The following is a 111119-nucleotide window of genomic DNA, read 5'->3' as shown; positions in this document are numbered from 1 at the left end:
CCGCTTGACCCGTAAAAGATGCCCGAAGCGCCATATGCGGCAAAGGTGTGAATGGCCGTCTGAACGGAACCGCGGAAGGACGCCATGACACAGGTTGCCGCCGGGGCGCAGCAGGAGTCGCCCGCACCCGCGAAGCTGCCGCTGTTCACGCTGACCACGATGGTGATCGGCTCCATGGTCGGCGCCGGGGTGTTCTCCCTGCCGCGGCGCTTCGCCGAGGAGACGGGTGTCGCGGGCGCGCTGATCGCCTGGGCCATCGCCGGTACCGGCATGCTGATGCTCGCGTACGTCTTCCAGTCCCTGGCCGTGCGCCGCCCCGACCTCGACGCCGGTGTCTACGCCTACGCGAAGGCCGGCTTCGGCGAGTACATGGGCTTCTTCTCGGCTTTCGGCTACTGGGCCAGTGCCTGCGTCGGCAACGTGACGTACTGGGTCCTGATCATGTCGACGGTCGGCGCGATCTGGCCCGCCCTCGGCGACGGCGACACCGCCCTGGCCATCGTGCTCTCCTCCGTCGGCCTGTGGGCCTTCTACTTCATGATCCGGCGCGGTGTGAAGGAGGCCGCGGCGATCAACAAGATCGTCACCGTGGCGAAGGTCGTGCCGATCCTCGTCTTCATCCTCCTGGCGCTCTTCTACTTCAAGGCCGATGTCTTCGCGGACAACTGGGGCGGCGCCGACTACGCCGGATCCCTGTTCAGCCAGGTCCGCGGCACGATGCTGGCCACCGTCTTCGTGTTCCTCGGCGTCGAGGGCGCGAGCGTCTACTCGCGGCACGCCAAGAAGCGTTCGGACGTCGGCAAGGCCACGATCCTCGGCTTCCTCAGCGTCTTCGCCGTCTTCGCGTCCGTCGTGATCGTCTCGTACGGGATCATGCCGATGGAGCAGCTCGCCGAGCTGCGCCAGCCGTCCATGGCGGGCGCGCTGGAGGAGGCGGTCGGCACCTGGGGCAAGGTGTTCATCAGCGTCGGCCTGATCGTCTCCGTGCTCGGTGCCTACCTGGCCTGGACCCTCATGGCCTCCGAGGTCCTGTACGTCGCGGCCAAGGACGACGACATGCCGCGCTTCCTCGGCCGCGCGACCGCGGCCGACGTCCCCGTGCCCGCGCTGATCATGACCACGGCGCTCTCGCAGATCGTGCTGGTCGTCACCGCCTTCTCCGACGACGCGTTCAACTTCGCGCTCGACCTGACCAGTGCCCTGTCCCTGGTCCCGTACCTTCTGGCCGCCGGTTTCGCCGTGAAGATCGGCACGCGCAACGATCCGCTCACCGAGGGCGGCCGCACCTCCGGCCGCGAACTCACGATGGCCCTCATCGCGACCGTCTACACGGCCTTCCTGCTGTACGCGGCCGGACTCCGCTTCCTGCTCCTGTCGTTCATCCTCTACGCACCCGCCACGATCCTCTTCGTGATGGCCCGCCGTGAGCAGGGACGACAGCTCTTCTCGCCGCGCGAACTCGTCATCCTGGCGGTCTCCATCGCAGGCGCCGTCGTCGGCATCGTCGCGCTCGCCGCGGGCTGGATCAGCCTCTGACGCACCGGCGCCCCCTCCCCGTAACGAGGTTCCCGTCCTTCCAAGGAGTCACCCATGACCGGCCCGAGCACCCCGTCCCAGGCATACGGCGTCCACTCCGAGGTGGGGCGGCTGCGCAAGGTCCTCGTCTGCGCGCCGGGCCTGGCCCACCGCAGGCTCACCCCGACCAACTCGGACGATCTGCTCTTCGACGACGTGATGTGGGTGGAGAACGCGCAGCGCGACCACGCCGACTTCGTCAACAAGCTGGAGCAGCGCGATGTGGAGGTCGTCGAGCTGCACGAGCTCCTCGCGCAGACCATGGCGATCCCCGAGGCGAAGTCGTGGCTCCTCGACCGCAAGATCGTGCCCAACCAGGTCGGCGTCGGCCTCATCGAGGACACCCGCGCGTTCCTGGAGACCCTGGAGCCGCGGCAGCTCGCCGAGTACCTCGTCGGCGGTCTCGCCACGACCGATCTGCCCGACGAGTTCCGCTCCGGGTACGTGTCGATGGCGCGCGAATCCACCGGCGTCCGCGAGTACTTGATGCCGCCGCTGCCCAACACCCTCTACACCCGCGACACCACCTGCTGGCTGTACGGGGGCCTCACGCTCAACCCGCTGTTCTGGCCCGCGCGGCACGACGAGACGCTCCTGATGAAGGCTGTCTATCTGTTCCACCCGGACTTCGTGGGCTCGAAGGTGTGGTGGGGCGATCCCGAACTGTCCTGGGGCCAGGCCACGTTCGAGGGCGGCGACATCATGCCCGTCGGCAACGGCGTCGTCCTCATGGGCATGAGCGAGCGGACCTCGCGGCAGGCCATCACGCAGGTCGCCAAGGCCCTGTTCGAGCAGGGCGCCGCCGAGCATGTGATCGTCGCCGGGATGCCGAAGCTGCGGGCCGCGATGCACCTCGACACCGTGTTCACCTTCGCCGACCGGGACATCGTCACGCTGTACCCGCGGATCATGGACTCGGTGCACACGTTCTCGCTGCGTCCCGGCGACGGCGCACCCGGCCTCGACGTCACCGACGAGGGCGACGCCGCTTTCGTGGACGTGGTCGCCAAGGGCCTGGGACTGCCGAAGCTCCAGGTCATCGAGACCGGCGGCGACGTCTACGCCTCCGAGCGCCAGCAGTGGGACAGCGGCAACAACGCCGTCGCCCTGGAGCCCGGCGTCGTCTTCACCTACGACCGCAACACGCAGACGAACACGCTGCTGCGGAAGGCGGGCGTCGAGGTCATCACCATCGTCGGCGCCGAGCTCGGGCGCGGGCGGGGTGGCGGGCACTGCATGACATGCCCGATCATCCGCGAGCCGGTGGACTTCTGACCTCTGGCCCAGCGGCCGCCGACGGAGCCTGTCCGGCTCGCGGCAGGCGGCGGCCGGGGCGACGATGGCACGTGGGGCGCCCGTTCGGGGCGCACCCGGAAAGGCCGCTCCCATGGATTCCGTCCTCAGCAGCGAGGTACTGGCCGAGCTGCGCCGCCCCCGCCCGTACCCGGCCGTCTCCCTGCTCATGCCGACCCACCGCAGAGAGCCGGAGAACGCGCAGGATCCCGTGCGGCTCCGCAACCTGCTCGCGAAGGCCCGGCAGCAGCTGCAGGACGATCCGGCAGTGACCCGCGAGCGGTGTACGGACGTCCTCGGCCAGCTGGAACAGGCGGTCCAGGAGGTGGACCTCGTCCACGCCGAGGACGGGCTCGTGATCTACGCGGCACCCGGCGAGCACCAGGTGTGGTCGCTGGCCCGCGAGGTGCCCGAGCGCGTGGTGATCGCCGACACCTACCTCACCCGCAACCTCGCCTCGGCCGCTGCCGCCGCGGAGCCGTACTGGGCGCTGGCCGTCGCGGCCGACCGGGTCTCGCTGTGGAGCGGCGACGCGGAACGGGTCACCGAGCACACCGGCGACGGCTTCCCGCTGACGCGGAGCCTGGAGGACCCCGACGCGGAACGCAAGGAGCGCATCGGCGATCTGCCGAGCACCTTCCGCGACGAGCAGACCCGCCAGTTCCTGCGCGAGGCGCACGAGGCGATGCGCGCGGTGTCCGCCGCCTCGCCCCGTCCGCTGTACGTGATCGGCGAGGCGGCCGCGCTCTCGCTCCTGGAGGAATCCGGACCGCCGCTCGCCAAGGACCTCACGGCCGTGCAGCACGGCGGTCTCGCGTCCGGGCCCGCGGCCCAGGTGCAGCGGACCGTGGAGCCGCTGCGGACCGAGAAGGCGGCGGCGGACAGCGCGGCCGTCGTCTCCGAGCTGGACGCGGCCCAGGGCCGCAAGGAGTTCGCGGGCGGTCTCGACGAGGTCTTCCAGGCGGTACGGGACGGGCGGCTGCGGCTGCTCGCGGTCGAGGAGCACTACCGGGCGGTCGTCCGCGACTACCGCGACCATCTGGAGCCGGCCGAGGCGGGCGACCTCGACGCACGCGAGGACATCGTGGACGAGATCGTCGAACAGGCCCTCTCCACGGGCGCCGACGTCCGCTTCGTCCCCGACGATCTGCTGACCGGAGCGGGCCGTATCGCGGGCGTCCTGCGCTACTGACCGTCCCTGACCGCCCCGCACCTGCCGCCGAGCCCCGTGGAGGGTGCCATGGCCCGCAACCGCTGTCTGATCCTGAGCTCACCGGCCGAGGTCTGGGCGCTCCTGTCCACCGGCCGCCGGTACGGGGAGTGGGTCACGGGAACCCAGGAGGTCCTGTCGACGGACCCGCACTGGCCCGAGGTCGGTGCGCAGCTCAAGGTCCGGGTCGGGGCGGGTGCTCTGACGCTCGACGACACGAGCACGGTCCGCATCAGCGAACCCCTTCAGCGCCTCGAACTGGAGGCGAAGGCGGGCCCGTTCGGCGCGGCCCGGATCGCGATGAAGCTCATCCCATGGGGCGCAAACACCCTCTTCATCCTGGACTGGCACCCCATCCGCGGCCCCGGCAGCCGTATGCACGGCCTCCCGGTGGACTACTTGGTCCGGGTCCGCAACGGCATGATGCTCACCAAGCTGGCCCGGATCGCGGAACGGGAGCACACCGAGGGTCCATGAACCTGCCGAGCGGTTCCCGGTTGTCACATCCGGCTCAGGGAAGCCGCCGCCGACAGCACATCCCGGATCGCCTCCCGGTCCCCGTCCTGCCCGGCCGCCGCCTCCTCCGGCAGGACATGGCCCGCCGCGAGCTTGCAGAACTCCACGCCGTCCAGGGCGACATGGGCCACCTCGTGGTCGGCGGAGCCGATCGCGCCGGGAGAGTCCAGGGCGATCAGCCACTCGCCGCCGCCCAGACCCTCCACCTCCAGGCGCAGACTCCGGCCGGGTGAGCCCGCGCGGACCAGGCCGCGGGCCGGTGCGGCCCGTCCCGAGCGGCGCCGGTCGGCGAGCGCGGACGGCAGCATCCGGGCCGCCAGGTCGATCATCCGGTTGAGGTGCCGGGGAGCCGGTGGCGCGTACGGGTAGTCCACGGCGTCCGCGATGTCGCCGGCGTGCACCCAGCACTCGAAGGCGCGGTCCACGAAGGAGTCCCGCAGGGGGAGGGTGAACTCTCCGTACGGCACGGACAGTTCACCCGAGGACGCACCCGCGAACGACACCGTGCGCACCAGCGCGTGCGACTGATCGCGCCACGGCATCCGTACGGTCCGCGTGGGCGGGAAGTGCGAGGCCGTCCAGTACGTCTCCGTGCGGGCGAAGGGCGAGCCGTCCTCGGGCGCGAGTTCGCCGAGCGGATCGTCCAGACCGAGCGCGAGCGCCACAAGTCCGTCGACGGTCAGCAGATGCGCGATGACCCCGGCCACGGTGGTGCGCCGGTTGACGGGCCGGTCGGAGTCGCCGTCGTACCACTTCAGACGCACCGGGGCATGCCACTCGCCGTCCCCGATGTCCTGAAGGAGCGCGTCGAGCCGCGCCGTCTCCGCGTCGTACGCGACGGCCCAGTCCGGTACGGGAATCCGCGGCGGCCGTTTGTCGAGGCAGCCCGCGAGGACCCGGGAGCGCAGGCCCGGGTCGAGGTCGAGGCTCTCCTCGGGCTGCAGCAGCCCCACCGCGTCCCGCAGCCGCAGCGCCTCGTCCGCGCAGGGGCCGCAGCCGCCCAGGTGCAGCTCGACGGCCGCGGCCTCGTCGGGCGCGCAGGCGGAGAGCGCCCAGGCGCCGAGCAGGGACTTCAGGACGCCGTGGTCGAGCGCGGGCGGCTCCGGCGGCGGCGGGGGTACGGAGGCGGGCAGCGGCCGTCCGCTGTCCTCGACGGACTCGCGCGGGGGCGGTATGCGGGGCGCGGACGCGGCCTCGGGGCGCTCGTCGTCGCCCGGGGTGCCGTCGCCCGGCTCGAAGGGGCCGGGACTCATGTGGCTCTCCCGTATCCCTGCCGGCCCGTACTGCCGCCGTTCTTGCGGTCGTTGGCCGAGGACAGCAGCTGCAGCCCGAGCCGCAGCCTGCGCCGCGCCTCGTCCTCGGTGACGCCGAGGTCGGCGGCGGTCTGGCGGTAGTCGCGGCGCTGGAAGTACGCGAGTTCGAGCGCGGCGCGCAGCGGCGCGGGCATCGAGGTGACGATGTAGTCGGCGCGCGCGGCCGCCGACGCCTCGCGCACCTTGCGCTCCAGGTCCTCGGCGCTGCCCCCGCGGCCCTCGGCGAGCGCCTCGGCGCCGTCCCTGCGCAGCCGCTGCACCGCCTGGCGCTGGGCGAGCCCGGCGATCCAGGAGCGCATCGACCCGTTGCGCGGTTCGTACGCCTCGGGGTTCTCCCAGACGAGGGCGAAGACCTCGCGGGTGACGCGGTCGGCGGCGTCCTCGTCGTCGAGGACACGGTGGGCGAGGCTGTGCACGAGCGAGGCGAAGCGGTCGTAGAGCTCGCCGAGCGCCGCGGCCTCCCCGCGGGCGAGACGCTGCTGCATCTTGCGGTCCCAGCGGGGTGGTGCGTCCTTCGCCATCGGGCCCCCTCCGCGCCGGTTCGCTTCCCCTGAGCTTCGAATGTAGTCCGCGCGACCCTTTCCGTACGCCCCTTTACGGCAATGTGCGGGCATACCCGGGCCGGGGATGGTAACGAATGCGTCACCTTCCGTTGCGCGGAGCAACTGAACGAACGTGAGCGAAGTCGATCTAGTTAGATCGAACCAGACGAATCGTGATAGGGCTTCGACTGCGGCGCGGTCCGGGCGTGTGTTCCAGCACGTGTTTCAGCCGGGCACCGCGGGGCAGCCGCGAAACCAGGAAGCGAAAGATGAGCTTCCGGATCTTCGGGGCGCGGGCCCTGACCAGTCCGGCGAGCGAGAGGCATGGCGTGGCGCTCAAGGTGACCGAGGCGGAGCGAGGCGGCTGGGCCGTGATCGAGGTCAGCGGCGAGATGGACCTGGTGACCTCACCGGCCCTGCGCCAGCGCGTGCACGACGCGGTCGCCGACGGCCGCCGCAATGTGGTGCTCGACCTGTCCGAGGTCCTCTTCTGCGACTCCTCCGGCGTCGGCGTCCTCATCGCCGCACGCCGCCTCCTGCGCTCCTGCTCGGGCCGGCTCCGGCTGATCCTGCCCGCCCGCGGCGCCGAGGACGGCTCGCACGTCAACCGCGTCCTCGCGGCCCTGGGAGTCCGCCGCCTCTTCGACGTCTACCCGGACGCCCACGCGGCCTCGGACGACACGGCCCAGCCGCTCTCCGCGTAGCAGCGCAGCCGTCACATGTGGTCCTTGGCGACCGTCACGAACGCGGTGACCTTCTGCTTCGCCTCCCGGGCCAGCGCGACGTAGGCATCCTCGTCCGCCGCCTTCGGTATCCGCGAGATCACCTCCATCGCCTCCTGCGCCGCATCGGCCGCCGCGGACCCGGTGGTCACGAGCCGTACGCGGAACAGCCCCTCGTACACCTCCATCCGCAGATCGAAGGCGCGCGCCCGCAGTGCGGCGTCGGACTCCTCGAACTCCCCGCCGTTGCAGATCAGCCAGCGCTCCATCTGCGCACGGCGGTACATCATCAGGGAGCCCGCGAACGAGCTGTAGACCTGCAGCCGTTCCTGCCGCACCTGCTCGGTCCGCGTGAAGCGCTCGCTGCGCGCGACGGATCGCTGCTGCAGCAGCTGGCTCACCCCGACACCCAGCAGCGTTCCCACCACGGCTATGACACTCGCAACAGCTTCCACGCGCACAGTCGATCACAGGGCGCCGCGCGGCGGCGGGTTGTCGCAGATTCGCGATAGTCCTGATACGGCGGTGCATTTTCCGGGTGCGGGGGCCACGCACCGACGTACGCTCGCCCCTGACGTGATTGCATCCGCATCCCCGACGCATACCGTGTGAGGCAGCCGATATGGACAGCGCAGAGTACGAGCGCAGGATTGCCGCCCGCTTCGCCAGCTTCGACCAGGACGGCAACGGCTACATCGACCGTGAGGACTTCTCCTCGGCGGCCAAGGCCCTGCTCGCCGAGTTCGGCGTGACGGCCCGCTGCGACAAGGGGCAGGCGCTGTACATCGGGGCCGAGGCGTTCTGGCAGGGCATGGCCGGGATCGCGGACGTGGACGGCGACCAGCGCGTCACGCGCGAGGAGTTCGTGACGGGCGCGGTCAAGCGCCTGCGCGACAGCCCGCAGCGGTTCGCCGAGATCGCGCGCCCGTTCCTGCGGGCCGTGGTGGCCGTCGCGAACGTGGACGGCCAGGGCGTGACGGTCACCGACGCGGGCCGCGTCCTTCGCGTCCTGGGCGTCACCCCCGAGGCGATCCCGGTCGCGTCGGCGGCCCTCGACACGGCGGGCACGGGCCGCATCCCGTCGGAGGAGCAGCTCCTGGCGGCGTTCGCGGCCTACTTCACGACTCCGGAACCGGAGGCGTAACAACGCGGCGTGGGCGGGCCCTGGTTCTCACCGGCCCGCGCACCACGCACCCGGAGCTACGCGAACTGCTCCCGCAGCTTGTACTTCAGCACCTTCCGCAAGGTCTCGTTGCGAGGCAACGCCTCCACCACTTCCAGCTGCTCCGGCAGCTTGTGCGTGGAGAGCCCCTCCCCGCGCAGGTACTCCGTCACCTCGGCGAGCGTCAACCCCGCCGCCCCCGCCCGCTGTTCGATCACCGCGCACACCCGCTCGCCCCGGACCTCGTCCGGCAGCCCGATCACCGCCGCGTCCCCCACCCCGGGGTGCTGGTGGAGCAGGTCCTCTATCTCCTTGGCGGAGATGTTCTCGCCCTTGCGGATGATCACGTCCTTCGCGCGGCCCGTGAGCACCAGATGGCCGGATTCCGTCACATGCCCGAGGTCGCCGGTGATCAAGTACCCGTCGGCGTCGAAGACTTCGGCCGTCTGCGCCGGGTCGAGATACCCCTGGCACACCGCCTCCCCCTTCAACCGCACCTCACCGTCCGCACGCGCCGGCAGCTCCTTGCCCTCCGCGTCCGTGATGCGGAGGGACATCGCGGAGGGCGGCTTGCCCTCGGTCGTGGCGAGGTTGTCCACGGTGTCGTCGGGCGCACCCATCGTGATCATGGGCACCTCGGTCATCCCGTACCCGTGCGTGAGCTGGCAGTCCATCTCCCGTACGACGGCGTGGTAGACCTCCGGCGGCTTCGGTGCGCCGCCGCCCGCGAGCAGCCGCAGCGAGGGGATCAGCTTCCGGGACGGGTCCTTGCGCTGCTCGGTGAGGAACATCGTGTAGAACGCGGTCGAGCCGCCCGCGACCGTGACCCCGTGCCGCCGGTAGCCGTCCAGCGCGTCCGGCATCGCGAACTTCTCGAAGAGGACCGCGGGGAAGCCGTAGAGCAGCAGCATCACCGTGTAGTCGGGGCCCGCGATGTGCGCGAAGGGGAAGGCCATGGAGCCCACGTCGTCGGGGGTCAGGTGCAGCGCGTGTGCCAGGCACGAGCCGCCCGCGATCAGTGAACGGTCCGTGTGCAGCACGCCCTTGGGGTCGGACGTCGTGCCGGAGGTCCAGTAGATCCAGCGCACCGACGTGCCCTCGGAGGGCGGCGGCGGCAGGATCCGCGGGTCGCCGTCCGGCAGGGTCTCGTACGCCTCGAAGACACCGCGCGCCCCGAGCCGCCGCGCCATCTCCGTGTGGTCGAAGCCCCGCCACTCACCGGGAGACGCGAAGAACTCCGCCTTCGACTCGCGCAGCGCGAAGCCGACTTCCTTGTCGCGGTAGAAGGGGATGACCGGCGTCTGGACGGCGCCGATGCGGGCGAGCGCGGCGGAGAGCAGCACGGTCTCGATCCGGGTCGGCAGCTGCCATGCGACGACCGTGCCGGGGCGTACGCCCATGTCCCACAGTCCGGCCGCGACCCGCTCGCTGCGGTCGCGCAGCTCGGCGAAGGTGACCGTGCGGTCGTCGCCCGGCTCGGAAGCCGCCTCGATCAGGACGCGGCGGTGCGGGGTGCGGGCCGCGCGGCGGCAGATCAGTTCCCAGAACGTGGGCGCCGAGTCGAGTGTCGCGTCGCTCATCGCGCAGGCCTCCGTAATGCCGCAGCACTGTGTTCCTGACGGATAGTCAGATTGCAGAAGAGCGTAGGCTTCCGCGCCTTGTCGGTCCAGAGGTGCGGGAGCTAGCCTCTATCTGACGATCCATCAGAAACAGTCGACGCCCCGTGCGCGTCGGGTGAGGGGACCCCCAATGGAACTGCCTCGGATCATCAGCGTCGACGACCACGTGATCGAGCCCGCGCATCTCTTCGAGACCTGGCTGCCCAAGAAGTACCAGGACCGCGGACCGAAGCCGCTGACCGCGGGCATCGGTGAACTCGCCTACGTCGCCGGCAAGTACCAGATCACGATGGACCCGGAGGGGCCGCCCACCGACTGGTGGATCTACGAGGACCTGAAATTCCCGTACAAGCGCAACATCGCCGCCGTCGGCTTCGACCGCGACGAGATGACCCTGGAAGGGATCACCCGCGCCGAGATGCGGCGCGGCTGCTGGGACCCGAAGGCGCGCCTCGCGGACATGGACCTCAACCATGTCGAGGCCTCCCTCTGCTTCCCGACCTTCCCGCGCTTTTGCGGTCAGACCTTCGCGGAGGCCCACGACAAGGAGGTCGCGCTGGCCTGCGTGCGGGCGTACAACGACTGGATGGTCGAGGAGTGGTGCGGTGACTCCGGCGGCCGGCTGATCCCGCTCTGCATCATCCCGCTGTGGGACATCGACCTCGCGGTCGCCGAGATCCACCGCAACGCCGCTCGTGGCGTGCGGGCCGTCACCTTCTCGGAGATCCCGACGCACCTCGGCCTGCCGTCGATCCACTCCGGCTACTGGGACCCGTTCTTCGCGGCCTGCCAGGAGACCGGCACGGTCGTCAACATGCACATCGGCTCCAGCTCGCAGATGCCGGCCGCGTCCCCGGACGCCCCGCCCGCCGTGCAGGCCTCGCTCAGCTTCAACAACGCGATGGCCTCGATGATGGACTTCCTCTTCAGCGGTGTCCTGGTGAAGTTCCCGACGCTCAAGCTCGCCTACTCCGAGGGCCAGATGGGCTGGATCCCGTACGCCCTGGAGCGCGCCGACGACGTGTGGGAGGAGCACCGCGCCTGGGGCGGGGTGCGCGACCTGATCCCCGAGCCGCCGTCCTCGTACTACTACCGGCAGATCTTCTGCTGCTTCTTCCGCGACAAGCACGGCGTCGCGTCCCTGGACGTCGTCGGCCGGGACAACGCGACCTTCGAGACCGACTACCCGCACGTGGACTCGACCTTCCCGAACACCAAGGAGGTCGCCCTCGACCACGTGAAGGGCCTCGACGACGAGACGATCTACAAGCTGATGCGCGGCAACGCGATCCGCATGCTGGACCTCGACTTCGACCGCGGGCTCACCTTCCCCTGGTCCGCGAAGTAGCCGGACGGACCATGGACCTCACGTATACGGAAGAGGAAGAGGAGTTCAGGGCGCGGCTGCGGGAGTGGCTCGGGCAGGTGCTGCCCGCGCTGCCCCCCAGGCCCGACCCGAACGACTGGCCCGGCCGGCGCACGTACGACATGGGCTGGCAGCGCAGGCTGTACGACGCCGGGTACGCGGGACTGCACTGGCCCGTGGACGCGGGCGGGCAGGGGGCGACGCCCACGCAGCACCTGATCTTCCTGGAGGAGACGGAGAAGGCGGGCGCGCCGTACGTCGGCGCGAACTTCGTGGGGCTGCTGCACGCCGGACCCACGATCGCCGCCGAAGGCAGCGCCGCGCAGAAGCAGCAGTGGCTGCCGCCGATCCTGCGCGGCGACGAGGTGTGGTGCCAGGGCTTCAGCGAGCCGGACGCCGGGTCCGATCTGGCCGCCCTGCGCACGAAGGCCGTGCGGGACGGCGACGAGTACGTCATCACCGGCTCCAAGATCTGGACCTCGCACGCCGAAGTCGCCGACTGGTGCGAGCTGTTGGTGCGCACGGATTCCGATGCGCCCAAGCACCGCGGCATCTCATGGCTCGCGATGCCCATGGACGCGCCCGGGGTCACCATCCGTCCGCTGCGGACGCTCGCCGGGTCCACGGAATTCGCCGAGATGTTCCTCGACGAGGTGCGGGTGCCGGTCGGCAACCGGGTCGGGAACGAGAACGACGGCTGGCGCGTCACCATGGTCACGCTCTCCTTCGAACGCGGTACGGCCTTCGTCGGCGAGGTCGTCGCCTGCCGCCGTACGCTCGCCGCCCTGGCCGCCGAAGCGCGCAAGAACGGGCGCTGGGACGACCCTTCGCTGCGCCGCAAACTCGCGCTGCTCAGCGCCGAGTTCGCCGCGCTGTGGCGGCTCACGCAGTGGAACGTCAGCGAGTCCCAGGCGACCGGCGGCGTCCCCGGCATCGGCGGCTCGGTGTTCAAACTGCGCTACTCGCACGCCCGCCAGGAGCTGTACGACACGGCCGCCGAGGTGCTCGGCGCGGGAGCGCTCGACCTGGACCACGAGTGGGTGCTCGACCGGCTCTCCTCCCTCTCGTACACGATCGCCGCCGGCACCTCGCAGATCCAGCAGAACATCATCGCCGAGCGCATCCTCGGCCTCCCGAAGGGCCGGTGAGCCGTGCACTTCCAACTGACCGAGGACCAGCGGGCCCTGCAGTCAGGCATGCGCGAACTGCTCGCCGGGCGCTTCGGCCGCGACGCCCTGCGCGCCGCCGTGGACGCGCCGGGCACCCTCGACCGCGCGCTGTGGCGCGAGCTCGGCCACGCGGGGTTCTTCGCGCTGCGGCTGCCGGAGGACGACGGCGGGGTCGGGCTCGGACTGCCCGAGGCGGTCCTGCTGTTCGAGGAGGCCGGCCGCGCCCTGCTGCCCGGACCGCTGATCGCCACGCACCTCGCGGCGGGCGTGGTGCCGGGCGCCGCGGAGGGCAAGGTCGTGGTCACCCAGGCCGACGGCCCGCTCGTCGAGTGGTACGAGGCCTCGGACGCGGTCGCCGGGGACGTGGTCGCGGACGGGGCGGGCGTCCCCGTGCGCTCCGTCGACCCGCTCACCCCGCTGCACCGGCTGCACGAACCCGCACCGGCCGCCGGCCCGCTCGTCGGTCTCCTCACCGCCGCCGAACAGCTCGGCAGCGCGGCCCGCACCACCGAGATGGCCGTCCACTACGCGAAGGAGCGCGAGCAGTTCGGGGCGGCGATCGGCTCGTTCCAGGCCGTCAAGCACCTGTGCGCCCAGATGCTCGCCCGCACCGAACTGGCCCGCGCCGCCGTCTACGCGGCCGCCGTCACCGGCAATCACGCCGATATCGCGGGCGCCAAACTGCTCGCCGACGAAGCGGCGGTGCGCTGTGCGCGGGACTGTCTGCAGGTGCACGGCGGGATGGGTTTCACCTGGGAGGCCGATGTCCATCTGCATCTCAAGCGCGCCTGGGTGCGCAGGGAACGGTGGGTGTCGTCGTCCGCGTTGACGGAACTTCTCGCGGAGCTGCTCGTCGAAGTGGGCTGACGCGCTTCAGCTTTCCCCTGAACGACAGCGCTGAGTAACGGAGCGGGGCCACGATCGGGTTGAGTCGCCCGGCCGACTCGTCACGTCATGGAGTCGGGCCCTTGCTCCGGTACGCTCCGTGAGGTGCGAGTGGTCCAGTTGACGAGCCGTCCCGGAGTCGCCTCAGCGGTGGCGCCGGGGGCCGGAACACGCCCCGCCCGCCCTGGCCGACGCTGTCACGCGCCGGACAGTCCGAGCCCCCCGAGCGCGCGTCGCACAGTATGCCGTATGCGTACTCCTTCGCGCTGGAATATGCCCGAAGCGCTTGTTGGGGTGACTGTACGTCAACCATGCTGTCCCGTACGGGGATCACGTTCCGTGACTCTGTCGTGGCACGAGGCAGTACCCCAGCGGTCCCGCCGGATTCGGATGGTGTGAGCGGTGCAGGTGCTTCAGGTTCAGATGGAGGTCGGGGCCGACCCCGCCGAGGTGGGGCGCGCCCGCAGGTGGGCCAGGTCGCGGCTTGCCGTCTGCGGCATAGCGGCCGATGAGCCGGTCGCCGAGACGCTGGTGCTGCTCATCTCCGAACTGGTCACCAACGCCGTGGTGCACACGGGCTGTCCGGCCGTGCTGCGCATGCTCCTGCCCGGCGTGCCCGACCCTTCGGGGACCGTCCGCGTCGAAGTCGACGACTCGTCCTCCTGCGCGCCTCAGCCACGGGCCGCGGACGGGGACGACACCAACGGCCGCGGGCTCGCGCTCGTCGACGGGCTCGCGGACCGATGGGGCTGGCAGACGGAGTCCACCGGCGGGAAGCGGATCTGGTGCGAGGTGGACCGGGGGTCGGTGCCGCTCGCGTCCGGTCCGGTATCGCCCGCGTACGACGACTCGTTGCTGATGCGGTGAGGCGCTCCCCGCACCGAGTGCGGGAGCGCCCCACCGACCGGATCCGGCGTTCAGTGAATTGCCCTACTGGCCCTGAGGGCTGACGCCGAACGTACGACTCGCACTCGCCGAGGTCGAAGCCGCCCGTATCCACGCCCTCGACGTCCCCTCGCGACGAATCGCCACCCATCAGCGTGATCAGGCCATCACGTCACGTCAACACCTCGTGGGTCATTGATCCCGTGTTACGAGGAATATCCCGGGTGTTGCGGCGGTCAGAGAACCGCGACCGGGGCGACGGGGGTGCCGGTGCCGCCGACGAACGGCTCGGGCATCGCGGAGAGCAGGAACGCGTAGCGCCGCTCCTGTGCACAGGCTGTGGACAGTTCTTCCAGGTTCCAGTTCTGGCCCTGCATCATGCCCATCTCGACCAGGTGCAGACCGTGCACGCCCAGCCAGAGGTTCTCGATCTCCGGCGGGAAGATCTCGAAGACCATCGTGTCGTTCGCGACCGCCGCGACGTCGCGGGCGTGGAACCACTCGGGCGTACGGATGGAGAGGCCGGGCGAGGGGGTCGCGTACCCGTGCTTGTCGCTCTGCAGGTACAGCTGCATCTGGCCGGTGCGGACGAGCACCACATCGCCCGCGCGCACCTTCACCTTGCCGAACTCCTCGGCCTCCGCCAGGTCCTCGGGCGTCACCGCGTGATCGCCGGGCAGCCGGTCGAGGCCCTTCGCGGCGGCGACGTCGAGCAGGACGCCGCGTGAGACCACGTGCTTGGCCTTGTCGATGCCGCTGAACGCGGCGCCGCCGTGAGCCGTGATCGAGTCCGCCGGGCGGCCGTTGTAGATCTTCCCCGAGTGCGAGACGTGCGTGAGGGCGTCCCAGTGCGTCGCGCACTGCAGGCCCATGGTGACGGCGTCGTCGCTGGTCGCGACCGTGCCCGGGCCGAACATCTCGAAGTTGAGCATCACCATCGTGTGCATCGGGTTGACCCGGCCCGGGATCATGCCCGTCTGGACGCCGTTGTCCTGGAGATCCAGGGCGAGCGGTATGCGCCGGCCCGTACGGATCCCGGCCGCCGCGGCCTTCACCACCTCGTCGGTGATCAGGTTCAGCGTGCCCGCTTCGTCATCGGCGCCCCAGCGTCCCCAGTTGTTGACGCGCTTGGCGATGTCGTGGAACTCGGGGGGCAGACCCATTGCGTTCTCCTCAACTCCATTGCCTGCTGGGGCTTGTGCTCGCGTATCCCGTGCCCTCTAGAATCTAACGGTCCGTCAGAAACCGCGGGAAGGGGCACGACGTGGGGAACTTCTTGGCCGGCAAGGTCGTGGCAGTGACCGGCGCAGGCCGGGGCATCGGCCGTGCGGTCGCGCTCGCGGCCGCCGCCGAGGGAGCCAAGGTCGTGGTCAACGACTACGGAGTCTCGATCGAGGGCGGCGAGCCATCCTCGGAGGTCGCCGAGCAGGTCGTCAAGGAGATCGAGGCGGCGGGCGGCTCGGCCGTCGCGGTCGCCGACGACATCTCGACGATGGCCGGTGGCCAGCGCATCGTGGACACCGCGCTGCGGGAGTACGGGCGTATCGACGGTGTCGTCTGCGTCGCCGGGATCCTGCGCGAGCGGATGCTCTTCAACATGTCCGAGGAGGAGTGGGACCCGGTGGTCGCCACGCACCTCAAGGGCACGTTCACGGTGTTCAAGGCGGCGTCCGCGGTCATGCGGAAGCAGGGCACGGGCACGCTGATCGGCTTCACGTCCGGCAACCACCAGGGCTCGGTCGCCCAGGCCAACTACTCGGCCGCGAAGGGCGGGATCATCTCGCTCGTACGGTCGGCGGCGCTCGGTCTGAACAAGTACGGGGTGACGGCGAACGCGGTCGCTCCCGTGGCCCGTACGCGGATGTCGGCGAACGTGCCGATGGAGCTCAAGGAGATCGGCTCCCCGGAGGACGTGGCGGCCCTCGTCGTCTACCTCCTGTCGGAGCGGGCCCGCGAGGAGAAGATCACCGGGCAGGTGTACACGATCGCCGGGCCGAAGATCGCGGTGTGGGCCCAGCCGCGGGAGCTGCGGGCGGGGTACGCGGACGGGGCGTGGACGCCGGAGCGGATCGCGGACTTCCTGCCGGGGACGGTGGGGACGGATCCGATGCCGATGCTGGCGCAGCTGGAGGCGATGGCGAAGGCGGCGGCGGCGAAGGAGCGGCCCAACGCGTGAGGTGTTCGGGTGGGTTGGGGGTGCTCGCCGTTGCGCCTGCGGCGGGCTTTCTTCCCCAGACCGGCAACTTCAGCCCGGCCGGCGTTTGAGGCCTGCGACCGAAGGTCGCATCGGGGTCCGGGGCGCAGCCCCGGGAAACGGTGAAAGGGCGGGGTGGGGGAAATCAAAAGGGCTGAACGGAGGCAGACGTGGACTTCGAGTTCGGAGCTGAAGGCGAGGCGTTTCGAGCCGAGGCACGCGCCTGGCTGCGAGAGCACCTCGTCGGGGACTTCGCCCAGGCGAAGGGCCGGGGCGGCCCCGGGAGTGAGCACGAGGGCGGAGACGTAAGGCGCGCCTGGGAGCGGGAGCTCGGAGGCGGCGGGTGGATCGGGATCGGGTGGGAGACGGGCCCCGGTACGTTCACGGGCAAGGGTGAGTACGGCAACCGCACCGCCACCCTCACCCAACAGGTGATCTGGGCCGAGGAGTTCGCCCGCGCCGAGGCCCCCGCCCGCTACGGCCACATCGGCGAGAACCTCCTCGCCCCGACCCTCCTCGCGTACGGCAGTGACGAGCAGAAGCAGGAGTTCCTGCCGGGCATCGCGCGCGGGGAGCAGTTCTGGTGCCAGGGGTACAGCGAACCCGGCGCGGGCTCGGATCTCGCGGGGATCAGAACGGCCGCCGTACGGGACGGGGACACGTACCGCGTCAGTGGCCAGAAGATCTGGACGTCCCTCGCCCACGACGCCGACTGGTGCTTCGTCCTCGCCCGCACCGAGGCAGGCTCGAAGCGGCACCAGGGCATCAGTTTCCTGCTCGTGCCCATGGACCAGCCGGGCCGGATCGAGGTCCGGCCGATCCAGCAGCTCACGGGGACGAGCGAGTTCAACGAGGTGTTCTTCGACGGGGCGGTGGCGAGCGCCGCGCACGTCGTCGGCGGCGAAGGCAACGGCTGGCAGGTCGCCATGGGGCTGCTCGCGTTCGAGCGCGGCGTGTCCACGCTCGTGCAGCAGATCGGCTTCGCCGAGGAGCTGGGGCGCGTCCTGAAGGAGGCCGCCGCGAGCGGCGCGGCCGACCGGGATCCCGTGCTCCGCGACCGTCTCGTACGGCAGTGGGCCGAGCTGCGGACCATGCGCTGGAACGCGCTCAGGACCCTCGGAGGTACGTCCGACCAGGGCGCCCCGAGCGTCGCCAAACTGCTCTGGGGCGGCTGGCACCAGCGCCTGGGCGAGCTGGCGATGCAGGTGCGCGGCACGCTCGCCACGATCGGCCCGTACGACTGGAGCGAGCAGCGCCCGTACGAACTCGACGCGCTGCAGCGGCTGTTCCTGTTCACCCGTGCCGACACCATCTACGGCGGCTCGGACGAGATTCAGCGGGGCATCATCGCCGAGCGCGTGCTCGGGCTGCCCAAGGAACCCAAGGGCCCGCAGCGGGCGCAAGGGGCACAGGGATCCCAAGGAGGGGACCGATGAGGGGCGTCATCTTCGACGGCAAGCAGACCCAGGTGGTCGACGACCTGGAGATACGGGATCCGGGGCCGGGGGAGGTCCTCGTCGCCATCGCCGCGGCCGGGCTCTGCCACAGCGACCTGTCCGTGGTGGACGGGACGATCCCGTTCCCGGTGCCGGTGGTGCTCGGGCACGAGGGCGCGGGCGTGGTGGAAGCGGTGGGCGCGGGCGTCGGGCATGTCGCCCCCGGTGACCATGTCTCGCTGTCGACGCTCGCCAGCTGCGGTGCCTGCGCGGACTGCGACCGCGGCCGGCCGACCATGTGCCGCAAGGCGATCGGGATGCCGAAGCAGCCGTTCTCGCGCTCGGGCAACCCGCTCTTCCAGTTCGCCTCCAACTCGTCGTTCGCCGAGCGGACCGTCGTCAAGGCCGTCCAGGCGGTGAAGATCCCCAAGGAGATCCCGCTGACGTCCGCCGCGCTGATCGGCTGCGGGGTGCTCACCGGCGTCGGCGCCGTCCTCAACCGGGCGCGTGTGGACCGCGGTGACTCGGTCGTCGTGATCGGCGCGGGCGGCATCGGGCTCAACGTGCTGCAGGGCGCGCGGATCGCGGGCGCGACGACGATCGTCGCCGTGGACGCGAACCCCGCGAAGGAGGCCGCGGCCCGGCAGTTCGGCGCCACGCACTTCATCGACGCCTCGGCGGTCGACGACACGGGCGCGGCCGTGAAGGAGCTGCTGCCCACCGGCGCCGACCACGTCTTCGAGTGCGTCGGCAACCCGGCCCTCATCCGCCAGGCCGTCGACCTCCTCGACCGCCACGGTCAGGCGATCCTGCTCGGCATGACCGGCGCGAAGGTCGAAGCCTCGTTCCTGCCCGCCGCGATGTTCCTGGACAAGTCGATCCTGGGCTGCCGCTACGGCTCCTCCCGCCCGCAGCGCGACATCCCGCTCTACGCGTCCCTGTACCAGCAGGGGCGGCTGCTGCTCGACGAGCTGGTGACGGCCACGTATCCGGTCGAGGACTTCGCGAAGGCCGTCGACGATCTGCATGGGGGGCGGGTGGCGCGCGGGGTTCTCACGTTCTGAGGGCGCCCGGGGCTACGGGACGTGACCGTCCGCCCGGGCGGTCACCACTCCGGAGCGGGGTCCTCCGCGAGCAGCGGGCGCAGGGCGCCGATCGCCGCGCCGACGCAGACGTCGCGCAGAGTGGTGCGGGTGCAGGTCTCGTGGGTGAGCCAGTCGACGACCAGGACCTGTACGAAGACCAGCCAGCTCTTCAGGACGCCCGACACGGCCTCGCGCAGGGCCGGGTCCGTGAGGGGCAGTACGGCCAGGAGCCGTGTCCGCAGCGCGTCGAGCTCGTTCGTCATGATCGTCTGGATGACGGGGTCGCCGGCGAGGACCCGGTTCGCGGCGAGGACGGCGTTGCGGTTCGCGATGAAGTAGTCGAGGTGGACGTCCATGCCCTGGGTGAGCTGCTCGACCAGGGAGTCGGCCGGGTCGAAGCGGGTGTCCGCGAGCAGGCGGTCCGCGGCCTCCTGGTAGACGGCCGCGAACAGCGCGTGCTTGCTGGGGAAGTGGCGGTAGAGCAGGGCCCGCGAGACCCCCGCCTGTTCGGCGACCTCCTCCATCAGGACGGAGTCGTACGGGTGCGCGGCGAAGAGGCGCGCGCCGACGGCGAGGAGCTGGGCGCGGCGGTCGGCCGGGTTGAGGCGCTGGCGGGGAGGCACGCTCCGATTCTAGTTGACATGCGTCTACTAGTGCGCCCAGTCTGGTCTTAGTAGACACACGTCCACTAAGACCGACTCGCTGGGAGGCCGTCATGGCCAGGGCTCTGCGCGCACTCACACTTCTCATGGGCTGGGCCTGTGTGGCGATCGGCCTGCTGCACGTGCTGCTCGGCAACGCGGCACTCCCCGGAGCCACCGACGCCGGCGCCACGGTCGACAGCTGGGGCCGCTTCATGGGCGCGGCCTTCGCCGGGTACGGGCTCGCGTGGCTGTGGGCCGCGCGGCAGCACCCGATTCCCGCGCAGATCGTGCGGTGGCTGGCCGGGGTCTTCCTCCTGGGCGGCCTCGCCCGGCTGCTCTCGCTCGCCGTCGCCGGAGGGCCGCACGGCTTCCAGATCGCCCTGACCGTGCTCGAACTCGGGCTGCCGCCGGTGTACTTCTGGCTGGCGGACGCGGAGGAGAAGGCGGTACGGGAAGGGGTGGGACGACCCGTCGCGGCCGCCGGCCGCTGATCCCTGGAGGCCGTGAGCGCGGCTCACGCCGCCTTCACCACCTCCGTCCGCCCCTTCCGGATCACCACGGCCATCATCGCCGCCGCCGCGCACAGTGCCCCGGACGCGTACCAGACGACGTCGTACGAGCCGAAGGTGTCGCGGGCCACCCCGCCGAGGAAGGCGACGATCGCCGCGCCCACCTGGTGCGAGGCCAGGACCCAGCCGAAGACGATCGCCGAGTCCTCGCCGTAGTGCTCGCGGCACAGGGCGAGCGTGGGCGGGACGGTGGCCACCCAGTCCAGGCCGTAGAAGACGATGAAGAAGATCATCGGCGGCTGGACGGAGTCCGCGAGCAGCATCGGCAGGAAGAGCAGCGAGATGCCGCGCAGCGCGTAGTAGACGGCGAGGAGGTGGCGGGAGTCGAAGCGGTCGGTGAGCCAGCCCGAGAAGATCGTGCCGAGGATGTCGAAGACACCGATCACGGCGAGCAGCGAGGCGGCGGCCGGTACCGGCATGCCGTGGTCGTGGGCGGCGGGTACGAAGTGGGTCTGGATCAGGCCGTTCGTCGAGGCGCCGCAGATCGCGAAGGTGCCGGCGAGCAGCCAGAACGGGCCGGTGCGGGCGGCCTTGGCGAGCACGCCGAGCGTGCGGCGGGCCGCGCCCTGGACCGGCGGGGGCTTCGGCACGAACTCCTTGGAGCCGTACGGCGCGAGGCCCACGTCCGCGGGGTGGTCGCGCAGCAGCAGCCAGACGAACGGGACGACGGCGAGGGCGGCCAGCGCGACCGTCACCGACGCGGGCTCCCATTCGCCGTCCTTCACCATCCACGCGAGCAGCGGCAGGAAGATCAGCTGGCCGGAGGCGCTCGCGGCGGTGAGCAGGCCGGTGACGAGGCCGCGGCGCTCGGTGAACCAGCGGTTGGTGACGGTCGCGGCGAAGGCGAGCGCCATCGAACCCGAGCCGAGGCCGACGAGGAGGCCCCAGTAGAGCATCAGCTGGAACGAGCTGGTCATCCACACGGTCAGACCCGCGCCGACGGCGATCATCGTGAGGGCGACGGCCACGACCTTGCGGATGCCGAAGCGGTCCATCAGGGCCGCGGCGAACGGTGCGGTGAGTCCGTACAGCGCGAGGTTCAACGAGACCGCGAAGCCGATCGTGCCGCGCGACCAGCCGAAGTCCTCCTCCAGCGGCCCGAAGAGCAGACCGGGGAGCGAACGGAAGGCGGCGGCGCCCAGGATCGTCACGAAGGCGACGGCGGCGACCCACCAGGCGCGGTGGATACGGGGGGTGCGCGGGGCGGGGGCCGTTGTCCCCGTGGCTGCGGTATCGGTTGTCTGGCTCACGGGATCATCCTGACCGTGGCCCGTCACCCGCATCGAGTGGCCTGAAGGCCAGCATTCGATAGGATCGGGCCATGACCGGTATGACCGTCCGTGAACCGGCCGCAGCCGAGCCCGCTCCTCGCCGCCACCGCGTCGTGGTCCTCGCCCTCGACGGCCTGCTCCCGTTCGAGCTGGGTATCCCGCACCGCATCTTCGGCCGCCCCGTCGGCCCGGGCGGTGCGCCCCTGTACGAGGTCATCACCTGCTCGATCCGCCCGCCCGGCCCCGTACGGACCGACGCGGACTTCGCCATCCAGGTCGAGCACGGCCCCGAGGCGCTGGCCACCGCGGACACGGTCGTCGTCCCGGCCTCGTACGAGCTCGGGCCGGTGTACGAGGAGGGGCGGCTCACGCCCGGACTGGCCGCCGCGCTCGGCCGTATCCGCCCCGGCACCCGGCTCGTGGCGATCTGCACCGGCGGCTACGTCCTCGCCGCCGCGGGCTACCTGGACGGACGGCCCGCCACCACCCACTGGTGGCACTCGGACCACTTCCAGTCGCTCTTCCCGCAGGTCGCCGTCGACGCGGACGTCCTCTTCGTCGACGACGGCGACGTCCTGACCTCCGCGGGCGTCGCGGCCGGCATCGACCTCTGTCTGCACATCGTGCGCCGCGACCACGGCACGGCCATCGCCAACGAGGTGGCCCGCCGCACCGTCGTACCGCCGCACCGCGACGGCGGCCAGGCGCAGTTCATCCAGCGTCCCGTCCCCGAACCGTCCACCGCCACCACCGGCACGGCCCGCGCCTGGGCGCTCGCGCGGCTGCACGAGCCGATCCAGCTCCGCGACATGGCCGCACAGCAGTCGATGTCCGTCCGCACCTTCACCCGCCGCTTCCGCGACGAGGTGGGCGTGAGCCCCGGCCAGTGGCTCGCCCGCCGACGCATCGAACGTGCCTGCCACCTCCTGGAATCCAGCGCCCTCACGATCGACCAGATCGCCAGGGACGCCGGCTTCGGCACGCCTCAGTCGCTGCGGCAGCACCTCATGGGAGCGCTGGGGGTCACCCCGACCGCGTACCGCCGGACGTTCCGGGCGGACAATCCGCGGCCGTTGCTCGCGAGTTGACCCTGCGGGCCCCTCGCCCCTCGCCCCTCGTCTTTCGCCCTACCGCACGAACTGCCCGAACTTCCCTTGATGGAAGAGCAGCGGCTCACCGTCGTCCGAGGCGTCCAGGGCGTTGACGCGGCCGACCACGATCAGATGGTCGCCGCCCGTGTGGACCGCGTGGATCGTGCAGTCGAGCCAGGCCGGGGCGCCGTCGAGGCGCGGGGCGCCCGAGACGGGGGCGGCGTCGAAGCCGACGCCCGCGAACTTGTCCGCGCCGCTCACCGCGAAGCCGCGGCAGAGTTCGCCCTGGTCGGCGCCCAGGATGTTCACGCAGAACGAGCCCGCCTCGGCGATCCGCGGCCAGGTCGTCGAGGTGCGCGCGACCATGAAAGCGATCAGCGGCGGGTCGAGCGAGAGCGAGGCGAACGACTGGCAGGCGAAGCCTGCCGGGGTGCCGTCCGGGGTCGTGGCCGTGATCACCGTGACGCCGGAGGCGAAGTGCCCGAGCACGCGCCGGAATTCGGCCGGATCGAGCGGCAGCCGCTCGTCCTCGCGCACGGCGCGTAGGTCGGGGCGGGGAAGCGCCTCGACGGGTTCGGCGTCGGGAAGCGCGCCGGTTGACCTGAGGTATCGGATGGTGGTGGCCGCCATCCCTGCGTGTCCCATCACGTCCGTCATTGAAGCTGACGGGGTGTCAGATTGGAAGGGGTGGACGGGGGTTCATAAAGCCTTTACGGAGCCATTCGGGCCCGGGCGCGCGAGGCGCGCCCGGGCCCGGCGGGACGGTCCGGCTAGCGCCCTTCGTACGACGCCGACCGCCGCTCCACGAAGCTCGCCACGCCTTCGTTCGCGTCGCGGGTCGTCATGTTGATCTCCTGGGCCGTGGCCTCCGCCGCGAAAGCTGTCGCGCGGTCCGAGTCCAGGGAGGCGTTCACCAGTTGCTTCGTCAGGGCCAGGGCGCGGGTCGGGCCCTGCGCGAGGCGTTCGGCCCATTCGCGGGCCGTCTTCTCCAGGTCGGCCGCGGGGACGACCCGGTTGACCAGCCCCAGCCGTTCCGCCTCGGCCGCCGGCACCGAGTCGCCGAAGAACATCAGCTCCTTGGCGCGCTGCGGGCCGATGAGACGGGGCAGGAGATACGCGCCGCCGCCGTCGGGGACCAGGCCGCGACGGGCGAAGACCTCGATGAACTTCGCCGAGTCCGCGGCGAGCACCAGATCGCACGCGAACGCCAGGTGCGCGCCGATGCCCGCGGCCGTCCCGTTCACCGCCGCGATCACCGGCTTCTCGCAGTCCATGACCGAGGCGATGAAACGCTGCGCGCCCTGCCGGATCATCCGGGCCACGTCGCCCGCCACCCGCTCCGCGGAGCCGGAGCCGGAGCCCGTGTCCGGGGAGCCGCGCAGGTCCGCGCCCGCGCAGAAGCCCTTGCCGGTCGCGGTGATCACCACGGCCCGTACGGACGGGTCGGAGGAGGCCGTCGCGAGCAGCGTCATGATCCGCTCGCGCTGGTCCCAGGTGACGGCGTTCATCGCCTCGGGGCGGTTGAGCGTGATCCAGGAGACGCCGTTCTCCAGGCTGTGGAGTACGTCCTGCTGGTCCTCGGGCACAGAGCTGCCTTTCCTCGGCGTACGTGATGTTCTCAGCGGCACACGGCCAGCGCGTCCAGCGCCACCGCGCCCTGCCCGCGCGGCAGCACCATCAGCGGGTTGATGTCCAGTTCGGCGAGTTCGTCGCCGAGTTCCAGTGCCATGCGCTGGACCCGGAGGACCACCTCCACCAGCGCGTCGACGTCAACGGGCGGCCCACCCCGTACGCCCTCCAGCAGAGCCGCACCCCGTAGTTGGGAGAGCATCGCGCGGGCGTGATCCTCCGTGAACGGTGGTACGGCGACCGCGGCGTCCCGCAGGACCTCGACGAGCACGCCGCCGAGCCCGACCGTCACCGTCGGCCCGAAGAGCGAGTCATGGGTGACGCCGACGACCATCTCGACACCCTTCTCGACCATCTGGCAGACGAGGATCCCGTCGAGCTTGATCCCCTCGTAGCGCGCGATGTCCGTCAGCTCGCGGTACGCGTCCCGCACCTGCGAGGCGGACGTCAATCCGACCTTGACCAGACCGAGTTCGGTCTTGTGGGCGAGCTGTGCGCCCGACGCCTTCATGACGACCGGGTAGCCGACGAGGCCCGCCGCCCGCACCGCCGCGGCGGCGCTCGTCACCAGTTGCTCGCGTGGCACCCGGATCCCGTACGCGCGCAGCAGCTGCTTCGCCGAGTGCTCGCTGAGCTGCTGGCCCGGGCGCATCAGCGCCTGCGCCTTGCGGAACGACGGGGACGGGGTGCGCGGCGCCTCGTCGAAGGGCGAGCGGTAGCCGTCGGTGAACTTGTGGTGGTCGAGGTAGGCCCGGACCGCCGTGATGCAGTTCGAGAACGTACGGAACGTCGCCACGCGCGAGGAGCCGAGCAGCGTCGTGCGGTACGCCTCCTCCGTACCGACCGGGGAGCCCCAGACGACGCAGATCAGCTTGTCCGTCTGCTCGGCCGCGTCCACCAGGTCCTGCGCGAGCTTGTCGCTCATGGGCGGGAAGGGGCCGGTGATCGGGCAGATCAGGACGCCGACGGACGGGTCGGCGAGGATCGCGTCGATGATCTTCCGCCCGCGCCAGTCGCCGACCGGATGACCGCCGTTGTCCACGGGATTGGCGACGTTGAGATACGAGGGGATCCACTCGTGCAGCTCGTCCTGCTTGGCCTGCGAGAGGGCCGGGAGGTGGAGGCCCGCCTCGGTCGCGAGGTCGGAGAAGTGGGCGCCCGTGCCGCCGGAGATCGAGTAGACGACCACCCCGTCGGCCTGCGGCTTCCGTGCCCGCGCCAACAGGGCGGACACGTCCTGGAGTTCATCGAGTCCGTCGACCCGTATCACCCCGAACTGCCGCATCGCCGCGTCCACGACATCGTCCGCGCCGGTCAGCTTCCCGGTGTGCGAGGCGGCCATCTTCGCCCCGGCTTCCGTGCGGCCGACCTTCACCGCGACGACCGGCACCCCGCGCTGGGCCGCGCGGTCGGCGGCGAGCAGGAAGGACCGCCCGTCCTTCAGCCCCTCGATGTAGCAGGCGATAGCCCCCACCTCGGGCTGCTCGGCGAAGTACGACAGGAAGTCCGAGGTCTCCAGATCCGCCTCGTTGCCGGTCGGCGCCCAGTGCGAGAGCCGTACGCCGATCTCCTGCATCGCGAACACCGGGCGGCCCTGGTGGCCGGACTGGGTGATCAAGGCGATGGCGGGACCGTCGAGGTCGTCGCGGAACTTCTCGAACGCGTTGAGGTTGGTGTTCGGCCCGAGCAGCCGCAGCCCGGAGCGCTCGACGGCGGCGGTGAGCCGCGTCTGCGCGAGCGCGCCCTCCTCGCCGGTCTCGGCGAATCCGGACGCGAACGCGACAGCGAACCTGACCTTCGACTCGGCCAGTTCCTCGATCACGGGCAGCGGATCGCCGACCAGGAGCACCGCGAGATCCACGGTCTCGGGCAGATCGCGTACGGAGGCGGCGCAGGGTATCCCGAACACGGACTCGCGGGTCGGGTGCACGGGGTGCAGCCGCGCACCGACGCGCTCCGCCCAGGCGATCAGCTGCTTGGTGATCCCGGTGTTGGGCCGGCCCTCGGCGTCGGAGGCGCCGATCACCGCGACGGACTCGGGCCGGAAGAACTTGTCGAGGTCGGGCACGTCCGCGTGCAGCGGCCGCCCGCTGACATCGAGGTCACTGGCCCCGGGAGGGCCCGCGACACTGTGCACCGCCGGGGTGGGGCGCTCGCCGCAGGCCACCACACGGGCCGGGCGGGAGTCGGTGGTGAGGGTGCCGTGAGTCGATCCAAGCATCGCTGACGCCCGCCTCCTGAGTTACGTCCTGACACGACCAATAGAACTGACGCGTAGTCAGATTACTGAACTGACGGCCCGTCAGGAACAGGTCTGCAGAGGAATCTGGACCGGAAGGGCACGGGATCGTGGCGGGTTGTGGGTCCGTTGCCGTCCCGGACCGTGGTCAGACCTCCTCACGCGGCGTGATCCCGGCGGACCTCGGACCTCCTCGTACGGCATGATCCGGGCGGACGCTCAGGGCGCTTCGGGGGACTCCACCCTCGTGCAGGTGGCCACCTGCTCCTCGCCGCCGTCGTTCCCGGCGAACGTCAGGACCATCTTGTCCTTGCTGCCGCTGATCTCGAGCTTCGAGAGTCCCTCCTCCTGCCCGCCGTCGTCGATCAGGCCCCCGGACAGGGCGTAGCTGCCCTTGAGCGTCTTCTCGACCTTGTCGGGCACCTCCTGGACCACGTAAGGCGCGCGCTCCTCCTCCGTCAGCTCCACAGTGAGGCGTCCGCCGTCGAGCGACCAGGTGCCCTCGGTCGTCCACGGCGCGTCCGCTTCCCCGCCGGTGACCATCCAGGACCCGCCCTCGGCGACGTCGATCCGGACCCCAGCGGAGTCCTCGGCCTCGAACTTCCAGCTGCCCTTCAGGAACGCGCCCAGAGTCTGGGACTTGACGCTGGTGGAGCCCTCTCCCGAACAGGCGGCCATGGTCGCGGCCGCGACCCCTGCCAGGACGTAGCGCAGCGCGGCGCGACGCCCCACCAGTTGTACGAAGTCCCTCGAGTCCATGTGTTCCCCCATCTCCGCGCGGCACCACGAGTCCCGTGTGACCGACATCGGTCACACGATCGCCGCACCATCGGCTCCGCACCAGTGGTACGGACCGAGGTGACCGGATCCCTACCCCGCGCCGGCCGGCGTGCTCGGACGTCTCAAGGAGCGCAGGCGTTGCGGTGGGTGAGGTGCGGTACAACGTGGAGCTCAACCGCATCCGGCGCTGGTCAGTCTTCCCCGGCCTGCGCGCCCCAGTCCCACAGCGCCTGGAGCACCGGACCCAGGCGGTGGCCGTGCGAGGTGAGGCGGTAGTGGACGCGGGCGGGCCAGCCCGGGCGTCGGTCGCGTTCGACGACGCCCGCCGTCACCAGGTGTGACAGGCGGTCCGACAGGACCTTGTCCGACAACGCAGGCAGCGCGTCCCGCAGTTCGCTGTACGAGCGCTCACCGCGCAGCATTTCGCGGACCACCAGCGTCGTCCACCGGCCGTGCAGCGCGGCCAGCGTGATCTCCACCGGGCAGTCGGAGGCCGGTGCGGTGACCTGCGCGAGCGGGTCATCGGGCAGACCAGGAGGCCCACTTGGGCCGTTGGCCGGATGGTGGCCGGGCGGACCGGCAGGCGGTCCTGATGGGTGACCAACCGTTCGGTGAGTCACGAGCGCGCCTCCTAGCGTGGGGGACAGCCCATTGTCCCGGCACGGCACGGAAGGACACCTGACGGTCATGCGAGAACTGGCCGAACGCCCCGAGGACGTACCCGCGGTCTTCGCCGCACGCTTCAACACCTTCGACGCCGCCGCGCTGGCCCAGGTCTACGAGGACACCGGCGTGCTCGTCCCGCAGCCGGGCGTCCCGGTCACCGGACCGGACGTGCGCACGGCCAACAGTCGGCTGCAGGGGCTCGGCATCCCCATCGAGGTCCGCCCCCGGCACGTGTACCGCACTGGGGACCTGGCCCTGCTCATCGTCGACTGGTCCCTCGTCGGGACCGGGCCCGACGGCCGGCGCGTGCACGTCGAGGGCACGGCGACGGACGTGGCCCGCCGGGGCCCCGACGGGCGCTGGCGCTACGCCATCGACAACCCCTTCGGGACACGGGAGACCGGCCCCACCGCCGACTGAGGCGGCCGGTAGCCCGTCCGGAGTGACCGTGAGGATGGCGCCCTCGGGGCGCTTGGAGTCGCGGATGTGGATGGCCGAAGGGTGGGCGGCAACCTCTACGCACCTGCCGTGGCGTCGTCGCTGTCCACTGCGGCGTCCATCACTCGTTCGGGTGTGCATTACCCGGTATGACCTCCAGGCTTAACGCTTGCGTTAAGCCTGGAGGCGTGAAGCGCTCGCTGACGAGGACTGGGGCAGTGCCGAACAGGTGGAGGATGCCATCGACATGCTCGCAGCGATCGGGCCTGCACTGGGCCGACCCCTTGTCGACCGGATCAAAGGATCCGATCAGCACCACATGAAAGAGCTGCGTCCGGGCTCATGTGGCAGTGGGGAGATCCGGATCCTCTTCGTCTTCGACCCGTTGCGCAGAGCGGTGCTGCTGGTCGCAGGCGACAAGGCGGGGCGCTGGCAGGGTTGGTACGACGAGAATGTTCCGTTGGCGGAGAAGCGATACCAGGCCCATCTCGCGGAGCTGGATTCCAGGGAGTACGAATGAGCAGCGTGAACTGGGAGGAAGCCAAGCGGCAAGTCCGCGAACGGCGGACGGCGGCGGGGCTTCCTGTCCGATCCGCCGAGGAGAAGCGGGCCGCGATGGACCGGCTGGCGGCCGAGGTGCGTGCGTACCAGCTGGCCGAGCTGCGGCGTGAACAGGCGCTCACCCAGCGAAAGGTGGCCGCAGTCATGGGCGTCTCGCCCCCGCGTGTCTCCTCGATCGAGCACGGTGAGATCGACCGGACCGAGGTGGCGACCCTGCGCTCCTACGTCGAGGCCCTCGGCGGCCGGCTGCGCGTGGTGGCGGACTTCGGGGACACGGAGTACACGGTGGCTTGAGCGTGGGTGCCGTACTGGGGATGCTCGGGGCGCGCTTCGCGTGACGGGTGCCTCAGAAGGCCTGCTCAGGCCCGATCCGCGACGGTCCCGCCACTGTGCGGTGGGACCGTCGCGTACGTCGTGAACGCGGACCACGTGTCCGGGGTGACCGTGAGGATGGCGCCCTCGGGGCGCTTGGAGTCGCGGATGTGGATGGCGGTGGGGTGGGTTGCCACCTCGACGCACTCGCCGCCGTCACTACCGCTGTAGCTCGACTTGAACCAGTGAAGTGCGGTGCTGCTCATTGCTCTCCTAGCAGGCGGTCCAGGAGGCCCAGGGAGTGTTGTGGGGTGAGGGCCTGTGCTCGCAGCATCGCATGCCTGCGCTCCAGGAGGGACACCTCGTCCGGATCGGCGACCCACTGGCTGCCACGCTGCGATTCGGTGTAGGCCAGGTGGTGGTGCTCCGGACTTTCCAGTAGAACGAAGGAGCCGTCGAGGGCGGCATGATGCGGGCTGTCAAACGGCAAGAACTGCAGTGACACGCACGGAAGTTGTGCGTACTCGCGCAAGTGCTCCAGTTGGGCGCGGCGCATCTCGCGGCTGCCGATTGCGAGGCCGAGTGCCGGCTCCCAGATGACGAAGCTGACCGTCGGCGGGATCTGCCTGTGCAGTACGCCTTGCCGGTCGACACGCGCCGCCGCCTTCGTCTCGATCTCGTCCACGTCGTACGCGGGCACGCGCTCGCGGAACACCGCCCGCGCGTACTCGGCGGTCTGCAGCAGGCCGGGCAGCACCTGATTCGCGTACAACGACAGGGCGATCGCCTCACGCTCGTGCTCGATGTACGACTCGGCCCAGAGCGGGAACTGGTCGATCTCCGGCATGTTCGCCACCGCCACGGACAGCGCGCCCTTGCTGTCCATGATCCCGTCCATGGCCTCCGCCATGTCGGGCAGCAGAGGGCGACGGCCCTGTTCGATGGCCGCGATGGTCGCCTCGGCCACGAGGAGCCGGTCCGCAAGCTCGTGCTGGGTGAGGTCTATCGCGCGGCGGAAGAGGGCGACGAGGCGGCCGACCATTTTCATCGTCGACGCGTTCTTCTGCACGGGCTTCCCGGGACGCATGATGGCCAATTCCCCACCCCCAGCGTGAGCTGACCCCCTGCCGACCCCGACAGATAATCTGTCGGGGTGGCCGGACTGTTCCACGGTAGTCACGCTCCGCGACCTTCGTCCCATGAACGACGAACTCCAACTCCCGTACGTACGCGAGAAGTTCCTCCGCCGCGAGCGCCAGTCCGTCCCCGCCGCCAGGCGCTTCGCCCGCGAAGCCCTCGCCGACTGGGGCTGGCCCGCCCCCGACGACCCCTTGCTCTGCGTGAGCGAGCTCGCCACCAACGCGCTGCTGCACGGGGTGCCCCCAGGGCGCGGACTCCTCCTGCAACTACGGTGCGACGGCCCCGTATTAAGGATCGAGGTACACGACAGCGGCGCCGGGATCCCGAGGATTCCCGACGCCGCTGACGAGGGCGGTCGCGGGCTGCGCATCGTGGAGGCGCTGGCCGCGAAGTGGGGTGTGGGAGAGCGGGATCCCGGCAAGACGGTGTGGTGCGAGTTCCACCGGAAGTCGAATCCGTCTCCGGGCATCGCTCAGAGCACCGCCGCAACCTCCTTCGCCACCCGCTCGCCCGACCGGACCGCACCGTCCATGTAACCCATCCAGTACGTGGACGTCTCCGTCCCCGCCCAATGGATACCGCCGACGGGGCGGCGCAGTTCGGGGCCGTAGGACGTCAGGACGCCCGGCGGGGCGTAGGCGACCGGGCCGCCGCGCGTGAAGCGTTCGTTGTCCCAGCGCTGGAGCAGGAAGCCCGTCGGGGACTTGGCCTTGTCGCCGAAGTACGTCGCGTAGTCCTTGAGGACCGCTGCCTTCACCTCGGCCTCGCTCGCCCCGTTCATCGCCCGCATCTGGTCGGACTCGATGAAGCCCATGAGCGCGCCGTACGAGCCGTCCTCGGGCGAGTTGTCGAAGGTCGAGCGGACCGTGCCCGTGTCGCTGAGCGCCTGGCCGTTGAGACCTGCGGCGCGCCAGAACGGGGTCTCGTAGATCGCGATGGCCTTGCCGACCGAGCCCATCGGGAGGCGCTGCGAGAGCTGGTCGCGGACGGCAGGGAGCACCGGGTCGAAGTCGATCCGGGCCGCCAGCGGGGGCGCGAGGGCCACGATCACCTTGCGGGCGCGGGCCGTCACCCCGTCCGCGGTGACGGTGTACGTGCCGCCGCTCTCGCTCACGCGACGCACCGGCGCGTCGAGGACGACGCTGTCGCCGAGCGTCTCCGCCAGCTTCAGCGGCACGAGCTGCGAGCCGCCCTTGAAGCGGATCGCCTGCGCGCCGTTCGCGGTCTCCGTGAGGCGCTCGAAGGTGCCGGGGTTCGACTCGTTGCCCGCGGCCGCGATGTAGAACAGCACGAAGAGGAGCGACAGTTCACGCGGTTCGGCGCTGAAGACCGAGGTGCAGGCCACGTCGAAGAGGAACTTCGCGGACGGCACGATCGCGTTGTGCTTCAGCCAGGTCTCGAACGTCTGCTGGTCCCACTCGGCCGCCTTCGGCGCCGTCCACGGGGCGCCCACCGGAACCTTCTTGGCCATGTCGTTGAGCAGTGCCTGCACGGCCGCGGCGTTCGCGAGCCCCGCCACATCGATCGGCGGGACCGCGCCGAGCAGCCCGTCGGTGGCGTACGGGGTGTTCCTGCCGTCCTTGCGGAGGAGGTTCTTGCCCGCGTTGTACGTGGGGAAGGTGCCGACGCCGAGCTCGTCGGCGAGGGCCTTCATCCGGTCCTGCGTCGGGCCGATGAACTCGCCGCCGCCCTCGGTGACGCCGCCCCCGGGGACCTTCAGATTGAGGACGCGGCCGCCGACCCGGTCCCGCGCCTCCAGGACGAGCACGCTCTTTCCGGCCTTCTTCAGGTCCCGGGCCGCGGTGAGCCCGGCGAGCCCGCCGCCGATGACGACGACATCGGCCTCCCGGACATCCGCGGCCCGCGCCGCGGGGGCGGTGGTGAGCCCCACGCCCGCGGCCACTCCTGCGGCTGCTCCGGCGCCAAGTATGCCGCGCCGGCTGATCCGTCTTTCACGTGCCACGTGCGTCCTCCATCAGGTCATGTGGGATGAACTCACTTGCAGTGGTGCGGGTTCGAGGCCGGTGCGGGGGCCGTGTGCTGTGGGGTGCGTCCGTGCGTCTGTCCGTGCGTCCGTGCGTCCGTGCGTCCGTGTGCTCAGCGGGACAGGGCGCGCGCGATGCGTTCCGCGTCCCGCGCGATTTCGCGGAGCATTCCGGAGATCGGGTTGACGTAGCCGTTCACGTAGAGGCCCGGCGCCGAGGGCGATGTCTTGGCGCCCTCAATGGTGGGGCGGCCGTCGGCGTCGAGAATTCCGAGGTGACCGACGAGGCTGTCGAGCCCTCGCGAGTACCCGGTCGCCGCGATCACCACGTCGGGTGCGATCGAGGTGCCGTCCGCGAGGAGCACCTTGCCGTCCTCGAAGGACTCCACCGCGGCGACCGGCTCGACGGATCCCGTGCGGACCGCGTCGATCAGCCCCACGTCCTGGACCGGGATCGCACCCTCGCGGACCCGGGAGTAGAGGCCCGTGTCCGGGCGCGGGAGGCCGTGGGCGGAGAGGTCCGGGGTGGAGAGCTTGGCCATCGGGCGGGCCAGGCGGTCGACGAAGGCGACCGGGAGGCGGCGGATCAGGATGCCGGTGCGCTGGGCGGGCCAGCCCGCGGTCGAGCGGCGGACGATGTGCGGGGCGGTACGGACCGCGAGACGGACGCGGGAGGCGCCGTCCTCGACAAGGTCCACGGCGATCTCGGCACCCGTGTTGCCGACGCCGACGACCAGGACGTCCCGCCCGGCGTACGGCTTCGCGTTGCGGTAGTCGCTCGCGTGCAGCAGCTCGCCCTCGTACGAGGCCAGGCCGGGCCAGTCGGGCAGGCGCGGGGTGTGGTTGTAGCCGGTGGCGATGACAACCGCGGAGCCGGTCAGCTCGCGGCCGCCGCTGCCGTGCAGAAGCCAGCCCCGGCCGTCGGGGGCCGGGTCGATCCGGGAGATCTCTACGCCGGTGATGATCTCCAGCTCGTGGAACTCCGCGTACTTCTCGAGGTATTTGACGACGTTGTCCCGCGAGACCCAGCGGCCGAAGCGGCGCGGCATGGGCAGTCCGGGCAGACCGGACAGCTTGCGCGTGGTGTGCAGATGGAGGCGGTCGTAGTGCCGCCGCCAGGACGCGCCGATCTGCTCCGACTTCTCCAGGACCACGGCCCGTACGCCCTTGGCGCGCAGCGCGGCCGCCGTGGCGAGGCCGCCCGGGCCGCCGCCCACGACGTAGACAGGGCGGTCCTCCGTGCGGTCTATGCCGGAGGGCTGGGTCTGCGAGGCGTCGGTCATGAGCGCGAGCGTAATGACAGCTCCGCTTGATGGGGTGCGGTCAAACAGCAAACCGGTTGCGAATTGATCACAGGCCGCTCCGAGCGCCCTGCCGGCCGTGCGAGATCCGCCTCAGCCTCTTGCGCACACCCACCCCCATCCGCTGAACTGACGTACCGTCAGAAACGGCTTCGCGTGAGGGGAAGTGCCGATGGATACGGTCTGGCTCAGCGGGGCCGAGTGGGTCGCCGTGCTGCGGATCGGGCTCGGTCTGTGGTGGCTGGAGAGCTGGCGGCACAAGGACAGGAAGGGCTGGTTCGAGCGTGGGACCGGCATAGCCTGGGCCGCCGACGTGGCCGGCAAGCACAAGTGGGGCTTCGTGAAGAGCGGGTTCACGAAGGTCGTCGAGCCGCGGCCGAAGGTGATGGCGTACATCGTCGTCTATGCCGAACTGGCGCTCGGCCTCGGCCTGATCCTCGGCTTCCTCACCCCGATCGCGCTCGTGGGCGGACTGCTGCTCAATCTCCTCTACCTCGTGCTGATGATCCACGACTGGGCCGAGCAGGGGCAGAACGCGATGATGGGCCTCATCTCCTTCGTGGCCCTCTTCGGGATGTCCTGGCAGACCTGGTCCCTCGACAGCGCGATAGGACTCTTCTGATGACCTCGGCCACCGGCGCTTCGTCCGTACGCTTCGATCTTCCCGAGCCCGACGCCTTCACCGAGCCGTACTGGTCGGCGGCGGCCGAGGGGCGGCTCCTGCTGCGGCACTGCCGCGCCTGCGGCCGTACGCACCACTACCCGCGCGAGTTCTGCCCGCACTGCTGGAGCGAGAACGTGGAGTGGGCGCCGGCGAGCGGCCGCGCCACGCTCTACACGTGGTCCGTGATCCACCGCAACGACCTGCCGCCCTTCGGCACCCGCACCCCGTACACGGCGGCCGTGGTCGACCTCGCCGAGGGGCCGCGGATGATGACCGAGGTCGTGGAGTGCGCCCAGGACGCGCTGACGGTCGGGATGGAGCTGGAGGTCACCTTCCGGGAGGCGGAAGGGTTCCGGGTGGCGGTGTTCCGGCCGGTCGTGGCCCAGCACTGAGCCTTACGGCCACAGGAGTTCGGTGTGCCACTGCGCGCCCGTCCGGCGGTAGCGCAGGCGTACGTGGCGGCGGCGGGCGTCGCCCTGGAAGAACTCCGCCTCGACGGGGTCGATGACGTACAGCGTCCAGCTCGCGACCGGTGCGCCGGGCTCGTCCTGAGCCCGGCGCCATGCCTGCTCTGAAGCCTCGGCCAACTCCTCGCGCGAGCCGAGGTGTTCGCTCTGCCGGCCGACCAGTGCCGCCGCGAGCGCGCCCGTCGAGCGGGCGTGCAGATCGGCCTGGCCCGCGGCGGACGGCGCCGCGGTGACCGTGCCGCGCAGCCGGATCTGCCGCGCCTGGGCGGGCCAGTAGAAGTGCAGGGCCGCCTCGGGGCGCTCCGCGAGCTGGCGGCCCTTGCTGCTGGTGGCGTGCGAGGCGAAGTGCCAGCCGGACGCGTCCGCGCCGTGCAGCATCAGGGTGCGGACGTCCGGGCGGCCGGCCGCGTCCGCCGTCGCGAGCTGCATCGTGTGCGGCTCGGTCTGCCCCGCGGCCACCGCCTCGGCGAACCAGGTGCGGAACAGGTCGAGCGGTGCGGCGGGCGCGGTGGCCGGGTCGAACGGCGGCAGCGAGGGCAGATCCCAGACGCGCTGCGCGTGCAGGAGGTCCAGGAACTCCTCGGCGGTCGGAGCCGGTGCGGTGGTGGGCGGCTGGGGTGCGGAGTCCTCGTACGACGTCATACGGGGATTCTCGTACGGCATACGGGGCTTCCCGTGCGCGGACCCGGGTGAACGCCGTACGGAGGCGCTCAGCGCCCGAGGACCACCGTCCCCGACGAACAGAACCAGCCGCCCGTACCGGAGGCGACCGCCAGCTCCGGCAGGCGGCCGCCCGCCTTGTGCACCTGGCCGTCGCCGGCTTCGCCGCGCAGCTGCCGTACCGCCTCGACCAGGAGGAACAGGCCGCGCATACCCGGGTGCTGGGCGCTGAGCCCGCCGCCGTCCGTGTTGACCGGGAGGTCTCCGGTGAGGGTGAGCCGTCCCTTCTCGACGAACGCGCCGCCCTCGCCCTTCGCGCAGAAGCCGAGGTCCTCCAGCGTCACGAGCGTCATGTACGTGAAGGCGTCGTAGATCTCGGCGATGTCGATGTCGGCCGGCGTGACGCCCGCCCGCTCGAAGGCCAGCTTTCCGCTGACGGCGGCGGGGGAGACGGTGAAGTCGTCCCACTCGGACATGGTGGTGTGCGAGATGTGCTCGCCCGCGCCGAGCACCCAGACCGGGTCCTTCGCGCAGTCCGCCACGTACTCCTCGGCGACGAGCAGCACGGCCGCGCCGCCGTCGGAGCGGATGCAGCAGTGCAGCTTGGTGAACGGGTCCGCGATCATCGGGCCGCCGAGCACGTCGTCGACGGTGATGGGGTCGCGGAACATCGCGTCCGGGTTGGACGCGGCGTTCGCCCGCGCCTGTACGGCGACCTCGGCGAGCTGCTCCAGGGTCGTGCCGTACTCGTGCATATGGCGGCGCGCGGCCATCGCGTACTTCGAGATGAGCGTGTGCCCGTACGGGACCTCGAACTGGAGCGGTCCGCGGGCGCCGAAGCTCAGGTTCGAGGTGCGGCGGCGGGCCTTGATGTCGGCGCGGGCCGTCGAGCCGTAGACGAGCAGCACGGCGTTGGCGTGGCCCGCGGCGATGGCGTCGGCGGCGTGGGCGGCCATGACCTCCCAGGTGGAGCCGCCCACGGAGGTGGAGTCGACCCAGGTGGGCTTGAGCCCGAGGTATTCGGCGACCTCGACGGGAGCGAGGATCCCGAGCCCGGCGGAGGCGAACCCGTCGATGACGCTCCTGTCGAGCCCGGAGTCGTTGAGCGCCCGGCGCGCGGCTTGCGCGTGCAGGGCGTAGGGGGTGGCGTCGTCGACCTTTCCGCAGTCGGACAGGGCGACTCCGGCCACGGCTACTTTGCGCCGAGGGGCGCTGGGTATGACGGTGGACATAAATCTGACGGTACATCAGATTCGGGGTCGGGGGCAGTGGTCCGGGCCTCGTCGGGGCAGTGCATCGGGTCACCGGGGTGCGCATCTCGCGACAGCCGCGCCGCTCGGGGTGATACTCGCAGCATGGTCCAGAGTGATGCCCCCGACGCGGACGCCTATCTCGCCGAGGTCGAGGACGAGGCCCGGCGCGAGGCCCTGACCCGGATCCGGGAGCTGTGCCGTGCCGAGCTCAAGGGGTTCGACGAGGTCATGGCGTACGGGATGCCCGGGTATGTACGGAAGGCGAACGGCTCGCAGGAGATCGCTTTCGCGAATCAGAAGCAGTACATCGCCTTCTATCTGATGCGCACCGACGTGCGTGAGGCCTTCGAGGAACGGCTGGCCGGGCAGAACATGGGCAAGGGGTGCCTGCGGTTCCGCAGCGCTAAGAACGTGGACTTCGAGCTGGTCAGGGACCTGCTGAGGGCGACGGCGAAGAGCCAGGGGCAGGTCTGCTGAACCCGCGCGGCCCACCCGCCCCCGCCCCGTCCGGACAATGCGTCCCCCACCCCTGTGCATCTCGTCGCGCAAGTCCTAACATGACGCGCCGTCAGATCCGGGCCCGCAAGGGGGTCCCCGGGGGAGGAGCCCGCCCATGGATGCCGCGTTCACCGCAGAGCAGGACGAGATCCGCCGTACGCTGCGCGAGCTCATGGCCAAGCGCACCGGCCCCGACGAGGTGAAGGCCGCGGTGCGCACCCCCGCCGGCCACGACGCCGACCTGTGGCGCACCCTCGCGGCCCAGCTGGGCCTGCCGGGTCTCGCGCTCGGCGAGGAGGACGGCGGGGTCGGCTGCACCGCCACCGAACTGGCCCTCGCCTGCGAGGAGACCGGCCGTGTCCTGCTGCCGTCACCGCTGCTCGCCACGGCCGCGCTCGCCGTACCCCTGATCGCCCGGCTGGGCACCGAGGAGCAGCGCCGCGAGCTGCTGCCGAAGATCGCCGGGGGCGACCTGACCGCGGCCCTCGCCGTCCCGGGTGTCGCCCTCGCCACGGCCCTCGGCCTCGCGGGCGACAGCCAGGGCGACTGGGCGGGCGGCGGCCGCGCGGGCGGGGTGCAGGCCCGCTGCGACGAGGAGGGCTGGCGGCTGTACGGCCAGGCCGAGCAGGTGCTCGACGGGCACAGCGCCGATGTGCTCCTGGTCGCCGCGCACACCGGAGGCTTCGCCCGGTCGCGCACGCTCCTCTTCCTCGTACGGGCCGAGAGCGCCGGAGTCGTCCGCGTACGCCAGACGACCCTGGACGAGACCCGGCCGCAAGCCCGGATCGAACTGCGCGACGCGGCGGCCGAGTTGCTCGGCCCGGACGACGCGGCCGTCGTCGCCCAGGCGCTGGCGGCGACGGGCAACGCGGCCGCCGCGGTCCTCGCCGCCGAGGCCGTCGGGGCGGCGGACCGCGCCCTGGAGCGCACCGTCGAATACGCCAAGCAGCGCGAGCAGTTCGGCCGTGCGATCGGCTCGTTCCAGTCCGTGAAGCACCGCCTCGCCGACGTGTACGTGGCCGTGCAGGCCGCCCGCAGCGCCGCGTACTACGCCGCGTGGGCCGCGGGCAAGGAGGACGGCGAGCGCGTGGGCGGCCTCGCCCTCGCTCAGGCGCTCGACGCCCTGCGCACCGCCTCGGGTGAAGCGATCCAGCTGCACGGCGGGATCGGTTTCACCTGGGAGCACGAGGCGCACCTCTACTTCAAGCGGGCCGCCGGCGACGAACTGCTCTTCGGCCCCGTGCACCGGCTGCGTGCCCACGCCGCCGACCACGCGGGCCTCTTCGTCGCCGAGGACGTCGCGGTCTGATGCCGTACCGAACCGAGGAGGACGCGGTCTGATGCCGCCCGGAATCAAGCTCATGCAGAAGGTGTCGTCGAGCAGGCTGTTCATGAAGGTCGGCCCGCACTTCGTGCCCGCGATGGACCGCGCCGTGCACAGGCTCACCCGCGGCAAGGTGATGCTCAGCGCCCAGATGCTGCCGGGCGCGATCCTGACCGTGAAGGGCGCCAAGAGCGGCATCGAACGGCGTACGCCACTCGCGTGCATGCCCGAGGAGGACAGTGGCACCTGGGTGCTCATCGGCTCCAACTTCGGGCGCCCCGGTCACCCCGTGTGGACGGTGAACCTGCTGGCGAACCCGGATGCGCAGATCAGCTGGAAGGGCACGGACATCGCCGTCACGGCCCGGCTCCTCGAGGGTGAGGAGCGGGCGGCGACCTGGGAGACATGCCTCAAGTTCTGGCCGCCGTACGCCACTTACCAGCAGCGGGTCGACCGGGAGATACGGCTGTTCCGGCTGGAGCGGCGCACCCCGTAGCCAGGGATTCGTGCAGCCGGGGGAACGGAACGGGCGGCGGTCACCCTCACGCAGAGGGTGGCCGCCGCCCGTATGACAGGAGCAGGTGGCGTCAGGCCGCCGGGTTCACTTCGCGGGCTTCTTGCCCGTGATGCCCAGGTGGACCAACAGGGCCAGGTTCGGCTTCAGTTCGGTCTGCTTGACGCCCCAGGTGGAGAAACCCTTCTGGTGCGAGGCGACCGCCGCGAGCATCGCGACTAGGGAGCCGGCCATCGCCGCCGCGTTGACGTCCTTGTCGACCTTGCCCTTGTCCTGGAGGTCCTTGACCGTGTCCGTGAGGGAGTTGGTCACGGAGTTCAGGATCTTCATACGGATCTTGTAGAAGCGCTTGTCCCCCTCGGCCGAGCCGAGGTCCACCACGCGCAGGATCGCGTCGTTGCGCCGCCAGAACTCCAGGAAGCTGTCGACGAGTTCCTGTGCGGTCTGCCAGCCGGCCTTGCCCACCCAGGAGCGCTCGGCGAGCACGTCGGTCAACCCGGCGCCCTCCGCGGCCATTTGCTCCGCGATCTCCAGGACGGCGCCTTCGACATCGGGGAAGTACTGGTAGAAGGTCGCGGGAGAAGTGCCCGCTTTCCGCGCCACATCGATGACTTTGACGTCACGGTAGGGCGACGAACTGAGCATCTCGCTGAGGCAGTCGAGCAGCTTCTGGCGCGTCGCCTGCCCGCGCCGTCCGGCCACACGGCCGTCGACGGTACGCACTTGTCCTGTCATGCCGTCAGCTTACCGAGGGGTGATCGGGGCGCGATTCGGCCGACTGCAAATGGGGACGGAGGAGATACAGGGGAGTTAGGGGGACTCGGGAGGGTTCGTGAGGGTGATGCTCCGGTACGAGGCGAGCGGAGCCCCATGGAATTGACCAAATGTTCGAATCGTTTTCCTGCGGTACGCCGGATACGCCACTAACTTGGCTGTGACGGGCCCCACAGCAGCCCCAGGAAGGTGTGCGCCATGGCCGCGTATCCGAGAGGTGTGCCGTGCTGGGCCGATGCCCTGCTGCCCGACGTCGAGGCGGGCAAGCGGTTCTACGGGGAGCTGTTCGGCTGGACCTTCGACGAGGGGGCCGGGCCCGCGCACGGCCACTATGTGCAGGCGTACAAGGAGGGGAAGGCCGTCGCCGCGCTCGCGCCCAAGCAGGACGGGCGGATGCCGACGGTGTGGAACGTGTACCTCGCGACCCCCGACGCCCCGGCCACCGCCCGCGCGGTCAAGGAGGCGGGCGGCGGGCTCGTCATGGAACCGATGCCGATCGGCCGCTTCGGCACGATGGCGCTCGCGACCGACCCCGAGGGCGCGGTCTTCGGGCTCTGGCAGGGCGGCACCCATGAGGGTTTCGAGCTGTCCGGTGCGCCGGGGGCGTTCTGCTGGACCGAGGTGTACGTACGGGACGCGGGCCGCGCCGACACCTTCTACGAGGAGGTCTTCGGCTTCGAGGGCTTCGACCTCGGCGGGGTGATCAAGGGCTTCCGTACCTGGTCGCCAGCCGGCACCGCACCGGGCCCCGACACCTCCGTCGGCGGCCGCCAGCTCATGGGCGAGGGGTACCCGGCGATGCTGCCCGCGCACTTCCTCGTCTACTTCGCGGTCGGCGACTGCGACGAGGCGGCCCGGACCGCCGCACGCCTCGGCGGCCGCGTCCAGAGCCCACCCGTCGACATTCCGTACGGACGTATCGCAACGCTCGTGGACAATCAGGGCGCCTCCTTCGCGGTCCTGCAGGATCTCGCGGAATGAGCCGGATCGTTTTGGCGTGACTGATCCTGTTATGAGGTGAGACATCCCGATCGGGCCCCGGGTTCGCCACCACCGCCCTCGCCAGGAAGAATCAGGGTGCGTGCCGCCAGGGCGGCTCGGTGGTGAGACGCTGACGAGGAGCACCCGCGTGCTCGTAGCGGGTGTCCCGCGTCTCGTACGGGGAGGTGGCAGGCAAGTGGTGGAGCAGCTGACGCAGCACGATCCGCGCAGGATCGGGCCGTTCGAGGTGCTCGGCCGGCTCGGTGCCGGCGGCATGGGTCTCGTCTTTCTCGCGCGCTCGGCCGCGGGCCGGCGGGTGGCGATCAAGACCGTCAGGACCGAGCTCGCCGAGGACCAGCTCTTCCGTGTCCGCTTCACCCGTGAAGTGGAGGCGGCGCGTGCCGTCTCCGGCTTCTACACCGCGGCCGTCGTCGACGCCGACCCGCGTGCCGCCGTGCCGTGGCTGGCCACCGCGTACATTCCCGCGCCCTCCCTCGAAGAGATAGTGAACGAGTGCGGGCCGCTGCCGGCCCAGGCAGTACGGTGGCTGGCCGCCGGGGTCGCCGAGGCGCTGCAGTCCATCCACGGCGCGGGCCTCGTGCACCGCGACCTCAAGCCGTCCAATGTGCTCGTCGTCGAGGACGGTCCCCGCGTCATCGACTTCGGTATCGCGTCCGGTGTCTCCAACACGCGTCTGACCATGACGAACGTGGCCGTGGGCACGCCCGCGTACATGTCGCCCGAGCAGGCCAAGGACTCGCGCTCGGTGACGGGCGCGAGCGATGTGTTCTCGCTCGGCTCCATGCTGGTCTTCGCGGCGACCGGGCACGCGCCCTTCCACGGTGCGAACCCCGTCGAGACCGTCTTCATGCTGCTGCGCGAGGGCCCGGACCTCGAAGGCCTTCCCGACGAGCTGCGCTCGCTGATCCTCGACTGCATGCACATGGAAGCGGCGATGCGGCCCAGCCCCGCCGACCTCCAGGCCCAGCTCGCCCCGCACCTGTTCGCGGCCGGTTCCGACGACTCCGGTACGGCCTCGGCGTGGCTGCCCGAGCGGGCCACCGCGCTGATCGAGTCCCGCCGCGGCGGGCGGCCGCCCGTGCGCACCCAGACATCGGGACGCAGCGGCGGCCGTGGCGTACCGCCGCAGCCCTCGCAGCCGCCGCGCCCGCCGCAGCCGGTCGGCGGCCCCGGCGCCGCGGGTCCCGGCCCCGGCCCCGGCGGTGAGGACTGGGACGAGGCCTGGCGGCGTTCGCCCGACCCCGAGCCCGTACGGCTGCCCGGCGCGCCCGTGCCCATCGGTCCAGGACCGCGCGTGGCCGACGCGCGGCGCGAGGCCGACAAGCGGGTGGGCGCGCCCGAGGCGGCGCTCGCCGCGTCCTGGTCGCGCTCGGCCGCCGCGCCCGCCGCCGCGGTCAACGGCGCCGAACCCGCGCCCGTCGCGGCAGCGGGCACCGGACCGGCCGCCTGGCGGCCCTGGCGGTTCCGGATGTCCAACGACGTCTGGGGCACGCCGCACGTCGTCGGCGACCGCGTGTACGTGACGTCGTTCGAGGTGCACGCCCTGGACGTGGCCACCGGGCGGCGCCAGTTCAAGACCCGCGACGTGGCCTGGTCCATGGCGATCACCGACGGCCGGATCCACGCCTCCGACGGGCCCACGCTCTTCGCCCTCGACGCCGCCGACGGCACCGACCTGTGGCGCTTCTCCACCGACTCCTGGGTGTACGCGCTCAAGGCCGACCGCGGCACGGTCGTCGCGGGCCTGCGCGGCGGCACCGTCCACGGCTACGAGGCGGCGAACGGCGAGCGGCTCTGGGAGATCACCGGCGCGCAGACCGACTTCGAGACCCCCGAGGCCGGGCCCGTCATCCATGAGGGCACGGTGTTCGTCTGGCAGGACGCGCGGCTGCGGGCCCTGGAGGCGCGCACGGGCATCGAGCGCTGGTCGTACCCGATCGGCGACGCCTCGTCCTGCGGCGGGGTGCCCGTCCGGCTGACGCCCGCGTCGGACGGTGCGGTGTACGTGGCGGCCGGCACCCGCGTGCTCGCCATCGACATCGCGTCCGGGCAGGTCCGCTGGCACTTCGAGGCCCCGGCGGTCTTCCTGTCGCCGCCCGCGTACGCGCCGGGCGCGGCGGTCACCGGCGGCGGGGTGTACCTCGCGGACTACCTCGGCACCGTGTACGCGCTCGACGCGAAGGACGGGCGCGACCGCTGGCGCATCGCCACCGAGTCCCGCTCCTCGATCGACCCGCTGCTCGTGGCCGCCGGCCATGTCCACGTGGGCGCGGGCAACGGGCTCTACACCCTGGACGCCGTCACCGGCACCCCGAAGTGGCGCTTCCAGGCGGGCGGCGAGGTCATCGGCTCGCCCGTCGCGGCGGAGGGCCGGCTGCACTTCGGCTCGGCCGACCACTGTCTGTACACGCTGGACGCGGCGGGCGGCCAGCTCCGCTGGAAGCTCGCGACCGGCGGCGAGATCACCGGGGCGCCGGTCGCGCAGGCCGGCGTCGTGTACGCGTGCAGCAAGGACCGGTGCGTGTACGCGCTGGACGCGGTGAAGGGGACGGGGACGGCGCGCTGAGGTTGTTGACGGGTGCGGGGGCAATGGGGCTGCATCTGGGCCGAATGGCGGAGGGAACCGGGGCGGCGTAGCGTCGTGGGCGAGAGCCTCGGGGGTACGTCAGGAGGTCACCGGTGCGCGTCCGCAACGTCCTCGGTTCACTCCTCGCTCTCGCCGGAGCGGCGGCCGTCGTCTGGAGCCCCTTCCGTGCCTGGTACGACGGCCGTCTCGGCCGTGACTACCGCCTCGGTGAGCTGTTCTCCGCCGACGGCGTCACCGACGCCGAGGCAGGGCTCTTCGCCTCGCTCTTCCTGCCGTTCCTCTTCGTCGCCCTGGTGACGCTCGTCGGCGTGGTGCTGCGCTCGCGGCTGCTGCTCGCGTTCGCCGGCATCGTCGCGATGGGCTTCTCCGTGCTGTGGATGGTCCGGGTCGGACAGGCCGAGGGTTCGCTCTCCGTGGACTCGGAGGGCAACGGACTCGACGTCGGCGCGGGCAGCGCGTTCGTGGGCGGGCGGCGCGATGATCCTGCTCGCGGCCCTGGTCCTGTCGGGCCGCGCCAAGCGCCCGGCCCCCGCCCCCGCGGCAGCCCCGCCCGGCCCCACGGTGCCGACGCTGGACGGGCCCGACCCGGATCCGTCCAGCAGCCCGTACCCGCCCGCCCCGGGTCCGCCCGCGGCTGACGTCCCGCCGGAGAACCCGCCACCCGCGTGGCACCGCCCCCCGCCGTCCTCCGGGAGCTGACCCTTCCGCGGGCGGGCGAACTGCGGTTGTCCACAGGCGGATTCGGAGCCGGTTCGCTGCTGCTAAGGTTCCGCAGGTTTCCGTTCACACATCGGGGGAGGGGCCGCCATGCGGCTTGGCCGGGTCAGGTTCGCAGTCGTGTTGGTCGCGGTGGTGCTCGCGCTCACCGGTTTCCAGACGTCGTCCACGTCCGGCGGCAAGAGCGGCAGCGGCAAGAGCCGGTCGGGGAGCAGTTCGGGCGGCGGGGGCGGCGGCTGCTCCAGCGGCAAGTCGCGCAGCTCGTCCACGAGCGGCGGGTACCGGGACACGGACCACGACGATGACGACTACGGCGACGACTCCGGGTACGGGTCGTCGGGCGGCGCCGAGGAGCCGACGGAGGAGCCGACCGCCGAGCCCACGGCGGCCACCGACGGCACGACCGCCGTCGTCGTGAAGTGCCTCGGCGACGACGAGAAGAGCGGCAGGAAGAAGCGCGGGAGCACCACCAAGCGCCGCAAGGCCGGCTACGACAAGGCCAGCGAGGTCAAGGTGCACGCGGTGACCGGCGGCAAGTACCGCGTGGGCGTCATGTTCACCGATGTCATGGGCGTCCGGCAGGACGGCAACGAGGTGACGCTCACCCTGAAGGCGGACGAGACCCGTACCGTCCGCGTCCCGATGACCAGGCCCGCACAGGCCCCGAAGGTGCAGGGCTGCGAGGTCGACGAGGTCACGCTGCTCGACTGAGCGGCGGACACCGCGCGCTGTTACTGTCGATCAGTGCCCGCAAGGGCCCATCAGCACCAGACCCGGGGGGGTTGATCATGAAGATCCGTCACATCCGTGCCGTCGCCGTAGCGGCTGTCGCGCTGGTCGCGCTCACCGGAGCGCGAGGCTCCGGCGGGGGCGGCTGCGACAACAACAGCTCGTCGGACGGGTCGGGTTCGAGCTCGGGTTCGAGTTCGTCCGGCGGCTCGGACAGCGACTCCGGCACGGATTCCGGCGGTGACGTCGGCAAGTCGGACGACGACGGCGGCACCACCGCGGGCACCGGCACCACCGGCACGGGCGACAGCGGCGGCTCCGGCGGCCCGGGCGGCGGCGGCAGCGCGGCCGCCAAGGACCTCCGCCTGGAGTCCTGCACCTGGAACGGCTCGGAGCTCGCGGCCCGCGTCCGCGCCACCAACAGCAGCAACAACACCACGTACACGTACAAGTACAAGCTGACCTTCACCGGCCACGACGGGACCGTGCTCGACACCTCCAACCCGGCCATCCCGTATGTGCTGCCGGGCCAGGACGAGGCGCAGGACACGGCGACCCCGTACGACGTCCCGAAGGGCGCCCGCCTCGGCAAGGTCACCTGCAAGCTCACCGAGGTCGAGCGCACCGCCGTATAGAGGGCGACATCCAGAGGGCGACAACGCAGGTCAGGTCACCGCAGCCGGAACCCCTGCTGCCGCCCGCCGAACAGCCCGGCCTGCTCCTCGGGCGGCAGGTTCCCCAGACCGATCAGCTGGGGTGCCTGCGCCACGGCCTGCGCCCGTGCGCCGGACGACGCCGCCCACACCGCCCGTACCGTGCCCTCCACGGCCGCGGGCGGGTACGAGGCGATCACCTCGGCGGACCGCAGCGCGGCCGTCAACGCCTCGCCGGGCGCGGCGAGTTCGGAGACGAGCCCGACCTCGTACGCCCGTCGCGCCGAGACCCGTTCGGCCGTCCCCATCAGGGACATCCGCGCGACCTCGCCGAACGGCATGCGCTGCGCCATGTACATGGCCTCGTACGCGCTGACCATCCCGTACGTCGTATGCGGGTCGAAGAACGAGGCGCGCTCGTCCGCGACGACGAACTCGCTCTCGCCGAGCAGATAGAACGCACCGCCGCACGCCATCCCGTTGACCGCCGCGATCACCGGCTTGAACAGGTCGCAGGTTTTCGGGCCGATCGCGAGCAGCGGATCGTCGATCGAGTACGGGGAGTGCGGCTGCGGCACCTCGGCGCCCCGGTCGATCCCCGTGCAGAAGGCTTTGTCGCCCGCGCCCGTCACCACGATCGCGCGTACGGAGGCGTCGAAGCGGAACTGCCGCCAGGCGGCGGTCAGTTCGGCCGCGGTCTCCAGGTCGATCGCGTTGTGCTTCTCGGGCCGGTCCAGCGTCACGACCGCGACGCCGGTCTCCTTGTCGCACTCCACACGCAGGGCCATCAGCGCTCCAGAACCCACTGCGGCAGCGTGAACTCGCCCGCCTGCGCGAACACCACCTGCACCTTGGCGCCGATCTTCAGGCGCGAGGGGTCGACCGAGTTGAGCGGCGCGCCCGCCTCGGTGACGAGGTTGCCGACGAGCCGGATCCGCGGGGCGTCCGTGAGTTCGACGACGATCGCGTTGTACGGGGCCATCTCCGCGTACGCCGGAAGGAGCGGCGGATGCGGGAAGACATACGACCAGATGCGGCCCTTGCCGCTCATGCGCCGCCACTCGCTGTCGAAGGACTGGCAGTGCGGACAGCAGGGGCGCGGCGGGAAGCGCAGTTCGCCGCAGGACTCGGATCCGCAGGCCTGGACGCGCAGTTCGCCCTGGGCGGTGTACTCCCAGAAGGGCGCGCCGTCGTCGTCGGTCACGGGCGCCAGGAGGTCGGAAAGGGACATCGGGATCAGCTCCTCAGGAGTACGGCCGACGTGGGGACGCCCTCGCCCGCGGTCACCAGACAGGTGGACGCGTCCGGGACCTGGGCGGTGGAGGTGCCGCGCAGCTGCTTGACGCCCTCGTTGATCAGGTTGAAGCCGTGCACGTACGCCTCCGAGAGGCCGCCGCCGCTGGTGTTGATGGGCAGCCGGCCGCCGATCTCCAGGGCGCCGCCCTCGGTGAACGAGCCGCCCTCGCCGCGCCCGCAGAAGCCGTAGCCCTCGAGGGAGAGCGGGATGAGCGGCGTGAACGCGTCGTAGATCTGGGCGACATCGACGTCCTGCGGCCCGAAGTCGGCCTGCTTCCACAGCTGTCGGGCCGCCGTCCAGGCCGGTCCGGTCAGCGGGTCGTCGTTCCAGTAGTTGACCATGCCGTGGTGCTGCGCGGGCAGGCCCTGGGCGACGGAGTGCAGATACACCGGCTTCTGGCGGCAGTCGCGGGCGCGCTCGGCGGAGACGATGACGCAGGCCAGCGCCCCGTCGGTCTCCAGGCAGTTGTCGAAGAGGCAGAGCGGCTCGCTGATCCAGCGGGCGTTCATGTACATCTCGCGCGTCAGCGGGCGCTCGTACATCTGCGCCGCCGGGTTCTGGTTGGCGCGGTTGCGGCAGGCGAGGGCCACGTTGAAGAGGTGGTCGCGGGTCGTGCCGTACTCGTGCATATGGCGCCGCGCGAGCATCCCGATCTCGTCGGCGGGGCGCAGGAGTCCGTACGGACGGGTCCACTGGGCCGGAGTCGGCAGCTGCACCTGGGTGTTGGTCCAGGGGCGCTTGCCCGAGCCGCGCTTGCGCGAGCGCCAGGCGACCGCGACGTTCGCCTGGCCGGTGGCGACCGCGGAGGCGAGGTGCGCGAGCGTCGCACAGGAACCGCCCCCGCCGAAGCCGACCTTGGAGAAGAAGGTCACGTCGCCCGCGCCGATCGCCTTGGCGATCTCGACCTCGTCGGTCTCCTCCATCGTGTACGAGGCGAAGCCGTCGACCTCGGACGGGGCGATGCCCGCGTCGTCCAGCGCGGCCAGGATGGCGCGGCAGGCCAGCGCCTTCTCCGATTCGGGAAGGTGTTTCGCGAAGGGGGTCTGGCCGATCCCGACTATCGCTGTAGCGTCCTTCAAGGTCCCCGCGGCCATGGCCACCTCCGAGATCAACTGCCGGTATCCCGGCCTGCATCCCTGCTGACAGCGGAGGAGGCTACAGCTAATCTGACGGATAGTCAGCTACTGCGTCGGCTACTGGGTCGGGAGGGCTTCGATGCGCGGGGAAGCACAGGAGATGCGCGGCGACCTTGAGTGGGGGAGCATTCCGGGCCTGGTCCGTGCGGCGGCCCGACGGTACGCCGAGCGCGAGGCCGTCGTCGAGGGCCGGAGCAGGATCACGTACGCGGAACTGGGCGAACGCGTGGACCGCGCCGCCGCCGCGTGCATCGCGAGCGGCGTCGAAGCGGGGGACCGGGTCGCCATCTGGGCGCCCAACACCCTCGACTGGATCGTCTCCGCGCTCGGCGCGGTGAGCGCGGGCGCGGTGCTCGTCCCGCTCAACACCCGCTACAAGGGCACCGAGGCGGCGTACGTCCTCGGCCGCTCCCGCGCGAAGCTGCTCTTCGTCACCGGCACCTTCCTCGGCACCTCGTACGTGGCCTCGCTGCGCCGCGCGACCGCCGAGGGCACGGGGGAGGGGCCGCTGCCCGCGCTGCCGCACCTGGAGCAGGTGGTCGTGCTCTCCGACGACGCCCCGGAGAACTTCCGTACCTGGAAGGACTTCCTGGCCGCCGGCGACGGCGTGGACACCGCCGAGGTCACCGCACGCGTCGAGGGCATCGACGGCTCCTCGCCCTCCGACATCATCTTCACCTCCGGCACCACCGGTCACCCGAAGGGTGCCGTGATCACCCACGCGCAGACCCTGCGCGGCTACGACACGTGGAGCGAGATCGCGGGTCTGGCGGAAGGTGACCGCTATCTGATCGTCAACCCCTTCTTCCACACGTTCGGCTACAAGGCGGGCATCCTCGCGTGTCTGATGCGCGGCGCGACGATGGTGCCGCAGCCGGTGTTCAACGTGGAGACCGTCCTCGCCAACATCGCAAGCGAACGCATCTCGGTGCTGCCCGGACCGCCCACCCTCCACCAGTCGCTGCTCGACCACCCCGCGCGCTCCCAGCACGATCTGTCGGCGCTGCGGCTCGTGGTCACGGGCGCCGCGGTGGTGCCGCTGCAGCTGGTCGAACGGCTGCGCTCGGAGCTCGGCATCGCCACCGTCCTGACGGCGTACGGGCTCTCGGAGTGCAGCGGGATCGTCTCCATGTGCCGCCGCGGCGACGCGGCCGAGGTGATCTCCGAGACCTCGGGCCGGGCGATCCCCGGCACGGAGGTCCAGGTGGTCGACCCGGCGGGCGAAGCGCTCGGCGCGGGCAGGCCCGGCGAGATCCTGGTGCGCGGATACAACGTGATGCAGGGCTACTTCGAGGATCCGCAGGAAACGAAGAAGACCATCACGCCGGACGGCTGGCTGCGCACGGGCGACGTCGGCGTCATCGACGAGGCCGGCAACATCCGCATCACCGACCGGATCAAGGACATGTTCATCGTCGGCGGCTTCAACGCCTACCCGGCGGAGATCGAGCAGCTCATCGGGCTGCACCCGGACATCGCCGACGTGGCGGTCATCGGTGTCCCCGACGCGCGCCTCGGCGAGGTCGGCAAGGTCTACGCGGTCCGCCGCCCCGGCTCCACCCTCACCTCCGACGACCTGATCGCCTGGTCGCGACGGGAGATGGCCAACTACAAGGTGCCGCGGCAGGTGGAGTTCGTGACCGACCTGCCGCGGAACCCGAGCGGGAAAGTGCTCAAGACGGAGCTGCGGGCGCGGGTCTGAGCGCCCCGGATCCCGTGGCCCGCGAGGGAGCGGGGCTCAGCCCCGTTCCTTCGCGCTCCGCTCCACACAGAACTCGTTCCCCTCGGGGTCGGCCAGCGTCTGCCAGCCGCGCCCGTCGGGCTGCCGCATGTCGTTGACGAGCGTGGCCCCGAGCGCGATCAGCCGCTCGACCTCCTCGTCGCGCGTGCGGTCCTGCGGCTGTACGTCGAGATGGACCCGGTTCTTGATGGTCTTGCTCTCCGGCACGGTGACGAAGAGGATCGGCGTCCCCTCGTACTCGACCAGCGCCTCCGGATCCCCGGGAGCGTCCTCGTCGGACACCTTCCCGCCGGTGACCTCCGCCCAGAACTGGGCCTGGGCGTAGGCGTCATGGCAGTCGAAGGTGATGTGGCGCACGTGTGAGGTCATGGTCGGCATCGTCTCCGCGCCCTTCTCGTACGGTCAACCGGGTTGTTACGCGACGGGCCGCGGGGCGCGGACCGGGGTGGCCGTGGCGGGTGCGGCCGTGGCGGGTGCGGTGGTGCCCAGCGGCGCGGACGTGCGGGTCTCGCGCAGGACCAGCGCCCCGGTGGCCGCGATCAGGGCCGCGGTCAGACCGTGGATGCCGAACGCGGCGGCCGCGGAGCCGTGATGGGTCAGCACGTTGATCATGTCGCCGAACGGGGCGACGGCCTCCATCAGGAGGACCCAGCCCAGCGCGCGCCGGTGCCGCGTCAGCCACAGCGCGACGAGCACCAGGCCCATCGAGAACTCGCGGATGCCCTTCATGACGAGGAAGCCGCCCCCGTCCCCCTCGGGCCAGGTCGGCAGCCCGACCCCGGGCGTGGACGCCGCCGGGAAGAGGATGAACGACAGTCCGAGGTAGAGGACGAACAGGGTGATGACGGCGATCAGGGTGTTGTTGAGGTTCTTCAGCGACATGGCGGATCTCCTTCGGGTTCGTCGTACGGCTGTCTGTGGTCGGTGGTCTGTGGTCTGTGGTCTGTGGGCGGGCTCAGACGAGGGCGGCGACCAGGCAGGCGAAGGAGGCGACGATGACCGCGATGCGGCCGTGGTGCCAGCGGTCCCAGCGCCGCATCTGCTCCTTCCAGTCCGCCGGCCGGTTCTCCGGGGTCCAGTTCTTGGTCCGGTTGTTGATCGGGACGAGCAGGGCGATCGACATGATCACGCTGACGATCAGCAGGACGCCCGAGGCGACGACAAGCCCCGTGCCGTCGCGGTCCCAGCCGGCGACGGCCCATATCGTGACGAGGCCGAGCGAGCCGAAGTACCAGAACGGCATCACCTTGCCGCCCCGGCGGCCGCCGAAGGCGCGGGCGAGCTGACCGGCGTCCTCCGGCAGGGAGTTGACCATCGGATTGATGAAGGCCGGGACGGCGAACTCCACTCCCACCATCACGCCGAGGACCACGGTGGTGATGACCTGCAGTGTGCTGAACATGAGGACCCCTCCGTACGGAATCTAGCGTTGCTAGTCGATGGGGCAACGCTAGCGCTTCTATCGCTCGCTTGTCTAGCGGTGCTAGAATTTCTGTATGTCGGTCAAGGAACGCAAGGAGCGCGAAAGGGCGAGCCGCGAGCGCCTCATCGTGGCGACGGCCCGGGAACTCGCCGAGCAGCAGGGCTGGGACGCGGTCACCACGCGCCGGCTCGCCGAGCGCATCGAATACAGCCAGCCCGTCCTCTACAGCCACTTCCGCGGGAAACGGGAGATCATCGGCGCCGTCGCCCTGGAGGGCGCCACGGAGATGGCGGCGGCGGTGCGCGCCGCGACCACGGGCGTGGACGATCCGCGCGAGCGGGTCACGGCCCTCGCCCGCTGCTATCTGGACTTCGCCGCGCGCAATCCGGCGGTGTACGACGCCATGTTCCAGCTCGACGGCGGCCTGGCGTTCGCGCAGGAGGACACCCCGGCCCAGCTCAAGGACGGCTTCGCCGCGCTGTTCGAGACGCTGGGCCCGGTGGCCGGCGAAGGGGTCGAACCGGGCCTGTTCACCGAGGTGTTCTGGTCCTGCCTGCACGGGATCGCGACCCTGGCCCGCTCCGGGCGGCTGCCCGCGGAGTACACGGAGCAGCGGGTGCGGCTCGTGGTGGACCGGCTCGCTGTGTTCTGAGCAGGCTCGGGCACAAAGACGGAAGGACCCGGGCAGCGTCTTCGCGCTGCCCGGGTCCTTTTCCCCCCGTCCCCCTATGTACGTCGGCCGCGGCGTGGGCTCCCCCTCCCGCGCCGCGGCCGCGATCCCCCGTCAAGGAGAGTCGTTACGCGCCTTCCGAGCCCGCGTGGCTGTCGGTCGGCTTCGCCGGCTCGCTGCCCGCGTGGCTGTCCGTGGGCTTCACGGGCTCGCTCCCGGCGTGGCTGTCCTGCGTGGTGATCTCTTCGTCGTTCTCGGTGGGCTTCTTCGCGGCGTCGCTCATCGTGCTCCCCTGTACGTCGTGATCGATGATGTCGAGCGCCCGTTCGGCGACTCCCCCGAGGACCGCCGAACGGGCGTTCTGGACCGCCCACCTTAGAACGTGGGCCTTCCCGGCGAACCGTCTGCCCCCCGACGCAACGGGCCGCTGATTCAGAGCATGGGGGAGCGGCATAAACGATTGATGAACGCCGTTGACCCGAACCGGAGCAGAGCCTTCCGGGGGGCGGTCGTCAGGCCGCCGCGAGCGGCGTGAGCAGGCCCTGGATCTCCGCTGCCTCGGGGGAGTTGGTCTCCTCGTACAGACCGAGTGCCTCGCGCCAGCAGGCCCGTGCGCGGTCCGTCTGGCCGAGGGAGTCGAGCGCCCTGCCGAGCGCGGTCAGGACGTTGGCACGGGCCCAGTCGCCGCCGATGCAGCCGAGCGACAGGGCCTGTTCGGCGTGCAGCGCGGCCGGTGACGGGCGGCGTGCGGCGAGGTGGGCCTGGGCGATCCGCAGATGCGTGGTGCCCTCCCACAGCCGCTGCCGGTTCTCGGTGAACACCGTGAGCGCGGACTGGAGTTCCTCCAGCGCATCGGCCGGACGGGCCGCCGCCGTGAGGGCGATGCCCAGGGCGAGGCGCGCGTTCGCCAGCCGGACGGTGAGGCCCAACTCGTCGTAGATCCCCATCCCTTGCTCGGCGAGCTTCACCGCACCCGATGTGTCGCCCATCGCGACGAGGATGCGCGAGAGGTTGCACAGCGCGCTGGCCTCGCCAGGACCGTTCCCGTCGGCGCTGAACGCCTCGATCGCGTCCCGCAGGTACCGCTCGCCATCCGCGTACTCCTTGCGGTAGAGCGCGAGGATGCCGCTCTCGTTGGGCGCGTTGGCCGCGGTCCAGGGGTCGCCGGCGGCCCGGCCGAGCGCGGCGGCCCGCCGCGCCTCCTCGGCCGCCTCGTCGAAGCGTCCCAGCCGGCTGTGCACCTGGCTGAGCGTGGTGCGGGCCCGGCCCTCGGCGCGCGGGGAGCCCGCGCAGGCCTCGGCGGCGGCCTGCGCCGCGGACTCGTACGGCCGCGAACTCGCCCCGGACTCCCCGAGATCCTTGGCCACGAGCAGCAGGTCCACGGCACGCTCCAGGCTCTCGCCGTGCAGCGACTGCCGTACGCAGGACAGGATGCAGTTGGCCTCGGAGTGCAGCCAGTCCAGGGCGTCCTCGCCGCTGGTGAAGGTCAGCCCCGGGTGGCTGGTCGGCGCGAGGTGCGAGGTGGTGCGGTCGCCGGGCCGCTCGATCGCGTACACCTGGGCCGCGGTCGCCAGATAGAAGTCGAGCAGCCGCGACTGCGCGGCCGTGCACTCGCTCGGCGGCTGCTCGTCGCGCTCCGCACAGGAACGCGCGTAGAGGCGGACGAGGTCGTGGTAGCGGTAGCGGCCGGGCGCGGCGGACTCCACGAGCGAGGCGTCGACGAGGGATTCGAGGAGATCCTCGGTGTCCTCCTCGGGCAGATCGAGGACGGCGGCCGCGGCCGCGAGCGAGATGTCGGGCCCGTCCGCGAGGCCCAGGAGGCGGAACGCGCGCGCCTGCGCGGGCTCCAGCTGTCCGTAGCCCAGCTCGAAGGTGGCCTTCACGGCCAGGTCGCCCGCCTGCAGTTCGTCCAGACGGCGCCGCTCGTCGGCGAGCTTCGCCGCGAGCACCGAGACCGTCCAGGTGCGGCGGGAGGCGAGCCGCGATGCGGCGACGCGTATCGCGAGCGGCAGGAAACCGCAGGCCGCGACGACGTCGAGGGCGGCCTCGCGCTCGGCACCCACCCGCTCCTCGCCGACGATGCGGGTGAAGAGCTGCAGCGCCTCGTCGGGCGCCATCACATCGAGGTCGACGAGATGCGCGCCCGCGAGATCCACCATGCGGTGCCGCGAGGTGACGAGGGCCGCGCAGCCCGGGGTGCCGGGGAGCAGCGGGCGGATCTGGGCGGCGTCGCGCGCGTTGTCCAGGAGGACGAGGACGCGGCGGCCGTCGAGCAGCGAGCGGAACAGGGCACCGCGCTCGTCGAGAGACTTGGGCATGTCCGCGTCGGCGGTGCCGAGGGCCCGCAGGAACGCGCCGAGCACCGCCTGCGGTTCGGCGACGCGCGGCCCGGTGCCCTGCAGGTTGAAGTACAGCTGCCCGTCGGGGAAGGACGCGCGCGCGGCGTGCGCGACATGCACGGCGAGCGTCGTCTTGCCCACGCCGCCGATGCCCGCGACCGCGGACACGGCCATGACCTGGCCCTCGGCGGAGGCGAGGACGTCGCGCAGCTCGGCAACGAAGGACGTGCGCCCGGTGAAGTCGGAGACGGTCGCGGGGAGCTGAGCCGGTCTCACCGTCACGGCGGCCGGTTCGGCGAGCGGCGCCTCGGGCTCCGCGAGCGCCGGGTCGGCCTGCAGGATCCGCTGGTGCAGCTCGGCCAGGCCCTGGCGCGGATCCACCCCCAGTTCCTCGGTGAGCAGCCGCCGGGTGTCGTCGTACACGGCGAGCGCCTCGGCCTGCCGGCCGCTGCGGTACAGCGCGAGCATCAGCAGCTCGCGCAGCCGCTCGCGCAGCGGGTGCGCGGAGGTCAGGGCGGTCAGCTCGGAGACCGCCTCCGCGTGGCAGCCCTGCTCCAGGTCCATGTCGAGGCGGGATTCGAGGAGTTGCAGGCCCCACTCGACGAGACGGGTGCGCTGGGTGTCCGCGTACGGGCCGGGGACGTTGGCCAGCGGTTCGCCGTCCCACAGTCCGAGCAGCTTGTTGATCAGCGCGCGGGCCTGGCAGAGGTCGCCCGCGGCGCGCGCCTGCTCGGCCTCCGCCCACAGCTCCTCGGCCAGGGCCAGGTCGAGGGCGTCGGCGTCGAAACGCATCGCATAGCCGCCGGACTCGGTCACCAGCGAGTCCTCGTCGAGGATCTTGCGCAGCCGTGAGGCGTACGTGCGCAGCGCGGCCAGCGCCTGCGTCGGGGGCTCGTCGCCCCAGATGCCGTCGATCAGCTCGGCGGCGGTGGCGGTGCGCCCCTGCCGCAGGAGCAGCGCCGCGAGCAGCGCGCGCTGCTGCGGGGAGCCGGTCGGCAGCGAGTCGCCGCCGCGCCAGGCCCGCACCGGCCCGAGCACACTGAACTGCAGCGGCGTACCGGCAGTCATCGCCTCCGGACCTCGCTGGGCCGGCACACGCGGTACACCGTCCATCCTGCTCCCCCTGGCCCCTGGTTTGGCCCTGCTTTGCCCTGTTTCGTGGTAACTCCCGTCGGGTGTACGGGAATCACCTGCCCCAGTTTGCCCTGTGCACGGCCATGACGTCAGCCGCGTGAGGCACCTCTCACGGGGTCCGCACACCGTACGAAGAGTCTGTGCGTGGCGGTAGGAGCGGGGGCGGATGGTGATACGACCGGAACCGAGGCCATCCAGGGAGCTGACGATCCGTCAGATAGGGGCTACCGTGGGGACCATGGAGACCTTCCCGAAGATCATCTCGGTGGACGACCACACGGTTGAGCCCCCCAACGTCTGGCGGGACCGGCTCCCGTCCAAGTACCAGGACATCGGCCCCCGGATCGTACGCGCGCCCTTGAAGGAAATGACCTTCCTGGGTGGCAAGTTCGCACCGGTGATGGGCGCACCCGGAGACGACGGGCCGATCGGCGACTGGTGGGTCTACGAGGACCTGCACCGCCCGCTCACCCGCCTCGACACGGCCGTCGGCTACGACAGGGACGAGATCAAGCTCGAGGTCATCACGTACGAGCAGATGCGCCCGGGCAGCTTCTCGGTGCCCGAGCGGCTCGCGGACATGGACATCAACCACGTCCAGTCCGCGGTCTGCTTCCCGACCTTCCCGCGCTTCTGCGGCCAGACCTTCACCGAGGCCAAGGACCGCGAGCTCGGACTGCTCGGCGTGAAGGCGTACAACGACTGGATGGTGGAGGAGTGGTGCGGCCCGGACGCGCAGGGCCGGCTCATCCCGCTCACGCTCATCCCGCTCTGGGACGCGCGGCTCGCGGCCGAGGAGGTCCGGCGCAACGCGGCCCGCGGCGTCCGCGCCGTCGCCTTCTCCGAGATACCCCCGCACCTGGGGCTGCCCTCCATCCACACGGACGAGTGGGACCCGTTCCTGGAGGCGTGCAACGAGACCGGCACGGTCATCGCGATGCACATCGGCTCGTCCTCGCGGATGCCCTCGACCTCCGCCGACGCCCCGCCGGCCGTCGGCTCCACCATCACCTTCGCCAACTGCTGCTTCTCGATGGTCGACTGGCTGATGAGCGGCAAGTTCGAGCGCTTCCCGAACCTGAAGATCATGTACGCGGAGGGCCAGATCGGCTGGATCCCGTACATCCTGGAGCGCGCGGACGTGGTCTGGGAGGAGAACCGGGCCTGGGGCGGGGTCGCCGACAAGGTGCTCCGGCCGCCGTCCGAGCTGTTCGCCGAGCACGTCTACGGCTGCTTCTTCGACGACGCCTTCGGCCTGAAGAACCTCGACGCGATCGGCGTCAAGAACGTCCTCTACGAGACGGACTACCCGCACTCCGACTCCACCTGGCCCAAGTCCAAGGAGGTCGGCGAGTCCCAGATGGGCCACCTGGCCCCGGATGTCGTGGACCAGCTGGTGCGCAGCAACGCGATCGAACTGCTCGGGCTCACCGAGGACGGGCTGTGGGGGCCGTCGGCGCCCAGGGCGTAGGCGGGCGGGAGCGGCCGGGGCGGCCGGGTACCGGGTGCGTGGCCGCGGCCTCGGCAGGGGAGAACCTCCGCATGACTCTCACTCCTGCCGAGGCCGAGAAGATCCTCGCCGCCAACTTCGCACCCTGGGTGCTGGATCTGGGCCTCACCGTCGTCGGAACCGGCGAACTGAGCGCCGTCCTGCGGCTGCCGTGGTCCTCGCGGCTCGCCCGTGAGGGCGGCGGACTCTCGGGCCAGGCCCTGATGGCGGCCGCGGACACGGCGACCGTGATCGCCGTGGCCGCGGCGCGCGGCGGCTTCGTGCCGATGACCACGGTCCAGCAGTCGACCTCGTTCCAGCGCGCGGTCCTCGACGCGGACGTCCGGATCGAGGCCCGTGTCACCAAGCTCGGCCGCAGGATGGCCTTCGCCGACGTCGACATGACGGCGGAGGGCGCGACGGAGCCGGCGGCGCGGGCGAGCACGGTGTACGCGCTCCTGGGCTGAGTCGCCTGCACGCGCATCCCGTGCCCGGCTCCCCGCTCGCACCCCTTGCCTGATGAACCGTCAGGTACCACGATGTGCCGGTACCTGGATATGACGGTTCGTCAGATGAGGGGTGTGCGGCATGGTGTACGAACAGGGGCGGCTGGTGTACGGCATGCAGCTGCCGGTCCAGGCGCAGAGCGCCATCTTCGCCGAGGAGTGGGAAGCCCAGGCGGGGCCCGCCGAACTGGTCGAGATCGCCCGCACCGCCGACCGGGCCGGCTTCGACTACATCGCCAACTGCGACCACATCGCCATCCCGCGCCGCCTCGCCGACGCGATGCGCACCACCTGGTACGACCCGGTCGCCACCCTCTCCTACCTGGCCGCCGTCACCGAGCGCGTGAAGCTGCTCAGCCACGTGGCGATCGTCGGCCTGCGCCACCCGCTGGCCGCCGCGAAGGCGTACGCCACCGTCGACCATCTCTCCGGCGGACGGCTGATCCTCGGGGTCGGCGCGGGGCATGTGGAGGAGGAGTTCCAGGCGCTCGGCGTCGACTTCGCGGGGCGCGGCCGCGTCCTGGACGAGACCGTCGACGCCCTCAAGGCCGCGCTCGGCCAGGAGGAGTACCCCGAACACCACGGCGAACGCTTCCGGTTCAGCGGACTCGGCCAGCGCCCGCGCCCCGCGCAGGAGCGCGTGCCGATTTGGGTCGGCGGCTCCTCGCCCGCCGCGATGCGCCGGGCCGCCACGCGCGGCGACGGCTGGCTGCCGCAGGGAGACCCGCGGACCAAACTGCCCGCGAAGATCGCGAAACTGAAGGAGCTGCGCGAGGCGGCGGGCGTCGGCACCCCGCTCGTCATCGGCACGATCACCGAGCCGCTCTACATCGGTGAACCCGCTTTCGACGCCGGACCGTGGACCATCAGCGGCAAGGCGGAGGCGGTCGCGGACTCCCTGCGCGCCTACGGCGCGATGGGCGTCCACCAGATCCAGATCCGCTTCCCGAACCGGAGCCTCGCCGAACTCACCGACCAGATGGCGGCGTTCGGCGCCGAGGTCGCGCCGCTCCTCAACGACTGACCCTCTTCTTCGCTCCCCGCACCCCTCAACCAAGGAGAACCCGCATGGGCAAGCTCGACGGACGTGTCGTATTCATCACCGGCGCCGCGCGCGGTCAGGGAGAGCAGGAGGCGCGGCTGTTCGCGGCCGAGGGTGCCAAGGTCGTGCTCGCCGACGTGCTCGACGAGCAGGGGGAGGCGGTCGCCAAGGAGATCGGCGACGCCGCGGTCTATGTCCACCTCGACGTGAGCCAGGAGGAGCAGTGGCAGGCCGCCGTCGAGACCGCCAAGGGCGCCTTCGGGAAGATCGACGGGCTGGTCAACAACGCCGGGATCCTGCGCTTCAACGCCCTCGTCGACACCCCGCTCGAAGAGTTCATGACCGTCATCCAGGTCAACCAGGTCGGCGCCTTCCTCGGCATCAAGACCGTCGCGCCCGTGATCGGTGAGGCGGGCGGCGGCACGATCGTGAACACCGCCTCGTACACGGGCCTGACCGGCATGGGCGCCGTCGGCACGTACGCCGCGACCAAGCACGCCATCGTCGGCCTCACCCGCGTCGCGGCCCTGGAGCTGGCCGGCATGAACATCCGGGTCAACGCGGTCTGCCCCGGCGCGATCGACACCCCGATGTCCAACCCCGCGCAGCTCGACCCGGACGTCGACCAGGACGAGATGACCGCCGCGCTCGACGAGCTCTACCGCAAGCTCGTCCCGCTCGGCCGCGTGGGCCGGGCCAAGGAGGTCGCGGACCTGGCGCTGTTCCTGTCCGGGCCCGACTCCTCGTACATCACCGGGCAGCCGTTCGTCGTGGACGGCGGCTGGCTTGCCGGCGTCAGTGTCATATAGGTGTCCGTCCGCAGGGACCTGACGGGCCGTCAGTATTGACGGCCCGCACGGGTGGTGAAACAGTGCGAAGCGGCTCATCTGACGGGTCGTCAGAAATGGGCGGCGTCAGACATCGATGTGCGGGACCGATTGAGGACGGTGAACCTCCGTGGAATTCGGGATATTTGTCCAGGGGTACGTGCCCGACACCCGACGTGCCGTGGACCCGCAGGCCGAGCACCACGCCCTCATGGACGAGACCGAGTACGTCATCCAGGCGGACAAGTCCGGCTTCAAGTACGCCTGGGCCTCCGAGCACCACTTCCTGGAGCAGTACTCGCACCTGTCCGCCAACGAGGTCTTCCTCGGCTACCTCGCCCACGCCACCGAGCGCATCCACCTCGGCTCGGGCATCTTCAACCCGCTCGCCAAGGTCAACCACCCGGTGAAGGTCGCCGAGAAGGTGGCCATGCTGGACCACCTCTCCAAAGGGCGCTTCGAGTTCGGTACGGGCCGCGGCGCGGGAAGCCACGAGATCCTCGGCTTTCTGCCCGGCATCGAGGACATGAACGCCACCAAGGAGATGTGGGAGGAGACCGTCGCGGAGTTCCCGAAGATGTTCCTCCAGGAGGAGTACGAGGGCTTCCAGGGCAAGCACTGGTCGCTGCCGCCGCGCAAGGTCTTCCCGAAGCCGTACGGCCCCTCGCACCCGGCCATGTGGTACGCGGCCGGATCCCCGTCCTCGTACGCGATGGCCGCCAAGAAGGGGCTCGGTGTCCTCGGGTTCAGCGTGCAGCGCGTGCAGGACATGGAGTGGGTCCTCGAGCAGTACAAAGGCGCGATCACCGAGGCCGAACCGGTCGGCGGCTTCGTCAACGACAACGTCATGGTGACGACGACCGCGATCTGCGCCGAGACGCACGAGAAGGCCGTGCAGATCGCCGTGAACAGCGGGCTCAACCGGCTGCAGTCGCTCGTCTTCTACTACCACGACACCTTCCCCAAGCCCGAGGGCCTGCCCGTCTGGCCCGAGATGCTGCCCGACTTCAACGAGGAGATCGTCGAACTCCTCATCGAGGAAGAGCTGCTGGTCTGCGGCGACCCCGACGAGGTGCTCGCCCAGTGCAGGCGCTGGGAGCAGGCCGGCGCCGACCAGCTCTCCTTCGGCATCCCGGTCGGGGTGGCGAAGGAGGACGTGCTCACCACGCTGAAACTCGTCGGCGAGCACGTCATCCCGGAGATCGACACGGATCCGGTGCACCGGACCACAAGGTTCCGGCAGACGGCCTAGGCCCTGTCCGCAGGCCCTGGCGCCGTCGCCCGGGAGCGGGACGGTGCGTCTTCCCGGACCGCACCCTCCCGTACGACCCGGCCGGATCCCCGCACGGTGGCGGCCACACCGGCGGGGACCCGGCCGGGACACACGCACGACCCCACGTACAGAACCCCATGGACAGCACCCCACGTACAGGAAACGCACCGCACCCGAAGGGACCCGTCATGCTCGACCACCTGATCAAGGGCGCGACCGTAGTCGACGGCACCGGCGCCCCCGCACGCACGCTGGACGTGGGGATCCGCGACGGCCGGATCGCCGTGATCGCGGAGCCGGGGACGATCGCCGAGGAGGCGCGCACCAGCGAGGACGCCACCGGCAAGGTGCTCGCGCCCGGCTTCGTCGACCCGCACACCCACTACGACGCCCAGCTCTTCTGGGACCCGTACGCGACCCCGTCCCTCAACCACGGCGTCACCACGGTCGCGGGCGGCAACTGCGGCTTCACGCTCGCGCCGCTCAACCCCGCGCGGCCCGAGGACGCGGACTACACGCGGCGGATGATGTCGAAGGTCGAGGGCATGTCCCTGGTCGCCCTGGAGGAGGGCGCGCCCTGGAACTGGTCCAGTTTCGGCGAGTACCTGAACGCGCTGGACGGCCGGATCGCCGTCAACGCCGGGTTCATGGTGGGGCACTGCGCGATACGCCGGTACGTGATGGGGGAGGACGCGGTCGGCGGACAGCCCACCGAAGAGCAGCTGCAGCAGATGCTCGACCTGCTGCACACCGCCATGGACGAGGGCGCGTGGGGTCTGTCCACCACCCAGTCGTCCACGCACTCCGACGGCAACGGGCAGCCGGTCGCCTCCCGGCACGCGAAGCGGGAAGAGCTGATCGCGTTCTCCCAGGCCGTCGGTGAGCACGAGGGCACCCAGCTCGAAGCGATCGTGGCGGGCTGCCTCGACCAGTTCAGCGACGACGAGATCGATCTCTTCGTGGACATGAGCGCGGCCGCCGGACGGCCCCTCAACTGGAACGTCCTCACCATCGACGCCGCCGTCCCCGAGCGGGTGCCGCGCCAGATCATCCCCTCCGAGCGGGCCCGCAAGGCCGGCGGCCGGATCGTGGCGCTCACCATGCCGATCCTCGCGCCCATGAACATGTCCCTCGGCACGTTCTGCGCCCTCAACCTCATCCCCGGCTGGGGCGAGATCCTCGGTCTTCCCGTCCCCGAGCGGATCGCGAAGCTGCGGGACCCTGAGGTGCGGGCCGAGATGCTGCGGCGCGCCGACTCCAAGGAGGCGGGTGTCTTCCGGCGGCTCGCGAACTTCGGGCGGTACGTCATCGGCGACACGTACTCCAAGGAGAACGAGGGCCTCAGCGGCCGTGTCGTGGGCGACATCGCGGCCGAGCGCGGCCAGGACGCCTTCCAGTGCCTGGTCGAGATCTGCGCCAACGACGAGCTGCGTACGGTCCTGTGGCCCATGCCGACCGACAACGACCCGGCCTCCTGGGAGCTGCGCAAGGAGTCCTGGGAGCACGAGGACATCATGCTCGGCGGCTCCGACGCCGGTGCCCATCTGGACCGCATGTGCGGAGCCCCGTACACGACGCGCTTCATCGGTGACTGTCTGCGCGGCCGCAAGCTGGCGGGCCTGGAGCAGGCGGTCAAGATGCTCACCGACGACCCGGCGCGGCTCTTCGGACTCATCGACCGCGGCCGGATCCAGGAGGGCTACTTCGCCGACCTGGTCCTGTTCGACCCCGAGAAGATCGACGCCGGCAAGGCCACGCTGGTCCACGACCTGCCCGGCGACAGCCCCCGTCTCGACTCCAAGGCCATCGGCATCAACGCCGTGTGGGTCAACGGCGTCGAGGCCATCCGTGAGGACGTCGTGACCGGTGCCGTTCCCGGCAAGGTCCTGCGTTCCGGCCAGGACACCAGGACGGTGAGCACCAATTGACTGCTCCCTGTCCCTGAAGGGGCAGCTCTCCTTCAGGGACAGTGGGATTTCTAGCTCACGCTGCCAGACGGGGCAGCGCCCCGTCTGGTCTTCCGCGATCAACGCCAGCCGGGTTCAGACCTGCCCGGACGAGCATCACGTAAGCAGAGTTCTTGTCCCTGGGGGACACGAGCCCGCACGCGGTGCACGTATACGTGCGTTCGGAAAGAGGTAGAGCGTGCTTGGTTCTCGCACCGCACTGCGCGCAGTCCATTGTGGTGTGCGCGGGGTGCACGAGGCGAACGTCCCGCCCGTGCTTGCGACCCATCTCGACAAGGGCCATCTTTGTCGCACCGATTGCCGCATCAGCGGCCTTGCGCGCCATGGTCGACTTCGCGAGGAACCTCGGACGGAAGTCCTCCACTGCCAGCACGTCATGGTCGGTCACAACAGCCTTGGCCCACTTGCGTGCAGTGTCCTGTCGCTGTCGGGCAACCTTCTTGTGCAGTTTCGCTGCCTGTTTCTGTGCACGGCGATAGCCCTTGGACTGCGCTTTGCCTTTCGGGCGACGGCGGCGCGCCATCTGCCGTTGGTAATGCCTAAGCCGGTCGGACGCCTTCTTGCCGTGCTCAGCATGTGGGAGATCATGCGCGGCGCTGGTGGTGGTCGCCGTCTCAGTGACTCCCCAGTCCACGCCGATGACCGCTCCGGTCTCCGGCAGTGGCTGAACACTTGCCGGGACGACGAACGAGGCGTACCAGTGGCCGAGGTTGTCCCGGTGGATTCGTACGCTCGATGGAGCAGCCGGCAGGTCGCGGGACCAGACCACGCTCAGCACGATCCCACCGGCCAGATGCAGACGATCCTCCAGCAACCGAAATCCGCGCCGCGTGTAGTTGAGCGTCGGGAGTGCTTCCCGCTTCTTCTTGGCGCGGGGCATTCCGGCCCGCTGTTTCATCGGCAACCGGGCCTTCATGTCATTTTGAGCCTTCGCTCTCGAAGCGCTGAAGTCCCGAATCGTTTGTTGCTGCGGGACAGAGCTTCCTTCGCGCAGCCAGGGCGTCGTGGCACGGGCGCTGGTCAGCATCTTGTCGAGCTGAGCGGGTCCACAGGTCCGCTGCTCGCCGGTGGTTTTGTTGCGCAGATGCATGGCCGTGGACTTGGCCACGCATTCATTCCAGATCCAGCGGCACCGGTCCCATTCCGCCTCAAGAGCCGAGCGAGCGGTCGACGACACGCGCAGGCGGTACGTGTACCGGGCAAACCCGGTCACCACCTTCGCCGTTTCTGGTGTCGTCTTCATCGCCTCCAACATACCTAGGAGGTATGACAGTTGAGTCCAAGTTGCCCATTTCCACGCATCTTCGGAGGCTTTCAGTGACCGATGGTCAGCGCCTGTTCATAGGCGGTGAGTGGGTCGAGCCCGAGGGCGGCCACTACGAAGTGATCAACCCGGCGACCGAGGAGGCCGTCGGGCTCGCCCCCGAGGCGTCGCGTGCGCAGGTGTACGAGGCGGCGGCCCGCGCACGGGAGGCGTTCGAGACCTGGTCGCGGACGAAGCCCGAGGAGCGGGCGGCGATCCTCGCGCGGACCGCGGAGATCATCCACGCGAACTCCGCCGAATACGCCGAACTGGCCCGCGCCGAGACCGGCGCCACCACCGGTACCGCGCGCGGTATGCAGGTCGCGGTCGGTACGGCGCGCTTCAGCCGGTACGCGAAGGGGGCGCTCGAACCCGTCGAGCACGCGTTGCCGCCGCAGATCAACGAGGCGGGCCCGATGGGCAAGGCGGGCGCGTTCGGGGCCCTGGAGGTACGGGCCCCGGTCGGCGTCGTCACCTGCATCACCTCGTACAACAACCCGTGGGCGAACCCCGCGGGCAAGGTGGCACCGGCGCTCGCGATGGGCAACACGGTCGTGGTGAAGCCCGCGCCGCAGGACCCGCTCTCCGTGTTCAAGATGGCCCAGGCGCTGGAGCAGGCGGGCGCCCCGGCCGGTGTCGTGAACGTCGTCTCGGGTACGTCGGTGGACGTGGGGCAGGCGGCCGTCGACTCCCCGGACGTCGACATGGTGAGCTTCACGGGGTCGACGTCCGTGGGCCAGGCGATCGGCGAGGTCTGCGGGCGCACGATGAAACGCCAGCTCATGGAGCTCGGCGGCAAGGGCGCGGCGATCGTCCTCGACGACGCGGACCTGGACGCGGCGATGATGGGCATCGGCACGACGTACGCCTTCTACAGCGGGCAGATCTGCACGGCACCCACGCGTGTCCTGGCCCACCGCTCGGTCTACGAGCAGCTCATCGAGAAGCTCACCCAGTACATCGGCTTCATGAAGGTCGGCGACCCGGCGGCCAAGGGCACGGTGGTCGGCCCGGTCATCTCCGCCGCGCACCGCGACCGCGTCGAGTCCTACATCGAGCTCGGCAGGAAGGAGGGCGCGCGGCTGGTGGCGGGCGGCGAGCGGCCGGCCATGGACCGCGGCTTCTACGTGGCCCCGACCCTCTTCGCGGACTGCACCAACGACATGCGCATCGTCCGCGAGGAGATCTTCGGCCCGGTCGTCGTGGTCGTCCCCTTCGACGACGAGGAGGAAGCCATCCGCCTCGCCAACGACAGCGACTACGGCCTCCTGTCCTACGTCTGGTCCGGCGACGTGGCCCGCGCCTTCCGCGTGGGCCGCCGTCTGCGCTCGGGTGGCGTCGGCATCAACACGATCGGCCGCAACATGGAGGCCCCGTTCGGCGGCTTCAAGCAGTCGGGGGTGGGGCGGGACTGCGGGTCGTACGCGCTGGCGGCCTACAGCGAGCTGCAGTCGGTGGTCTGGACCACCTGAAGCGGGGCGGTGGCCGAGCAGGAGTCACCGGAAAATTTAGAACCTGTACAAAACGGAGAGTGCTGCGGTTTCCGCGTAGCGGAATTCCTTGGTTTCACCGGCCGTTGGGCCCGTGACCGGGAGCTTTCGCGTTCGCAACCGTGGAAACCGCAGCACTTAACGTCCTGTTCATGACGCAGCTGGATGCCCGGCCCCAGGCCGGAGACGCGGTACGGACGGTCGCCACCGACGGCGACGGGCAGGACGGTGTCCGTGCCAAAGGGCTCGGCAAGAACTCCGTCGGCCTGACCGGAAGCGCCGTCATCGGCATCTCCACGGTCGCCCCCGTCTACTGCCTGACCTCGACCCTCGGCTCCACCGCCGGCGAGGTCGGCGTGCAGATGCCCGCGATCTTCCTCGCGGGCTTCCTGCCGATGCTGCTCGTGGCCTTCGCCTACCGCGAGCTCAACAAGTCCATGCCGGACTGCGGCACCTCGTTCACCTGGACCGTGAAGGCCTTCGGGCCGAGGATCGGCTGGATGTGCGGCTGGGGTCTGGTGATCGCCACGATCATCGTGCTCTCCAACCTCGCGGGCGTGGCCACCTCGTATTTCTGGCTGCTGGCCGGTGAGATCACCGGCAACCCCGACGTCGCGGCCCTCGACGGCAACAAGGCCGTCCACATCGTCACCTGTCTCGCCCTGATCGCCTTCGCCACGGCCGTGAGCTACCGCGGCATGACGGCCACGAAGGGCGTGCAGTACGCGCTCGTGGGACTCCAGCTGGTCGTCCTGGCGCTCTTCGTCGTGATGGCGCTGCAGAAGGCCGACTCCTTCGCGACGAGCGTGGACTTCTCGTGGTCCTGGCTGAACCCGTTCGCGGTCGGCTCGTTCGCCGCTTTCACCGCGGGGCTCTCGCTGTCGATCTTCATGTTCTGGGGCTGGGACGCCTGTCTCACCGCCAACGAGGAGACCATCGGCTCCGAGAAGACCCCCGGCCGCGCGGCCCTCGTCTCGATGATCGTCCTCGTCGGCTCCTACCTCGCCACGGGCATCGCCGCCCAGATGGCCGTCGGCGCCGGCGACAAGGGCCTCGGCCTCGCCAACCCCGACACCTCGGACAACGTCTTCGCCGCGCTCGCGGGACCGGTCATGGGCCCGGGGCTCGGCATCCTGCTCTTCGTCGCGGTCCTCGCCTCCGCCGCCGCGAGCCTGCAGACCACCTTCATCCCGGTGGCCCGCACGGTCCTCGCGATGTCCGCGTACGAGGCCCTGCCGCCCTCGTACGCGAAGACCCACCCGCGCTTCAAGACGCCCGGCCGCGCCACCGTCATGGCGGGCGTCGCGACCGGCGTCTTCTACACGGTGATGACGCTGGTCAGCGAGCACGTCCTGGTCGACACGATCTACGCGCTCGGCCTCATGATCTGCTTCTACTACTCGATCACGGCCTTCGCCTGCGCCTGGTACTTCCGCCACGAACTGACCCGCTCGCCCCGCGACCTCGTCTTCAAGGGCGCCTTCCCGGTCCTCGGCGGCCTCCTGCTCGCGGCCGTCTTCGCCAAGACGCTCTACGACATGTGGGACCCGGCGTACGGCAGCGGATCGTCCGTCCTCGGCGTCGGCTCGGTCTTCGTCATCGGCGTGGGCCTGCTGGCCCTGGGCCTGGTCATCATGCTGGTGATGCAGCACCGCAGCCCGGCCTTCTTCCGCGGCGAGGTGCTCACGAAGGAGACGCCGGCGCTGGTCGTGGAGGACTGAGCGCACCCGTACGGCGAAGGGCCCTGCCGGCACCACCGGCAGGGCCCTTCTGCGTGGCCGCCCGGTGTCAGCGGCCCAGGAAGATCGGATTCGTGAACGCCGCGAGGGCGCCCGGCAGCGGGGGAAGCTGGGCCGCGTGGCGGACCTCTGCGCGTACGTACGAGGCGTACGAAGCCGTCGTGCGCCACTCGGCCGTGAGCGTGCCCGAGTCGGGGACCGTGGCGCTCGTGAAGAGCGTGCCCTGGTCCGTGACGAAGCGGAGGGTGCAGCCCGGGACGCCCTTCGCCTCGAGGCGGACCGTCACCTCGTCGTCGCGGTCCACCTCGAGCCGCCCGCCGATCCCGGCGTGCCTGCCGCGGCCGCCCGCGGCCGAGAAGTCCAGGGAGACGGCCGCGGACTCGGCCACGTACGACCGTCCCGCCTTGATGCCCGCCTGGATCGCCTCACGGGTCAGATCGTCCGCGAGCACCACCGTCTGCGGGGTGCCGATCGCGTCGGCGGGGCTGTGCGCGTCGCTGTTGCCCATGGCCGGGGTCCAGCTGCGCGGGTCGGTCTGGAGGGTGTTGTCCCAGGACTGCAGGGACACTTCGTCGTCCGGCGTGAACGGGCCGTTCCACACCTCCACCGCGTCCGCCTCGCCGAAGCCGAACTTCCAGTTGCAGCCGATACAGGTGGCGTGCGGGTGGGCGGGGACGACGAGGCCGCCGGCGCGACGGACCTCGCGCGCGTAGTGGCCGAAGCGGTTGTCGCGGGCGCGGTAGCGCCAGTCGACCCAGGTGCCGCCGTCCATGCCGAGCGCGACGATGTGACCGTTGCGCGTGGTGATCTCCTCGCCGGTCATGATCAGCAGGTCGTCGCCCGCCTCCGGCGCCCAATGGGCGTGCGCGGAGTGGGTGTTGTGCTCCGAGGAGTTGATGAAGTCGAGGCCCGCCGCCCGCGCGGCCGCCGCGATCTCGGCGAGGGTGCGCTTGCCGTCCGAGTACCAGGAGTGGATGTGGCAGTCGCCCCGGTACCAGGCCCGCCCGCGCCCCTTGGCGCGCTGCGGCGGGTACTTGGGCTTCACGGCCGGCGCCTGCTCCCCGTACTTGAGCGTGATCGTCACCTCGTACGGGAGTCCCTGCGGTGCGACCGTGTAGGGACCCAGCGCGATGTTCCACGTGCCGCGGCGGATCCGGCCCGGGATGTAGCCGGGCGTCGCGTCGTCGGAGCGGATGAAGAACTCCTTGCGCGCACCGCCCGACCAGCCGCGGAAACCGCGCCCGCCGAGCTCGGTGCCGCGCTCGTCGAAGATGCCGATGTCCAGCGCGTTGCCCTGCGTGCCGGCCGGGACCGGCAGCTTCTCGTAGGTGTACGCGACGTGGATCTCGCGTACCCCGTCGGGTACTTGGACGGGCAGATAGACGAAATCGGGTGAGCCGGTGGGCAGGGTGCCGCGCACCACCTTGGTCTCGTCCCCGGCCGGTTCGCGCTCCTCGGCGCTCGCGAAGGTCACGGTGCCCAACGTAAGCGCGCCCGCGGCGCCCGTCACCAGCAACGCGCGTCTGCCCAGGAGGTGTTCACCTCCGTGACTGCCCGCGTGCTCCGTGCAGTTTCCTGACTCGTGTGCCTCGCACATGCCGTCGGCTCCTCGGGTGTCGGAGGCGTTGTGTAGAGCAACCCTCGTATTCAGCCGTGAACCGTGAGGCAAGGGAAGGGGGCGGGACGATGGCGGGTGAGCGCTTTCCGGCCGCTTTCCGGCCATTGGCGCGTGAGCCGCCGTGGGGCAGGTGTGCCGCCCATAGGATGCGGTGGCTTTGCACAGCGTGGTGCGGGCGGGGGAGGGCGTCAGTGGACAGCATCATCGTGGTTCCGGGCGAGCGGTCCGAGCCGCGGGAACAGATCACGCTCGGCCCGGGGGACACCCTGGGATTCGGGCGCTCCCCGCACGCCGGACCGGATACGGACCAGTGGCTGACCATCCCGCACCCCAGCGTCTCCCGAATGGCGGGACTGCTCACGGCGAGCAGCAGCTTCTGGTCGCTGAGCAACCTCAGTGCGACTTCGACCTACGTGGTCGACAACCCCGAGGGCGCCGGCGAACACATCAAGATCGCGCCCGGCCGGCTCGGCGCGCCCATGCCGTTCGAATTCTCGCGGGTCGTCCTGCCCGGAACCGACTGTCTGCTGAGCTTCGACGTCTGGGCTCCGCGCCACGACTACGCAGAGGATCCCGGGGACGGGCTCGCGGCCGTGGGAGAACCCACCGCCCGGGCCTTCCCCCTGGACCGGACGAAGCGCTACTTCCTGGTGCTCGCGGCCCTGTGCGAGGCCCGGCTGCGCGGTGACCCGCACGCCTTCGCCCCCACCGTCGCCCAGCTCACCGAACGCCTGCGGACCGTCTGGCCGGAGGCCACGCGCAGCGCCGTGCAGTGGAACATCGACTACCTGAGCCTCAAGCTGCATCTGCGCCCGGGCCCCGAGGAGCCGGACCCCGACCGCCGGTTGCACGGCAAGAAGGAGGCGCTGATGTCCCTGGCTCTCCGCTTCGACCTGGTGAACGAGGGCGACGTAGGGCTTCTCGCCGGGTCCGTCCGCCTCTGATCCGACCCTGATCCGACCTTCATCCGCCTCTCAGCAGGAGGTGCTTGTCATCACCGGCTCCCTGTCCGTGCCCGAGGGCTACCGCATCGGCCCGTGGACCGTAGGTGCCGTCATCGGCGCGGGCGCATTCGGTGCCGTGTACGCGGCGGAGCGCGCGCCTGAGGACACCGTGCGGTACGAAGGGGCCGGGTCCGTGCCGCCGGTCCGTGCCGCCCTCAAGTTCCTGCCGACCGGCACGCGCACCCCACGCCAGCTGCGTCATCTGCGGGACCTCGCCGAGCGCGAGGTGGAGGTGCTCAGCACGGTCCTCGAACCCCGGCTGATCCGGATGTACGACGTCCTCACCGTCGACGACCCCGGACAACCCGAACTCGACGGCGCCACCGTCCTCGTCCTGGAGCAGGCGGCATCGAGCCTCGACGTGCTGCTCGCCGGGCGCGGCCCGGTGACGGACGGGCCTCCCGGCGCGGCTGCCCCCGTCGCGGAGGGCCTCGTCGCCGAGGGCCCGGAGCTGCTCGCCCAAATCTGCGAGGGGCTCGGCCAGTTGCACCGCGCGGGCTGGGTGCACGGCGACCTCAAGCCCGGCAACGTCCTCCTGATGCCCGACGGCACCGCCCGCCTCGCCGACTTCAACCTCGCGGCCGAACTCGACGGCACCCACGCCTACGCGCCCGCCTTCGCCACGCTCGACTACACCCCGCCGGAGCTGCACTGGTCGCAGGTCGGTGAGCAGGGGCGGCAGATCCGCCCGACCGCGGACATCTGGGCCTTCGGCGTGCTGGCCCACCTGGTGCTCACCGGCGGGCGGCATCCCTTCCCCGGGCCCACCCCGGACGCCCGCAGGGACGCGGCCGTCCGCTACGCACGCGGCAAGGCGGACCTCACGCTGTCCGCCGGACTTCCCCTCGTTTGGCGGGAAATCATCGGTGACTGCCTTGCCCGTACGCATGAGGAGCGGGCCCCGCATGATGCCGCGTCCCTGCTGCCGCGCGTCCGGGAGGCCGCCGCGGGCGGTGTTCCGGTGCAGGCGGGGCGTCGGTCGCGCCGGCGGGCAGGGGTCATCGGAGCGGTCGCCGCTGTCGTCGTCGCGGCGGTGGCGGCGCTCGGGCTGACCCTGGACGATCCGCAGGACAACAAGGCTGCTCCTGAAGGGAAGCCGCCCGCCACGGCGAAGCCGTCCGTCCCGCCCGAGCCCGTCGGCTACGACCGCTGTCTGCCGGGCAGCGTCTGCTTCTTCACGGAGCCGGAGGGGCAGGGCCGCATGTGCGCGTGGGCCGGGGACGACACCAACTGGGCGGCGGGCGAGGACAAGTGCAGCTGGACCGGGAGCGCGGCTGCCAAGTCCGTGTTCAACAACGGGAACACGGGCGAGGAGTTCATCCACGTCCGTTACTTCGGTGCGGAGGAACTCAAGGACCGCCTCGGCTGTGCGCCTGTGGGTGAGCGGAAGGACTTCGCGGAGCCGGTGCGGGTGCGGTCCCACACGTGGGCGAGCAAGTGCTGAAGCCGCGGCCGCGGCCGGTCGTCCCCCCGGACGGCCGGCCGCGGTGCGGGGTTGTCAGGCTCGGAACCGCGGGCCCAGTACCCGGGTGCCCTCGCCCGACTCGCACTCCTTGCCCCATACGGCCTTGGAGATCGTCGTCGGACCCGGGAAGTTGGCGTACGAGTCGGCGTCCGGAGCCGCCCCGGTGCTGTAGTGCAGACAGCCCTTCACGCTCTGGTACCAGCCGTCGCCGAGGTCGACGGTGCCGGAGTAGCGGATGTGGTCGACTTCGCCCTCGTTGTTGCCGTTGTTGAACAACGACCTGGCCTTGTAGCCGGTGGACCCACCCCAGTCCCCCTGCTTCTCCCGCACGATCGATCCGCTCATGTCGAGGCCGGTGTACGCGCAGACAGCCCCGGAATCGCAGCCCCTGTACGAGTTGCCGGCCTGAGCCGTCCCCGGAACCGCCACGATCGCCGCGGCGGCGGCAGTTGCGGCTGCTGCCGCCCACGTACGCAGATGCTTGGCCATGTCATCCCCCGATTCGTTTCCTGATGAAAGCGGTCATGTCCCGCTAACAAGGCGTTTGCCGTGTTTGACGTGAACAACGCTAAGTGGAGATCGAGTCCGGGCGGTACTGGTAGCAACTAGTACGCCCGAGGGAACCGGATCCCTATGGACTTGCCAGGGCGCACCGGTTAGTAAGCCCCATGGACATCTCCGCGACCCTGTACATGACGGACGAGACCATCACTCCCGTACGCCTGGCGCGTGAGCTGGAGGAACGCGGGTTCGCGGGGCTGTACCTGCCCGAGCACACCCATATCCCCATCGCCCGCCAATCCGCCTATCCCGGCGGGGAGATGCCGCCCGAGTGCGCCCGCATGCTGAGCCCGTTCGTGGCGCTCGCGCAGGCCGCCGCCGTCACCGGGCGGCTCCGGCTCGGCACCAACATCGCGCTGATCGGCCAGCACGACCCCATCGACCTGGCCAAGCAGATCGCCACCCTCGACCACCTCGCGTCCGGCCGCCTCACCCTCGGCATCGGCTACGGCTGGAACCGCGAGGAGGCCGCCGACCACGGCGTCCACTGGCCGACCCGCCGCGCCCTCGTCCGCGAACGCATGGCGCTGATGCGGGCGCTGTGGAGCGAGCAGCCGACCGCGTACGAGGGGGAGTTCGGGAGCGTCGCCGCCAGCGACGTCCACCCGAAGCCGGTCGCGCGCCCGGGCCGGCTCACCGGGCCCCGGACGCTGATCGGGGGCGCCGCGGGGCCGCGGCTCTTCGCGGAGATCGCCGCGTATACGGAGGGGTGGATGCCGGTCGGCGGCAGCGGTCTGAGCGCGCGGCTCGGGGAGCTGCGCGAGGTGTGGGCGGAGGCTGGGCGCGCGCCCGAGGAGCTGTACGTGGCGGTGACGGCGGTGGTGCCCGAGGCCGGGAAGCTGGAGTACTACGCGTCGTTGGGGATCGACGAGGTGATCCTGCAGCTGCCCGCGGCCGGGGAGACCGAGGTCCTGAAGACCCTGGACGACTTCGGGCAGTACCTGTGACGGGGCGGCACGGGGATGCCACGGGTGCCGGTCCGTATGTCGGAGGTCGCTCGTATGCTCGATCCATGACTGATCACCAGCCCGCACCCCCCACGGCCAATGCGATGCGCCGCGCGCTCAGGCGCGCACGCGACGGTGTGGCGCTGGACGTCACCGAGGCGGCCGTGCTGCTGCAGGCCCGCGGCGAGGATCTGGCGGATCTGACCGCCTCCGCGGCCCGGGTGCGGGACGCGGGCCTGGAGGCGGCCGGGCGCCCCGGCGTCATCACGTACTCGAAGAGCGTGTTCATCCCGCTCACCCGCCTGTGCCGGGACAAGTGCCACTACTGCACGTTCGTGACCGTCCCGGGCAAGCTGCGCCGGGCCGGGCACGGGATGTTCATGTCCCCGGACGAGGTCCTGGACATCGCCCGCCGCGGGGCCGAACTGGGCTGCAAGGAAGCCCTGATCACCCTCGGCGACAAGCCCGAGGACCGCTGGCCCGAGGCCCGCGAGTGGCTCGACGCGCACGGCTATGACGACACCATCGCGTACGTACGGGCCATCTCCATCCGGATCCTGGAGGAGACGGGTCTGCTGCCGCACCTCAACCCCGGGGTGCTGTCGTGGACGGACTTCCAGCGGCTCAAGCCCGTCGCACCCTCGATGGGCATGATGCTGGAGACGACCGCCACGCGCCTGTGGTCCGAGCCCGGCGGCCCGCACCACGGCTCCCCGGACAAGGAACCGGCCGTACGGCTGCGGGTGCTGGAGGACGCCGGCCGCTCCTCCGTGCCGTTCACGAGCGGGCTGCTCATCGGGATCGGTGAGACGTACGAGGAGCGCGCGGACTCCCTGTTCGCGCTGCGGCGCGTGGCCCGCGCGTACCACGGTATCCAGGAGCTGATCATCCAGAACTTCCGCGCCAAGCCGGACACGGCGATGCGCGGGATGCCGGACGCGGAGCTGGACGAGCTGGTCGCTACGGTGGCCGTGGCCCGGCACATCATGGGCCCGTCCGGCAATCTGCAGGCGCCGCCCAACCTGATCGCGGGGGAGTACGAGCGGCTGATCGGCGCCGGGATCGACGACTGGGGCGGCGTCTCGCCGGTCACGATCGACCATGTGAACCCGGAGAAGCCCTGGCCGAAGCTGGAGGAGCTCACGGAGCGCTCGGCGGAGGCGGGCTTCGAGTTGCGCGAACGGCTGTGCGTCTACCCGGAGTTCGTGACCCGGGGCGAGCCATGGCTGGACCCGCGGGTGCTGCCGCACGTCCGGGCACTGGCCTCCGCGGAGACCGGGCTGGCGGTCGCGGACGCGCCCGTCGTGGGCCGGCCGTGGCAGGAGCCCGACGAGGGCTTCACGTCCGCGGGCCGCACCGATCTGCACGCCACGATCGACACCGAGGGGCGCACGGGCGACCGGCGCGAGGACTTCGACGAGGTCTACGGCGACTGGGAGGCGCTGCGGGAGGCCGCGGCGCCCGGCATGGTCCCCTCCCGGATCGACGGCGATGTGCGCGCGGCCCTGGCGACCGCCGCCGACGACCCGACGAAGCTCACCGACGACGAGGCCCTGGCCCTGCTGCACGCGGACGGACCGGCGCTCGACGCGCTGACCCGGATCGCCGACGACGTCCGCACATCCGTGGTCGGCGACGACGTCACGTACATCGTCACGCGCAACATCAACTTCACCAACGTCTGCTACACCGGCTGCCGTTTCTGTGCCTTCGCCCAGCGTCGCACGGACGCCGACGCGTACACGCTCTCCCTCGACCAGGTCGCCGACCGCGCCCAGCAGGCGTGGGACGTGGGCGCGGTCGAGGTCTGCATGCAGGGCGGCATCCACCCCGACCTGCCCGGCACGGCGTACTTCGACATCGCGCGCGCGGTGAAGGAGAAGGTCCCGGGCATGCATGTGCACGCCTTCTCACCGATGGAGGTCGTCAACGGGGCCTCGCGCACCGGCCTTTCGATACGGGAGTGGCTGACCGCCGCGAAGGAGGCGGGACTCGACTCGATCCCCGGGACGGCCGCCGAGATCCTCGACGACGAGGTCCGCTGGGTCCTCACCAAGGGCAAGCTGCCCACGGCCACCTGGATCGAGGTCATCAGGACCGCCCATGAGCTGGGCATCCGCTCGTCCTCGACGATGATGTACGGGCACGTGGACCAGCCGCGGCACTGGCTCGGCCACCTGCGCACGCTGGCCGGTATCCAGCAGGCTGCGTTGTCCCAAAACGTGGGCGGCTTCACGGAGTTCGTCACGCTCCCGTTCATCCACACCAACGCGCCCGTCTACCTGGCGGGCATTGCCCGCCCCGGACCCACGGACCGCGACAACCGCGCGGTGACCGCGATGGCCCGGCTGCTGCTCCACCCGCACATCCCCAACATCCAGACGAGCTGGGTGAAGCTGGGCACGGAGGGCGCGGTGGAGATGCTGCGCTCGGGCGCCAACGACCTGGGCGGCACGCTGATGGAGGAGACGATCTCGCGGATGGCGGGCTCGTCCTACGGTTCGTACCGCTCGGTCAAGGACCTCGTCGCGATCGCGGACCAGGCGGGCCGCCCGGCCCGCCCCCGCACCACGCTCTACGGCGAGGTGCCGCAGGAGCGGGTGCGGGCGGCCGAGGCCTCGGACGGGCATCTGCCGGAGCTGCTGCCGGTGCTGGACTGAACGCAGCAGTCCTCGCGGACTAGTCGGCGAAGCGGTGCCCCAGGCGGGCACCGGCCTCCGGCGTGCCCAGGTCGACCGGGCCGAACGAGGCGATGTTGCTGGTGACCAGCCCGTTCTTGCTGCCGCGGAACAGCCAGTAGGCGCCGGAGTCCTGGTGGGCGCCGTCCTCGTTCGGGACGCCGACGGCAAGGTCGGCCCGGTTGTTGTTGTTCACGTCGAGCAGGAACACCTCGGTGCCGAACTTGTCGCCGTGCTCGGACGCGCCCGGCACCCCGGTCGTCGACTGGTGGAAGGCCTGCGCGCCCGTCCCGGTCAGCCCGGAACGGCTGCCCTTGAGCAGCACGACCGCGCCGGCGTCCCGCTTGGCGGAGCTGCCGGAGCCGATGTCCTCGCCGGGCACCCCGGCCGCCACGTCGTCGATCCCGTCACCGGTGACGTCCCCGACGGTGAGCGAGGCACCGAACTGGTCGCCCTCGTTGCTGTCGTTGCCGCCCTCGTCGGCACCGGGCACCCCGGCGGTGTTCTGCGTGATCTTCTTCGTACGGGTCGAAAGACCGGACGCGGAGCCGTAGATGACGCTCACGTTCCCGGCCAGCATGTGGTCGGTCTCCCAGACCGTGCCGGTGTCGCGGAACACGAGGTCCCCGTACCCGTCGCCGTCCACATCCCCGATGACACCGTTGTTGAACGAGGTCAGCTTCTTGGGCGTGTGGCTCAGACCGCCGCTCCCGCCCTGCCAGTACTGCCCCTGGTACGCCATCTCCTCGAAGCCGTGACTCGTCACGATCTCGTCGGCGCCGTCCCCGGTGATGTCCCCGACGACGATGTCGTACGGCCCGAAGGTGTCGCTCGTCGGAATCGGATCGGCCTTCGCGGGCTTCCCGTCCCGCCCGAACGGCCCGTAGTGGATGGTCATCCCGCCCCGGCCGTCGTCCATGTCGTACGGGTAGTCGTCGGAGACCAGATCCTCGTGCCCGTCCCCGTTGAAGTCCCCACTGTTGAACTTCGCACCCTTGACGTCGGGCAGGACCGAGCCCTTCCCGAGCCCGTCCGCCGACCCCCACAGCACCACCGTCTCCCCGCGGGCGGCCTGCACGACGAGATCATCGAACCCGTCGTCATCGAGATCGGCCGCGGTGGTCACCCACCCGAAGCCGTCGTTCTCGTCGACCTGCCCGGGCACCCCACCGGCCCCGGCGGTCAACGTCACCCGCCCACCGGCCCCGACCCCACCACTCCCGCCGTACGCGACGGACACATACCCGGCCTCGGCCTTCCCGTCGACGGTGGCCCCGGGGGCGGACACCGCCAGATCGGCGTACCCGTCCGCATTGAAGTCCACAACCCCACGCCCGTCCGCGGCGACGGCGGAGCCACCGCCGACGACCAGGGAGGCACCGAGTGCGGTGGTGAGCGAGAGAGCGATGATCAACGGGCGGCGCATGATGCCTCCGGTGGGGGGATGTATGGCAGGTCGATCTATGGGACACGCGGGGTGGACGGAAGGTTGCCCCCGGATGTGCGGTGGGCCGGTCAGCCGAAGATCGCCGTGGGGTTTCCGGTGAACCAGGTGTTGTGGATGACCAGCCGACGTATCACCCAGCGCCCGCCCCGGCCGTCGCGACCCGCCTCGCGTACGAGCTCGGCCTCGTACGGGTTCTTGAGCAGGGCGTACGTCGTGTGGTCGGCGCTGAGCAGGTGCTGGGCCTCGACCAGGGCGGTCAGACGGGCGGTGGTGCCGTCGATCGTGATGCGGGGGTTGGTGACCTGGTGGGTGGTGTCCACGCGGCCGGTGAACAGGCCGAGGATGGTCGTGACGATGGTGTCGCGGCCGGCCATCACCGGGGGTGCCGCGCCCCACTTGGCGGCTGCGGGACGGAAGTCCAGCTCGGCGTCCTCGGCGAAGGACGAGGCGAACAGGTCCTTGTCCTTGAGGTCCTGGCCGAGCGCGAAGCGGTGGAGGGCGTCGGTGATCTCGGTCCGGTCGCGCAGCTCGGCGAGGGCGGCCGTGCTGTCGTGGGCGGGTGCGTCGAGTGCGGCGGTGGTCGTGACGGACATGGTGATGGCTCCTCGGGTTCCTGGTGCGGTGGCCTGCTGCACCACTGATCCTTCCGGGGGCCGAGGAGGCCATCAATGAGCCTCCGTGCAAGGATCGTTAAGCGAGGGGAAACGATCTGGGCGGGGGCGATGGAGAAGTACGAGATCGAGGCGTTCCTCGTGCTCGCCGAGGAGTTGCACTTCGGCCGGACCGCCGAGCGGCTGCATGTCTCCACCGCCCGGATCAGCCAGACCGTGGCGAAGCTGGAGCGGCGGGTCGGCGTGCGGCTCTTCGAGCGGACCAGCCGCCGGGTCGAACTCACCCCGGTCGGGCGGGAGCTGGCGGAATCCGTACGGCCCGCATGGGCGCAGATCGCGGACGCGGTCGCGCGGGCGGTGGACGCGGGCCGCGGCCTGAGCGGTGTGCTCACCGTCGCCTTCACCGGGCCCGCGGCGGGTCAGCTGGTCGTGGGCATCGCCCAGACCTTCCGCGCACGCCACCCCGAGTGCGAGGTCCGCATCCGCGAGGCGCACCTCGCGGACGTCGCCCCTTGGCTGCGCACGGGCGAGGCCGATGTGGCGTTCACGCGGCATCCGTTCGACCAGGAGGGCCTGGCCCTGGGGCCGGAGCTGATCACGGAGGCCCGGGTGCTCGCCGTCGCGGCCGGGCACCCCTTCGCGCGCAGATCCTCCCTCGCACCGGACGATCTCGCCCGCGTCACCCTCCTCCGGCACCCCGACTCCCTGCCGCCCGCACTCCGTGAGGACTTGGCACCGGCCCGTACACCGGCCGGGCTGCCGATCGAGGCCGGTGCCGTGGCCGGCACGTCGAACGAGCTCCTGACCCTGGTCGGTGCGGGCGCGGGGGCCGCGCTGGTCGGCGCGCACACCCGCCGCTACGCCGCACGCCATGACGTGGCCTACGTACCGGTCGAGGGCCTGCCCCCGGTGGTGTGGGGACTGGTACGGAACGCGGGGGCCGCTTCCGCGCGGGTACGGGCGTTCGCGGAGGCGGCCGCCGAACTGATGGGCTGAGCCCTGGGGTTGCCCCCCGCCGCCCAGCGGCAGGGCGGGCTCGGCGCGGCCCTCTGGGCCGGGGATGCCGACGGCCGACGGCGGACAGGGCTGCGGTGGCCGGAGCCTGATCAGGACGCATCCGTTCGATTACAGTGCTGCGGGACCGCAGGACAGTGGGGAGGCGGTATCCGTGAGCGCCGGGTCAGGCATATCCGGGCCGGGCACATCCGGGTCCGGCATCTGGGGACGCGTGGAGCAGCAGGACTTCCGCAGCCGTGTGCGCGGGACGCTGCTCGGCGGGGCGCTCGGTGATGCGCTGGGAGCGCCCGTGGCCGGGCTCGCGCTCGATGCGCTGCGGACGGCGCACGGCATGGACGGGGTCGTCGATCTCGTGCCCGCGTACGGGCGCAGGGGTGCGGTGACCTGCGCGACCCAACTGACCCTGTTCACGGTCGACGGGCTGATCCGGGCCCAGGTGCGACGCGACACCGGGGCCTGGCATCCGCCGAGTGATGTGCATCGTGCGTATCTGCGGTGGGCCGTCACGCAGAACGAGTGGGGGCCCGACGAGCGGCGCAAGGACGACGGGTGGCTGGCGCGTGAGGAATGGCTGTACGCGCGGCGGGATCCGGAGCGGGCGCTGCTCAGTGGGTTCGGGGACGAGCGGCTCGGGACGCTGCAGGAGCCCAAGAACCCGGCGGAGCGTGGGGCTGCGGCCGCGACGCGGTCCGCGCCGTTCGGGCTGCTCGTGGGCTGGGAGCCGCAGCTGGTGCTGCAGTTGGCGGTGGAGTGCGCGGCGCAGTCGCACGGTCATCCGACCGCGTATCTGAGCGCGGGCGCGTTCGCGGTCCTCGTGCACGCGCTCGCGCGCGGGGAGTCGCTGGACGCGGCGGTGCAGCGGGTCCTTGGGCTGCTGGCGACGCGGCCCGGGCATCAGCCGGTGACCGACGCGCTGCAGCACGCGCTCGGCGCGGTGCGCCAGGGGCTGCCGAGCGCGGGCCGGGTGGACGAGCTGGCGGCGGAGCGCACGGCGGAGGCCGCGCTCGCGGCCGCCGTGTACTCCGCGCTGGTCTGCGAGGACGTCCGCGGCGGGCTGCGGCTCGCCGTGAACCACGGGGGCGACTCCGCGGCCGTCGGCGCGCTCGCGGGTGCGCTGCTCGGCGCGATGCACGGCGAGACGGCGCTGCCGCCGTCGTGGGTCGCGGAGCTGGAGGGCCGCCCGACCCTCCTTGAGATCGCCGACGACTTCGCGATGGAGATGACCCAGGGCGCCGCGCTGCACGGGCCGGGGGTGGCGTCGCAGGGGTGGCTGGTGCGGTATCCGCGGGGCTGAGCCGTACCGCCGGATCCGTACCGCCCTAGCCGTACACCGGATCCGTACACCGGATCCGTACCGCCCGATCCGTACAGACGAAAGCGCCGCCCGCGAGGCGAACCCCCGCGAGCGGCGCGCAATCCGCAGAGCCGCGGAACCTAACCCCGCGCCCCCGACCGCTCATCCGCCGAGCCGGTCGACTGCCCCGGCACCAGCACCGGGTCCGCGAGGAACTTCCGCTCCAGCTCCTCCCGTTCCGCGTCGCTCGGGTCGTCGTCGAGGGAGTCCACGATCGCCGAGCGGTCCGGGGTGCCCTCCGGCTTCAGCAGGCCGATCACCACGTACAGGACGAGGGACGTGACCAGCGGGCTGGAGACCGTGACGGTCTGGCTCGCGTCCTCGACGCCCCAGTAGAGGACGGCCCAGACGGTCAGACCGCCCGCCCACGAGACGAGGGCCGCGGTCGGCCCGGTGCGCTTGAACCAGGGCAGCAGGCCCAGCATCAGCGGGATGGAGATCGGACCCATCGTGGCCGCGACGATCGAGACCACGACCGTCATGATGAAGCCCTTCGGATCCGCGGTCAGCGCGATCGACATCGAGACGGTGACGAAGGCGACCGTGGTGATCCGGGCGAAGAGCAGCTGCTGGGCCTGGGTGAAGTAGCGGACCTTCTTGACGATGACCGGCGCGAGGTCGCGGGTGATCACCGCGGTGATGACGTTGGAGTCGGAGGCGACCATCGCCATCGTGTGCGAGAAGAAGCCCGCGAGGACCAGACCGATGATGCCGGTCGGCAGCAGCTCCTTGGCGAGCGCGATGTACGCGCCCTCGCCGCCTTCGAGACCGGGCACGATCAGCGGCGCCGCGATCATCGGCACGAAGAGGATGAACGGCCAGACCAGCCACAGGGCGCTGGAGAGCAGCGCCGACTTCTTGGCGCGCGAGCCGCTGGGCGCGGCCATGTAGCGCTGCGCCAGGTTCCACATGCCGCCGTTGTACTCGAAGGTCTTCACGAAGAGGAACGCGATGATCAGGCCGGTGGTGATGGAGCCGTTGACCGGGTCGGCGTGGCCCTCGGGCAGATCGCCCCAGAACGTGAACAGCGAGGTGAAGCCGCCGAGATGGGCGAGCACCGCGAAGAGCATCGCGAAGCCGGCGATCGCCTGGATGATGAACTGCCCGAAGTCGGTGAGGACATCGGCCCACAGTCCGCCGAAGGCCATGTAGAACATCGTGCAGATGCCGGTGATCGCGATGCCCCAGCCGAGCGGGATGTCCGCGAAGCCCTGCAGCAGCACGGCGATGGCGACCCACTTGGCGGCGATGTCGACGACCTTGAGCAGCGCTCCGGAGTACGCGAGGACCTGCTGGGTGGGCAGGTTGTAGCGCACGGCGAGATACGCGAGCGGTGAGTTCACGCCGTGCTTGGCGCGCAGCCGGTTCCAGCGCGGCGCGAAGAGGAACGCGCCGACGCCGACGCCGAGTCCGATGGTCAGCGGCCACCAGAAGTAGACGGTGACACCGTCGTTGTACGCGACTGCCGCAAACGTCACGAACATGATCGCGCTGTAGCCCGACATGTGGTGCGAGATCCCCGACAGCCACCACGGGATGCGCCCGCGGGCGGTGAAGAAGTCGGCCACGGTCTCGACGCGCGATTTGGCCCATACGCCGATGCCGACCATGACGAAGAAGTAGCCGCCGAGTACGGCCCAGTCGAGACTCTTCATTGCCCCCTCCAGGGGTCCGGGTGCGCTAGCCGCGGGCCCGCTCATGGTGGGTTCGACCACGGGGTGGCGACAACCGGATGTAAGGTCAAGGGCAAGTAAAATCGTTCCAGTTGAGGATTCGCGTTCATGTACGTGACCTGAATCAAGGCCCCGCAAACGCACGTCGGCGGTACGGGAAGAGACTCCCGTACCGCCGACGACCTGCGGAAATGTCTGCCGCTAGCGCATGATCTCCCCTGCGTTCACCAGGAGTTGCTGTCCGGTGATCGCCCGCGAGCGATCCGAGGCCAGGAACACGCACGCGTCCGCCACGTCCCCGTCCGTCGCCAGATCCGGCAGCGCCATCCGCGACGTGAGCCGCTTCTTCACCTCGTCCTGAGGCGCGCCCTCGGTGCTCGCCGTGAACTGCACCCAGGCCTCCACCGGCGGACCCCACATCCAGCCGGGCAGCACGGTGTTGACCCGGATCCGGTCCGGGCCCACCTCGCGCGCCAGCGAGTACATCGCGGAGGTCAGCGCGCCCTTCGACGCCGCGTACGCCGCCTGCTTGACCTGCGACGGAGAGGCGATGGCCGACTGCGTCCCGACGATGACGACCGCGCCGCCGCGCTCCTTGAGCCCCGGCAGACAGGCGCGCGTCATCCGCAGCGTGCCGAGCAGATTCGTGTCGATGACGCCCTTCCACGTCTCGAAGTCCGCGTCCTGCAGCCCGCCGAAGTAGCTGTCCCAGGCGGCCACATGGATCACCGCGTCGAGCCGGCCGAACGTCTCGACGGCCAGCGCCGCGAGCGCCTCGCACTGCTGCTCGTCGGTGATGTCGGTCGCCCGGTACGCGGTGTGCTTGCCGTCCGGGTCGATCTCGGCGGCGGCCTTCGCGAGGTTCGCCGCGGTCCGCGCCCCGAGCACGGCGTTCCCGCCGTCCCGTACCACCGCGGCGGCCACCTGCTGGCCGAGCCCGGCTCCGACCCCGGACACGATGACTGTCTTGCCTTGGAGCAGCACGGCTACCTCCGACGCGACTTGAGGACGGACCCTGGTGGATTTCCTGACGGCCCGTCAGAGTAGGGGCGTCCAGCGGAGGAAGGAAGGGGAACGTCATGGGTGAGCAGACCCGTAGCGAGGTCTATGCGGAACTGGCCTCGGTCGGCCCGTACGGAGTGCGTCCCGGGCACGCGCTGATCACGATGGTGGAGCCGCATCCGGGCCATGAGTTCGCGTACAACCGCTGGTACGAGGACGACCACTACTACGCGGGCGCCATGGCCATGCCGTGGATGTACGCGGGCCGCCGCTGGGTCGCCACACGCGATCTGCAGGAGCTGCGCTACCCGGAGAAGTCCGCCGTGGCCCAGCCCGTCACGGCGGGCTGCTACATCTCCACGTATTGGGTGACCGACGGGCGCTACGACGACCACATGAAGTGGACCGTCGGCATCAACAAGCGCCTCAACCGCGACGGCCGGGTCTACCAGGACCGTACGCACGTCTTCACGTCGTTCCAGGACCACGAGGCGACCGTCTACCGCGACGGGGCGGCCGGGCCGCGCGACTACCACGCGCTCGACCACCCCTACCAGGGCCTCGTCGTCGAGGTCGTGGACGCCGAAGGGGCCGAGCAGCGCGCCGAGCTCCTGGAGTGGCTGCGCTCGAAGCACCTGCCGGGGAAGCTCGCGGGTGGTCCCGCGGCGATGGTGGTGATCTTCCGGCCGACGCCGTTGCCCGGCGACAAGATGACGTACGTGAAGCAGGTCGAGGGCGTGGACACCCGGCTGACCCTGCTGTGGTTCCTCAACGAGGACCCGCGCGAGGGCTGGCAGGACCACTTCGCGGGGCGCGACGAGGAGATCGCCGCGTCGGGGCTGGGGAAGGTGGAGCTGGTGGCGCCGTTCATCCCGACGGTGCCGGGCACCGACACCTACGTCGACCGGCTGCGCTGAAATGCCGAGCCCTCTCGGCTAGGACGGCGGGCCAGTCGAGAGGGCTCTTCGATGGTGCATGTGCAGTGGTGCATGTGCAGTTGTCGTTCTTGCGCAGGGTCCTCATTCAGCCGAGGCGGTAGGCCCCTCGGCTGACCTGTCCGACGAACGCGGTCCAGGTGTCGGGCTCGAACGCGATGGCAGGTCCCTGGGGGACCTTGGAGTCACGCACCGCGACTTCGCGCAGGACGGGGGACCTGACTTCAATGCATGCGCCGTTTCCAGTGGAATACGAAGACTTCGTCCACGCATTCGTGGCGCCTTGCTGGATTGCCATGTTTGCTCCGCTTTGTGCTGTGGGTGAGTGCAGTGTCACCGTCCCTGGCCCCACGGGCCGATGACGGTCTTCGTCGCTCAGCGGGCTTTGGTCTGACGCCCTTGATCTGATCGACGTGATCGACGCTACTCGCCACCATCGGTATATGACGCGGCCATTCACTCGACCGGATGGCATATACCATGCGGGTCTTCCCGTGCGGCGAGCCAAGGGTGTACCTTGCCGCCGCTTTTCCTCAGCGGGCGTACTCCTTGGCGATCTCGGTGATGAATTGCCGGGTCTGTTCCACATTCAGCGCCTGTGCCCGAAGATGCTCGTACATGACGCTGTATTTGTGGACGTCGTTCGCCTTCTCGAGATAGAGATCACTGGTGACGCCCTCGATGTAGACCACACTGGAATCCGCGGTGTCCGGGAATTCCAGAATGGCGTACTGCCCGTTCACCCCCGGATGCGCCCCCATCTCGAACGGGATCACCTGCACCGTCACATGGGGCAGTTGGGACATCTCCACGAGATGTTCCAGCTGCTCGATCATCAACTGCTTGTTGCCGACCATACGGCGCAGCGCCGCCTCGTCCAGGACCGTCCACAGCCGCAGCGGATTCTCGGCCGCCTGGATGCGCTCCTGACGGCGTACGCGCACCTGCACACGCTTGTCGATATCCGTCGGCTGCGTCTCCGGCAGTGCCCCGGTGATCAGCGCCTCCGCATAGCCGCGGGTCTGCAGCAGACCCGGCACGACCTGCGGGTCGTACACGCGCAGCGAGGCGGCATCGGTCTCCAGGCCGATGTAGACGGAATACGGAATGTCGCCGAACGCATGCCACCAGCCCTGCTGGCGGCTGTCCTTGGCCATTTGCATCAGGGAGTCGACGATCCGGACGTCCTCGACCTCGTAGACGCCGCACAGATCCCGCACATCGCGCTGGCTGATCGACCGGCGGCCGTTCTCCAGACGGGAGATCTTCGACTGCGAGACGAGCAGCCGCTCGGCGACCTCCTCGGCCGTCATGCCCTTGAGCTCGCGCAATCGCCGCAGCTCCTGGCCCAAGCGGCGTCGCCTGACTGTGGGATTGACGTTGGACGCCACGGGATGTGCCACCTCTCCGGACAGCGGTCTGTTCGTAGGGATACCCGCTCCGATCGGGCGTATCACCGATCGAATGGTGCGTATATCCGCTCCGTGTCTGCTAGTTCAGCAGAGTGCCACCAACTGCCGTGGTCGCGCTGGGAAATGGACCATCTCCGAAGCGCCCGGCGCTGCCGCAACCAGGCCAAACGCAACGCGCGGGGTGGCGGCCGGCGACTGCCGGTCTCCACCCCGCGCGAAGCGGACGGTGCTTCAGTGGTGCGCGGCGCTCGTCAGTGTGCGACGACGCGCGCCATCGAACCGCGACGTGGCTGCGAAGGCACACGGCCTCCGTCCGTCGTCGCCCTGGCCGGCTGCCGGCCTCCCGCGGGTGAGCGGCGTGGCTGCGCCGCCACCCCGTTCTGCACGTCCATCACGGCGTGCGCCACGAGGCCGCCCATCGGGTCGTGCCTGATCAGATCGCGGAGCCGGGAGCGTGATGAACGCCCCTCGTTCCCCGGATACAGGTGCTTGCCGAGTCCGACCGCGTGGGCCAGTGCGGCGAGCGCCGCGGTCCGCGGGTCCGGCGGTACGCCGGTGCGGATCGCCGAATCCAGCCGTGCCCTGATCTCGCGGCTGATCGCCGACTGCGTCGCCTGGTAGCGAGTCGTCGGCAGCACCCCGCACATCTGTCCCTCCACGGCATGCACCATGCCGCAGCGTTCGAGATGCGAGAGATACGTCTGGCGCAGCCCCAGGCGGGGCCCGCCGATCCAGTGGACCGCACGGACCGGAGCGCCACGCCTTCGCAGCAGCTCCAGTGCGCAATCCAGTGTCGGATCACCTGTCGGCCGTGCTGTCACCACGGCGATACGATCCCCATCTGGGGCTATCCGTCCGGCCAGCGCCAGCTCTACTAGCTGTGCTCCGGCGAGACCTAGGTCGAGCGACTGCGGCTGCGCTGTGGTACCCGTGGCCGGGTCCAGAGCGAGCAGCAGAAGCTCCTCCGGAATCGTTCTGCGGCTCCTGCCCATCCATGCCTCCCCGCGTGGATGTCTGACAGGGTGACCCCTCTCACATTCATCTGTCGAGAGTGCGTGGGGGCTTTGTACGGGAACCAGTAGGTATGTCGTTCTCGTCTAGCCAGTGGGCCAACCCCGCAGACAGGGACACTGGTACATGGTTCGGACACCGGGGTCCGGGCTGCGTGGGCGCCCTTGCGGGCACATTTAGCGGCGAGTCGTGCGGGTCGTTCAGGCTGTACGGGTCGTTGAGGCGTAACTCAGGACTCAGGTCGATCGGTCGGAGCTAGGGAGGCATCGGTGGCGGGCGAGACCCCGGACAGGGCGCAGCAGGGGAAGACTTCGGACGCGAACGGTTCGGTGGAACCGAAGGGTCCGGCCCCGTCCGAGGAACGCGCCGCGGATCCCCGCATCGCCGTGTCCCGCCCCCGCGCGAGCGAGCCGAAGGCGGACCAGGCGACGGCGGTGTTCTCGACGGCTGCGTTGCGCGGGGTGGCGGGAGGCGAGGCGGAAGGTTCCGCCTCCGGTGCCGCATCGGGATCCGGTGCCGGTGCCGCATCCGGCTCCGGCTCCGGCGAGGATTCGGACGCTGCTTCCGATGACGCCGCTGACGCTGCGGCGGTTGCGGATACGGGGAGGGAGTCCGGCGAGTCCGGCGAGCCTGCCGAGTCCGCCGAGCCCGGCGCATCCGGTGACTCCGACGGGGACGCGCGGCTGCGGGCTGCTGTGGCGGCTTGGGTGGCCGGGGGAGCGGATTCGGGAGCGTCCGAGGGTGAGCCGGACGCTGAGGCTGCTTCTGGGGCCGAGGACGAGGGTGAGGCGGAGACTGAGGCCGAGCCCGAGCCCGAGCCGGAGACCGAGGTCGAGGCTGAGGCGGACGTCGAGACCGAGCCTGCGCCGGACGCCGAGCCGGCGGACGAGGTCGAGGGCGAGGACGAGGTCGAGCCGGAGGCCGAGGCTGAGCCCGCGGCACCTGCTGCTGACACCGAACCCGAGGCCGCAAGCGAGCCCGACCCCGACCCCGACCCCGAGCCCGCCGACGCCGATGAGCCCGAGCCCGACGCCGAGGACGCCCCGACCGCCGCGGACGCCAAGTCCGATGACGCCGCCGGCGAAGACACCGACGGAACCGACGGAACCGACGGCACCGACGACGCCGACGCCGAACCCCCCGTCGACCAGGCCACCGCCGTCTTCAAGGCCGTGCCGCCGCCCGTCGACCAGCCGACGGCCATGTTCCGCACCGTGCGCCCCGACGCGAAGAGCGACGCGCCGTCCGACGCGAAGCCCGACGTGGCAGACGTAAAGCAGGATGCAAAGGCGGACGCCGAGCCGGACGCGAAGGCCGGCGGTGACGGTGAAGCCGAGTCCTCCGCCGAGCGCACCAGCACCTTCGTCGCACTCAAGCCGCTCGAACCCAAGAGCGCGCCCAAGGCCGAACCCAAGCCAGCACCCAAGGCCGAGCCGAAGGCGCCTGCCGCGCCCGCCGCCCCCGAGCAGCCCGCCCCCACGCCCGTCAACGCCGGCCCCGAGCGCACCGCCCAGCAGCCGTTGCCGCCCAAGGCGCCGATCGATCTGCTCGCCGAGCTGACGAACCGGCCGCCCCCGGCGGAGACGCCGATGCGGACGGTCGGGCGGCGGATCAAGATCTGGACGCCGCTGCTGCTCCTTCTCGCGATCGTCTTTGCTGTCGCACAGGCCGTACGTCCGCTGCCGACCCCGAAGCTGACGCTCACCGCGCAGCAGACCGTCTCCTTCGAGGGCGACAAGCCGCAGATCCCGTGGCCGGACCAGGGCCAGGCGGCGCTCGATGTCGAGGGCATCGGTTCCTTCGGCACGTACGGCGACCAGAAGCCCGTACCGATCGCGTCGATCGCGAAGGTCATGACGGCGTACGTGATCCTCAAGGAGCACCCGCTCAAGGGCGACGACAAGGGCCCGATGATCACCGTCGACAAGGAGGCCGAGGACCACTACGTCTCCGGCAAGAAGGACCTGGAGTCGGTCGTCGACGTCAAGGAGGGCGAGAAGCTCTCGGAGTACGAGGCGATCCAGGCGATCATGCTGCCGTCCGCGAACAACGTCGCACGGCTGCTCGCCCGCTGGGACTCCGACGGCGACGAGAAGGCGTTCGTCCAGAAGATGAACGACGCCGCCGCGGAACTCGGCATGAAGAACACCACGTACACGGACCCGAGCGGTCTGGACAAGACGACGGTGTCCACCGCCGAGGACCTGGTCAAGCTGGGCCGGGCCGCCATGGAGATCCCGGTGTTCAAGCAGATCTCCGGGCAGGGCTCGTACAAGCCGGGCAACGGCCGCGGTGACCCGGCCAGGGGCGACGGGTCGCTCTGGTACAACTTCAACAACCTCGTCCCGACCGTCGCGGTGGGCATCAAGACCGGTACGACCACGGCGGCCGGCGGCAACCTGCTCTTCGCCTCGTCGAAGACCATCGACGGCAAGGAACAGATCGTGATCGGCGCGGCCCTCGCGCAGTTCGCGAAGCACACGAACGCGAACATCGACGAGGTGACCGCCAACAGCCGCAAGCTGATGGACGCGGCGGAGGCGGCGCTGGAGTCGAAGACGGTCGTGAAGAAGGGCGACGTCGTCGGGCACGTGGACGACGGGCTCGGCGGCACGACGCCCGTCGTGGCCACCAAGGACGTCAAGGCGGTCGGCTGGTCGGGCCTGACGGTCGAGCTCGGCCTCCAGGCCGAGAAGACGATGCCGCACAAGGCGAAGGCCGGTACCGAGGTCGGTGTCCTCACGGTCGGCGACGGCAAGGGCGAGGCGGTCAGCGTGCCGGTCGCGCTCCAGTCGGACCTGGAGGAGCCCGGCTTCGGCGCGAAGCTGACGCGGATCATGTAGGCGGAAGAAGCAGGGAGGGTGCGGGGTGCGGGGCGCTGCCCCGGGCCCCGCGTCCGTTGGGGCTCAGCGACCGGCCGCGCTCACGGGGTACGCGATGTCGCACGCCTCGTCGTCCGGACCCAGCGTGTCCCACGGCGCGATGTAGATCTCCCGGCAGGGTCCTTCGATCCGCAGTCCCTGCGCCTGGATCCAGTGCTCCACGGCCTCGTACGCCGCGATGATCTGCGGGTAGAACACCTGCGCCTTGGTGATCCGGGTGTACGCGTAGCGGCGGGCGGGCTCGACGCGGAAGGCGACCGCGGGGCCCTGGCGCTCCGCCCACGCGCGGGCCGCCTCCGCGTCCGCGACCGGGACGCAGCTCTCCACTGGACCGTCGCTCTCCTGTGTGACCTCGGCGTGGTACGCCACGAACGGTGCGGCCGTGATGCCCCCGCACTCCTGCGCCGCCTTCTCCAGGCGGCCCAGCGACTCACCGATGTACGCGGGCAGTTCGCCCGCGAGCGTGTGGCGGGTCTCGGTGAGCACCGTCTGCTCGGGCACCTCGACCGTGCGGATCTCGAACTTCTCGTACATCTCGGAACTCCTCCCTGAAAGCCGTCCACGGAGGAAATGGACCAGCGTCCGCTGGGCCGCGAACCGCTCCTCGACGTCCCTCCAGTACGCCTCGACGGCCGCCGCGGCGCGGGTGTCGTCGAGCGCGACGATCTCGATGACCGTCGCGAGCGGCATGTCGAGCTGCCGCAACAGGGCGACGAGACGGGCCTGTTCGACCTGTTCGGGCCGGTAGAAGCGGTAGCCGCTGACGGGGTCGACGCGGGCGGGCGCGAGCAGTCCCAGCCGGTCGTACAGCCTGAGGGCCTTCGCGGAGAGGCGCGAGCGGGCCGCGAACGCCCCGATCGTGAGCCATCCGTCCTCGTCGCGTCCGCCGTCAGCGGGATGTTGCGTCATGGGTCCATCCTCCGTGACCGGGCGCGATTGCCCCCGGTGGACCCGACCCTGGGCTCTGCCCCAGGGGCAAGGTCAAACGCCCCACGCGGCGCACGGCTAGCGTGTCCGTATGGGGAACGCACATGAGACATGGGAATCAGGGGCGGCCGGAGTGCTGACGCTGCCCTCGGGGCGGATGATCCGGGGCCGTGGACTGCGGCACCCCCTGCCGCCCGGCCCTGAACCCACGTACGGCCTCTATCTCCTGGGGAAGCCGCCGCCCGCACAGCCGTGGGAGTCGGCCTGGCTGAAGTGGCCGGACTTCTGGCTGCCCGGCGCCGACGCGCCCGCCGCCCTGCGCACGGTCTGGGAGCGGGCGGCCGGTGAGCGCGTCGAGGTGGCTTGCGGCGGCGGGCGCGGGCGGACCGGGACCGCGCTCGCCTGTCTCGCGGTGCTGGACGGTGTCCCGGCGCACGAGGCCGTGGCCTTCGTACGCCGGAACTACGACCGCCGGGCCGTGGAGACGCCCTGGCAGAAGCGGTACGTCGCCCGCTGCGGCTTCACGCCGCCACCGCAGTGAGCACCCGCCCCGCGTCGAGGGCGAGCCGGGTGCCCACGAAGCGCTCGCGCATCCGGCGGTCGTGCGTGACGACCACGAGGGCGCCCCGGTAGGCGTCGAGCGCCTCCTCCAGTTCCTCGACGAGGGCCGGTGAGAGGTGGTTCGTCGGTTCGTCGAGCAGCAGCAGGTCGACCTCCTCGGTGACCAGACGGGCCAGTTCGATGCGGCGGCGCTGGCCGTACGAGAGCTCGCCGACCCGCAGTTTCAGGTCGGCGGGCCGGAACAGGCCCAGGGACAGGAACAGTTCGCGGTGCTCCTCGACCGTGCCGGTGCGGCCGTACGCGAACGCCTTCAGGACCGGCATCGCGGACGGCCACGGGACCTCGCGCTGCCGCAGATGCCCGATGCGGCCCGGCGCCCGGACCGTGCCCGCCGCCGCGGCGAGTTCCCCGGACAGCACGGCGAGCAGTGTCGACTTGCCCGCGCCGTTGGGGCCGGTCACAAGGAGCCGTTCGCCGGGTGCGATCCGCAGGTGCGGCAGGTCGAGCCGGCCGGGCACCCGGATCCCGGTGAGTTCGGCGGACGCGTCATCGGTGCCTCCTTCCATCAGCCCCGTGAACTGCAGCGGGTCGGGCGGCAGTTGCGCGGGTTCGGCGGTGAGCCGGGCCACGCGTTCCTTCGCGTTGCGGATCCGCACCATCGCCCCGTGGCCGCGCCCCCGCGCACGGAACCCGCCGTGCCCGAAGACCGCGAGCGGCACCTTGCGCGGGATCGCGTCGAGCCGGGCGACGTTGGACTCGGCGAGCCTGCGGTTGCGGGCGAGTTCGTCGCGCCACTGGTCGTACTCCCGGATCCGGCGCCGGCGTTCGGCGGCCTTCGCGGCGACATAGCCGCTGTAGCCGTCCCCGTAGCGGGTCGCACGGGCCTCGTCGACCTCCAGGACGGTGCTGGTCAGGTGCTCCAGGAACACCCGGTCGTGGGTGACCGCGACGACCGTGCCGCGCCGTCGGCGCAGCTGGTCCTCCAGCCAGGCCAGGGCCCGGTCGTCGAGGTCGTTGGTGGGTTCGTCGAGCAGCAGCAGCTCCGGTGCGGCGGCCAGGGTCGCGGCGAGCGCGAGCCGGGACCGTTCGCCGCCGGAGAGCGTGCCGAGGCGCCGGCCGCGGTCCAGGCCGGGCAGGCCGAGACCGTGCAGGGCGAGCTCGACGCGGGCGTCGGCGCCGTAGCCGTCGCGGGCCTCGTAGCGGGCGAGGAGTTCGCCGTACGAGACGAGCGCGGTGTCGAGCGCGGCGCCCCGGAGCGTTTCCAGGGCGGCCTCGCTCTGCCGCACCTCCCTTTCCAGGGCGCGCAGACCGGCGAGCGCGCGATCGACCGCGTCCTGCACGCTCGCCTCGCCCGGCAGCTCCAGGCTCTGGGCGAGGTAGCCGACGCCGCCGGGGGCGGTGACGGTCACCTCGCCCGTGGTGGGCGTCAGTTCACCGGCCAGCAGCTTGAGAAGCGTGGACTTCCCGGAGCCGTTGTCGCCGATGATGCCGACCTTCTCGCCGGGCGCGACGGAGAAGGAGAGAGAGTCGAGGACAGCCTCGGTGCCGCTCGCGTAGCGGTGGGTGACGTCGTGGACGGACAGCTGAGCAACTGGCGCACGCATGCGCAGGCCCCCTTGGGCTCGAAAGGACGACGGCTCGGAACGCCTGCCGCGGAGCGAGGCTCTACGCGGGGACGTTGGCAGTGATCACAGGGAACCCATGTCGGAGACCGTACGGCATCCGGAAGCGTTTGGCAAGACGGATCGTCTCGTCTCGTCGAGAAATTTGCGCGGCCCAGTGCGGAGCCCCCGGATGCCCCGCGACCCTCACCCCGCCCACCAGTCGTTTTCTCCCCCGCAGGACGGTTCATGACCAATCCATTACAGGCGGGAGCCTTGACAGGCTGCATACGGATTCGCGACGTTTAAGCCCGGCAGGGGTCGGGGGATCCGGGGGGCGGCCACCACTGCCGTGCGCGTCCTTCAACGGGCCCGCCCCCGGTCGCACCCGTGGAGGGCGGACCGCGTGGACATATCGATCCACAGACCGCAGGAGCTCGCCGGCGGGCTCCGCAAGGCCTGGCACGAGGCGATGGACGAGTCGCCGCTCTATGCGAACCCCTTCCTCGCACCGGAGTTCGCCGCCGGGATCGGCCGCCACCGCCCCGCCGCCCGGGTCGCGGTGCTGCGGCAGGCGGGCGAGCCCGTCGGCTTCTTCCCGTACGAGAGAGGCCCGTTGGGCGTCGGGCGCGCCATCGGGCTCGGGCTCTCCGACAGCCAGGCGCTCGTGCACCGCCCCGGTGTCGCCTGGAACCCCCGCCAGTTACTGCGGGAATGCGGGCTCGCGGTCTTCGAGTTCGACCATCTCGTCGCGGAACAGCGGCCGTTCGCCCCCTACGTGACCGGCACGTTCGCCTCCCCGGTCGTCGACCTCGAGCCTGCCGACGCCCCGTACGCCGGGTGGCTGCGCGCCACCTATCCCGGGCTCGCCAAGACGACGCTCAAGAAGGAGCGGCGGCTCGCGCGCGACATCGGGGAGCTGCGGTTCGTGTACGACGAGCGGGATCCGGCGATGCTGCGGCAGCTGATGGAGTGGAAGTCGGCGCAGTACCGCAGGACCGGCCGGATGGACCGCTTCGCCAAGCCGTGGATCGTCGCGCTCGTCGAGGACCTCTTCGAGGTGCGCGAGGAGCACTTCACCGGAGTGATGTCCGTCCTGTACGCGGGGGAGCGGCCGGTGGCCGTGCACTTCGGGCCCGCGTCGCGCACGGTCTTCGCCGCCTGGTTCACCACGTACGACCCCGAACTTCACTACTACTCGCCCGGGTTGATGATGCACCTGCGGATGGCCGAGGCCGCCGGGCGCCAAGGGGTGCAGGTCATGGACTTCGGGCGCGGCGACAAGACGTACAAGGACTGGCTGAAAACCCGCGAACTGCGCGTCGCCGAGGGCTTCGCGCACCGCCCGCACCCCGTCGCCACCGCCCTGCGCACCTGGCGCCGCCCGGTCCGCGGCCTGCGCAACACCGTCAACGCGCACCCCCGGCTGCGCGAGCCCGCCGACCGGCTCCTCAAGGCGGCCGGCGCGCTCAGGACGGCGCGCTCCGGACGCTGACCCCGCACCACCCGCCCAGCCGCACCACCCGACCAGGCCCGCACCACCCGAACCGGCCCGCAGCGCGGAGGTGGCTCATGCCGTACGGAGCGAGGCTCGCGGACGCGATGACACGGCGGCTCGGGCGGGAGTGCCTCTACACGCCCTCCGCGCGGCTCGCCCTCTACCTGGCGCTGCGCCGCTGGTGCCGGCCCGGCGGGCGGGTCCTGATGTCGCCGGTCAACGACGACGTCATCCTGTTCGTGGTGCTCGCCGCCGGGCTGCGGCCGGTGCAGGCGCCCGTCTCGGCCGCGGACGGCAACATCGACCCGGCCGCCGTGCCCGAGACGATGTGGCAGGGGCTCGACGCCGTCCTCACCACGAACCTGTACGGGATGCCGGACCGGGTCCGGGAACTGCGCACCCGCTGCGACCGGTTGGGGATCCCGCTCTTCGAGGACGCCGCGCACGCGATCGGCACGCACCTCGACGGGCAGGCCGTCGGCACCTTCGGGACCGCGGGCGCCTTCAGCCTCGGCAAGCATGTGCAGGGCATGGCGGGCGGCTTCCTCGCGGTCGGTGACGCCCGTACCCGGCGCGAACTGGAGCGCCTGCGCGACGACCTGCTGCTGCCCGCCCGGCTGCGCCAGGACGTGGCCACCGCGCTGCTGCCGCTGGCCCGCTCGGCCGTGCGCACCCTGCGTCTCGTACGGCCGGTCTGGCGCACCGCCCAGCGCCTCGGACTCCTCGAACGCGACGCGTTCCGTATGCCCCTGCGGGCTCCCCGCCTCACGCTCTCCGGCACCCGCGCGCCGGGCCTCCCCGCGTACGAGTCCTGGCTCCGGGTCGACCTGCACGGCTACCGCGACCGTCACGGCCCCCTGGTCCGCGGTTCACTGGCGCTGCGGCTCGCCGCGCTCGACCGGGATCTGGCGCGGCGGCGCACGGGCGTGGCCGCGCTGACCGGCACGAGCTGGGCCTCCCCGGCGCTGCGCGCGCACCTCGCGCACGAGGGCCCGCTGCCGCTGTTCCGCGCGCCCCTCCTGGTCGAGGACCGGGACGCCCTCGTCGACCGGCTCGTCCGCCACGGCCTGGTCAGCGGCTACCTCTACGACCCGCCGCTCGACGACTACGCGGGCCTTGAGTTCACCGATCCGTCCCCGTCCCCCCAGGCCGCCCGCTGGTTCGCCGCGCATGTGCTGCCCGCGGATCCGCGGCAGGCCGTGCGGGTGATCCGTGCGCTGGAGCAGGAGGGGGTACGGCCCGCGCGGTTCGTGGGGAGTGCGCAGGCGGGTGCGGTCGAGGGTGGGGTCGAGGGGGCGGCCGCGGGGGGTGCGGCCGGCGAGGGCCCGGCGACGGGAGGTGCGGCCGGCGAGGGCGCGGCCACGGGAGGTGCGGCTAGCGAGGGCTCGGCCCTGCCGCCCGCACCACCTCCTCGTACTGCCTGAGTGCCTCCTCCAGGCGGCCCGTCGCCATGAGGGCGGCGGCCAGGCGTGTGCGGATGTCCATCTCCAGCCATGCGTAGCTGGGTTCGGTCAGCGGCGACAGCAACCGCAGCTGGGCCAGGGCCTGGTGATGCAGCATGATCGACGCCGACGGGTCGCCGCTGCCGTGCACCGCGGTGCCGAGCCGGGTCAGACTGCGGGCGCCCAGGAACACGTCACCGCCCTGCTCGACCAGGCGGACCGCAGCGGTGAGCAGCCGGGCGGCCTCCTCGTGCCGGCCGCGGGGCAGATGGATGTCGGCGCTGCAGCTGAGGATCCGGCCGAGCAGGTGCGGCCGCCCGTCCGCCTCCGCGACCTGCCGCGCCGCGGCGAAGCTCGTGAGCGCCGCGTCGCCGCGGCCCTCGAACTGGTGCGAAAGCCCCTGGATCAGCAGCGCCATCGCGCCGAGCCAGGTGTCGCCGCGCCGCCGGCACACCTCGGCCGCCTCCGTCACGTACGCCAGGGCCCGCTCGCCCTCGCCGACGCTCAGCGCGGTCGCGCCGAGCCCCGTGAGCGCCCGTGCCTCCTCGCCGGCCAGGCCCAGGCGGCGGGCCGGCGCGAGGACTTCGGTGCACAGGGCGCGGGCCTGCGAGTAGCGGCGCTGGTGGATCGCGGTGTAGCCCAGGCACGTACGGACCGCGAGCGGCATCCGCGGGTCGGTGGCGCGCTCGGTGTGCGGCAGGACGAGGTCGAGCGCGGTCTGCGCCTCGTGGTAGCGGCCCTGCCGTACGAAGTAGTCGGTGTACGCCTCGGCGATCCAGCACGCCAGGTCGTACTCGCCGCATGCCACCGCGTACCCGACGACATCGGGCAGCTCGCCCCCGAACGCGTCGAGCCAGCCCTCGGCCTCCCGCCAGTCGCCGAAGCGGGTGGGGTTCTGTTCGGGGCGGGGGGTGTCGAAGGTGTCGCCGACGTCGTCGGCGTCGTCGGCGGCGAGCACGGTGGGCCCGCTGGGAAAGCCCGCGGGTCCCCAGTCGCTCGCAAGCCGCGCCGCCGTCAGATGCAGCAGCAGCGCCTTCGTACGGACGGCCGACGCCTCCGACGGGAAGGCCTCCGCGGTGCGGCGGGCGTGGACGCGGACCAGGTCGTGCAGGCGGTAGCGGCCGGGCCCGGGCTGCTGGAGGAGGCTCGCGTCCACGAGGCTCTCCAGGAGGTCCTCGGCCTCGTACGAGGACGAGCCGAGCATCGCCGCCGCCGTCCGCACATCGAACTCCACCGTCGGGGCAAGCCCCAACGCCCGGAAGCCGCGCTGCTGTTCACGGTCCAGGTGGTCGTACGACAGGCGGAACGCAGCCTCCACGCTCCGGTCGCCCACGCTCAGCTCCCCGAGCAGCCGTTCGTCCCCGGCCATCCGCCCCACCAGGTACTCCACGCTCCACGCGGTGCGGTTCTGCAGCCGGGACCCGGCGATCCGCAGCGCGAGCGGCAGCCCGTCGCACAGCCGGGCCAGCCGCCGCGCGGCCTCCTGCTCCTTGTCCGCGCGTTCCGCGCCGATGAGATGCGTGAGCAGCGAGACCGCCCGGTCGCCGTCCAGCGGTTCCAGACCCACTCGCCGCTCCGCGTCCAGGTCCGCGAGCCGTCGCCGTCCCGCGACCAGGACCCGGCTGCCCGCGCCCGCCGGCAGCAGCGGACGGACCTGCTCGGCGTCGAGGGCGTCGTCCAGGACGAGCAGCAGCCGCAGTGCGCTGGTCGCCGAGCGCCAGGCTTCCGTCAACTCCTCCAACTCCGAAGGCAGTTCGCCCTTCGCGGCGCCGAGGGACCGCAGCAGCCGCTGCAGTGCCTGCTCGGGTGTCTGGCGGCGCTGGGTGCTGTGGCCGCGCAGGTCCACGAAGAGGCAGCCGTGCGGGAACCGTCCGCTCATCTCCCGCGCGGCCCGCACCACCAGCGCGCTCTTGCCGACCCCGGCCGGTCCGTGCACGGTCAGGAGCGATACGGCGCCGGGGTCGGACGGCCCCGTGAGCAGGGCGAGTTCGGCGTCCCGGCCGATGAGCCGGCCCGCGTCGCCGGGGAGGGTGTTGACGGGGGCGGGGGCGGGGGCAGGGTTTGCTCGAGGCGGCCCGGGGGGCCGCTCCGGTGCCTCCTGCCGCAGCACCGCCGCGTGCGCGCGCCGCAGCTCCGCCCCGGGATCGACGCCCAGCTCCCGCCGCAGCCGCCGCCGGATGTCCTCGTACACCTGCAGCGCCTCGGCCTGCCGCCCGCTCCCGTGCAGCGCCCGGATCCGCAGCACCGCGAACTGCTCGTCGCACGGGTCGAAGTGCGCCGTCGGCTCGTCCACCACGGACCCGTACCGCCCGAGCTCCACGAGGGCGCCGAGCCGCCGCACCCGCACCGCCCGCACCCGCTGCCGCAGCCGCTCCCGCTCGGCCTCCGCGAAGGGGCCGGGCAGACCGGTGAGTGGTTCGCCGCGGACCAGGGCGAGGGCACGGTCCAGGGCGGGGAGCGCGTCGGCGGCCGCCGCTCCCGCATCCCGTACGAGACGATCCAGCTCATCGGTATCCAGCGCGAAGTGAACCTGCTCCGTGGCGAGCCGGTAGCCGCCCGCGTCACCCCGGATGAGCGAGTCCTCGGGCCGTGTGCCGGGCGGATCGAGGTGGCGGCGCAACGCGTACACATAGCTCGGCAGGACCTTGACGCCCGTCGCGGGCGGGCGTTCACCCCACACCGCGTCGAGCAGCTGCTCCCGGCCGACCACCCGCCCCGCACGCAGCGCGAGCGCCACGAACACCGCCTGGCGGCGCGTGGGCCCGAGGCTCAACGCGACGTCGCCACGGCCCGCCCGGACGGGTCCGAGCACGGCAACTCGCAACACCACACCGCCCCCATCGCTCTGAGAGCCTGTTTCCGAACCCCCGTCTGCGCCCCGACGCCCGGCACGCACTCTCGCCGCACGGCGCCCCAGGACAGGTGGCTCCTTCCCCAAGCTCTCAACTTCGTTCGAGCAGGGGAGACCCCATTCATGACCTGGAACGCCGCACGCCGAGAGCACGCACCGACCGCCGCTGCGCCGTCCTTCGGACGAACGACGGGGGTTCGGAAACAGGCTCTCGCCGTCATCGGAATTTCATCGGCATTGCAACGCCTCCCGAGACGCTTTGCAAGCGCGGCGGCCGGGCGAGGGGGGAAACCGGCCGCCGTGCCCCGGCCCGGCCCACGGAAGGCGGAACCCAGTTGAGCGGCATCGACACCACACCTTTGACGAGTCTCCTCGCCGAGCGCGGTCTCTTCCTCACGCAGGACGACGGCGACGCGAGCGCCGCCGTGTACATCTGCGTACAGGACGGGCTGCCCGGCGGCTATCCGATCGGCTACGCACTGCCTTCGCGTACGGGCACCTGGTTCGCGTACGCGCGCTCGCGGCCCGGCCGGATCTTCGCGTGCGACCAGGTGGACGCGGGCCTGTGGAGCCTGGAGTCCGCACTGCGCTCGGCGCTCGCGCACGCCCGCTACGGCGACGTCCTGCACGCCCTGGAGAAGGCGACCGGCTCGGACGCCACGTACACCGTGAAGGTCCCGCGCTCCTGGGCGCCGCAGCTCAGCGCGCTGCCGGGCGTCATCGGCTGCGGCGGCGGCACGCTCCGGCTGACGTCGGCGGCCTACGCGTTCCTGCGCGGACAGCCCGAACGGGGCGGGTTCTACGCGGATACGGCGGGGCGGCTGTGGCTCGCGGGGGAGTCGTACGAGCTGCGCCGGGAGTCGCGTACGGGCGGGTGAGGAGGCGGCGGGTACGGCCGGGTGAGAGGGGGCACCGCGGCTGCGCCCCGCCGGGACTCACCAGTCGATCCCCGCCGCCACCGGCAGGTGATCGCTCTCGGTCGCCGGGAGCAGCCACGCGCTGTGCGGGTCCACGCCCCGGACCAGGATCTGGTCGATCCGCGCGACCGGGAACGCCTTCGGCCAGCTGAAACCGAACCCGTCACCGGCCTCCTCCTGCACGGAGCGCAGCTGCGAGGTGAGCCCGGCGAACGTGCGGTCGTCCGTGGTGCCGTTCATGTCACCGAGCACCACGACGCGTTCGCTCCGGTCGGCGGTGACGGCCCGCGTGAGCTTCTCCAGGCCCGCGTCGCGCGAATCCGTCCAGAAGCCGCCCCGCGGCATGACCCGCACCGACCCCAGGTGCACCACGTACACCGCGAGCGGCCCCCGCTCCGTGGCCGCGGTGGCGCGCAGGGCGCGGGCCGGTTCCTCGGGCACGTCCTCGGGGTGCTCGCGCAGTCGCTCCTCGGCCAGCGGACCGACGTTGCCGCGCAGCACGTCGACCGGCTCGGTGTCCGAGAGCGGCACCTTGCTCCACAGACCGACCGTGCCCTCGACGACATGGTGCGGATACGTCTTCGCCAGCTCCTTCTCGTACGTGCCGCGCGCGGCGTCGGACAGCTCCTCCAGGGCCAGCAGATCCGCACCCGAGGCGGCCAGGGAACGTGCCGTGCCGGCCGGGTCCGGGTTCCCGGCCCCGACGTTGTGGCTGACGACCGTGAGATCGGCCGTACCGGACTGCGACTTGTCGAGCAGCAGCGAGCCGAAGAGGCTCGTCCACACGAGGGCCGGCAGCAGCAGCGCGACCACGGCCGAGGCGGACCGGCGCCACAACGCGGCCACGAGCAGCACGGGCACGACCGCACCGGACCACGGCAGGAAGGTCTCCCCGAGCGCGCCGAGCCCGCCGGCATCGGGGACCTGCGCGTGCAGCGCCATCGACAGGCCCAGGAGCAGGGCCAGCGCGGCGAGCACGAGGCCGCGCCGCCATGGCCCCTTCCCGGCGAGCGCGCGGACCGCTCTGCGCAACCGAGGCCGCGGGCCCTTGCCTTCGCTCCCGGGACCCCTGTCCTGCCTCGGCGTGGTGTCGGTGACTTCTCGTACTGCTTGGCTCACTGGTCGGACGTCCTGTAACTGAAGTCGGGCGGTGCGGAGGGCAGTTCGACGGTGATACGGAGCCCTCCTTCCGCACGCGGGATGAGGGAGAGGGTGCCGTGGTGCACCTCGGTGATCCGCCGGACGATCGCGAGCCCCAGACCGACGCCCGAGTGGTCGCCGTGGACGCGCTCGGTGGCGCGCTGGAAGGGCTCGGTGAGGGTCGCGACCACCTGGGGGGAGAGCCGCTCGCCGCTGTTCTCGACGGTGAGCGAGGCGACCCCGGGCCGTATGGCGGTCTCGACCCGGATGAAGCCCTGCTTCGGCAGGTTGTGGACGATCGCGTTGTGCACGAGGTTCGTCGTCACCTGCAGCAGCAGCGCCGGCGAGCCGAACGCGAAGGCCGGGGAACCGGAGGTCTCCAGGGCGATATGGCGCCGCTCGGCGAGCGGAAGCAGCGTCTCGGCGGCCTCCTCCGCGAGCAGCGAGAGATCCACCGGCTCGCTCCCGAAGGACCGCTGGTCGGCGCGGCTGAGCAGCAGCAGCGCCTCGGTCAGGTCGATCGCGCGGGTGTTGACGGCGGAGAGACGCTCGATCAGTTCGCCCATGTCCTGGTGCGGATCGGTACGGGCCACATCGAGCAGCGCCTTCGAGATGGCGAGCGGTGTGCGCAGCTCGTGCGAGGCGTTGGCCGCGAACCTGCGCTGCTCGGCGACCTGCGCCTCGACCCGCGCGAGCATCATGTCGAAGGCGTCCGCGAGCTCACGGAACTCGTCCTGGCGCCCCGGCATCCGGATGCGGTGCGCGAGCGAGCCCGCGGCGGCCGTGCGGGTGGCGTGCGTGATGCGGTCGAGCGGTTCGAGCATCCGCCCGGCCAGGATCCATCCGCCGAGGAGGCCGAAGACCAGCAGGAACGTCATGACGGCGGCCGCCAAGGGGGTGAAGCCGCGCACGAACTCGGTGCCGGGGGACTGCCAGTACGACCCCTCGGCGTTGGTGCGCAGCCAGCCCTGCTTCTTCAGGAAGAACCCGATGGCGACCAGCAGCAGTCCGCCGGCGAGCATGAGGAAACCGGCGTAGCTCAGGGTGAGTTTGAGGCGGACGCTGAGCCCGCGCTGCCTAGCCGGAGGCATGGCGCCCGCCTCCTTCCGGCGTGGGGTCCGTGGGGTCTGCGGGGTCCGTGGGGGCAGGACCCTCGATGCGGTAGCCGACCCCGGGCACCGTCGCGATCACCCACGGCTCACCGAGCCGCTTGCGCAACGCGGACACCGTGATCCGTACGGCATTGGTGAACGGGTCGGCGTTCTCGTCCCAGGCCCGTTCGAGCAGCTCCTCCGCACTGACCACACCGCCCTCGGCGGCGACGAGCACCTCGAGGACCGCGAACTGCTTCCGGGTCAGCGCGACGAAGCGCCCGTCCCGGAAGACCTCGCGCCGGAACGGATCGAGCCGGACGCCCGCGAGCTCCCGCACCGGCGGCCGGCTGTGCGCGCGCCGCCGGTCGAGGGCGCGCAGCCGCATGACCAGCTCCTGGAGCTCGAAGGGCTTGGTGAGGTAGTCGTCGGCGCCGAGCTCGAACCCGCTCGCCTTGTCGTCGAGCCGGTCCGCGGCGGTCAGCATCAGGATCGGCATCCCGCTCCCCGACGCGACGATGCTCTTGGCGACCTCGTCACCGTTCGGCCCGGGGATGTCCCGGTCGAGTACGGCGATGTCGTACGCGTTGACGCTCAAAAGCTCCAGCGCGGTGTCCCCGTCGCCCGCGATGTCGGCGGCGATGGCCTCCAGACGCAGACCGTCACGGATGGCCTCCGCCATGTAGGGCTCGTCCTCGACGATCAGCACTCGCATGCTCCGAGGCTACGAGCCGGGCCATATCGTCGGCATATCGAAAACGGGATACGTGCGGACAACACGCCCCGTCCTTGACTGCGGGCATGACCATCGCCCGATTCCTCACCGCCCGTACCGCTTCCACCGCCGTGGCCCTGGGGCTGACCCTGGCCGCCTCGGCCCTCACCCTGACCGGCTGCTCCTCCGAGGACTCCTCGTCCTCCTTCACGGCGGCGTCCCCGACACCGACGCGCACGGCGACGACCGAGCCCGCCGGCGACGGGGCCCCCGACTCCGACCCCGGCTCCTCCCCTGAGTCGCAGCCCCCGCGGCACCGCCCGCTGGGCGTGGCGGACGGCGCCGTGCCCGACGGCACCCGCGTCACCGCCACGATCCCGCCGGTCGCGAACCTCGACCCGTCCCTGCTCAAGGCCCTCCGCGCGGCCTCGGCCGACGCCGCACGCGCCGGCGTCACGCTCACCCTGAACAGCGGCTGGCGCTCTGCCGCCTACCAGGACCACCTCCTCGAGGAGGCGATAGCGAAGTACGGCTCGAAGGAGGAGGCGGCCCGCTGGGTGGCCACCGCGAAGACCTCCCCGCACGTGGCGGGGGAGGCGGCCGACCTCGGCCCCTCCTCCGCCACGACCTGGCTCTCCCGCCACGGCTCGGCGTACGGCCTGTGCCAGATCTACGCGAACGAGCCCTGGCACTACGAGCTCCGCCCACAGGCACGGACCGCGGGCTGCCCGGCGATGTACGCGGACCCGACGGAGGATCCCCGTATGCAGTCGTCATGAGGTCACAGTGCGAGCATGGCGCTGCGTGCGATGGCCGTGGTCGTCACCCCCTGATCGGCGCCGAGGGGCCGGAGCGCCAGCCGCACCAGAACGAGGGGGTTGTCATCCCCCGCGATCCGGTTGACGCTCAACTCCCCGCAGCGCACACATTGATGAACGATCAGCCACTCGCCGTCGGCCCGCGCGGACAGGCTCAGGGCCTCCATCCGGCCCCGGCACCCGGCCGCCCGGTCACCGGGCACGCGGGCATCGACGTGCACGCTGACCAGACAGTGCGGACAGTGGTTGCGATGCCCGGTCCCGGGCGCGTCCAGCGGTACGTCGAGCCGGCACCCGGCACAGCGGAAGTCCCGCGCCCGATGCCCGCCCTGCGTGTGCAGCACGTCCTTGTGCCGCTGGCGCCGCTGCTCGCCCTTGCTTCGCGTATTACGCCGAGGCATGTATCCGTCCCCTGCTCGTCTGTCCCCTGCTCGTCCGTTCCCCGCCGTTCACAGCGCACCGAACGCTTCGAGCGGGAAAGGCGGCTGGGCCAGCGGCCGGACGGCCATCCGCATCAGGACGAGCTGGTTGTCGTCCGGGCAGATGGCGTTGGAGGTGAGCTCATCGCACCGTACGCAGCGGTGGATGACCCGCCAGTCGCCGTTGCGCAGCACGGCGATGGAGATCGGCGACATCCGCCCATGGCAGTCGCTCGCGCCGCCTTCGACGTGGTCGACGACATGCCGCGAGTGCAGACAGGACGGACAGTGATTGCGCCGGACACCGTCGGGCGCGACGGCGGACACGGTGAGCCCGCACCAGGCGCAGGCGAAGGTACCGATTTTGAGCGTGTTGGTGGAGTGGGTGGACACCCGGGTGCTCCTTGCTGAGGGTTCGGACAGAACAGCAAGAGCAGGCCGAGGGCCTCGCGCAGCTCAGAACACCGGACCACGGGTCCGGGACGGCCGCCCGGGAAGGGCGAACGGTCGCTTACGCGATACGGCGAGGCGCACTCGGCGCGGGCCGGGTCATCAAGACACCCTTTCGACGGGCGCGAGGCCCGGGGTCGGTTCGTCGGTCGTACGAGGCCGAGGGTATGCGGGGGGTTGTGCTCGGGGCGAGCGAATTAACCGGGTGCGGGTGCGGGTGTGGGGACTCCGGTGCCGAGGGCAGGGATTGGCCCAGCCAACCGGCCCGCAAATGGCCCCTGTTGAGCGTGTCACCGGCAGTTAGATTGGCCCGGCCCGCGCACCCCCGAGGCGGGCCACGCACCCGAACTGGAGCCCTCACCCATGACCGGCACGTACGAGCCGCCCGCGACCGCCCCCCATTCAGTGGACGGGGCGGTGCGCCGGCAGGCCCGTAACTCCGCCGCCTTCTGGGCCGCGATCGGCAGGGCCCGCGGTCACGAGGTGATCCGGCGCCGCGGCTTCCTTGCCGTGCTCGGCGACGAGCGCGCCGGGACCCGTTTCCTGCTGCAGGAGCCGGACCTCACCCCGGACGACGCGGCCGAGCTCACCGAACTGGCCCGCCGCTCGCCCGGCCCGGTCGACGCCGAGGACCCGTTCAGTGCGACCGACCTCGCTCACGTGGCCGCGCGGAACTGGCAGATGCCCGTCATGATCCGCCCGCCGGGCCCTGTGGCCCCGCCGGCGCTGAAGGTCACACAGGTTCGAACCCCTCAGGAACTCCAACAGGCCGAACGCCTCGTCATCGCGGGCTTCGACCTCACCCGCTTCGAGCCGTACCGCCCCGGCGAGAAGTTCCCGCCCTCGCTCCTCGACGAGCCGGACCTTGCGCTGCACCTCGCCCTGCTCGACGGCGAACCGGCCGGCGCCTGCGTCACCGTCGTCGACGACGGATACGGCAGCCACTACTGGGTGGGCACCCCGCCCGAACACCGCTCCCGCGGCCTGGGCCGCGCCGTCATGCTCGGCTCACTCGCCCCCCTCGCCCACCTCCCGGTCACCCTCACCGCCTCCCGCCTCGGCCGCCCGCTGTACGAGTCCATCGGCTTCACGGAGGCCGCGCTGTCGACGTGGTGGTCCTCGCAATAGTTCGCAGCAGTCCCGCCCGTACGGCCATCCTCAGCCCGCCAATGGCCCAGCGAACTGGAGCCGCATTGGCCCGCACCCACGCGCCAATTGGCGCCTAGGTTCGACCCATGCCGAAGACACGAGTCGACTTCTCCTTCGACCCCGCCTGCCCCTTCGCCTGGATCACCTCGCGCTGGATCCTCGAGGTGGAGCCCTTGCGTGACCTCGACGTCCGCTTCCACGTCATGAGCCTCTACCTGCACAACGAGGGCAACGAACTCCCCGCCTGGTACCGCGACTTGGTGGACCGCTCGCTCGGCCTGGTCCGCATCGCGGTCGCCGCGGAACAGCAGGCACCCGGAGTGCTCCGCGACCTCTACACCGCGTTCGGCACCCGTATCCATACGCAGGGAATCAAGGACTTCGACGCGGTCGCCGCCGACGGCCTGGCCGAACTGGGCCTCCCCTCGACCCTGGCGGACGCAGCCGCAACCACCGCGCACGACGCCGCCCTGCGCCGCAGCCACGACGCGGGCAAGGACCCCGCGGCGGGCGGCTACGTCGGCACGCCCACGCTGCACCTCGACGGCACGCCCTTCTTCGGGCCCGTCCTGAACAGCATCCCGCGGGGCGAGGAAGCGGCCCGCCTCTTCGACGCCGTCCGCACCCTCGCCTCCCACCCCGACTTCTTCGAACTCAAGCGGGAACGCACCGGAAGCCTCCGCTTCGACTGAGCCATCGGCACCCAACTCCGCGCCTGCCACTCAGGCCCGCCCGGGCACGACACGGCCCTCCGGTGCCCGGACTCCGCAGATCACGAACGTGACGCTGATGAGCAGCCCCCAGGAGACCCACTTCGTCACGGAGACGGGCTCCCAGCCGGCGAGCTGATGGGGGTAGCTCCAGGCGCCGAGATAGGTGGCGATGTTCTCGGCCAGCCACAGGAAGAACCCGATCAGGGCGAAGGACAGTGCGAGGGGCATCCGGTGCAGCCGCACGCCGACGCGGAACCGGACCCAGGTGCCGGTAGTGGCCACCAGAAGCAGACCGCCGAGCAGCCACCGCAGGTCGGGCAGCCAGTGGTGGGTGAGGAAGTTGACGTACAGCGCAAGGGCCAGAGCGGCGGTCGTACGGGCCCGGTAGCCGGTGACCTCCAGGTCGAAGAGCCGCCGTGCACGGCACACGTAGGACCCGACGGCCGCGTACATGAAGCCGCCGAACAACGGCACCCCGGCGACCGTGGCGACGCCGGGCTCGGGATAACTCCACGACCCCACCCGCACCTTCACCAGCTCGAAGACCAGCCCGAGCACATGGCAGACCGCGACGACCGCAACCTCCCGCCGGGTCTCCCACCCGAGCAGGCGGAAGACCGCGGTGAGCAGCACGCCGTACACGAGCAGCAGGTCGTACCGCGCCACGGGCAGACCCGGCAGTACTGCCGACACCCCCATCCCGCCCACCAGCGCGAACGCGAAAGCGCAGGCGCGGGCCTGCAACCAGCCGAACTGCACGAGCTGCCCGAGGAACCCTATTTTTCTGAACACGTTCAATAGGATCGCCGGGGAGGTCGAACGGTTGCAGTCGGCGTGGCACGCCGCCCGTACCCCTGTCCCTGTGTGCGCGTTGCACATGAAGGACGGCCTTCGTACGCTCTGCTCCTGACCGAGGCCGGTACTCAAGTGGCGGTAAAAAACGGGGAGTTGAGTGTGACGGACGGGGCTGGCGGGGCCGACGGCGCAGGTGGGCCGGAGCGGGTGGTCGGTGGGCGGTACCGGCTTGTCGGTCCGCTGGGCGAAGGCGGGTTCGGCCGGGTGTGGAAGGCGCACGACGAGGCGCTCGGCGTCCATGTCGCCGTGAAGGAGGTGCGGCTGCCGCAGCAGTCGGGCCCGGGCTCGGACACGGAGCAGCACGACCGTGTGGTCCGCGCGGCCCGTGAGGCCCGCAACGCGGCTCGGCTGCGCGACCATCCCCATGTCGTCGCCGTCCACGACGTGGTGGTCGAGGACGGCACGCCCTGGATCGTGATGCGCCTGGTCGACGGCTGCTCGCTCGAGGAACGCCTGCGCGGCGAAGGCCCGCTGCCCGCCCGCTCCGTGGCCGAACTGGCCACCGCACTCCTGAAGGCCCTCAAGGCCGCCCACGCCGCGGGGATCGTGCACCGCGACCTCAAACCGGCCAACGTGATGCTCACCGACGACGGCCAGGTCCTGCTCGCCGACTTCGGCATCGCCGTCCACGAGACGGACACCCGGCTCACCGCGACGGGCGGCGTCATCGGCTCCGCCGAATACATGGCCCCGGAACGCCTCAACGGCAGCCAGGACCAGGCCTCCGGCGACCTGTTCTCGCTCGGGGCCACGTTGTACGAGGCGGTCGAGGGCATCTCCCCGTTCCGCCGCGACACCCCCACCGCCACGATGGCGGCCGTCGCCCTCCAGGACCCGCCGCCGATGCGTCAGGCCGACCCCGTCCTCGCGGCGGTGATCACCGCGCTCCTGGCCAAGGAACCCGCCGAACGCCCCGGCGTCGACAGCACGCTGGCGATGCTGCGTGCGGCATCCGCCCCCTCCGCCCCCACGGCACCGCTCGCCCCGCCTGCGGGGCAACCCGCGCCGCCGGCGGTGCCGCCCACCACCCCACAGGCGCTCCCCACGCAACCGCCCGTTCCTCCCGCCGGCCCGCAACCCCTCCTCGCCGAGGAACGCCGCCGCATCCGCGACCACGAACGCCCGGCCGACCGCTACCGCATCGCGGTCTACTGGTTCCTCGCCCTGTTCACCCTGGTCGCCGCCACCGCCGCCATCACGATGGGCGTCGCCTCCGACGACCTCTACGGGGACTACGAGTCCTCAACGGACGGCTTCCCACCGGTCAGCGACAGCGAGTTCACCGAGTACGCGGACATCTTCACGTGGCTGACAGTCGCCCAAGTCCTCACCGGCGTCGGCCTGGTGACCTGCTGGGTCCTCTGGTTCTCCCGCGTCCGCGCCTTCGCGGACCGCTTCGCCCCGGGCCGCCTCCGCTACAGCCCGCAGCGGGCGATCACGGCCTGGTTCATCCCCTTCGCCAACCTGCTCCTCCCCAAGCAGATCGCCGACGACATCTGGCACGCCTCCAGCCCGACGGGCAACCCCGCGCCGGCCCGCTTGCTGCACACCTGGTGGGTCACCTGGCTCATCACTTTCCTGACCTGGCCGGCCTTCTGGTTCCCCTGGTCCCGCACGATCGACTCCACCACCGATCACGACACCTACACCGGCTCGGACGACGTCCTCACGTACACCTCCAGCATCGACTACGACTTCGGCCTCCTCTACTGGACGGTCTTCGGCGCCCAGGCCCTCACGATCCCCGCGGCGATCATCACGGTGCTGTTCGTACGCCGCCTCACGGCACTTCAGGCGGCGAAGCTGCGCGATTGACGGCGAGTGGCGCCGGACGCCGCCTGCTCCCACTTCTTCCGTGCGCTCACCAGGGCGAAGGACAAGAACTCCCCGCGGTCCGTGGTGAGCATGTCGATGACGGGCTGGTTGGCGCTCCGGCCGTCGGGATGGTGCTCGGCACCGGCCCGGGCCCACAGGAGCCAGTCCCGCCAGGCGTCCTCCTGCAGCCGCGCGGAGGTGACCGTCACCAGCTCGGTGATCTCCCACTGGAAGCGCCACCACTCCGCCGTATGCCAGGCGATGGCTTCCCAGCCGACCACCTTCTTGATGTGGGGCGGGATCACCCCGAGTTCACGGACCTCGCGTGTCATCGCCGGGGTCGCCACACCCAACTGCCCCCCGGGCCGCAGGAACCGCAGCAGATAGGGCAGATAGCTGTCCGCCGTACCGAAGTACTCGAAGGCATCCACGCTGACGATCGCATCGAAGCTCTCCTCCTCGAACGGCAGAGCATGCGCCTCCGCCCGCACGGCCTCCACCTGCTCCCCGACACCCGCCTCGGCGAACACCGCCGCCGCCTGCTCGGGAGCGATCCACAGATCGGCCGCGACGACCTCGACCCCGTACTCGCGAGCCAGAAACACCGACGTGGCGCCCTTGCCGGACCCGAGATCGAGAACCCGCATACCCGGCCGCAGATCGAGACCCCGGGCGAGATCCTCCAGCAGCCACAACGGGTTCGGCCCCATGTCGAGCCCGAGCAACCAGGCGGGGTCGTACCGCGAGGAGCGCGGATAGCGGTCGGGACGTACGAGATCACTCAATGCAGTCACGACCACGCACCCAAGCCGCTCACATCCCCGACCGCAAGCCGTTTTGGCCTCGGTGCCGCACGCCGATAGCGCGTACCCGTGAGTGCCCTGATTCCCCATCGGACCCCGCCCGTTCTGGCACGGATGTGGCACGGGCTTCCATCCGTGGTATCGCTGCGGCCCGGAGCGCGTGATTCAAGGCACGTCTACCGTGATCACGTTCCAAGCCACTTCCAGCAATAGCCTGTTTAAGAGCAGCCTGGGCCTCTTGGCACGCCTGCTGCAGTGCGCCACCCGCGGCGTGGGCCGCATCGCTCCAGGTTGGCACCGGGCCGTTCGTCCGGACGTGCTCGGTCAGCGCCTGCCTCGCCTCGTATACGGCGCATTGCAGGGCGATCAAGGGCTCAGGGACATCTACGCCAGCCACCATCGCCATGGTAGGCGCGACCTTCTGATCCGTAGCTCTAGAGAGAACGGTCAATCACGGTCATACCGGCCGAAGTTAGAGCCATAGTAAGCGTTGCTGAGCATGGGCGGTCGTTGTGGTTGCGGTACTTCACTGCTGTACGGGACGCGAGATCTGTACGGCCAGTTCATCGACCACCTGCGCAGGGATGTTCTGCGCGCCTTCTTCCCGCAGCGCATCAGAGAGTGCCTGCCGCACGACCTCGTACGGCTGCCCTGCGTAGCGGTAACGGGTCCGGTCAACAGCACGCTCCATCTTCGCCAGGTGGGCAACCACGTGCGGAATCGCCTTCTCGTACTCGCTCGGATCTGTGGTCATGAGATGAGCCGATCAATAGAGGTTGCCGACGTCCGACATTCGCCGCCGCTGATGTCAGCTCTGGACGTCAGGACGGGGAGGGTACTGGTCCTCGTCCGGCCGCCACGTAGGCCTCCGGTACGCAAGGTCGATGTCACAGAAGAGGTTGCCCTCTGATTCTGGGGGCGACCCATTGCTGATCATGATGTGGGCCTCGCCATTTACGGGGTGGTCGTCCGCCAGGCCTCCCACTGATCCAGGGTTCGGCGACTAGCTATCAGGCTGTAGCACCACATCGACCGCCCTCGCGGGCCCCTCTGGATCGTCGACCGACACACGCACGCGCCACCGTTGAGGGCCTCCGAGGTACCTGACGAAGCGGCTCTCTGCCATTACGTCACCGAGAGCGAGGCGCCTGTCGGCTAGATAGAGGGTGCCGTCGAACACCGTGGTAAACGATGTGTCGCATTCGGTGCCCTCGCCGTAGTCACGGAAGAGCCGGACCTTGATCAGAACGACCTGAGCTTCCACGCGCACGAGGATGTGGGTGTCAGAGGCGACGGCTGCCTCTCCAGCCAGCGCAAGGTCATTGCGAATCCAGTCGGGGGCTCCCAGTGCCATGATCGGGTGGTTGACGTACAGGTCAACGCCAGCAATCTGCACGGCCCCCGCCTCTCTTTGAACGCGACGAGGGGACGCTAGCAGCCGCGGCGAGACGCAAGGCCGGTGGAGTCTCAATGACTCATGGGGTGAGGCTGAGCTGGGGCGTCGCTGACTTGCGCGTTCCCGACCGTCCGATCGGGCACGCGAGGGGCACGACCGATCGCTCACGTCAGGATGCGTCGCCCTGCGATGTGAGGCGGTTCTTCTTGTAGTAGCTGTTCATCCAACCAGCGCCAAAGACCTGCTTCTCGGTGGCCTCTGGCTCCATTGCCCCGGCGAACCAGAACAGGGTCTCAACGCCTTGCTGCGTCGGGCTCAACCCGCCGACCCAAGAAGCCAGGAGGTGAAGGTTGCCTTCGCTCAGCTTGATCACAGCCCGGTGCACCTGATCCGGCTGCTCCCCCTCGTACGTGTTCAGGACGTGGAGCGCCAGGGGTACGTCTGCCTCGGTGAATGTCATCCGACAGAGATCGTGTATTTCGGCGGAGACAGGCATGGAGCCAGCATGAAGTGCCGAGACCACTCCCGGCAACGGCGACGTGAGGTCGGCGGAGCGGCTTTGGACTGGAACTGCTGTGGGGATCGATCCTGGACGCGATCGCTCGCAAGACTCCAGACGCTTGACCTTCCCAGGCCCTAGCTGAACTGCGGTGGGCCGATGACGGTCCGGCCGACTTGCTCCGCCAGCCAAGATGCATGCCGCTCGCTGTACGCGTTGCTGCTCCGGTCACGTACGTGGACGAGGACGGTGTGCCCGTTGGACCACGCGTCCATCTCGCGAGTGGCGGCGTTGAACAGCACGGTGACCTCGGCATGCTTGTAATCCGCGTACAGATCACGCTCTGGAACTTCTGGCCATCCGAGGAAAATCCAGCGGATCTCGGCCATGTACTTACTGGCGACTGCTGTGAAGGTCGGTGTCCTCCTTCCTGAACCACGCGTCGGGCATGGCCTTCAGAGCGACCAGGACGTCCTCGATTCTGGGGAGCTCAACATCCACGTCCACCTTCGCGTGCTCCAGGTCGCCGACGCCGAGCAACTGACGAGCCACGCGCAGGGCCAGTGTGGGATCGGGTGTGTGGAAGACGGGATACGCCACGTCATTGGACATGCGCGCACCCTGCCACAACGATCGGCAGTCGAAGATTGGTTTTCTGCAGGCACGAGAGGGTGCTGTTCCAGCGCGGTCGGCGGATTCCTAATCGCCGAGCCACGTCGCGCTCTACCCCCTCGATGCGAACTACCGGCGGTGCGGTCGCTGAGGTCTGCTGGCCTGCTCAGGCGGTCGGTGAGGGGCTACTACGGCCGGAAGCGGTCGGCAGGGTTGCTGTACTTCTGTGCTGTACCGCGCGCCCCTACTCGGTGGTCTCGGCGCCGGCGAAGTAGTCGAGCGTAGGATCAGGCGGCCCGCAAGCCAAGATCGCTTCGACCGCGGGCCAGGATCTGACGGGTACCGGGTAGCAGTGGATCATCCACGCGTCGTCGGGGTCCGGGGTGATGACCGGGTCGTCAGTGACCATGCCCGT

Annotated in this window: 109 protein-coding genes and 1 pseudogene (1 of these 110 running past the window's edge); 56 read left to right on the top strand and 54 right to left on the bottom strand. The window is 70.9% G+C overall.

The features are described 5' to 3' along the window. The 5 genes from nhaC to ACIBI4_RS14555 all read left to right on the top strand — a co-directional run. On the top strand, positions 1–8 hold the 3' portion of the coding sequence (gene nhaC / locus ACIBI4_RS14575; RefSeq protein WP_399204159.1) for a Na+/H+ antiporter NhaC. 1501 nt of this gene lie to the left of the window's left edge; only the last 8 of its 1509 coding nucleotides appear in the window; the start codon falls outside the window, past its left edge; the stop codon is at positions 6–8. Between the two features lie 76 nt (positions 9–84). Then, entirely contained in the window at positions 85–1536 is a 1452-nt protein-coding gene (locus tag ACIBI4_RS14570) for a basic amino acid/polyamine antiporter (RefSeq protein WP_399204158.1), read from the top strand. Between the two features lie 54 nt (positions 1537–1590). Beyond that, the gene (locus ACIBI4_RS14565; protein WP_399204157.1) at positions 1591–2850 is read left to right on the top strand and encodes an arginine deiminase; all 1260 of its coding nucleotides are present in this window, start codon (positions 1591–1593) and stop codon (positions 2848–2850) included. A gap of 112 nt (positions 2851–2962) precedes the next feature. After that, positions 2963–4060 (top strand): chemotaxis protein, encoded by a 1098-nt coding sequence (locus tag ACIBI4_RS14560; protein WP_399204156.1) that lies wholly within the window; start codon positions 2963–2965, stop codon positions 4058–4060. A gap of 48 nt (positions 4061–4108) precedes the next feature. Beyond that, the gene (locus ACIBI4_RS14555; protein WP_399204155.1) at positions 4109–4555 is read left to right on the top strand and encodes an SRPBCC family protein; all 447 of its coding nucleotides are present in this window, start codon (positions 4109–4111) and stop codon (positions 4553–4555) included. A gap of 23 nt (positions 4556–4578) precedes the next feature. Here ACIBI4_RS14555 and ACIBI4_RS14550 read toward each other — a convergent pair whose 3' ends face one another. Both ACIBI4_RS14550 and ACIBI4_RS14545 read right to left on the bottom strand, forming a co-directional pair. Then, entirely contained in the window at positions 4579–5847 is a 1269-nt protein-coding gene (locus tag ACIBI4_RS14550; protein ID WP_399204153.1) for a zf-HC2 domain-containing protein, read from the bottom strand. Further along, positions 5844–6428, bottom strand: a complete 585-nt coding sequence (locus ACIBI4_RS14545) for an RNA polymerase sigma factor (RefSeq protein ID WP_399204152.1) — start codon at positions 6426–6428, stop codon at positions 5844–5846. The genes ACIBI4_RS14550 and ACIBI4_RS14545 overlap by 4 nt, the downstream gene beginning before the upstream one ends. 350 nt (positions 6429–6778) lie before the next feature. Here ACIBI4_RS14545 and ACIBI4_RS14540 point away from each other — a divergent pair, with 350 nt between their 5' ends. Continuing rightward, the gene (locus ACIBI4_RS14540; protein WP_399204314.1) at positions 6779–7153 is read left to right on the top strand and encodes an STAS domain-containing protein; all 375 of its coding nucleotides are present in this window, start codon (positions 6779–6781) and stop codon (positions 7151–7153) included. An 11-nt stretch (positions 7154–7164) separates the two neighbouring features. Here ACIBI4_RS14540 and ACIBI4_RS14535 read toward each other — a convergent pair whose 3' ends face one another. Beyond that, positions 7165–7599, bottom strand: a complete 435-nt coding sequence (locus ACIBI4_RS14535) for a hypothetical protein (protein ID WP_399204151.1) — start codon at positions 7597–7599, stop codon at positions 7165–7167. Between the two features lie 194 nt (positions 7600–7793). Between ACIBI4_RS14535 and ACIBI4_RS14530 the strand changes: the two genes are divergently transcribed. After that, positions 7794–8315 (top strand): EF-hand domain-containing protein, encoded by a 522-nt coding sequence (locus ACIBI4_RS14530; RefSeq protein ID WP_399204150.1) that lies wholly within the window; start codon positions 7794–7796, stop codon positions 8313–8315. A gap of 56 nt (positions 8316–8371) precedes the next feature. Here ACIBI4_RS14530 and ACIBI4_RS14525 read toward each other — a convergent pair whose 3' ends face one another. Further along, complete coding sequence (locus tag ACIBI4_RS14525) at positions 8372–9913, bottom strand: class I adenylate-forming enzyme family protein (protein ID WP_399204149.1); 1542 nt, start codon at positions 9911–9913, stop codon at positions 8372–8374. A gap of 169 nt (positions 9914–10082) precedes the next feature. On the opposite strand from ACIBI4_RS14525, the gene ACIBI4_RS14520 reads away from it, so the two are divergent. From ACIBI4_RS14520 to ACIBI4_RS14505, 4 genes are all read left to right on the top strand, one after another. Continuing rightward, positions 10083–11300, top strand: coding sequence for an amidohydrolase family protein (locus tag ACIBI4_RS14520; RefSeq protein ID WP_399204148.1), 1218 nt, complete (start codon positions 10083–10085; stop codon positions 11298–11300). A gap of 11 nt (positions 11301–11311) precedes the next feature. Continuing rightward, positions 11312–12466: an acyl-CoA dehydrogenase gene (locus ACIBI4_RS14515; RefSeq protein WP_399204147.1), complete on the top strand. Its 1155-nt coding sequence runs from the start codon at positions 11312–11314 to the stop codon at positions 12464–12466. Between the two features lie 3 nt (positions 12467–12469). Next, entirely contained in the window at positions 12470–13354 is an 885-nt protein-coding gene (locus ACIBI4_RS14510) for an acyl-CoA dehydrogenase family protein (RefSeq protein ID WP_399204146.1), read from the top strand. A 420-nt stretch (positions 13355–13774) separates the two neighbouring features. Then, entirely contained in the window at positions 13775–14239 is a 465-nt protein-coding gene (locus tag ACIBI4_RS14505; RefSeq protein ID WP_399204145.1) for an ATP-binding protein, read from the top strand. A gap of 254 nt (positions 14240–14493) precedes the next feature. Here ACIBI4_RS14505 and ACIBI4_RS14500 read toward each other — a convergent pair whose 3' ends face one another. After that, positions 14494–15420, bottom strand: a complete 927-nt coding sequence (locus tag ACIBI4_RS14500) for a cyclase family protein (RefSeq protein ID WP_399204144.1) — start codon at positions 15418–15420, stop codon at positions 14494–14496. 101 nt (positions 15421–15521) lie between these two features. Here ACIBI4_RS14500 and ACIBI4_RS14495 point away from each other — a divergent pair, with 101 nt between their 5' ends. The 3 genes from ACIBI4_RS14495 (at position 15522) to ACIBI4_RS14485 (ending at position 18951) form a co-directional block, all read left to right on the top strand. Then, complete coding sequence (locus ACIBI4_RS14495) at positions 15522–16433, top strand: SDR family NAD(P)-dependent oxidoreductase (RefSeq protein ID WP_399204143.1); 912 nt, start codon at positions 15522–15524, stop codon at positions 16431–16433. A 188-nt stretch (positions 16434–16621) separates the two neighbouring features. Beyond that, positions 16622–17887 carry an acyl-CoA dehydrogenase family protein gene (locus ACIBI4_RS14490; protein WP_399204142.1) on the top strand — a complete coding sequence of 422 codons (1266 nt, stop codon included), beginning with the start codon at positions 16622–16624 and terminating at the stop codon, positions 17885–17887. Next, entirely contained in the window at positions 17884–18951 is a 1068-nt protein-coding gene (locus ACIBI4_RS14485) for a Zn-dependent alcohol dehydrogenase (protein WP_399204141.1), read from the top strand. Before ACIBI4_RS14490 ends, ACIBI4_RS14485 begins: the two co-directional genes overlap by 4 nt. Before the next feature lie 41 nt (positions 18952–18992). On the opposite strand, the gene ACIBI4_RS14480 is transcribed toward ACIBI4_RS14485, so the two are convergent. Further along, a complete protein-coding gene (locus tag ACIBI4_RS14480; RefSeq protein ID WP_399204140.1) occupies positions 18993–19595 on the bottom strand; it encodes a TetR/AcrR family transcriptional regulator in 603 nt (200 codons plus the stop codon). Between the two features lie 92 nt (positions 19596–19687). Here ACIBI4_RS14480 and ACIBI4_RS14475 point away from each other — a divergent pair, with 92 nt between their 5' ends. Next, complete coding sequence (locus ACIBI4_RS14475; RefSeq protein ID WP_399204139.1) at positions 19688–20107, top strand: DUF4345 domain-containing protein; 420 nt, start codon at positions 19688–19690, stop codon at positions 20105–20107. A gap of 23 nt (positions 20108–20130) precedes the next feature. Here ACIBI4_RS14475 and ACIBI4_RS14470 read toward each other — a convergent pair whose 3' ends face one another. Further along, positions 20131–21435 carry an MFS transporter gene (locus ACIBI4_RS14470; protein ID WP_399204138.1) on the bottom strand — a complete coding sequence of 435 codons (1305 nt, stop codon included), beginning with the start codon at positions 21433–21435 and terminating at the stop codon, positions 20131–20133. 71 nt (positions 21436–21506) lie between these two features. Here ACIBI4_RS14470 and ACIBI4_RS14465 point away from each other — a divergent pair, with 71 nt between their 5' ends. Beyond that, positions 21507–22544, top strand: coding sequence for a GlxA family transcriptional regulator (locus tag ACIBI4_RS14465; RefSeq protein WP_399204137.1), 1038 nt, complete (start codon positions 21507–21509; stop codon positions 22542–22544). A gap of 39 nt (positions 22545–22583) precedes the next feature. Here ACIBI4_RS14465 and ACIBI4_RS14460 read toward each other — a convergent pair whose 3' ends face one another. The 5 genes from ACIBI4_RS14460 to ACIBI4_RS14440 form a co-directional block, all read right to left on the bottom strand. Further along, complete coding sequence (locus tag ACIBI4_RS14460) at positions 22584–23177, bottom strand: flavin reductase family protein (protein WP_399204313.1); 594 nt, start codon at positions 23175–23177, stop codon at positions 22584–22586. A gap of 140 nt (positions 23178–23317) precedes the next feature. Next, positions 23318–24055, bottom strand: a complete 738-nt coding sequence (locus ACIBI4_RS14455; protein WP_399204312.1) for an enoyl-CoA hydratase/isomerase family protein — start codon at positions 24053–24055, stop codon at positions 23318–23320. A 110-nt stretch (positions 24056–24165) separates the two neighbouring features. Beyond that, a complete protein-coding gene (locus ACIBI4_RS14450; protein ID WP_399204136.1) occupies positions 24166–26397 on the bottom strand; it encodes an acetate--CoA ligase family protein in 2232 nt (743 codons plus the stop codon). A gap of 237 nt (positions 26398–26634) precedes the next feature. Then, positions 26635–27174, bottom strand: a complete 540-nt coding sequence (locus ACIBI4_RS14445) for a hypothetical protein (RefSeq protein WP_399204135.1) — start codon at positions 27172–27174, stop codon at positions 26635–26637. A 212-nt stretch (positions 27175–27386) separates the two neighbouring features. Further along, positions 27387–27815, bottom strand: a complete 429-nt coding sequence (locus tag ACIBI4_RS14440) for a winged helix-turn-helix transcriptional regulator (protein WP_399204134.1) — start codon at positions 27813–27815, stop codon at positions 27387–27389. Positions 27816–27882: 67 nt separating this feature from the next. Here ACIBI4_RS14440 and ACIBI4_RS14435 point away from each other — a divergent pair, with 67 nt between their 5' ends. Then, the gene (locus ACIBI4_RS14435) at positions 27883–28281 is read left to right on the top strand and encodes a YybH family protein (RefSeq protein ID WP_399204133.1); all 399 of its coding nucleotides are present in this window, start codon (positions 27883–27885) and stop codon (positions 28279–28281) included. An 18-nt stretch (positions 28282–28299) separates the two neighbouring features. Here the strand turns inward: ACIBI4_RS14435 and ACIBI4_RS14430 are convergent. Beyond that, a pseudogene (locus ACIBI4_RS14430) lies at positions 28300–28389 on the bottom strand (DUF397 domain-containing protein); the annotation flags it as partial. A gap of 139 nt (positions 28390–28528) precedes the next feature. Between ACIBI4_RS14430 and ACIBI4_RS14425 the strand changes: the two are divergent. Beyond that, positions 28529–28819, top strand: a complete 291-nt coding sequence (locus ACIBI4_RS14425) for a type II toxin-antitoxin system RelE/ParE family toxin (protein WP_399204131.1) — start codon at positions 28529–28531, stop codon at positions 28817–28819. Continuing rightward, entirely contained in the window at positions 28816–29154 is a 339-nt protein-coding gene (locus ACIBI4_RS14420; protein ID WP_399204130.1) for an XRE family transcriptional regulator, read from the top strand. The genes ACIBI4_RS14425 and ACIBI4_RS14420 overlap by 4 nt, the downstream gene beginning before the upstream one ends. A gap of 65 nt (positions 29155–29219) precedes the next feature. On the opposite strand, the gene ACIBI4_RS14415 is transcribed toward ACIBI4_RS14420, so the two are convergent. Continuing rightward, positions 29220–29438: a DUF397 domain-containing protein gene (locus ACIBI4_RS14415; RefSeq protein ID WP_399204129.1), complete on the bottom strand. Its 219-nt coding sequence runs from the start codon at positions 29436–29438 to the stop codon at positions 29220–29222. Continuing rightward, positions 29435–30259, bottom strand: coding sequence for a Scr1 family TA system antitoxin-like transcriptional regulator (locus ACIBI4_RS14410; protein ID WP_399204128.1), 825 nt, complete (start codon positions 30257–30259; stop codon positions 29435–29437). The genes ACIBI4_RS14415 and ACIBI4_RS14410 overlap by 4 nt, the downstream gene beginning before the upstream one ends. A 112-nt stretch (positions 30260–30371) precedes the next feature. Here ACIBI4_RS14410 and ACIBI4_RS14405 point away from each other — a divergent pair, with 112 nt between their 5' ends. After that, positions 30372–30848 carry an ATP-binding protein gene (locus tag ACIBI4_RS14405; protein WP_399204127.1) on the top strand — a complete coding sequence of 159 codons (477 nt, stop codon included), beginning with the start codon at positions 30372–30374 and terminating at the stop codon, positions 30846–30848. On the opposite strand, the gene ACIBI4_RS14400 is transcribed toward ACIBI4_RS14405, so the two are convergent. Together ACIBI4_RS14400 and ACIBI4_RS14395 are read right to left on the bottom strand one after the other, a co-directional pair. Further along, a complete protein-coding gene (locus ACIBI4_RS14400; RefSeq protein WP_399204126.1) occupies positions 30785–32275 on the bottom strand; it encodes a flavin monoamine oxidase family protein in 1491 nt (496 codons plus the stop codon). The genes ACIBI4_RS14405 and ACIBI4_RS14400 overlap by 64 nt on opposite strands. Before the next feature lie 134 nt (positions 32276–32409). Continuing rightward, positions 32410–33579 (bottom strand): flavin-containing monooxygenase, encoded by a 1170-nt coding sequence (locus tag ACIBI4_RS14395; RefSeq protein ID WP_399204125.1) that lies wholly within the window; start codon positions 33577–33579, stop codon positions 32410–32412. 190 nt (positions 33580–33769) lie between these two features. Here ACIBI4_RS14395 and ACIBI4_RS14390 point away from each other — a divergent pair, with 190 nt between their 5' ends. After that, complete coding sequence (locus ACIBI4_RS14390) at positions 33770–34219, top strand: DoxX family protein (protein ID WP_399204123.1); 450 nt, start codon at positions 33770–33772, stop codon at positions 34217–34219. Beyond that, positions 34219–34653: a Zn-ribbon domain-containing OB-fold protein gene (locus ACIBI4_RS14385; protein ID WP_399204122.1), complete on the top strand. Its 435-nt coding sequence runs from the start codon at positions 34219–34221 to the stop codon at positions 34651–34653. Before ACIBI4_RS14390 ends, ACIBI4_RS14385 begins: the two co-directional genes overlap by 1 nt. Before the next feature lie 3 nt (positions 34654–34656). Here the strand turns inward: ACIBI4_RS14385 and ACIBI4_RS14380 are convergent, their stop codons facing one another. Both ACIBI4_RS14380 and ACIBI4_RS14375 read right to left on the bottom strand, forming a co-directional pair. Beyond that, positions 34657–35370: a pyridoxal 5'-phosphate synthase gene (locus ACIBI4_RS14380; protein ID WP_399204121.1), complete on the bottom strand. Its 714-nt coding sequence runs from the start codon at positions 35368–35370 to the stop codon at positions 34657–34659. Between the two features lie 68 nt (positions 35371–35438). Next, positions 35439–36620: a thiolase C-terminal domain-containing protein gene (locus tag ACIBI4_RS14375; RefSeq protein ID WP_399204120.1), complete on the bottom strand. Its 1182-nt coding sequence runs from the start codon at positions 36618–36620 to the stop codon at positions 35439–35441. Between the two features lie 123 nt (positions 36621–36743). On the opposite strand from ACIBI4_RS14375, the gene ACIBI4_RS14370 reads away from it, so the two are divergent. The 3 genes from ACIBI4_RS14370 (at position 36744) to ACIBI4_RS14360 (ending at position 38959) form a co-directional block, all read left to right on the top strand. After that, complete coding sequence (locus ACIBI4_RS14370; protein WP_399204119.1) at positions 36744–37118, top strand: iron chaperone; 375 nt, start codon at positions 36744–36746, stop codon at positions 37116–37118. Between the two features lie 136 nt (positions 37119–37254). After that, entirely contained in the window at positions 37255–38448 is a 1194-nt protein-coding gene (locus ACIBI4_RS14365; protein ID WP_399204118.1) for an acyl-CoA dehydrogenase family protein, read from the top strand. A 31-nt stretch (positions 38449–38479) separates the two neighbouring features. Further along, a complete protein-coding gene (locus tag ACIBI4_RS14360) occupies positions 38480–38959 on the top strand; it encodes a nitroreductase/quinone reductase family protein (RefSeq protein ID WP_399204117.1) in 480 nt (159 codons plus the stop codon). Between the two features lie 105 nt (positions 38960–39064). Here the strand turns inward: ACIBI4_RS14360 and ACIBI4_RS14355 are convergent, their stop codons facing one another. After that, entirely contained in the window at positions 39065–39712 is a 648-nt protein-coding gene (locus ACIBI4_RS14355) for a TetR family transcriptional regulator (RefSeq protein WP_399204116.1), read from the bottom strand. Positions 39713–39949: 237 nt separating this feature from the next. Between ACIBI4_RS14355 and ACIBI4_RS14350 the strand changes: the two genes are divergently transcribed. The 5 genes from ACIBI4_RS14350 to ACIBI4_RS14330 all read left to right on the top strand — a co-directional run bounded on the left by ACIBI4_RS14350 (position 39950) and on the right by ACIBI4_RS14330 (position 45421). Then, positions 39950–40732, top strand: a complete 783-nt coding sequence (locus ACIBI4_RS14350; RefSeq protein ID WP_399204115.1) for a VOC family protein — start codon at positions 39950–39952, stop codon at positions 40730–40732. A 196-nt stretch (positions 40733–40928) separates the two neighbouring features. After that, positions 40929–43319 carry a PQQ-binding-like beta-propeller repeat protein gene (locus ACIBI4_RS14345; protein ID WP_399204114.1) on the top strand — a complete coding sequence of 797 codons (2391 nt, stop codon included), beginning with the start codon at positions 40929–40931 and terminating at the stop codon, positions 43317–43319. Between the two features lie 113 nt (positions 43320–43432). Beyond that, the gene (locus tag ACIBI4_RS14340; RefSeq protein WP_399204113.1) at positions 43433–43978 is read left to right on the top strand and encodes a hypothetical protein; all 546 of its coding nucleotides are present in this window, start codon (positions 43433–43435) and stop codon (positions 43976–43978) included. Between the two features lie 199 nt (positions 43979–44177). After that, positions 44178–44768: a hypothetical protein gene (locus tag ACIBI4_RS14335; protein WP_399204112.1), complete on the top strand. Its 591-nt coding sequence runs from the start codon at positions 44178–44180 to the stop codon at positions 44766–44768. Between the two features lie 77 nt (positions 44769–44845). After that, positions 44846–45421, top strand: coding sequence for a hypothetical protein (locus ACIBI4_RS14330; RefSeq protein ID WP_399204111.1), 576 nt, complete (start codon positions 44846–44848; stop codon positions 45419–45421). Between the two features lie 35 nt (positions 45422–45456). On the opposite strand, the gene ACIBI4_RS14325 is transcribed toward ACIBI4_RS14330, so the two are convergent. From ACIBI4_RS14325 to ACIBI4_RS14315, 3 genes are read right to left on the bottom strand one after another with little or no spacing between them, the layout of a single operon-like run. Continuing rightward, positions 45457–46227 (bottom strand): enoyl-CoA hydratase/isomerase family protein, encoded by a 771-nt coding sequence (locus ACIBI4_RS14325; protein WP_399204109.1) that lies wholly within the window; start codon positions 46225–46227, stop codon positions 45457–45459. Then, positions 46227–46670 (bottom strand): Zn-ribbon domain-containing OB-fold protein, encoded by a 444-nt coding sequence (locus ACIBI4_RS14320; RefSeq protein ID WP_399204108.1) that lies wholly within the window; start codon positions 46668–46670, stop codon positions 46227–46229. Before ACIBI4_RS14320 ends, ACIBI4_RS14325 begins: the two co-directional genes overlap by 1 nt. A gap of 5 nt (positions 46671–46675) precedes the next feature. Next, positions 46676–47830, bottom strand: coding sequence for a lipid-transfer protein (locus ACIBI4_RS14315; RefSeq protein ID WP_399204107.1), 1155 nt, complete (start codon positions 47828–47830; stop codon positions 46676–46678). Positions 47831–47972: 142 nt separating this feature from the next. Between ACIBI4_RS14315 and ACIBI4_RS14310 the strand changes: the two genes are divergently transcribed. After that, positions 47973–49574, top strand: a complete 1602-nt coding sequence (locus ACIBI4_RS14310; protein ID WP_399204311.1) for a FadD3 family acyl-CoA ligase — start codon at positions 47973–47975, stop codon at positions 49572–49574. A gap of 36 nt (positions 49575–49610) precedes the next feature. Here the strand turns inward: ACIBI4_RS14310 and ACIBI4_RS14305 are convergent, their stop codons facing one another. The 3 genes from ACIBI4_RS14305 to ACIBI4_RS14295 form a co-directional block, all read right to left on the bottom strand. Then, positions 49611–49982, bottom strand: a complete 372-nt coding sequence (locus ACIBI4_RS14305; protein WP_399204105.1) for a VOC family protein — start codon at positions 49980–49982, stop codon at positions 49611–49613. 45 nt (positions 49983–50027) lie between these two features. Beyond that, positions 50028–50495: a DUF4267 domain-containing protein gene (locus ACIBI4_RS14300; protein WP_399204104.1), complete on the bottom strand. Its 468-nt coding sequence runs from the start codon at positions 50493–50495 to the stop codon at positions 50028–50030. Between the two features lie 73 nt (positions 50496–50568). Beyond that, positions 50569–51015 (bottom strand): anthrone oxygenase family protein, encoded by a 447-nt coding sequence (locus ACIBI4_RS14295; RefSeq protein ID WP_399204103.1) that lies wholly within the window; start codon positions 51013–51015, stop codon positions 50569–50571. A 94-nt stretch (positions 51016–51109) separates the two neighbouring features. On the opposite strand from ACIBI4_RS14295, the gene ACIBI4_RS14290 reads away from it, so the two are divergent. Next, the gene (locus ACIBI4_RS14290) at positions 51110–51688 is read left to right on the top strand and encodes a TetR/AcrR family transcriptional regulator (RefSeq protein ID WP_399204102.1); all 579 of its coding nucleotides are present in this window, start codon (positions 51110–51112) and stop codon (positions 51686–51688) included. 145 nt (positions 51689–51833) lie between these two features. Here ACIBI4_RS14290 and ACIBI4_RS14285 read toward each other — a convergent pair whose 3' ends face one another. Continuing rightward, a complete protein-coding gene (locus ACIBI4_RS14285) occupies positions 51834–51989 on the bottom strand; it encodes a hypothetical protein (protein ID WP_399204101.1) in 156 nt (51 codons plus the stop codon). 229 nt (positions 51990–52218) lie between these two features. Next, positions 52219–55158 (bottom strand): BTAD domain-containing putative transcriptional regulator, encoded by a 2940-nt coding sequence (locus ACIBI4_RS14280; protein WP_399204100.1) that lies wholly within the window; start codon positions 55156–55158, stop codon positions 52219–52221. Between the two features lie 259 nt (positions 55159–55417). Between ACIBI4_RS14280 and ACIBI4_RS14275 the strand changes: the two genes are divergently transcribed. From ACIBI4_RS14275 to ACIBI4_RS14250, 6 genes are all read left to right on the top strand, one after another. Next, entirely contained in the window at positions 55418–56650 is a 1233-nt protein-coding gene (locus ACIBI4_RS14275) for an amidohydrolase family protein (RefSeq protein ID WP_399204099.1), read from the top strand. A gap of 71 nt (positions 56651–56721) precedes the next feature. Then, complete coding sequence (locus tag ACIBI4_RS14270) at positions 56722–57135, top strand: PaaI family thioesterase (protein ID WP_399204098.1); 414 nt, start codon at positions 56722–56724, stop codon at positions 57133–57135. A gap of 121 nt (positions 57136–57256) precedes the next feature. Next, a complete protein-coding gene (locus ACIBI4_RS14265) occupies positions 57257–58198 on the top strand; it encodes an LLM class F420-dependent oxidoreductase (protein WP_399204097.1) in 942 nt (313 codons plus the stop codon). A gap of 44 nt (positions 58199–58242) precedes the next feature. Further along, positions 58243–59025, top strand: a complete 783-nt coding sequence (locus ACIBI4_RS14260; protein WP_399204096.1) for an SDR family NAD(P)-dependent oxidoreductase — start codon at positions 58243–58245, stop codon at positions 59023–59025. A gap of 148 nt (positions 59026–59173) precedes the next feature. Then, a complete protein-coding gene (locus ACIBI4_RS14255) occupies positions 59174–60295 on the top strand; it encodes an LLM class flavin-dependent oxidoreductase (protein ID WP_399204095.1) in 1122 nt (373 codons plus the stop codon). A gap of 209 nt (positions 60296–60504) precedes the next feature. Then, a complete protein-coding gene (locus ACIBI4_RS14250; RefSeq protein WP_399204094.1) occupies positions 60505–62244 on the top strand; it encodes an amidohydrolase family protein in 1740 nt (579 codons plus the stop codon). 55 nt (positions 62245–62299) lie between these two features. On the opposite strand, the gene ACIBI4_RS14245 is transcribed toward ACIBI4_RS14250, so the two are convergent. Further along, complete coding sequence (locus tag ACIBI4_RS14245) at positions 62300–63526, bottom strand: RNA-guided endonuclease InsQ/TnpB family protein (protein WP_399204093.1); 1227 nt, start codon at positions 63524–63526, stop codon at positions 62300–62302. Positions 63527–63600: 74 nt separating this feature from the next. Here ACIBI4_RS14245 and ACIBI4_RS14240 point away from each other — a divergent pair, with 74 nt between their 5' ends. After that, complete coding sequence (locus tag ACIBI4_RS14240; protein WP_399204091.1) at positions 63601–65058, top strand: aldehyde dehydrogenase family protein; 1458 nt, start codon at positions 63601–63603, stop codon at positions 65056–65058. Positions 65059–65228: 170 nt separating this feature from the next. Beyond that, positions 65229–66797: an APC family permease gene (locus ACIBI4_RS14235; RefSeq protein ID WP_399204089.1), complete on the top strand. Its 1569-nt coding sequence runs from the start codon at positions 65229–65231 to the stop codon at positions 66795–66797. Positions 66798–66864: 67 nt separating this feature from the next. On the opposite strand, the gene ACIBI4_RS14230 is transcribed toward ACIBI4_RS14235, so the two are convergent. Further along, complete coding sequence (locus ACIBI4_RS14230; RefSeq protein ID WP_399204088.1) at positions 66865–68412, bottom strand: CehA/McbA family metallohydrolase; 1548 nt, start codon at positions 68410–68412, stop codon at positions 66865–66867. A 212-nt stretch (positions 68413–68624) separates the two neighbouring features. Here ACIBI4_RS14230 and ACIBI4_RS14225 point away from each other — a divergent pair, with 212 nt between their 5' ends. Further along, positions 68625–69377 (top strand): FHA domain-containing protein, encoded by a 753-nt coding sequence (locus ACIBI4_RS14225; RefSeq protein ID WP_399204087.1) that lies wholly within the window; start codon positions 68625–68627, stop codon positions 69375–69377. A gap of 40 nt (positions 69378–69417) precedes the next feature. Next, positions 69418–70881: a protein kinase gene (locus tag ACIBI4_RS14220; RefSeq protein WP_399204086.1), complete on the top strand. Its 1464-nt coding sequence runs from the start codon at positions 69418–69420 to the stop codon at positions 70879–70881. Between the two features lie 54 nt (positions 70882–70935). Here the strand turns inward: ACIBI4_RS14220 and ACIBI4_RS14215 are convergent, their stop codons facing one another. Beyond that, positions 70936–71391: a peptidase inhibitor family I36 protein gene (locus ACIBI4_RS14215; RefSeq protein WP_399204085.1), complete on the bottom strand. Its 456-nt coding sequence runs from the start codon at positions 71389–71391 to the stop codon at positions 70936–70938. Positions 71392–71570: 179 nt separating this feature from the next. On the opposite strand from ACIBI4_RS14215, the gene ACIBI4_RS14210 reads away from it, so the two are divergent. Together ACIBI4_RS14210 and ACIBI4_RS14205 are read left to right on the top strand one after the other, a co-directional pair. Further along, a complete protein-coding gene (locus tag ACIBI4_RS14210; RefSeq protein ID WP_399204084.1) occupies positions 71571–72410 on the top strand; it encodes an LLM class F420-dependent oxidoreductase in 840 nt (279 codons plus the stop codon). A 65-nt stretch (positions 72411–72475) separates the two neighbouring features. After that, entirely contained in the window at positions 72476–75070 is a 2595-nt protein-coding gene (locus tag ACIBI4_RS14205) for a bifunctional FO biosynthesis protein CofGH (RefSeq protein WP_399204083.1), read from the top strand. Between the two features lie 19 nt (positions 75071–75089). Here the strand turns inward: ACIBI4_RS14205 and ACIBI4_RS14200 are convergent, their stop codons facing one another. After that, positions 75090–76514, bottom strand: a complete 1425-nt coding sequence (locus ACIBI4_RS14200; RefSeq protein WP_399204082.1) for a hypothetical protein — start codon at positions 76512–76514, stop codon at positions 75090–75092. Between the two features lie 89 nt (positions 76515–76603). Next, on the bottom strand, positions 76604–77128 hold the full coding sequence (locus tag ACIBI4_RS14195) for a nuclear transport factor 2 family protein (protein WP_399204081.1): 525 nt from the start codon (positions 77126–77128) through the stop codon (positions 76604–76606). Positions 77129–77203: 75 nt separating this feature from the next. Here ACIBI4_RS14195 and ACIBI4_RS14190 point away from each other — a divergent pair, with 75 nt between their 5' ends. Continuing rightward, on the top strand, positions 77204–78142 hold the full coding sequence (locus ACIBI4_RS14190) for a LysR family transcriptional regulator (protein ID WP_399204079.1): 939 nt from the start codon (positions 77204–77206) through the stop codon (positions 78140–78142). 172 nt (positions 78143–78314) lie between these two features. Continuing rightward, positions 78315–79457 carry an ADP-ribosylglycohydrolase family protein gene (locus ACIBI4_RS14185; protein ID WP_399204078.1) on the top strand — a complete coding sequence of 381 codons (1143 nt, stop codon included), beginning with the start codon at positions 78315–78317 and terminating at the stop codon, positions 79455–79457. A gap of 140 nt (positions 79458–79597) precedes the next feature. On the opposite strand, the gene ACIBI4_RS14180 is transcribed toward ACIBI4_RS14185, so the two are convergent. After that, a complete protein-coding gene (locus ACIBI4_RS14180; protein WP_399204077.1) occupies positions 79598–81172 on the bottom strand; it encodes a sodium:solute symporter family protein in 1575 nt (524 codons plus the stop codon). A gap of 219 nt (positions 81173–81391) precedes the next feature. Further along, complete coding sequence (locus ACIBI4_RS14175; protein WP_399204075.1) at positions 81392–82174, bottom strand: SDR family oxidoreductase; 783 nt, start codon at positions 82172–82174, stop codon at positions 81392–81394. A 95-nt stretch (positions 82175–82269) separates the two neighbouring features. On the opposite strand from ACIBI4_RS14175, the gene ACIBI4_RS14170 reads away from it, so the two are divergent. Then, positions 82270–83109, top strand: coding sequence for a hypothetical protein (locus ACIBI4_RS14170; protein WP_399204074.1), 840 nt, complete (start codon positions 82270–82272; stop codon positions 83107–83109). Between the two features lie 106 nt (positions 83110–83215). Here the strand turns inward: ACIBI4_RS14170 and ACIBI4_RS14165 are convergent, their stop codons facing one another. From ACIBI4_RS14165 to ACIBI4_RS14155, 3 genes are all read right to left on the bottom strand, one after another. Continuing rightward, positions 83216–83425: a DUF397 domain-containing protein gene (locus ACIBI4_RS14165; RefSeq protein WP_399204073.1), complete on the bottom strand. Its 210-nt coding sequence runs from the start codon at positions 83423–83425 to the stop codon at positions 83216–83218. A gap of 235 nt (positions 83426–83660) precedes the next feature. Continuing rightward, complete coding sequence (locus ACIBI4_RS14160; protein ID WP_399204072.1) at positions 83661–84518, bottom strand: helix-turn-helix domain-containing protein; 858 nt, start codon at positions 84516–84518, stop codon at positions 83661–83663. A 272-nt stretch (positions 84519–84790) separates the two neighbouring features. Beyond that, positions 84791–85531, bottom strand: a complete 741-nt coding sequence (locus ACIBI4_RS14155) for a GPP34 family phosphoprotein (protein WP_399204071.1) — start codon at positions 85529–85531, stop codon at positions 84791–84793. 288 nt (positions 85532–85819) lie between these two features. On the opposite strand from ACIBI4_RS14155, the gene ACIBI4_RS14150 reads away from it, so the two are divergent. Continuing rightward, positions 85820–88393 carry a D-alanyl-D-alanine carboxypeptidase gene (locus tag ACIBI4_RS14150; RefSeq protein WP_399204070.1) on the top strand — a complete coding sequence of 858 codons (2574 nt, stop codon included), beginning with the start codon at positions 85820–85822 and terminating at the stop codon, positions 88391–88393. A gap of 63 nt (positions 88394–88456) precedes the next feature. On the opposite strand, the gene ACIBI4_RS14145 is transcribed toward ACIBI4_RS14150, so the two are convergent. Further along, positions 88457–89341 carry a MerR family transcriptional regulator gene (locus ACIBI4_RS14145; RefSeq protein ID WP_399204069.1) on the bottom strand — a complete coding sequence of 295 codons (885 nt, stop codon included), beginning with the start codon at positions 89339–89341 and terminating at the stop codon, positions 88457–88459. A gap of 109 nt (positions 89342–89450) precedes the next feature. Here ACIBI4_RS14145 and ACIBI4_RS14140 point away from each other — a divergent pair, with 109 nt between their 5' ends. Then, positions 89451–89900, top strand: coding sequence for a protein phosphatase (locus ACIBI4_RS14140; RefSeq protein WP_399204068.1), 450 nt, complete (start codon positions 89451–89453; stop codon positions 89898–89900). On the opposite strand, the gene ACIBI4_RS14135 is transcribed toward ACIBI4_RS14140, so the two are convergent. Further along, complete coding sequence (locus ACIBI4_RS14135) at positions 89881–91524, bottom strand: TlrC/CarA/OleB/SrmB family ABC-F type ribosomal protection protein (protein ID WP_399204067.1); 1644 nt, start codon at positions 91522–91524, stop codon at positions 89881–89883. The genes ACIBI4_RS14140 and ACIBI4_RS14135 overlap by 20 nt on opposite strands. A gap of 403 nt (positions 91525–91927) precedes the next feature. Here ACIBI4_RS14135 and ACIBI4_RS14130 point away from each other — a divergent pair, with 403 nt between their 5' ends. Next, positions 91928–93016 carry a GNAT family N-acetyltransferase gene (locus tag ACIBI4_RS14130; protein WP_399204066.1) on the top strand — a complete coding sequence of 363 codons (1089 nt, stop codon included), beginning with the start codon at positions 91928–91930 and terminating at the stop codon, positions 93014–93016. 77 nt (positions 93017–93093) lie between these two features. Continuing rightward, a complete protein-coding gene (locus ACIBI4_RS14125; RefSeq protein WP_399204065.1) occupies positions 93094–94443 on the top strand; it encodes a DegT/DnrJ/EryC1/StrS family aminotransferase in 1350 nt (449 codons plus the stop codon). Here the strand turns inward: ACIBI4_RS14125 and ACIBI4_RS14120 are convergent. Then, entirely contained in the window at positions 94394–97273 is a 2880-nt protein-coding gene (locus ACIBI4_RS14120; RefSeq protein ID WP_399204064.1) for an AfsR/SARP family transcriptional regulator, read from the bottom strand. The genes ACIBI4_RS14125 and ACIBI4_RS14120 overlap by 50 nt on opposite strands. Positions 97274–97647: 374 nt before the next feature. Between ACIBI4_RS14120 and ACIBI4_RS14115 the strand changes: the two genes are divergently transcribed. After that, entirely contained in the window at positions 97648–98190 is a 543-nt protein-coding gene (locus tag ACIBI4_RS14115; protein WP_399204062.1) for a hypothetical protein, read from the top strand. 57 nt (positions 98191–98247) lie between these two features. Here the strand turns inward: ACIBI4_RS14115 and ACIBI4_RS14110 are convergent, their stop codons facing one another. The 3 genes from ACIBI4_RS14110 to ACIBI4_RS14100 form a co-directional block, all read right to left on the bottom strand. After that, entirely contained in the window at positions 98248–99261 is a 1014-nt protein-coding gene (locus ACIBI4_RS14110) for an endonuclease/exonuclease/phosphatase family protein (protein ID WP_399204061.1), read from the bottom strand. 83 nt (positions 99262–99344) lie between these two features. Beyond that, on the bottom strand, positions 99345–100460 hold the full coding sequence (locus ACIBI4_RS14105) for a sensor histidine kinase (RefSeq protein WP_399204060.1): 1116 nt from the start codon (positions 100458–100460) through the stop codon (positions 99345–99347). Beyond that, the gene (locus ACIBI4_RS14100) at positions 100447–101175 is read right to left on the bottom strand and encodes a response regulator transcription factor (protein WP_399204059.1); all 729 of its coding nucleotides are present in this window, start codon (positions 101173–101175) and stop codon (positions 100447–100449) included. Before ACIBI4_RS14100 ends, ACIBI4_RS14105 begins: the two co-directional genes overlap by 14 nt. 86 nt (positions 101176–101261) lie before the next feature. On the opposite strand from ACIBI4_RS14100, the gene ACIBI4_RS14095 reads away from it, so the two are divergent. Further along, entirely contained in the window at positions 101262–101954 is a 693-nt protein-coding gene (locus ACIBI4_RS14095; protein ID WP_399204058.1) for a M15 family metallopeptidase, read from the top strand. Between the two features lie 2 nt (positions 101955–101956). Here the strand turns inward: ACIBI4_RS14095 and ACIBI4_RS14090 are convergent, their stop codons facing one another. Next, the gene (locus ACIBI4_RS14090; RefSeq protein ID WP_399204057.1) at positions 101957–102394 is read right to left on the bottom strand and encodes an RNHCP domain-containing protein; all 438 of its coding nucleotides are present in this window, start codon (positions 102392–102394) and stop codon (positions 101957–101959) included. A gap of 48 nt (positions 102395–102442) precedes the next feature. Further along, entirely contained in the window at positions 102443–102805 is a 363-nt protein-coding gene (locus ACIBI4_RS14085) for an RNHCP domain-containing protein (protein ID WP_399204055.1), read from the bottom strand. A 420-nt stretch (positions 102806–103225) separates the two neighbouring features. Here ACIBI4_RS14085 and ACIBI4_RS14080 point away from each other — a divergent pair, with 420 nt between their 5' ends. Both ACIBI4_RS14080 and ACIBI4_RS14075 read left to right on the top strand, forming a co-directional pair. Beyond that, the gene (locus tag ACIBI4_RS14080) at positions 103226–103990 is read left to right on the top strand and encodes a GNAT family N-acetyltransferase (RefSeq protein ID WP_399204054.1); all 765 of its coding nucleotides are present in this window, start codon (positions 103226–103228) and stop codon (positions 103988–103990) included. 107 nt (positions 103991–104097) lie between these two features. Beyond that, the gene (locus tag ACIBI4_RS14075; protein ID WP_399204053.1) at positions 104098–104703 is read left to right on the top strand and encodes a DsbA family protein; all 606 of its coding nucleotides are present in this window, start codon (positions 104098–104100) and stop codon (positions 104701–104703) included. 30 nt (positions 104704–104733) lie between these two features. Here the strand turns inward: ACIBI4_RS14075 and ACIBI4_RS14070 are convergent, their stop codons facing one another. Then, positions 104734–105516: a DUF817 domain-containing protein gene (locus ACIBI4_RS14070; RefSeq protein WP_399204052.1), complete on the bottom strand. Its 783-nt coding sequence runs from the start codon at positions 105514–105516 to the stop codon at positions 104734–104736. Between the two features lie 162 nt (positions 105517–105678). Here ACIBI4_RS14070 and ACIBI4_RS14065 point away from each other — a divergent pair, with 162 nt between their 5' ends. Further along, positions 105679–107394: a protein kinase gene (locus ACIBI4_RS14065; RefSeq protein WP_399204051.1), complete on the top strand. Its 1716-nt coding sequence runs from the start codon at positions 105679–105681 to the stop codon at positions 107392–107394. Here the strand turns inward: ACIBI4_RS14065 and ACIBI4_RS14060 are convergent. The 7 genes from ACIBI4_RS14060 to ACIBI4_RS14030 all read right to left on the bottom strand — a co-directional run bounded on the left by ACIBI4_RS14060 (position 107370) and on the right by ACIBI4_RS14030 (position 111113). Next, entirely contained in the window at positions 107370–108194 is an 825-nt protein-coding gene (locus ACIBI4_RS14060) for an SAM-dependent methyltransferase (protein WP_399204050.1), read from the bottom strand. The genes ACIBI4_RS14065 and ACIBI4_RS14060 overlap by 25 nt on opposite strands. Before the next feature lie 529 nt (positions 108195–108723). Then, on the bottom strand, positions 108724–108951 hold the full coding sequence (locus ACIBI4_RS14055) for a hypothetical protein (RefSeq protein ID WP_399204049.1): 228 nt from the start codon (positions 108949–108951) through the stop codon (positions 108724–108726). A gap of 249 nt (positions 108952–109200) precedes the next feature. Next, positions 109201–109593: a hypothetical protein gene (locus tag ACIBI4_RS14050; protein ID WP_399204048.1), complete on the bottom strand. Its 393-nt coding sequence runs from the start codon at positions 109591–109593 to the stop codon at positions 109201–109203. A 169-nt stretch (positions 109594–109762) separates the two neighbouring features. Further along, the gene (locus tag ACIBI4_RS14045) at positions 109763–110089 is read right to left on the bottom strand and encodes a hypothetical protein (RefSeq protein ID WP_399204047.1); all 327 of its coding nucleotides are present in this window, start codon (positions 110087–110089) and stop codon (positions 109763–109765) included. A gap of 140 nt (positions 110090–110229) precedes the next feature. Next, the gene (locus ACIBI4_RS14040) at positions 110230–110481 is read right to left on the bottom strand and encodes a hypothetical protein (RefSeq protein WP_399204045.1); all 252 of its coding nucleotides are present in this window, start codon (positions 110479–110481) and stop codon (positions 110230–110232) included. 4 nt (positions 110482–110485) lie between these two features. Beyond that, on the bottom strand, positions 110486–110704 hold the full coding sequence (locus ACIBI4_RS14035) for a hypothetical protein (RefSeq protein WP_399204044.1): 219 nt from the start codon (positions 110702–110704) through the stop codon (positions 110486–110488). 244 nt (positions 110705–110948) lie between these two features. Next, positions 110949–111113, bottom strand: coding sequence for a hypothetical protein (locus tag ACIBI4_RS14030; protein ID WP_399204042.1), 165 nt, complete (start codon positions 111111–111113; stop codon positions 110949–110951). Positions 111114–111119 lie beyond the last annotated feature (6 nt).

The organism is Streptomyces sp. NPDC050418 (assembly GCF_044458745.1).
Lineage (GTDB): Bacteria > Actinomycetota > Actinomycetes > Streptomycetales > Streptomycetaceae > Streptomyces.
The sequence above is the reverse complement of the archived record's forward strand: the minus strand, read 5'-3'. Positions and strand labels throughout refer to the sequence as shown.

Excerpts from the sequence above, each read along its gene's own strand:
- ACIBI4_RS14570 (WP_399204158.1), top strand. The coding sequence starts at position 85 with ATGACACAGGTTGCCGCCGGGGCGCAGCAGGAGTCGCCCGCACCCGCG.
- ACIBI4_RS14565 (WP_399204157.1), top strand. The coding sequence starts at position 1,591 with ATGACCGGCCCGAGCACCCCGTCCCAGGCATACGGCGTCCACTCCGAG.
- ACIBI4_RS14560 (WP_399204156.1), top strand. The coding sequence starts at position 2,963 with ATGGATTCCGTCCTCAGCAGCGAGGTACTGGCCGAGCTGCGCCGCCCC.
- ACIBI4_RS14555 (WP_399204155.1), top strand. The coding sequence starts at position 4,109 with ATGGCCCGCAACCGCTGTCTGATCCTGAGCTCACCGGCCGAGGTCTGG.
- ACIBI4_RS14550 (WP_399204153.1), bottom strand. The coding sequence starts at position 5,847 with ATGAGTCCCGGCCCCTTCGAGCCGGGCGACGGCACCCCGGGCGACGAC.
- ACIBI4_RS14545 (WP_399204152.1), bottom strand. The coding sequence starts at position 6,428 with ATGGCGAAGGACGCACCACCCCGCTGGGACCGCAAGATGCAGCAGCGT.
- ACIBI4_RS14530 (WP_399204150.1), top strand. The coding sequence starts at position 7,794 with ATGGACAGCGCAGAGTACGAGCGCAGGATTGCCGCCCGCTTCGCCAGC.
- ACIBI4_RS14525 (WP_399204149.1), bottom strand. The coding sequence starts at position 9,913 with ATGAGCGACGCGACACTCGACTCGGCGCCCACGTTCTGGGAACTGATC.
- ACIBI4_RS14520 (WP_399204148.1), top strand. The coding sequence starts at position 10,083 with ATGGAACTGCCTCGGATCATCAGCGTCGACGACCACGTGATCGAGCCC.
- ACIBI4_RS14515 (WP_399204147.1), top strand. The coding sequence starts at position 11,312 with ATGGACCTCACGTATACGGAAGAGGAAGAGGAGTTCAGGGCGCGGCTG.
- ACIBI4_RS14500 (WP_399204144.1), bottom strand. The coding sequence starts at position 15,420 with ATGGGTCTGCCCCCCGAGTTCCACGACATCGCCAAGCGCGTCAACAAC.
- ACIBI4_RS14485 (WP_399204141.1), top strand. The coding sequence starts at position 17,884 with ATGAGGGGCGTCATCTTCGACGGCAAGCAGACCCAGGTGGTCGACGAC.
- ACIBI4_RS14475 (WP_399204139.1), top strand. The coding sequence starts at position 19,688 with ATGGCCAGGGCTCTGCGCGCACTCACACTTCTCATGGGCTGGGCCTGT.
- ACIBI4_RS14465 (WP_399204137.1), top strand. The coding sequence starts at position 21,507 with ATGACCGGTATGACCGTCCGTGAACCGGCCGCAGCCGAGCCCGCTCCT.
- ACIBI4_RS14460 (WP_399204313.1), bottom strand. The coding sequence starts at position 23,177 with ATGGCGGCCACCACCATCCGATACCTCAGGTCAACCGGCGCGCTTCCC.
- ACIBI4_RS14455 (WP_399204312.1), bottom strand. The coding sequence starts at position 24,055 with ATGAACGCCGTCACCTGGGACCAGCGCGAGCGGATCATGACGCTGCTC.
- ACIBI4_RS14450 (WP_399204136.1), bottom strand. The coding sequence starts at position 26,397 with ATGCTTGGATCGACTCACGGCACCCTCACCACCGACTCCCGCCCGGCC.
- ACIBI4_RS14445 (WP_399204135.1), bottom strand. The coding sequence starts at position 27,174 with ATGGACTCGAGGGACTTCGTACAACTGGTGGGGCGTCGCGCCGCGCTG.
- ACIBI4_RS14435 (WP_399204133.1), top strand. The coding sequence starts at position 27,883 with ATGCGAGAACTGGCCGAACGCCCCGAGGACGTACCCGCGGTCTTCGCC.
- ACIBI4_RS14420 (WP_399204130.1), top strand. The coding sequence starts at position 28,816 with ATGAGCAGCGTGAACTGGGAGGAAGCCAAGCGGCAAGTCCGCGAACGG.
- ACIBI4_RS14415 (WP_399204129.1), bottom strand. The coding sequence starts at position 29,438 with ATGAGCAGCACCGCACTTCACTGGTTCAAGTCGAGCTACAGCGGTAGT.
- ACIBI4_RS14410 (WP_399204128.1), bottom strand. The coding sequence starts at position 30,259 with ATGCGTCCCGGGAAGCCCGTGCAGAAGAACGCGTCGACGATGAAAATG.
- ACIBI4_RS14405 (WP_399204127.1), top strand. The coding sequence starts at position 30,372 with ATGAACGACGAACTCCAACTCCCGTACGTACGCGAGAAGTTCCTCCGC.
- ACIBI4_RS14395 (WP_399204125.1), bottom strand. The coding sequence starts at position 33,579 with ATGACCGACGCCTCGCAGACCCAGCCCTCCGGCATAGACCGCACGGAG.
- ACIBI4_RS14390 (WP_399204123.1), top strand. The coding sequence starts at position 33,770 with ATGGATACGGTCTGGCTCAGCGGGGCCGAGTGGGTCGCCGTGCTGCGG.
- ACIBI4_RS14385 (WP_399204122.1), top strand. The coding sequence starts at position 34,219 with ATGACCTCGGCCACCGGCGCTTCGTCCGTACGCTTCGATCTTCCCGAG.
- ACIBI4_RS14380 (WP_399204121.1), bottom strand. The coding sequence starts at position 35,370 with ATGACGTCGTACGAGGACTCCGCACCCCAGCCGCCCACCACCGCACCG.
- ACIBI4_RS14375 (WP_399204120.1), bottom strand. The coding sequence starts at position 36,620 with ATGTCCACCGTCATACCCAGCGCCCCTCGGCGCAAAGTAGCCGTGGCC.
- ACIBI4_RS14370 (WP_399204119.1), top strand. The coding sequence starts at position 36,744 with ATGGTCCAGAGTGATGCCCCCGACGCGGACGCCTATCTCGCCGAGGTC.
- ACIBI4_RS14365 (WP_399204118.1), top strand. The coding sequence starts at position 37,255 with ATGGATGCCGCGTTCACCGCAGAGCAGGACGAGATCCGCCGTACGCTG.
- ACIBI4_RS14360 (WP_399204117.1), top strand. The coding sequence starts at position 38,480 with ATGCCGCCCGGAATCAAGCTCATGCAGAAGGTGTCGTCGAGCAGGCTG.
- ACIBI4_RS14355 (WP_399204116.1), bottom strand. The coding sequence starts at position 39,712 with ATGACAGGACAAGTGCGTACCGTCGACGGCCGTGTGGCCGGACGGCGC.
- ACIBI4_RS14350 (WP_399204115.1), top strand. The coding sequence starts at position 39,950 with ATGGCCGCGTATCCGAGAGGTGTGCCGTGCTGGGCCGATGCCCTGCTG.
- ACIBI4_RS14330 (WP_399204111.1), top strand. The coding sequence starts at position 44,846 with ATGAAGATCCGTCACATCCGTGCCGTCGCCGTAGCGGCTGTCGCGCTG.
- ACIBI4_RS14325 (WP_399204109.1), bottom strand. The coding sequence starts at position 46,227 with ATGGCCCTGCGTGTGGAGTGCGACAAGGAGACCGGCGTCGCGGTCGTG.
- ACIBI4_RS14320 (WP_399204108.1), bottom strand. The coding sequence starts at position 46,670 with ATGTCCCTTTCCGACCTCCTGGCGCCCGTGACCGACGACGACGGCGCG.
- ACIBI4_RS14315 (WP_399204107.1), bottom strand. The coding sequence starts at position 47,830 with ATGGCCGCGGGGACCTTGAAGGACGCTACAGCGATAGTCGGGATCGGC.
- ACIBI4_RS14310 (WP_399204311.1), top strand. The coding sequence starts at position 47,973 with ATGCGCGGCGACCTTGAGTGGGGGAGCATTCCGGGCCTGGTCCGTGCG.
- ACIBI4_RS14305 (WP_399204105.1), bottom strand. The coding sequence starts at position 49,982 with ATGACCTCACACGTGCGCCACATCACCTTCGACTGCCATGACGCCTAC.
- ACIBI4_RS14300 (WP_399204104.1), bottom strand. The coding sequence starts at position 50,495 with ATGTCGCTGAAGAACCTCAACAACACCCTGATCGCCGTCATCACCCTG.
- ACIBI4_RS14295 (WP_399204103.1), bottom strand. The coding sequence starts at position 51,015 with ATGTTCAGCACACTGCAGGTCATCACCACCGTGGTCCTCGGCGTGATG.
- ACIBI4_RS14290 (WP_399204102.1), top strand. The coding sequence starts at position 51,110 with ATGTCGGTCAAGGAACGCAAGGAGCGCGAAAGGGCGAGCCGCGAGCGC.
- ACIBI4_RS14285 (WP_399204101.1), bottom strand. The coding sequence starts at position 51,989 with ATGAGCGACGCCGCGAAGAAGCCCACCGAGAACGACGAAGAGATCACC.
- ACIBI4_RS14280 (WP_399204100.1), bottom strand. The coding sequence starts at position 55,158 with ATGGACGGTGTACCGCGTGTGCCGGCCCAGCGAGGTCCGGAGGCGATG.
- ACIBI4_RS14275 (WP_399204099.1), top strand. The coding sequence starts at position 55,418 with ATGGAGACCTTCCCGAAGATCATCTCGGTGGACGACCACACGGTTGAG.
- ACIBI4_RS14270 (WP_399204098.1), top strand. The coding sequence starts at position 56,722 with ATGACTCTCACTCCTGCCGAGGCCGAGAAGATCCTCGCCGCCAACTTC.
- ACIBI4_RS14265 (WP_399204097.1), top strand. The coding sequence starts at position 57,257 with ATGGTGTACGAACAGGGGCGGCTGGTGTACGGCATGCAGCTGCCGGTC.
- ACIBI4_RS14260 (WP_399204096.1), top strand. The coding sequence starts at position 58,243 with ATGGGCAAGCTCGACGGACGTGTCGTATTCATCACCGGCGCCGCGCGC.
- ACIBI4_RS14250 (WP_399204094.1), top strand. The coding sequence starts at position 60,505 with ATGCTCGACCACCTGATCAAGGGCGCGACCGTAGTCGACGGCACCGGC.
- ACIBI4_RS14245 (WP_399204093.1), bottom strand. The coding sequence starts at position 63,526 with ATGAAGACGACACCAGAAACGGCGAAGGTGGTGACCGGGTTTGCCCGG.
- ACIBI4_RS14235 (WP_399204089.1), top strand. The coding sequence starts at position 65,229 with ATGACGCAGCTGGATGCCCGGCCCCAGGCCGGAGACGCGGTACGGACG.
- ACIBI4_RS14230 (WP_399204088.1), bottom strand. The coding sequence starts at position 68,412 with ATGTGCGAGGCACACGAGTCAGGAAACTGCACGGAGCACGCGGGCAGT.
- ACIBI4_RS14215 (WP_399204085.1), bottom strand. The coding sequence starts at position 71,391 with ATGGCCAAGCATCTGCGTACGTGGGCGGCAGCAGCCGCAACTGCCGCC.
- ACIBI4_RS14210 (WP_399204084.1), top strand. The coding sequence starts at position 71,571 with ATGGACATCTCCGCGACCCTGTACATGACGGACGAGACCATCACTCCC.
- ACIBI4_RS14205 (WP_399204083.1), top strand. The coding sequence starts at position 72,476 with ATGACTGATCACCAGCCCGCACCCCCCACGGCCAATGCGATGCGCCGC.
- ACIBI4_RS14200 (WP_399204082.1), bottom strand. The coding sequence starts at position 76,514 with ATGCGCCGCCCGTTGATCATCGCTCTCTCGCTCACCACCGCACTCGGT.
- ACIBI4_RS14195 (WP_399204081.1), bottom strand. The coding sequence starts at position 77,128 with ATGTCCGTCACGACCACCGCCGCACTCGACGCACCCGCCCACGACAGC.
- ACIBI4_RS14190 (WP_399204079.1), top strand. The coding sequence starts at position 77,204 with ATGAGCCTCCGTGCAAGGATCGTTAAGCGAGGGGAAACGATCTGGGCG.
- ACIBI4_RS14180 (WP_399204077.1), bottom strand. The coding sequence starts at position 81,172 with ATGAAGAGTCTCGACTGGGCCGTACTCGGCGGCTACTTCTTCGTCATG.
- ACIBI4_RS14170 (WP_399204074.1), top strand. The coding sequence starts at position 82,270 with ATGGGTGAGCAGACCCGTAGCGAGGTCTATGCGGAACTGGCCTCGGTC.
- ACIBI4_RS14165 (WP_399204073.1), bottom strand. The coding sequence starts at position 83,425 with ATGGCAATCCAGCAAGGCGCCACGAATGCGTGGACGAAGTCTTCGTAT.
- ACIBI4_RS14155 (WP_399204071.1), bottom strand. The coding sequence starts at position 85,531 with ATGGGCAGGAGCCGCAGAACGATTCCGGAGGAGCTTCTGCTGCTCGCT.
- ACIBI4_RS14145 (WP_399204069.1), bottom strand. The coding sequence starts at position 89,341 with ATGACGCAACATCCCGCTGACGGCGGACGCGACGAGGACGGATGGCTC.
- ACIBI4_RS14140 (WP_399204068.1), top strand. The coding sequence starts at position 89,451 with ATGGGGAACGCACATGAGACATGGGAATCAGGGGCGGCCGGAGTGCTG.
- ACIBI4_RS14135 (WP_399204067.1), bottom strand. The coding sequence starts at position 91,524 with ATGCGTGCGCCAGTTGCTCAGCTGTCCGTCCACGACGTCACCCACCGC.
- ACIBI4_RS14125 (WP_399204065.1), top strand. The coding sequence starts at position 93,094 with ATGCCGTACGGAGCGAGGCTCGCGGACGCGATGACACGGCGGCTCGGG.
- ACIBI4_RS14105 (WP_399204060.1), bottom strand. The coding sequence starts at position 100,460 with ATGCCTCCGGCTAGGCAGCGCGGGCTCAGCGTCCGCCTCAAACTCACC.
- ACIBI4_RS14100 (WP_399204059.1), bottom strand. The coding sequence starts at position 101,175 with ATGCGAGTGCTGATCGTCGAGGACGAGCCCTACATGGCGGAGGCCATC.
- ACIBI4_RS14095 (WP_399204058.1), top strand. The coding sequence starts at position 101,262 with ATGACCATCGCCCGATTCCTCACCGCCCGTACCGCTTCCACCGCCGTG.
- ACIBI4_RS14090 (WP_399204057.1), bottom strand. The coding sequence starts at position 102,394 with ATGCCTCGGCGTAATACGCGAAGCAAGGGCGAGCAGCGGCGCCAGCGG.
- ACIBI4_RS14080 (WP_399204054.1), top strand. The coding sequence starts at position 103,226 with ATGACCGGCACGTACGAGCCGCCCGCGACCGCCCCCCATTCAGTGGAC.
- ACIBI4_RS14075 (WP_399204053.1), top strand. The coding sequence starts at position 104,098 with ATGCCGAAGACACGAGTCGACTTCTCCTTCGACCCCGCCTGCCCCTTC.
- ACIBI4_RS14055 (WP_399204049.1), bottom strand. The coding sequence starts at position 108,951 with ATGACCACAGATCCGAGCGAGTACGAGAAGGCGATTCCGCACGTGGTT.
- ACIBI4_RS14045 (WP_399204047.1), bottom strand. The coding sequence starts at position 110,089 with ATGCCTGTCTCCGCCGAAATACACGATCTCTGTCGGATGACATTCACC.
- ACIBI4_RS14040 (WP_399204045.1), bottom strand. The coding sequence starts at position 110,481 with ATGGCCGAGATCCGCTGGATTTTCCTCGGATGGCCAGAAGTTCCAGAG.
- ACIBI4_RS14035 (WP_399204044.1), bottom strand. The coding sequence starts at position 110,704 with ATGTCCAATGACGTGGCGTATCCCGTCTTCCACACACCCGATCCCACA.
- ACIBI4_RS14030 (WP_399204042.1), bottom strand. The coding sequence starts at position 111,113 with ATGGTCACTGACGACCCGGTCATCACCCCGGACCCCGACGACGCGTGG.